Origin of the sequence: Micromonospora sp. NPDC049891, assembly GCF_040660295.1 — a bacterium.
Taxonomy (GTDB): domain Bacteria; phylum Actinomycetota; class Actinomycetes; order Mycobacteriales; family Micromonosporaceae; genus Micromonospora.
The window spans coordinates 1-84,559 of record NZ_JBFAML010000028.1 but is presented as its reverse complement, the minus strand read 5'-3'; the positions used below and the strand labels follow the sequence as shown (position 1 = coordinate 84,559).

At 69.3% G+C, this 84,559-nt stretch carries 80 protein-coding genes, 2 tRNA genes and 1 other RNA gene; 42 read left to right on the top strand and 41 right to left on the bottom strand.

What is annotated here, in order from left to right; all coding sequences use genetic code 11:
* The 12 genes from AB0I71_RS26955 to AB0I71_RS26900 form a co-directional block, all read right to left on the bottom strand.
* The coding region (locus AB0I71_RS26955) for a bifunctional DNA primase/polymerase (protein WP_357589210.1) at positions 1-665 on the bottom strand (665 nt) is incomplete at its 3' end.
* Between the two features lie 89 nt (positions 666-754).
* Positions 755-973, bottom strand: a complete 219-nt coding sequence (locus tag AB0I71_RS26950; RefSeq protein ID WP_357589206.1) for a hypothetical protein — start codon at positions 971-973, stop codon at positions 755-757.
* On the bottom strand, positions 970-1,257 hold the full coding sequence (locus AB0I71_RS26945; RefSeq protein WP_357589204.1) for a hypothetical protein: 288 nt from the start codon (positions 1,255-1,257) through the stop codon (positions 970-972). The genes AB0I71_RS26950 and AB0I71_RS26945 overlap by 4 nt, the downstream gene beginning before the upstream one ends.
* Positions 1,254-1,502, bottom strand: a complete 249-nt coding sequence (locus AB0I71_RS26940; protein ID WP_357589202.1) for a hypothetical protein — start codon at positions 1,500-1,502, stop codon at positions 1,254-1,256. The genes AB0I71_RS26945 and AB0I71_RS26940 overlap by 4 nt, the downstream gene beginning before the upstream one ends.
* A 141-nt stretch (positions 1,503-1,643) precedes the next feature.
* On the bottom strand, positions 1,644-3,848 hold the full coding sequence (locus tag AB0I71_RS26935) for a cell division protein FtsK (RefSeq protein ID WP_357589200.1): 2,205 nt from the start codon (positions 3,846-3,848) through the stop codon (positions 1,644-1,646).
* Entirely contained in the window at positions 3,835-4,026 is a 192-nt protein-coding gene (locus AB0I71_RS26930) for a hypothetical protein (RefSeq protein ID WP_357589198.1), read from the bottom strand. Before AB0I71_RS26930 ends, AB0I71_RS26935 begins: the two co-directional genes overlap by 14 nt.
* Entirely contained in the window at positions 4,023-4,352 is a 330-nt protein-coding gene (locus AB0I71_RS26925; RefSeq protein WP_357589196.1) for a hypothetical protein, read from the bottom strand. Before AB0I71_RS26925 ends, AB0I71_RS26930 begins: the two co-directional genes overlap by 4 nt.
* Positions 4,353-4,440: 88 nt before the next feature.
* Positions 4,441-4,638: a hypothetical protein gene (locus tag AB0I71_RS26920; RefSeq protein ID WP_357589194.1), complete on the bottom strand. Its 198-nt coding sequence runs from the start codon at positions 4,636-4,638 to the stop codon at positions 4,441-4,443.
* Positions 4,638-5,510: an ABC transporter permease gene (locus AB0I71_RS26915; RefSeq protein ID WP_357589192.1), complete on the bottom strand. Its 873-nt coding sequence runs from the start codon at positions 5,508-5,510 to the stop codon at positions 4,638-4,640. The genes AB0I71_RS26920 and AB0I71_RS26915 overlap by 1 nt, the downstream gene beginning before the upstream one ends.
* The gene (locus AB0I71_RS26910; protein ID WP_357589208.1) at positions 5,507-5,818 is read right to left on the bottom strand and encodes a hypothetical protein; all 312 of its coding nucleotides are present in this window, start codon (positions 5,816-5,818) and stop codon (positions 5,507-5,509) included. The genes AB0I71_RS26915 and AB0I71_RS26910 overlap by 4 nt, the downstream gene beginning before the upstream one ends.
* Before the next feature lie 29 nt (positions 5,819-5,847).
* Positions 5,848-6,222, bottom strand: a complete 375-nt coding sequence (locus AB0I71_RS26905; protein WP_357589190.1) for an RRQRL motif-containing zinc-binding protein — start codon at positions 6,220-6,222, stop codon at positions 5,848-5,850.
* Positions 6,222-6,470, bottom strand: coding sequence for a DUF6284 family protein (locus AB0I71_RS26900; protein ID WP_357589188.1), 249 nt, complete (start codon positions 6,468-6,470; stop codon positions 6,222-6,224). The genes AB0I71_RS26905 and AB0I71_RS26900 overlap by 1 nt, the downstream gene beginning before the upstream one ends.
* A 907-nt stretch (positions 6,471-7,377) precedes the next feature.
* Between AB0I71_RS26900 and AB0I71_RS26895 the strand changes: the two genes are divergently transcribed.
* The 5 genes from AB0I71_RS26895 to AB0I71_RS26875 all read left to right on the top strand — a co-directional run bounded on the left by AB0I71_RS26895 (position 7,378) and on the right by AB0I71_RS26875 (position 12,565).
* Positions 7,378-8,544: a hypothetical protein gene (locus AB0I71_RS26895; protein ID WP_357589186.1), complete on the top strand. Its 1,167-nt coding sequence runs from the start codon at positions 7,378-7,380 to the stop codon at positions 8,542-8,544.
* A 4-nt stretch (positions 8,545-8,548) separates the two neighbouring features.
* Positions 8,549-9,100 carry a cysteine hydrolase gene (locus AB0I71_RS26890; protein WP_357589184.1) on the top strand — a complete coding sequence of 184 codons (552 nt, stop codon included), beginning with the start codon at positions 8,549-8,551 and terminating at the stop codon, positions 9,098-9,100.
* A gap of 101 nt (positions 9,101-9,201) precedes the next feature.
* Positions 9,202-10,239, top strand: a complete 1,038-nt coding sequence (locus AB0I71_RS26885) for a ParA family protein (protein ID WP_357589182.1) — start codon at positions 9,202-9,204, stop codon at positions 10,237-10,239.
* A gap of 8 nt (positions 10,240-10,247) precedes the next feature.
* Positions 10,248-10,844 (top strand): HEPN domain-containing protein, encoded by a 597-nt coding sequence (locus AB0I71_RS26880; RefSeq protein ID WP_357589180.1) that lies wholly within the window; start codon positions 10,248-10,250, stop codon positions 10,842-10,844.
* Positions 10,845-11,140: 296 nt separating this feature from the next.
* A complete protein-coding gene (locus AB0I71_RS26875) occupies positions 11,141-12,565 on the top strand; it encodes a hypothetical protein (protein ID WP_357589178.1) in 1,425 nt (474 codons plus the stop codon).
* Positions 12,566-14,415: 1,850 nt separating this feature from the next.
* On the opposite strand, the gene AB0I71_RS26870 is transcribed toward AB0I71_RS26875, so the two are convergent.
* The 5 genes from AB0I71_RS26870 to AB0I71_RS26850 form a co-directional block, all read right to left on the bottom strand.
* Positions 14,416-14,859 carry a VOC family protein gene (locus AB0I71_RS26870; protein WP_357589176.1) on the bottom strand — a complete coding sequence of 148 codons (444 nt, stop codon included), beginning with the start codon at positions 14,857-14,859 and terminating at the stop codon, positions 14,416-14,418.
* Between the two features lie 57 nt (positions 14,860-14,916).
* Positions 14,917-15,633 (bottom strand): SDR family oxidoreductase, encoded by a 717-nt coding sequence (locus AB0I71_RS26865; protein ID WP_357589174.1) that lies wholly within the window; start codon positions 15,631-15,633, stop codon positions 14,917-14,919.
* A 14-nt stretch (positions 15,634-15,647) separates the two neighbouring features.
* Positions 15,648-16,502, bottom strand: a complete 855-nt coding sequence (locus tag AB0I71_RS26860; protein ID WP_357589172.1) for a hypothetical protein — start codon at positions 16,500-16,502, stop codon at positions 15,648-15,650.
* Positions 16,502-17,263: a hypothetical protein gene (locus AB0I71_RS26855; protein ID WP_357589170.1), complete on the bottom strand. Its 762-nt coding sequence runs from the start codon at positions 17,261-17,263 to the stop codon at positions 16,502-16,504. Before AB0I71_RS26855 ends, AB0I71_RS26860 begins: the two co-directional genes overlap by 1 nt.
* A 731-nt stretch (positions 17,264-17,994) precedes the next feature.
* Positions 17,995-18,294, bottom strand: coding sequence for a hypothetical protein (locus tag AB0I71_RS26850; protein ID WP_357589168.1), 300 nt, complete (start codon positions 18,292-18,294; stop codon positions 17,995-17,997).
* 193 nt (positions 18,295-18,487) lie between these two features.
* On the opposite strand from AB0I71_RS26850, the gene AB0I71_RS26845 reads away from it, so the two are divergent.
* The 4 genes from AB0I71_RS26845 (at position 18,488) to AB0I71_RS26830 (ending at position 25,307) form a co-directional block, all read left to right on the top strand.
* The gene (locus AB0I71_RS26845; protein ID WP_357589166.1) at positions 18,488-20,131 is read left to right on the top strand and encodes a hypothetical protein; all 1,644 of its coding nucleotides are present in this window, start codon (positions 18,488-18,490) and stop codon (positions 20,129-20,131) included.
* Positions 20,132-20,234: 103 nt separating this feature from the next.
* A complete protein-coding gene (locus tag AB0I71_RS26840; RefSeq protein WP_357589164.1) occupies positions 20,235-21,896 on the top strand; it encodes a hypothetical protein in 1,662 nt (553 codons plus the stop codon).
* 52 nt (positions 21,897-21,948) lie between these two features.
* A complete protein-coding gene (locus AB0I71_RS26835) occupies positions 21,949-23,607 on the top strand; it encodes a hypothetical protein (protein ID WP_357589162.1) in 1,659 nt (552 codons plus the stop codon).
* 44 nt (positions 23,608-23,651) lie between these two features.
* A complete protein-coding gene (locus AB0I71_RS26830; protein ID WP_357589160.1) occupies positions 23,652-25,307 on the top strand; it encodes an FG-GAP and VCBS repeat-containing protein in 1,656 nt (551 codons plus the stop codon).
* A gap of 64 nt (positions 25,308-25,371) precedes the next feature.
* Here the strand turns inward: AB0I71_RS26830 and AB0I71_RS26825 are convergent, their stop codons facing one another.
* From AB0I71_RS26825 to AB0I71_RS26810, 4 genes are read right to left on the bottom strand one after another with little or no spacing between them, the layout of a single operon-like run.
* Complete coding sequence (locus AB0I71_RS26825) at positions 25,372-25,902, bottom strand: hypothetical protein (protein ID WP_357589158.1); 531 nt, start codon at positions 25,900-25,902, stop codon at positions 25,372-25,374.
* A gap of 39 nt (positions 25,903-25,941) precedes the next feature.
* Complete coding sequence (locus tag AB0I71_RS26820) at positions 25,942-26,499, bottom strand: hypothetical protein (protein ID WP_357589157.1); 558 nt, start codon at positions 26,497-26,499, stop codon at positions 25,942-25,944.
* A gap of 43 nt (positions 26,500-26,542) precedes the next feature.
* Positions 26,543-26,749, bottom strand: coding sequence for a DUF397 domain-containing protein (locus AB0I71_RS26815; RefSeq protein WP_357589156.1), 207 nt, complete (start codon positions 26,747-26,749; stop codon positions 26,543-26,545).
* Positions 26,740-27,507, bottom strand: coding sequence for a helix-turn-helix transcriptional regulator (locus AB0I71_RS26810; protein WP_357589155.1), 768 nt, complete (start codon positions 27,505-27,507; stop codon positions 26,740-26,742). Before AB0I71_RS26810 ends, AB0I71_RS26815 begins: the two co-directional genes overlap by 10 nt.
* 297 nt (positions 27,508-27,804) lie before the next feature.
* Between AB0I71_RS26810 and AB0I71_RS26805 the strand changes: the two genes are divergently transcribed.
* Together AB0I71_RS26805 and AB0I71_RS26800 are read left to right on the top strand one after the other, a co-directional pair.
* A complete protein-coding gene (locus AB0I71_RS26805) occupies positions 27,805-28,098 on the top strand; it encodes a hypothetical protein (RefSeq protein ID WP_357589154.1) in 294 nt (97 codons plus the stop codon).
* Positions 28,095-28,337 carry a flavin reductase gene (locus AB0I71_RS26800; protein WP_357589151.1) on the top strand — a complete coding sequence of 81 codons (243 nt, stop codon included), beginning with the start codon at positions 28,095-28,097 and terminating at the stop codon, positions 28,335-28,337. Before AB0I71_RS26805 ends, AB0I71_RS26800 begins: the two co-directional genes overlap by 4 nt.
* Positions 28,338-28,440: 103 nt before the next feature.
* Here AB0I71_RS26800 and AB0I71_RS26795 read toward each other — a convergent pair whose 3' ends face one another.
* Positions 28,441-29,568, bottom strand: a complete 1,128-nt coding sequence (locus tag AB0I71_RS26795; RefSeq protein ID WP_357589149.1) for a hypothetical protein — start codon at positions 29,566-29,568, stop codon at positions 28,441-28,443.
* Positions 29,565-29,930 (bottom strand): PadR family transcriptional regulator, encoded by a 366-nt coding sequence (locus AB0I71_RS26790; protein ID WP_357589147.1) that lies wholly within the window; start codon positions 29,928-29,930, stop codon positions 29,565-29,567. Before AB0I71_RS26790 ends, AB0I71_RS26795 begins: the two co-directional genes overlap by 4 nt.
* A 123-nt stretch (positions 29,931-30,053) precedes the next feature.
* On the opposite strand from AB0I71_RS26790, the gene AB0I71_RS26785 reads away from it, so the two are divergent.
* Positions 30,054-30,413, top strand: coding sequence for a hypothetical protein (locus tag AB0I71_RS26785; RefSeq protein WP_357589145.1), 360 nt, complete (start codon positions 30,054-30,056; stop codon positions 30,411-30,413).
* 136 nt (positions 30,414-30,549) lie between these two features.
* Here AB0I71_RS26785 and AB0I71_RS26780 read toward each other — a convergent pair.
* Positions 30,550-30,634: transfer RNA gene (locus AB0I71_RS26780), tRNA-Ser, on the bottom strand.
* Between the two features lie 81 nt (positions 30,635-30,715).
* Here AB0I71_RS26780 and ffs point away from each other — a divergent pair.
* The 11 genes from ffs (at position 30,716) to AB0I71_RS26725 (ending at position 46,274) form a co-directional block, all read left to right on the top strand.
* Positions 30,716-30,805, top strand: an RNA gene (ffs, locus tag AB0I71_RS26775) — signal recognition particle sRNA small type.
* A 326-nt stretch (positions 30,806-31,131) separates the two neighbouring features.
* The gene (locus tag AB0I71_RS26770) at positions 31,132-34,287 is read left to right on the top strand and encodes a DNA polymerase III subunit gamma and tau (RefSeq protein WP_357589143.1); all 3,156 of its coding nucleotides are present in this window, start codon (positions 31,132-31,134) and stop codon (positions 34,285-34,287) included.
* Between the two features lie 209 nt (positions 34,288-34,496).
* Positions 34,497-34,805 carry a YbaB/EbfC family nucleoid-associated protein gene (locus AB0I71_RS26765; protein WP_166459246.1) on the top strand — a complete coding sequence of 103 codons (309 nt, stop codon included), beginning with the start codon at positions 34,497-34,499 and terminating at the stop codon, positions 34,803-34,805.
* Between the two features lie 8 nt (positions 34,806-34,813).
* Entirely contained in the window at positions 34,814-35,407 is a 594-nt protein-coding gene (recR, locus tag AB0I71_RS26760; protein ID WP_099848899.1) for a recombination mediator RecR, read from the top strand.
* Positions 35,408-35,505: 98 nt separating this feature from the next.
* Positions 35,506-39,516 carry an SGNH/GDSL hydrolase family protein gene (locus AB0I71_RS26755; RefSeq protein WP_357589140.1) on the top strand — a complete coding sequence of 1,337 codons (4,011 nt, stop codon included), beginning with the start codon at positions 35,506-35,508 and terminating at the stop codon, positions 39,514-39,516.
* Positions 39,517-39,569: 53 nt separating this feature from the next.
* Positions 39,570-40,022, top strand: a complete 453-nt coding sequence (locus AB0I71_RS26750) for a hypothetical protein (protein ID WP_357589138.1) — start codon at positions 39,570-39,572, stop codon at positions 40,020-40,022.
* Positions 40,023-40,283: 261 nt separating this feature from the next.
* Positions 40,284-41,948 (top strand): ABC transporter substrate-binding protein, encoded by a 1,665-nt coding sequence (locus tag AB0I71_RS26745; RefSeq protein ID WP_357589136.1) that lies wholly within the window; start codon positions 40,284-40,286, stop codon positions 41,946-41,948.
* A gap of 77 nt (positions 41,949-42,025) precedes the next feature.
* The gene (locus tag AB0I71_RS26740; protein ID WP_357589134.1) at positions 42,026-43,030 is read left to right on the top strand and encodes an ABC transporter permease; all 1,005 of its coding nucleotides are present in this window, start codon (positions 42,026-42,028) and stop codon (positions 43,028-43,030) included.
* On the top strand, positions 43,027-43,995 hold the full coding sequence (locus tag AB0I71_RS26735; protein WP_357589132.1) for an ABC transporter permease: 969 nt from the start codon (positions 43,027-43,029) through the stop codon (positions 43,993-43,995). The genes AB0I71_RS26740 and AB0I71_RS26735 overlap by 4 nt, the downstream gene beginning before the upstream one ends.
* A gap of 63 nt (positions 43,996-44,058) precedes the next feature.
* Positions 44,059-45,174, top strand: coding sequence for an ABC transporter ATP-binding protein (locus AB0I71_RS26730; RefSeq protein WP_357589130.1), 1,116 nt, complete (start codon positions 44,059-44,061; stop codon positions 45,172-45,174).
* Positions 45,171-46,274: an oligopeptide/dipeptide ABC transporter ATP-binding protein gene (locus AB0I71_RS26725; protein WP_357589128.1), complete on the top strand. Its 1,104-nt coding sequence runs from the start codon at positions 45,171-45,173 to the stop codon at positions 46,272-46,274. Before AB0I71_RS26730 ends, AB0I71_RS26725 begins: the two co-directional genes overlap by 4 nt.
* A 48-nt stretch (positions 46,275-46,322) precedes the next feature.
* Here AB0I71_RS26725 and AB0I71_RS26720 read toward each other — a convergent pair whose 3' ends face one another.
* Positions 46,323-46,775 (bottom strand): hypothetical protein, encoded by a 453-nt coding sequence (locus AB0I71_RS26720; protein ID WP_357589126.1) that lies wholly within the window; start codon positions 46,773-46,775, stop codon positions 46,323-46,325.
* On the bottom strand, positions 46,757-47,416 hold the full coding sequence (locus tag AB0I71_RS26715) for an HNH endonuclease family protein (protein ID WP_357589124.1): 660 nt from the start codon (positions 47,414-47,416) through the stop codon (positions 46,757-46,759). Before AB0I71_RS26715 ends, AB0I71_RS26720 begins: the two co-directional genes overlap by 19 nt.
* A 108-nt stretch (positions 47,417-47,524) precedes the next feature.
* Here AB0I71_RS26715 and AB0I71_RS26710 point away from each other — a divergent pair, with 108 nt between their 5' ends.
* Positions 47,525-48,997 (top strand): MFS transporter, encoded by a 1,473-nt coding sequence (locus tag AB0I71_RS26710; protein ID WP_357589121.1) that lies wholly within the window; start codon positions 47,525-47,527, stop codon positions 48,995-48,997.
* A gap of 37 nt (positions 48,998-49,034) precedes the next feature.
* Here the strand turns inward: AB0I71_RS26710 and leuA are convergent, their stop codons facing one another.
* The 3 genes from leuA to AB0I71_RS26695 all read right to left on the bottom strand — a co-directional run bounded on the left by leuA (position 49,035) and on the right by AB0I71_RS26695 (position 52,499).
* Complete coding sequence (gene leuA / locus AB0I71_RS26705; RefSeq protein ID WP_357589119.1) at positions 49,035-50,792, bottom strand: 2-isopropylmalate synthase; 1,758 nt, start codon at positions 50,790-50,792, stop codon at positions 49,035-49,037.
* Positions 50,793-51,029: 237 nt separating this feature from the next.
* Positions 51,030-51,578, bottom strand: coding sequence for a nitroreductase family protein (locus AB0I71_RS26700; RefSeq protein ID WP_357589117.1), 549 nt, complete (start codon positions 51,576-51,578; stop codon positions 51,030-51,032).
* Positions 51,579-51,662: 84 nt separating this feature from the next.
* Positions 51,663-52,499, bottom strand: a complete 837-nt coding sequence (locus AB0I71_RS26695) for a hypothetical protein (RefSeq protein ID WP_357589115.1) — start codon at positions 52,497-52,499, stop codon at positions 51,663-51,665.
* 222 nt (positions 52,500-52,721) lie between these two features.
* Here AB0I71_RS26695 and AB0I71_RS26690 point away from each other — a divergent pair, with 222 nt between their 5' ends.
* Both AB0I71_RS26690 and AB0I71_RS26685 read left to right on the top strand, forming a co-directional pair.
* Positions 52,722-53,987, top strand: a complete 1,266-nt coding sequence (locus tag AB0I71_RS26690) for an aspartate kinase (RefSeq protein WP_357589113.1) — start codon at positions 52,722-52,724, stop codon at positions 53,985-53,987.
* Between the two features lie 5 nt (positions 53,988-53,992).
* Positions 53,993-55,054 (top strand): aspartate-semialdehyde dehydrogenase, encoded by a 1,062-nt coding sequence (locus AB0I71_RS26685; protein WP_357589111.1) that lies wholly within the window; start codon positions 53,993-53,995, stop codon positions 55,052-55,054.
* Positions 55,055-55,281: 227 nt separating this feature from the next.
* Here the strand turns inward: AB0I71_RS26685 and AB0I71_RS26680 are convergent, their stop codons facing one another.
* Entirely contained in the window at positions 55,282-56,700 is a 1,419-nt protein-coding gene (locus AB0I71_RS26680) for a sensor domain-containing diguanylate cyclase (protein WP_357589109.1), read from the bottom strand.
* Between the two features lie 188 nt (positions 56,701-56,888).
* Between AB0I71_RS26680 and AB0I71_RS26675 the strand changes: the two genes are divergently transcribed.
* The 3 genes from AB0I71_RS26675 (at position 56,889) to AB0I71_RS26665 (ending at position 59,074) form a co-directional block, all read left to right on the top strand.
* The gene (locus AB0I71_RS26675; protein ID WP_357589107.1) at positions 56,889-57,668 is read left to right on the top strand and encodes a phosphodiesterase; all 780 of its coding nucleotides are present in this window, start codon (positions 56,889-56,891) and stop codon (positions 57,666-57,668) included.
* Between the two features lie 363 nt (positions 57,669-58,031).
* Entirely contained in the window at positions 58,032-58,490 is a 459-nt protein-coding gene (locus tag AB0I71_RS26670; protein ID WP_357589105.1) for a lamin tail domain-containing protein, read from the top strand.
* A gap of 119 nt (positions 58,491-58,609) precedes the next feature.
* Positions 58,610-59,074 (top strand): hypothetical protein, encoded by a 465-nt coding sequence (locus AB0I71_RS26665; RefSeq protein WP_357589103.1) that lies wholly within the window; start codon positions 58,610-58,612, stop codon positions 59,072-59,074.
* 38 nt (positions 59,075-59,112) lie between these two features.
* Here AB0I71_RS26665 and AB0I71_RS26660 read toward each other — a convergent pair whose 3' ends face one another.
* The 3 genes from AB0I71_RS26660 to AB0I71_RS26650 form a co-directional block, all read right to left on the bottom strand.
* On the bottom strand, positions 59,113-59,439 hold the full coding sequence (locus tag AB0I71_RS26660) for a hypothetical protein (RefSeq protein ID WP_357589101.1): 327 nt from the start codon (positions 59,437-59,439) through the stop codon (positions 59,113-59,115).
* A gap of 154 nt (positions 59,440-59,593) precedes the next feature.
* Positions 59,594-59,670 (bottom strand) — tRNA-Pro (locus tag AB0I71_RS26655).
* A gap of 65 nt (positions 59,671-59,735) precedes the next feature.
* The gene (locus AB0I71_RS26650) at positions 59,736-60,629 is read right to left on the bottom strand and encodes a metallophosphoesterase (protein WP_357589099.1); all 894 of its coding nucleotides are present in this window, start codon (positions 60,627-60,629) and stop codon (positions 59,736-59,738) included.
* Positions 60,630-60,654: 25 nt separating this feature from the next.
* On the opposite strand from AB0I71_RS26650, the gene AB0I71_RS26645 reads away from it, so the two are divergent.
* Entirely contained in the window at positions 60,655-61,110 is a 456-nt protein-coding gene (locus AB0I71_RS26645) for a GatB/YqeY domain-containing protein (RefSeq protein ID WP_357589097.1), read from the top strand.
* 111 nt (positions 61,111-61,221) lie between these two features.
* Here AB0I71_RS26645 and AB0I71_RS26640 read toward each other — a convergent pair whose 3' ends face one another.
* Positions 61,222-63,681, bottom strand: a complete 2,460-nt coding sequence (locus tag AB0I71_RS26640; protein WP_357589095.1) for a transglycosylase domain-containing protein — start codon at positions 63,679-63,681, stop codon at positions 61,222-61,224.
* Positions 63,682-64,083: 402 nt separating this feature from the next.
* On the opposite strand from AB0I71_RS26640, the gene AB0I71_RS26635 reads away from it, so the two are divergent.
* Complete coding sequence (locus AB0I71_RS26635) at positions 64,084-64,404, top strand: WhiB family transcriptional regulator (protein WP_155214342.1); 321 nt, start codon at positions 64,084-64,086, stop codon at positions 64,402-64,404.
* 46 nt (positions 64,405-64,450) lie between these two features.
* Here the strand turns inward: AB0I71_RS26635 and AB0I71_RS26630 are convergent, their stop codons facing one another.
* Genes AB0I71_RS26630 through AB0I71_RS26620 form a run of 3 tightly spaced genes read right to left on the bottom strand, consistent with a single transcriptional unit; the run spans position 64,451 to position 67,250 of the window.
* The gene (locus AB0I71_RS26630; protein WP_357589092.1) at positions 64,451-65,602 is read right to left on the bottom strand and encodes an ArsA-related P-loop ATPase; all 1,152 of its coding nucleotides are present in this window, start codon (positions 65,600-65,602) and stop codon (positions 64,451-64,453) included.
* Positions 65,603-65,655: 53 nt separating this feature from the next.
* Complete coding sequence (locus tag AB0I71_RS26625) at positions 65,656-66,633, bottom strand: ArsA-related P-loop ATPase (RefSeq protein WP_357589090.1); 978 nt, start codon at positions 66,631-66,633, stop codon at positions 65,656-65,658.
* A 26-nt stretch (positions 66,634-66,659) separates the two neighbouring features.
* On the bottom strand, positions 66,660-67,250 hold the full coding sequence (locus AB0I71_RS26620) for a hypothetical protein (RefSeq protein ID WP_357589088.1): 591 nt from the start codon (positions 67,248-67,250) through the stop codon (positions 66,660-66,662).
* A 326-nt stretch (positions 67,251-67,576) separates the two neighbouring features.
* On the opposite strand from AB0I71_RS26620, the gene AB0I71_RS26615 reads away from it, so the two are divergent.
* The 7 genes from AB0I71_RS26615 (at position 67,577) to AB0I71_RS26585 (ending at position 75,548) form a co-directional block, all read left to right on the top strand.
* Entirely contained in the window at positions 67,577-68,071 is a 495-nt protein-coding gene (locus AB0I71_RS26615) for a hypothetical protein (protein WP_357589086.1), read from the top strand.
* A gap of 44 nt (positions 68,072-68,115) precedes the next feature.
* Complete coding sequence (locus tag AB0I71_RS26610; RefSeq protein WP_013736319.1) at positions 68,116-68,271, top strand: DUF4177 domain-containing protein; 156 nt, start codon at positions 68,116-68,118, stop codon at positions 68,269-68,271.
* The gene (locus AB0I71_RS26605; RefSeq protein WP_357589084.1) at positions 68,268-68,738 is read left to right on the top strand and encodes a RidA family protein; all 471 of its coding nucleotides are present in this window, start codon (positions 68,268-68,270) and stop codon (positions 68,736-68,738) included. Before AB0I71_RS26610 ends, AB0I71_RS26605 begins: the two co-directional genes overlap by 4 nt.
* A 124-nt stretch (positions 68,739-68,862) precedes the next feature.
* Positions 68,863-69,690 carry an MBL fold metallo-hydrolase gene (locus AB0I71_RS26600; RefSeq protein WP_357589082.1) on the top strand — a complete coding sequence of 276 codons (828 nt, stop codon included), beginning with the start codon at positions 68,863-68,865 and terminating at the stop codon, positions 69,688-69,690.
* Positions 69,687-73,274: an adenylate/guanylate cyclase domain-containing protein gene (locus AB0I71_RS26595; protein ID WP_357589080.1), complete on the top strand. Its 3,588-nt coding sequence runs from the start codon at positions 69,687-69,689 to the stop codon at positions 73,272-73,274. The genes AB0I71_RS26600 and AB0I71_RS26595 overlap by 4 nt, the downstream gene beginning before the upstream one ends.
* 236 nt (positions 73,275-73,510) lie before the next feature.
* Positions 73,511-74,053 carry a hypothetical protein gene (locus tag AB0I71_RS26590; RefSeq protein WP_357589078.1) on the top strand — a complete coding sequence of 181 codons (543 nt, stop codon included), beginning with the start codon at positions 73,511-73,513 and terminating at the stop codon, positions 74,051-74,053.
* Positions 74,054-74,084: 31 nt separating this feature from the next.
* Complete coding sequence (locus AB0I71_RS26585; protein WP_357589076.1) at positions 74,085-75,548, top strand: serine/threonine-protein kinase; 1,464 nt, start codon at positions 74,085-74,087, stop codon at positions 75,546-75,548.
* 22 nt (positions 75,549-75,570) lie between these two features.
* On the opposite strand, the gene AB0I71_RS26580 is transcribed toward AB0I71_RS26585, so the two are convergent.
* Entirely contained in the window at positions 75,571-75,873 is a 303-nt protein-coding gene (locus AB0I71_RS26580) for a hypothetical protein (protein ID WP_357589074.1), read from the bottom strand.
* A 257-nt stretch (positions 75,874-76,130) separates the two neighbouring features.
* Here AB0I71_RS26580 and AB0I71_RS26575 point away from each other — a divergent pair, with 257 nt between their 5' ends.
* Positions 76,131-77,930, top strand: coding sequence for an alpha/beta hydrolase (locus AB0I71_RS26575; protein ID WP_357589072.1), 1,800 nt, complete (start codon positions 76,131-76,133; stop codon positions 77,928-77,930).
* 123 nt (positions 77,931-78,053) lie between these two features.
* Here AB0I71_RS26575 and AB0I71_RS26570 read toward each other — a convergent pair whose 3' ends face one another.
* The gene (locus AB0I71_RS26570) at positions 78,054-78,407 is read right to left on the bottom strand and encodes a helix-turn-helix domain-containing protein (protein WP_357589070.1); all 354 of its coding nucleotides are present in this window, start codon (positions 78,405-78,407) and stop codon (positions 78,054-78,056) included.
* Between the two features lie 77 nt (positions 78,408-78,484).
* Here AB0I71_RS26570 and AB0I71_RS26565 point away from each other — a divergent pair, with 77 nt between their 5' ends.
* The 3 genes from AB0I71_RS26565 (at position 78,485) to AB0I71_RS26555 (ending at position 81,281) form a co-directional block, all read left to right on the top strand.
* Complete coding sequence (locus AB0I71_RS26565) at positions 78,485-79,099, top strand: hypothetical protein (RefSeq protein ID WP_357589068.1); 615 nt, start codon at positions 78,485-78,487, stop codon at positions 79,097-79,099.
* 92 nt (positions 79,100-79,191) lie between these two features.
* The gene (locus AB0I71_RS26560) at positions 79,192-80,133 is read left to right on the top strand and encodes a transporter substrate-binding domain-containing protein (protein WP_357589066.1); all 942 of its coding nucleotides are present in this window, start codon (positions 79,192-79,194) and stop codon (positions 80,131-80,133) included.
* The gene (locus tag AB0I71_RS26555) at positions 80,130-81,281 is read left to right on the top strand and encodes a hypothetical protein (protein WP_357589064.1); all 1,152 of its coding nucleotides are present in this window, start codon (positions 80,130-80,132) and stop codon (positions 81,279-81,281) included. The genes AB0I71_RS26560 and AB0I71_RS26555 overlap by 4 nt, the downstream gene beginning before the upstream one ends.
* A gap of 107 nt (positions 81,282-81,388) precedes the next feature.
* On the opposite strand, the gene AB0I71_RS26550 is transcribed toward AB0I71_RS26555, so the two are convergent.
* Together AB0I71_RS26550 and AB0I71_RS26545 are read right to left on the bottom strand one after the other, a co-directional pair.
* Positions 81,389-82,573, bottom strand: a complete 1,185-nt coding sequence (locus AB0I71_RS26550; protein WP_357589062.1) for an acyl-CoA dehydrogenase — start codon at positions 82,571-82,573, stop codon at positions 81,389-81,391.
* Positions 82,570-84,559 (bottom strand): biotin carboxylase N-terminal domain-containing protein (locus tag AB0I71_RS26545; RefSeq protein ID WP_357589060.1); only part of this gene is annotated, 1,990 nt, incomplete at its 5' end. The genes AB0I71_RS26545 and AB0I71_RS26550, both read right to left, overlap by 4 nt.

The window sequence follows — 84,559 nt, the reverse complement described above, 5'->3', positions numbered from 1 at the left end:
ACACCCCCCGGATCATCCACACGACAGGGGCAGAAAGTCATACCGGGCCGGGCGACCGAGGGTCCCCGGCTGGGGACGATCAAAAAGGTAACGGGCATCTCCCCTACCTGCGTGTCCCTGCCGGTCGCCCATCGGTATGGGCGTCCGGTGCGCGGGTGTACCGATGGTGGGAGTACGACGTAGCCGCCATCGGCTCTCACGTCGACACCGGGGCCGAGTCCTTGACCGGGCTTGCCTTGACTGCATGGCACCCGGTGGCCGGGGTGCCGGTAGTACAGGTGCCACCCACCCGACCCGGTGACCACGTATGCGGTCGGCGGCAGCAAGCCTCGGCCGATGAGGTCGGTCATGGTGGTACGGCCACCGTGGGCGGGGTCGATGTCGACCACGACGGTTCCCGACGCGGCACCCGTGCGTAGCGCTAGCTGTCCGTTGGGGACGGCGGCCACGATCGCGGCCACCCGCTCCGGGTCGGTGCTGGCCGCGTAGGAGCCGTGACAGGTCAGGCACGAACAGGCGTCCTGGTCGTGGGTCGGGTCTTCATCGGCTTTCGGGCAGGCCGGGCAGTTGGCCACGGGCCGTTTGGTGCGGCCGAGCATGAACACCGGCCACCCACGACCGGTGTAAGTCAGCGCGGCGGTGACCAGCTGGGCAGGGTCGGGCATAGGGAACTCCTTTCCGGTGCGGCGGTCCAAGCCCGGGGGCGCGCGGGCGCTGGCCACCGGGGGTGAGGGCGCGAAGCGCGCCGATCAGGTCATGCCGCCAGCGGCAGCGAACCGGAACGCGGCGGCCAAGCCGGGCGGCGCTGGGGGCGTTCCTGCGCGCAGGCGGCGCAGTCACGCCGTTGCAGGTAGACCGGCCGTCCACTACGGGTGCCGGTGCCGTCCACCCGCCGTCCGCAGACGTGGGGGTAGGGCTCGTCATCGGTCACCGGTCGGCTGAGCGCCGCGCTCGCGGCAAGCCACCGGTTCACCACCTCGGCCGGGGCCGAGCGGCGATCGCGGCACGGGTGACAGCGTTCCGCAGGTCGCCGAGTAACCCGACCAGCTGTCGGCGGGCGGCCACCTCGGCGGGGGCGAGGGCGACCCGGATGCGGATTTCGGCGTGGTCGCGGCCGGCGGTGGTCCGCACGCGCACGAGCACGGCCCGCGCCCGTGCGGGGATGTCGACCACGATTTCCGGGGAGCGGTGTTCGCCAAGGTTGCAGCGGTGGTCCCGCCCGCACCAGTCGGTGTGACCGGCGGTCCGGCGGTTCATCGGTGTGCCTCAGCGCGTAGCCGGTGAACCACGTTGTAGATGCGCCGTCCGGTGCGCAACCTGGTGCCTCGGTCGCAGCGGCGGCAGGCACGCGGCCGGCGCAGGAAGCGGGTGGTGGTCTGGCCGGTGCCGGCGCACCGTTGGCAGGTCTTGAACGGCGAGCTCCAGCACAGGATGCTGTAACCGAGCGTGACGGCGGTGGAGATGGTGGTGAGGGTGATAGCGGCGATGGTCAGGGGGTCCACGGCAGCCTCCAGGACCGGATTTGGGCGTGAACGGCTGTGAGCTGCTATCCGCTAGAGGGCAGCTCATGATTCGGTTTGGGTGCTAGCGGGGGTGCTAGCGCTAGCAGCACGGGCCGCTAGCGCTAGCACCCTGGCGGTGGGTCAGCCGACGGACCGCTTGCGGTCACGCTCCGCAATCGCCGCGAGTAGGTCGGTGTGCTTGATGCCGCGCCGCGTGACCGACTTGCCGTCGATACGCCGACCCACATCGCCGACCTTGATCAGCGGGTGGGGTTTGAGTGCGGTGGTGAGTTGTGCGGCTTCCCACCCGCCGTAGACGTCGGGTCGCAGTTCGGCGAGCAGACCGCACAGCGTGTCGTTCCATGCCGACTTCTCGTCGCCCGGCCACACGCGGGCCAGGTCGCCGAGCACGTCGGCCACCGGGGCAACCTGCCGGGTCTGCTCGTCCGGGGCCGGCAGCGTCCCGGCCGACTGGCGCAGCGTCACCGCGCGGGTGACGATGCGGGCGGCGGCGGTGGTGTCGACGTAGAACGACCGCACCGCCGACGCCTTCGGCCCGAACCCGCGCAGGATGCCCCACCCGGCCTCAATAACCGGCTGAAACACCGTGGCCCGGTACCCGTTCTTGTACGCCGACGTCCCGAGAATCATGTCGTTCGCGGTCTGGTCAGCCACCGACAGGCAGAACCGGGAGTTGACGTTGCGGGTGATGCCGGTCGGCAAGCTGTCCTTGTCCGGGATCTGCGTACCGATCAGGATGATCACCCCGAGCGCCAGGCCGAGCTTGATGACCTTCTCCAAGAGTTCCCCGGCGTCTTTGCCGTACTTGCTGGTCATCAGCTCTTGCAGCTCATCGAACCACGCCACCAACGGATGCAGGCCGGAGTCCTTGAGCGAGGCCAGTTCCGGGGTGACCTTGTTCTCCGGGGCCTTGCCCAACCTGGCGTAGTGCTCGATGCGCTTGGAGCGGCGGCGGCACTCCTCATACAGCCACTCGATGAACCCGAAGCACCGGGCGAGGGTGTCGTCGTCGAAACCGTTGCCGTACTCGGCCATGACCGGTTCCAACACGGCGAAGTCCCCGACGCCCTTGAGCTCGTATCCGCGAATCTCTGTGCGGGGGTCGAGGGCGGCGGCCAGGATCAGATCCCGCAACGCGAACGTCTTCCCCGAGCCCGGCTGACCGCCGAACAGGAAGTTGCGGAACATCAGATCCACCGCCACGGTGTCGAGGCGGGGCGTGGTGGCGAACGGGAACGGCTTGAACACGTCCACCTTCACTCCGGCGTTGAGCAGCGGCCACGCGGGTTGCTTCATCTGCGACGCCGGTTCATACCCGACCCACAACGCGAGTCGGCCGGTGTGGCCGGGGGCGGGTTCGGGCCACACCTGATCCAGCGGCAGGCGCATCGCCGACGCGAGCTTGCCCCGTCGGGCGACCACCTCGGCGGCTTCCACCCCGTAGGGCAGATCGACCACGGCCAGGTGACCGGGGCCGTCCCGATGGATGTCCACCGGGAAGCTGATGGCCTTCGGATCCTTGGCAACAGCGCTGTTGATGGCCGGCATTTGCAGCGACGTGAGGGCGCGGCGCACCAGGTCGGCGGTCAGCTTGCGGTAGCGGGTACCTTCGGTCACCCGGTCCGTGATCGGCCGGTCCGCCGGACGCCCACGGGTGGCCAGCCACGGCACCACCACCGCGCCGGCCACCGCCGACCACCAGCCCGGCCCAGCCGCGAGCACGATGACACCGGTCCCGGTCCCCGCGGTTCCGGCCGCGAGCACCCACCACCGCCACACCGACTGACGCTGACGGCGCGCGTCCAGCTTCAACCAGGTATCGGCGTCACCCCGCGACGCGGCGGCTTGCCGTAGGTCCCAGTTCCCTTCCTCAGCGGCAGCCCAGCGCAGGGCTTGGCCGATGCTGCGGACCGCGCCAACGGGTGCCCATGCCAGGGCTTTCACCGCGTACTTCGGCAACCGGACACCGTGATAAGCGACCACATACCCGGCGTCCTTGCTCTGATGCTTCACGGCGGCGCGCAGCGCACGGCCGGAACGCGCCCACTCGGCCAGGATCGGCCGACGCTGCTGCTGCCGGGCCACCACCTCGGCCGGAATGTCGTCGGCCATGTCCACCGGCCCACCGACCCGCTCCGGTCCCGCGTCAACCGTCTCCGCATCGGCGTCAGCGTCGTCGGCGGTGTCGGAGTCGACCGGTGGGCGGGGACGGGGCGCACGGCGGGCGCGGGCGTCGTCCAGGTCGACCACCTCGGCATCCGGCCCGGTGGTGAGGTCGGCTTCGGCGGCTTGCCAGTCGAAATGGTCATCGTCAGGGGCGGTCACGGCGGACCTCCTTGCGGGTGGCGGGGGTGCGGGAGGTTGGGCGGTGCTCGTTGTCGTTCCAGGTCCGGCCGCTGCCCTTGGCCGTGCCCGTGAAGCCGCCGCGTGACTTGCGGAAGCCGTTGAACACGTCAGTGCTGGGCGAGGACCGGGCGGCGGCGGACCGCTTCGGCGCGCTCACCGGCCCGCCCCTGCGGAATCGATGACTGCGATGGGGGCGCACAGACGGCCGTAGGTGTCGATCTGCCACCCGGTGGTGCGGGTCAGACCACGGGAGGCCAGGGCGGCGGCGATGGCGGTGAACTCGCGTTCGTCGGGCCGGTCGTAGTCCTCCATGCGCAACGGGAGGTCAACCCACTCGGTGCCCTCGCTGTAGTGGATAAGCAGGGTGTAGCCGCCGCACGCGGCGGCGGTGATCGTGGCCCGCAGCGGTGTGCCGATCAACAACGGGCGGCGGGGCCGCAACCGGGCTACGGCGTTCCGCAGCGCTCGCAGGGGTGACAACATCAGGTTCTCTCCAACGGTTGAGTGCCGGAACGGAGGGACCGGCGGCGCGGCGCGGTTTCCAGGCCAGAGGCCGCGCCGCCGGGCGGAATCAGTCGGTGATCGTGGTGCCGTCTGCGCGTCGCTGTCGCTCGTCGGCGGCCCATCCGTGGATCTCGCCTTGCACGTGCGGGGGCAGGCTGCGCCAGGCCGCGCGGGTGGCGTCGTCGCGGTGGGTTTGGGTCACGGCCCACTCGGCGAGAATGTTGATCAGGTCCTGCCCGGTCGCCTTTCGGCTGCTCTTGCCCATCAGTGGTCCTCTCGCACGAGGTGAGCCAGAGCGGCGCCCATGCCGAGTACCGCGACTGGCAGCACCGATACGGCGGTGGTGATCCACCACGGGGCACCGTCGGGTGGGGCGACGAGTAGGTGGTAGGCGACCTGTCCGGCTGCGCCGACCAGTAGTGAGGCGATGGCCGACCACTTGGCGAACCGGCGTGCCCGGTCGGGTACGCGGCCGGACAGCCACACGTACAGGGCGTACGCGCCGTACGTTTCGACACCGATCGGCAGGGTGATCGCGGTGTTGATCTGGAAGCTGTCCCAGATGCCGGGTAGCGGGTGCACTACCCCGAATCCGGTGAGTCCGCCGAGTCCGACCCACCCGGACCAGACCGCGACGAACGCGGGCAGGGCCAGCAGCACCACCGGCCACGCGGCCACCGGCCGCACCGGCTTGACCGCCGTGGGCGGGGTGGGCGTGTCCGGGTGACCGACCGTGCTGGCCTCGGCCGACGGCGCGGCCGGTGCGATCACCGGCGGGGCGGTGGGCGGTGGCGTGTGCTCGGGTACGGCCGGTACCGGGGCCGGGTCCGGGCCGATCGGCTCGGCGTAGTCCAACCGAGGCACCATCGGGCTATCGGTGTCGGTGCGGGGTGCCAGCACCGCACCCCGGACGGCCATCGCCGAGCGAAGGGTTTCGGTGCGGGTGTGCTCGGCGTGCTCGGACTTGAGCCGGGCCAACAGTTCATCGGCCTTGGGCGCTCCGATGCGGAACTCGCGCATCAGCCGGTTCCGTGACGGGAACTCCTGCCCGTCCAGCAGGGGCAGGGCGCGGGCGGCGGGCAGCAGCGTTTCGATGGGCTGCGGGTAGCGGGTGCCGTTGATCGTGGGGGCGGTCATCGGGCCACCGCCAGCGCGGCGAGCCGGTCGACGGTGGTCGGGTCGAGGTCGGGGCCGGTGGTGTATTCCTTGGCGTGGGCGTAGATCTTCCACCCGTGCAGGGTCGGGTAGGCGGTCATGACCTGCCAGGGGCGGCCGTCGTCGTCGGTGTCGGTGTGCTCGCTGCTCAGCAGGTCCGGGCTGTTGAGTCCGGCGAGGTGAAGCCAGGACCGTAGTTCGGCGATGCGGTCGAAGGACACCGCCAGCGATGCGCCGTCGGTGTGGGTGCGGATCTCAGTGGGGTCGGCCAACAGCAGGATTTCGGCCATCACGGCACGTCGGGGCTTGCGGGGGGTGTTCACGCGGATGCTCCTTCGGGGTAGGCGCAGTCGACGCACTCGCCGAGCGAACGCGGAATGCAGTACGGCCGGACCACGCCGCACACGCGGCAGGTGCGGCGGGCGGTCAGGGCGGCGGCGATGGCGCGCAGTTGGGCGGGGGTGGCGGTGCGCTTCGGCCGGGCCAGGTCGACCCGGTACAGGTAGGCGGCGCGGGTGCCACCGACGCCGCGCCACAGGATTTGGGCGGCGATGGGTTGGCCACCGGGGCGTAGGCCGGCGGCGCGGAGTTGACGGCGGGTGGCGTAACCCGGTGGTGCGCCGCGCCACCAGTAGGTGGGGATGCCGTACTTCGTCCCGTCCGGGTCGTAGTAGGCGGCGCGGATACGGGACATCAGGCGACGCGCTGCGGGTCGGTGGTGCGGGTGGCCACCTCGGCGGCGGCGCGGGTCACGCGGGCCTCGGCCCGGCGCAGCCGCCGCCAGTCCAGCGGCGAAGGGCCGCCGTGGTCCTCGGCGTAGATCAGGGTGATCTGCGCGTCCAACACGTCCAGCTCGGCGGCGATCAACGGCCACTCGGCGTCGATCGCGGCCAGGTCGGCAGCGGCCGGCTCGGCGGTGACGGCGGGGAGGTTGGTGATCACTTCGATCGGTTCCTTCCGTATCGGCGGGAGCGCACGGCCGGCGGGCAGGACCGGCAGTGCCGCTCGTCGGGAGCCAGCGGGGCGAGCCGTTCGCACCGGTTGCAGGTACGCCACACGGCGCTGTTGCGGGTGGTCACTCGAACGGCAGCGAAGACGCTCACGGTCATGACGGCTCACCTCCACATGCAGGGATCAAGACGAGAAAACCCGGGGGTGGGGCCGCGCGATATCGGCGACAACCCACCCCGGGACAGGTGCAGAGAGGCAGAAGACGGTCCGCGCGCCAAGACCCGACCCGCTCGGCCCGCTCGCTCGGGATCTACCGAGGTCGGCCACCGTGTAGCTCAAGGCGGGAATACCGCAAGCCAGATCAAACGCGGCGCTCCTGCTCTGAAGTTCTCAATGAACGACCGCACAGCAGGACGTAGGCGCGCAGTGCTGTTACGCACTGCCTTCCCCGGACCCCAACTGACGGGATACAACGTGGAGTTGTATTCGTGACGCTACAACGCCACGTTGTATTCGCGCAAGCACCTGTACCGCGTAGGCTTGTACTGATGACTGGCGCTGACCTGCCCGCCGACTGGTGGACGACTGACCACGTACGCATCTACCTGGCTTCGGTGGGTGCGCCGATCAGTCGCGCAACCTGGGCTTCTTACGTTTCACGCGGTCAAGCTCCCGGGCCTGACCGGATGTTCGGCCGGTCTCCGGCGTGGCAGCCCGAGACCATCCGGAAGTGGCAGGCCGAGAGGCCGCGTAAAGGCACCACCGGCTAGGTCGGATCATCTGGTGCCTCCTGTCCTCGGCTCCCGTCTGCTGCGGCACCTTGCTCGCCTGCCAATGAGACTGCCCGGCCGGCGTCGATTTGGGCATCTCCTACGCACGGACACGGAGGACACGGCTTATGTCCACTGAGGTCCCACGGCAGTACAAGCCCAATCTCGTACTGGTTAACCGTCGCAAGGCCGCCGGCTGGGAGTCACGCAAGCGCGCCGCACGAGAGCTGCACCGCGTAGGCCAACAGCGCGGCATCCGCGAGACACCCACGGTCGAGGCCATCGAGAAAGCGATGTACCGCCACGAGACCGGGCGCGTAGCGGTCACCGACCCGATCTACCGGCAGCTCTACTGCCTGGCGTACGACGCGAAGCCCCACGACCTGTTCGGCGAGCTAACCGGCAGCACCGAGGATCGCCCGCACTTCACGGCACGATCCCACAAGTTCGTGACGGCCTTCGTCGGCGCTGATGGCGCTGCCCGGCTGCGAGAGGTCGCAGGCTGCGCGCCAGCCGTGGGGGAGTGGCATACCTGCTCCTCGGCACCCGTCGAGCACCCGGAAGGCGACTGCACCCTCTACGTCTGGCCGTGCGGGTCGGTGGTCTTCCATCTCGTCGAGCCTGTGCAGTTGTCCACGACCGCGGCGCTAGCCGCGTGGCGGGTCGCCTCCTATGGAGACAACATCAAATGGGCAACCGATTACCTCGCGCCCACTGCGCCGGTCGAGGATGACTCGGCGGTGTACGTCCTTGGTGCGCACTGGGTTGTTGAGCCAGCGTGGCCGGCGGAGTTACTAGGAACCGCGCTACGCATCATGTCGACGCCGAAAGTGTTGCTGCACCGCGATCGGCCGATGGATAACGAACACTTGGCGCATGCCGAACTGGTCGAGCAGTCGTTGCTAGCCGAATCATACGATCACACAGGAATTGAATCATTCGGCACGCCGGGAATCTCAGTGGGCTACGCCTCATGGTCCGGAGTCGTGTACCACCCAATCTCTGCCGAACGCTCCCTAACCGAGCACGAAATAATCTCATGCGAGCTTGCGATCCAGTCTATGTGGGCGTATTGCGACGCGATCGCTCGGCAGGTAGAGCACGGAAGAGATCCACGAGTGCCGCCGGAATATGGATGGCGCTCTCTCCGGGGGGTGCGCTCCCGGCTCGCTGTTTCCCGCCTACGGGAGACCGGACAGCATCAGGCAATGCGCCGGGCAATCCTACGAACGTGTGACCTAATGCCAGCCTTAGACCAAGCCATCGAAACCCTCCGTGATACGGATCGAGGTTGAGCCAATGACATCCGGTCGCCCTGTACTTGTCGTAACCGACATGCAAAACGGATTCGTACGAGAGCAGTCAGCGCACATCGTTCTCGTTGTCGCCGACCTGGTAAGACGCTGGCAGAAGGCTGGCGGCGACACCCTATTTACGCGCTACCTCAATTATCCCGGAAGCCCCTTCGAGCGATTTTTTGGCTGGCACCGACTCCAATTCTCACCCGACATAGATTTAGTGCCCGAGTTGCGTCCCTATGTAGATCAGGGCGTAACGCTTGACAAGAGGATTTATAGCCCGTTCACCCCGGAGGGGATGGCGTTATTCAAGCAGCGCGGATGGGAAGAGTTCTACTTCTGCGGCATTGCTACCGAAAGTTGCGTCTTGAAGGGGGCCGTGGACGCATTCGAACACGACTTCACTCCATGGCTCATCACGGACGCGTCGGCGAGCCACGCGGGCACTGAGGCGCACGAGGCCGGACTACTGGTCGCGCGGCGCTTCATCGGACCTAAGCAGATAATAACGCGAGCAGACATTCCCCACATACTCATTGGCAACTCAACCTGACGTGGAGTTGACCCCAACACCCCTGGTTCCAGGTCGCTCCACGAACTCAAGCCGCAACGATTGCTAGAATCACCGACACATCAACCCCAGGATGGACAGAGTTGAACTCGTATGCATTTTGGAACAACAAAGGCGGGGTTGGCAAGAGCTACCTCTGCTTCATCGCCTCGTGCGAATACGCTCGCCGTTACCCCGACACCGACGTCTACGTAATCGACCTGTGCCCACAAGGGAACGTGAGTGAAACCCTGCTCGGAGGATACGAGTCCAGTCCTCCAACGCTAAACAAACTGACTACCAGCAAGCCACGCAGAACCATCGCCGGCTACCTGGAATCGCGGCTGAGTTCGCCATTCCGCCAACTGGACGACGTCAGTCCTTATATCACCCATCCGATCAAGTATAACAAGAATGTGCCAGACAATCTGTATCTCATTTGTGGAGATAACCTGCTAGAGATCCTGTCTGAAGCGATTCGACAGACTTCACAGCTCGCGATTCCAGTCGACGCCTGGAAGCAGGTTATCGAGTGGGTCAAGGATCTCACCTTTGCACTAAGCCTGCGAAGCGGAAACCGAGACTCCGTTTTCATGGTAGATTGCAACCCAAGCTTTGCGATCTACACCCAACTCGGCCTTGCGGCCACTCGAAACATTGTCGTACCTTTCACAGCCGATGACAGTTCGCGGCGAGCAATCGAGAATGTGGTCGCCTTGACTTACGGCATCGGTGACGAGCATGTGGCCGCATATTCTCGAATCAACTTCTCGAAACGGGCGAAGGCTGAGCAGGTGGAGGTACCCCTGCTGCACACGTTCGTAAGCAATCGAGTAACCTTATACGACGGGCAGCCGTCTCGCGCTTTCCAGGCAGTCGCCAAGACCATCGAAAAGACGTTGGAACGCATCCATTCTAAGCATCGTTCCATCTTTGCGAATTCAGGCGTGAAGCCCGACAAGTCATTTATTACTGTCCCCGACTATCACAGCGCCTGCATTGTCTCAGCCATGACAGGAACGCCGCTACACAAACTTGTTGCAGGCCCCAGGAAGCTGGCAGGCGTAAACTACGTCCAAGTAAATCAGGAACCCTTGAATCGATACAGGGCAGCACTGGAGAAGTTCGTCGACGCACTGTAGGCAAAGACATGCCTTCGCCTGCGCGCACGAAGTTCATTGACGCTATCTCATCAGCAGAGCTGCTCTGCCTGAAGGGTCGGGCCACCCTGTTCTCGCGCAAACAGAGGCAGGTTCAGTACCACGCCTCGCTTGCGGCATCCGTTGCCGCGTGGGAGGCGTACATCGAGTCAGTAGTTCGGGGTTTCTTTGACGAAATTTCAGACCCCCTTCAACCCAGGTTTACTGCACTTCACCAAATTACGGCCAGTCGCGCTGAAGTTGACTTAAAGCGGTTTAACACTCCCAACGCAAAGAACTCGCGCGAATTACTGTACAACTGGACCGGATTTGACCCCATCAACGACTGGAACTGGCCAGCCCGCAAGCTGGGCGGTCCAGCCACCCGAGATCGCTTAGATGAGATCTTGCAGGTTAGGCACAGCTTTGCCCATGGGTACCCTATGCGAAGATACTCCTGGAACTGCGACGCGAAGGGAATACCCAACCTAACCGCGCCTGCCGTCAGCATGGCGATAGCTCTATTCGCCCATCTTGTCAAGGTCACCGATCAGGGGATTTGCAAGCACATCAAAAACACCTACAGCGGAAGCATCGCCTGGTACTAGCGCCCCCGAGCCCTCATCTAAGGTCTCGTCTCAGTTCCCGTCTCGTTCACAAGAGTTCGGCGCGGGCCCGGACCGGTCGTCCGATACTGACCGCCGTGGCTACAGACCACAGTGACCGTGGAACGGACTCGGAACGGCAGACTTGGAAAGCGGGCTGGCCCTGGCAAGGGCGTGCGCCGAAGGCACGTCCAGGCGGTGCGCTGCCACCGCCATCAATCGAAGCACCGACGTGGATACGGCGAGTAGCACGATCGTCCGGTTTAGGGATGGTGCAGGCTGGGAGCAGACACGAAGCTATGAAGGTGGCGACCTTCATACTTACTTGGGACGGCAGCGAGTCGGTCTATCCGCCGAAGGAATACCAAGGTCATGTGGCGGCCACCAGGCGCGGCCGCACCGTGCCGTTGACCTGGAGCGTGGGGTCGCGCCGAGGCGGGATGAGCGTCGGTGACAGGGTCTTCCTCCTCCGCCAGAACAGCGATCGCGGCATCGTTGGTAGCGGTCGGGTGACCGACGAGGAGGTCTTCGAGGACCAGCACTGGGAAGACTCGACGCGAACCGCGCGATACGTGCGGTTCGCGTGGGAGCGGCTCCTACCGATTGACGAGCGGCTTACCGTCGACGAGCTGCGCGAGCAGGTGCCGAGCCATCACTGGCACGCGATCCTCGCGTCCGGGCAGCAGGTGTATCCGCCAGCCGATGCCACACTCGAGACGCTTTGGCTCGCTCATGTCGCCCGCCTTAGCTCTCCATCAGCCTGGGACACGCCAGTTGGTGCCACTCTGAGTCGCGAGCACCGCATGGTTCGCTACGGCGGCGGCAAGTACGGCGGGATCGAGCCTTCCCGGAGCACGCACAACGTGTTCCTCTACTCAGACCCCCAAGCAGGCAGCCTCTACGGCTACAACTACGACGGTTGGAGCGCCGACGGGACCGTGTTCCTCTACACCGGCGAGGGACGACGCGGCCACCAGCGGATGCGCGAAGGAAACGGCGCGATCTTGCGGCACCAGCAGGACGGACGAGCGCTACGGCTGTTCGTCGCCGATGGAATCCAGCCTGACTCGACAGCGAAGGTGCAGCTGTATCTCGGCGAGTTCCGAATCGACCCAGACGAGCCGTACCTGACGGCAGAGGCGCCCGACGCCGACGGCTACGCCCGCACCGTCTTCGTCTTCAGGCTGCGCCCGGTGGGGAAGGTGCTCCGCAGAGACCAGGACGCCAGCGAAGCCAGTGACGCTTCCAACAAGGCAACTGCCGAACCGGTCCCTGTCGAGGCAGCCGTGACGCCGACCGGCAGCGCCGAAGCGGTTCCGCTCGAAGCGCTCGTCACGAATAGCTATGCAGTCGCTGACTCGACCAGCGGCACTGCTGTCAAGTGGGAAGCCGAGCTCGTGGCTCGCTATTGCGCACACCTTCAAGAACGCGGGCATAAGTGCGTGCGCTACAGGATTTGTCCACCCGGCGAGCTACGCGACCTCTACACCGACCTCTTCGACCAGACAGAGAACGTGCTGTACGAGGCCAAGGGCCTTGCAAGCCGCGAAGCAATCCGCATGGCTGTCGGCCAACTGCTCGACTACAGCCGGCACATCACGACCAGCCCCACCCTCGCTGTACTGCTGCCAGGAAGGCCGGCCAAAGACCTGCTGGACCTGCTGCAGGGCCAAGAGATCGTATGCGTCTACGAAATTAGGCAGGGCCGCTATGAAGCCGTCTGACTCAGGCTCGGATCACAGACATGCACAAACCTGCACGCTCGCACGAGCCGCGCCAAGGACCTCGGGGTTCGGAGACATAGTCGGGAAGCGGAAACGACCGTCAACACGCTTCGGCCTCTAGTTGAGGAGAGTTCCGTGACAATCGCGAGAACAGCGATTCACATGTGGGCTGGCAGGCCGACCATTGACGCTGTGCTGGTTGCCACAGCCTTCGTGCTGCTACTAACCTTTCCTGCTCGCGTTCCCGCTGACTCCGAGGGTCGACAGGTATTCCTCCAAACGATTGTTGGCGTCAGTGTCGGCGCCGTCGCGTTTGCGATTACCGGCGCAAGCATTCTTTTTGCGGTAACACCCGGTGTACGGCTTCGCGCCATAATACATCAGGCGGGCTATGAACTAACTCGCCTGATAATGGCTAGCGTCTTGACGCTGAGCGTCGTAGCAATCACCCAAAGTGTCCTGATACTCCTAGAAGAAGATTGTCCTTTCAGATGGCTCATCCCCGCAGAGGTAAGCCTGACCCTGGCCGGTGGGCTTGCGCAGTTGAGACTGATATGGGTGTTCCTTCAAATATTTCTGCTACTCGCACTTGATCGCCGGGCCGGCGCGCCCGACTAGCCATCCCTCGGACGGCTTAGCTAGCGGGGCGTTGTGGTCTGAGGCGCCTGAGCCACGACGGCTTCGGCGCTTGCGGGGCCGAATTCCGCGCTTCATCGACAGACGCTGCGAGCAACATGGCTACGTTGCGAACGAAGGCTGACCCACCTGTCTGAGCAAGAGAAGGGTCCGAGGTCGCCTCGAACAGGTTCGCCGCTTCTAAAATCTCCCGCCCCAGAGCTCGAGCGCGTTCCTCGAAGGCCTCTCGATGCTGCTCGAGGCGACCTCGGATGGAAGTCATCCCCGTCGGGAACAACGCCAAAACGCCGAACTCGGGGCCCCGATAGAGGGGGTACATTGTCAGTGACGTCCCTCCATAAAGGGTCGTCAGAACGTATGCATAGCGAGACCCTGCTCGCGTATAACCCGCCGTCGACAGGTCGACGTCGATCGGCTGGTCGTGTCGTACTGCCGAGTTCATTAGAAGGAGATTCCGCGGAAGCCGAGTCGATAGGAGTTCACCTAAGAGATCCAGTGGGCTCACAGGGTCGACCACCGCGTGACGAGCCATGATGCCGAGCGACTTACGAACCACCGAGGGTGTGATTAAGCGGAAGCCATATACTGGTCCCACTGTCGCGAACCATATCTGTTCGCGCAGCTCTTCCTCAGGAAACAGTTCGCGTGCTAACTGGTAGAGTCCCTCTGCTATCCGGACCTCGCCGGTGTCGATCGCCGCGACAATCGTTTCGGCAATCCAGGTATAGCCAGCCTCCAGGAGTAACCTAGCGTGATCTGCCAAAAGCGTAGCCAGGTTCCGCAGTTCGACCGGAACCGTCAGTTCCACCCGCCTATACCGCCCGGGCGGATCTACCTTCCGAGATCGGCCTATAGGGCGTCCAGTGGTGCCGCGATGGAACAGAGGAATCACACTTATCTCAACGGCGGTTAGATTAGGACCCCTCTCGACCTTTGCGACGAGGTAGCGGCGGCCGTCAGAGCTAGCGATCTCCGATCCGGCAGACGGCGCCAACGATGGCTCACACAGACAAATGATTCCTCGAATCCGTTCGACAAGAAAAGCTAGGAGGAACTCCTCCGACCGAGTAGCGAAGGCGCTTAGGTCGTGCAGGGAGGGCTGGCCGGCGGTCTTGCGGAGGAATGCCAAGACCGCCGTTCTTGTGTCCTCGAGAGGTATTTCGCTCACAAGTTATGCCTGCTTCGAGTGGCCGGACGCTCAGCACGCCGTCGCGCTACTGCTCGATAACGTGCTTAATGTTGTCGGGGTCAAGATTTCGGGTCTCGTGTACGAACTCAACCCAAATGCCATCTGGATCGGCAACAAAGAAGTAGTCGATTCCAGTTCGGCCGTGCTGAATCTGGGTGACTTCATATCCCCTTTCAGCGAGATCGCGATGGACGGCTTCGAGGTTGTCAACGTGAAACCCGAAATGCTTCACGCCTAGCGTAGGTAGGTCGTTGCCGACACCGAACTGAGGACGAGCCGAATCTCCGTTGGTGGAGTATTCAAAGGCCTCAAGAACGATTCCAGCCTCTGACGTTAGGTGGGCGAGCCTGAGTGATCCATCTTTCGACTCCCACAGCACGCTGGTCCGAAAACCGAGATCGCCGTAAAATTGTGTCGTCCGATCGAGATCGCGAACGCTGATCGCTACGTGGTGGGTTATGAGGCGCATTCGATCTCCTAGTGTTCGGCTTGGTGGCGCGGACCGACAGCCCTTCGGTGTCACACATTATATCGACTGTCGCCCAATACTCCAGCCGCCATCGACGTAAAGCGTTTGCCCCGTAATGAAGCCCGACTGCTTGATCAGAAAAAAGATTGCGGTCGCGATCTCGTCTGGCTTCCCCAGCCTTCCAACGGGAATCTGCTTCAGGTAGTTGCTTTCACCAGTGCTACCAGGTGGATTCAGGGAGCGAAAGAATTCGGTCTCTATGGGGCCGGGAGCCACGGCATTCACGGTGATCCTGTCAGTAGCTAGCTCCAGCGCCCAAGACTTCGTCATGCCTAACATCGCAGCCTTGGCGGCGGAGTAGCTCGTCCGATTTGGCGCTCCCAATGCCACTACACTTGCAACGTTGATGATTCGGCCAAATCCCTGCCGCCTCATGCCGGGGACAAGAGCTGCTGTGGCTTGTACAGCGATGCGCACGTTTAAAGCCAACACCGCATGCAAAGTCTCGAGCGATAGGTCATCGAGGCTCTCACCGCTTGCCATCCCGACGTTGTTGACGAGCCCCGTGACTGGGCTAGTTGCAGCGATCTCCATCAGGATGCGACCCGCTTCCTCTTGGTCTGTGAGATCGACATTGTGAAACTTGCCTGGGAAATCTTGCTCTGGCGCTCGCCTCGCCAGCCCGATTACATTCACCCCCCTGGCGGCCAGGTAACTTGCGGTCGCAAGCCCGATCCCCCTCGAAGCACCTGTAATGACTACCGTTTCCTCCAATGATCCTCTCCTGTCTATACCCAGTGCACGACGGTTCTAGGGGTGACGTGGCCAAGGAAGAAGTTGATAATCAGCCGCTCCCCAGCTCTATCTGCGTCCATCCCATATCCGCCTACCGCATGGATCAAGCCACCGTTCGCGATTGCGATGTCTCCAGTCTCTACCGAGACGTCCAGATATGGCAATTGCTCCAATGCCTCCGGCGGATAGGGATAACCCGTGTGCTCAATCCCCAGTGCTAGCCGCGAACTGTCGTCCGGTATGAGATTCCAAAAGCGGAGGTCGCCTCCCGGCTTCGGAACCTTGGGGTAGATGTTTACAGCAACAACGGTATTTCTCCTTGCCTTCTGTATCTCAAAGTCCTTCTGTTCGGGTTGGCTTAATTGCCCAAGGTCATCATGCGGTGCTAAGAGATAATGCCCTTCTGCTGTCCAGGCTAATGCTCGTGCATACGCAGCATCTAGATCCCGCCATCGGGCCTTCCGCACCTCTGCATCCTGGCCTACTGCCGCACGCATCTGCCCAATGACGAGCGCTACTGGATCCTGAACTCCTGCGAATAGCATTTTCACGTACTCATTGGACGCTGCAATCTCTGCGCGATACCGCTCAAATGACTTCCCATATTGGTAAGCGCCGACATAAAAGCCTGCAACCCCGTCGGGCCTTGGTTGGCGGCCAGGGCTGCTCCAGAACCTGTCCGTGATAATACTGGCCTCACTCGGGCTAAGTGCATGGCGTACGAGCAAAACTGCTAGCCTCCCCTCAAGGACGCGAAGCAGTTGCTCTGATTCAAGGGTTTGCGCCTCAACGGCGACGAAGTCCTCGTCGCGGAGCTGACGTCCGTGCAGGACAGTTGCGCGGTTCATCAACCACCTCCGGCAAAGGCCGACTGAATCTTCTCCAATGTGCTTTCGGCATTGGCAGATTGGAAGAGATGCCTACCTACACATACCCCGCTGAAGCTAAGGCGCTGGGCAAGAATTAGCTTGTAGGAAAAATCGCTGTTAGAAGGCCCTCCTGCAAGAAGCACTGGAGGCGCGTTCTCTGCGACCCGCCGCACGAGCCGTAGCTGGCTTGCGTCGCACCCTAGAACGTTCTCACTCAGGCCGATCTTGATAAAGTCGGCTCCCATTTCAGTCGACACTCTGAGTGCGTCGGCCACGGCGACATGAGGTTCTACGTCGTTGCGGGGTGTAGCCATTACAAGGAGGGGCAGGCCAACAGCCGACGCATCGTCGCCAAGCCTCGCTACTTCCGCGACCATCGCAGGAAAGCCGGTCGCATTCATATTGAGCTCTGCCGCGACTGCGTCCGCTGCGGCGCGAATAGCCTCGTTGATCGTGGCGACCCGAACTTTTTGCGAGTGAGCTCCAGGGAATTGCGGAAGCCCGAACGTCTGCAAGATGAGTCCCGCAGTGGCGGCATGAGGCAGCTGCTCCACGAGGCCCTTATTGAGGACTACCCCGCTAATGCCGCTGTCGCTGGTAAGTTTCATCAGCTCTGCAATGTCGACTATATCCGGCAATGCGCCGAACGTAAGTCCGTGGTCGAATGCAAGCCAGACGTAGGCTCCGCTTGCCGCACGGAGGCGAGCTTTCCGACGAGCCTTTGCCCAAGCTGTCGTCATCTCTCCTCCTGCTTGTCGCCGGTGTGCCGCTTGAGGTCCTTTATTCTCTCGTAGTAACTCTGGGGCAGCTTCCCGGCTTGTCGGCTATCTGACAGCCACCGGCAGGCGGATTCGGTCAGTTGGCCGCCTGCGTCTCGGTAGTTCGAGACCTCGCCCCGTTTGCTCCAGGCAGCAAGCCGTCACCGAACGGCCCTTGCACCCGCCCTTCCTGGCGTGCGTTTCTCAGGGGTGGCGGGGCCGGGCACGAAGCTGACGACAAGGGATGTGGCTCCAACGGTGCCGGCCGATCGGACGAGTAGGTGCCACAGGGTTTGGCGGCAACTATGGGGCGGTGCGTTCGCGAGGTGATGTTTCCTTCGCGGTAGCTGTGATGGAGCGCCAGGTGCTAGCTCAACGTGCGGTGCTGGGAGTCTGCTCCTAGGTAGGAGCCGCCGTATCGGCTGGTGAGCAGGTAGTGGTCTCAGTCGTGGTCTCATTCGGCGGAGTACAGGCAGGTTCGCCGGTGTCACGTTGGCCGTTCCGTCCCTGCTGAAGAACATGGACGAGCGGCGTTGAACACGGGGTCGCAGACCTCGAAAGCGTGTGAGGGTTTACGCCCTCCGCGGGTTCAAATCCCGCCGCCACCGCTCATGAACAGCGAGAACGCCCGGCACGGTCCGTCAGGACCGGCCGGGCGTTCCGCATTCCGGTCTCAGCTGGCGCGCAGGAGACGGTCTGCGGCCCGCCCGGAGTCAGCCCGGGAAATCCGGCAGGTACCCCTGGAACGGAACGTCCGGCGCGGCGTCACCGCCGATTTCGATGAAGTGTTCAAGCTCGTCGTAGCCGGGCTGGCCCGTGACGAGCACCCGGAGTGGGTGGCCGGCGTGGTCGGCCAGGAATTTCCAGAGCGCTCGGGTCAGGTCCGGCTGGGCGGAGTTCGCCACGTATCCCACCTGGAAGTAGCGGATGTTGTCGCCATCGGGCCGGATCGGCTTGCCCAGGGCGAGGCACATCCGGCACTCGGTGCACGCCAGCCAGCCGTCCAGCGCCATCAGCCCTCCTCTGAGCGCAGCCACCGATTGTGGCCCACGCCGCGAACCCCCGCCCCCGGACCGCCCTCGGTCCCACCCGGGCTCCGGCGGCCAGGTCCGGCCGTAGAGTCTGGCATCTCTGGCCGACCGGACATGGCTATTGATCTACGTATCCCTAGGATGTTGGAGCGACTACGGGGATGCGAGGATTTCGATGCGGCGGAAGCTTGCCGGGCTGACTGTTCTGACCGTGCTGTCCGGGTTGGCGGTCAGCGCCCCAGCGCAGGCGGCGAGCGAGTTCCGGACCATCACCCGCGACGGTGTCGTGATGCAGTACCAGCGGGTGGCGAAGGCGGTCACCCCGATGAAGGGGACGGGTGCGACCCGGTCCGACTTCGACGGGGACGGGGTCGACGACATCGCGGCAGGTTTCGAGGCTGGCGGCAACAGTGTGCTGCCCTACCACGCGTCCGGTGCGGTCGTTGTGCGTTATTCGTCCGCCCCGCAGCTCGACTACCTGACCGGCACGATGACGATCGGCCTTGGATCCGGCTTCGGCAGCGATCTGGCGGCCGGTGACTTCAATGGTGACGGGTTCGACGATCTGGCGATCGGCGCCGAACTCGAGGTCGACCTGAGCAACAAGGCCCCCGGTGGCGCCGTCTGGATCATCCCGGGCAGCCGTACCGGCCTGGTGGTCGACTCGACCCGGCGATTCACCCAGGGGTCACCGGGTGTGCCCGGCGATTCGGAGGCCCACGACAGGTTCGGCCTGTCCCTGGCTGCGGGCGACATCAACGGTGACGGGCGTGACGATCTGGCCATCGGTGCCCCCGGAGAGTCGATCGGCAGTGTGGTGGAGGCGGGTGCGGTCACCGTCCTCTACGGCGGGGTTGGCGGCCTGACGAGCGCTGACGTGCAGCAACTACATCAGAACCAGGCCGCGGTGCCCGGCACGGCAGAACATCGTGACCTCTTCGGGCGGGCCCTGGCGATTGGGAAGGTCAACAACAACAGGTACGCCGACCTGGTCATCGGCGCGCCCAACGAGAATGACGGTTCGGGCGCGGCCGGTAGCGGGATGGTCACCCTGATGTGGGGGTCGGCAAGCGGTGTGAAGCTCAGCGGCGCCACCTCGGTCACCGGCGCCGCGATCCACCACGCGACCGGGCATCGGTTCACCATTGCCTGGTATCTGGGCAGGTCGCTCGCGGTCGGGGATGTCAACGGCGACGGGCTGGGCGAGGTTGTCGTCGGAGCGCCGAGTGCCCAGGGCCCGGGCCCGAACATCAACGCCGGTCTGGTCGCGGTCTTCACCGGCCGCCGCACCGGTGGCCTCTCCGGCAGCGCCGTGAAGGTGTTCACTCAGGCCACGCCGGGCGTTCCGGGCACGCAGGAGGACGAGGACCGGTTCGGCGAAACGATCGCGGTGGGTGACGTGACAGGTGACGGCCGGGCGGACGTGCTGATCGGCGCGCCGGGCGAGGCGATCGGTACGAAGGCCGAGGCGGGCACGATCGCGCTGCTCAAGGGGACCACCTCAGGGCTGACCGGTAGCGGCGCGCAGGGGTTCGACCAGGACCACTCGGTGGTTCCGGGCGGGGCGGAGCGTAACGATCGGTTCGGTGCCTCGGTAGCGATCCTGAACCTCAACGGCACCGGCGCGCTGGACGCCGTCGTGGGATCGCCCGACGAGGAAGTAACAGGTGATTCGGCAGGCTACGGGTCCGGGACGGTGTCCCGGTTCCACGGGGCCTCCGGTGGACTCGTCCCGCAGTCCACTTCCTGGAGTGGACGGTCGATGAACACCGATCGGCTGGTCCTCATGAGCTACGGCGAGTGCTTCGCGGTCCGGTAGCCGACGGTCGGCGGCGCCGACTGGCGGAGTCAGGACCGCCCCACCAAGTCTCAAGTAGATCAGCTTTTGTCTGGCACGTTGGGTACTGCCCAGAATTGTGAGGATGGCAATGCGGCGGAGAGTGGCCGGAGTGTCGGCGCTGGCGATCTTGACAGGCCTGGCGGTGAGCGCCCCGGCGCAGGCGGCGGACGAGTTCCGCACCCTCGCCCGGGACGGCGTCACGCTTCAGTACCACCGGGTGGCTAAGACGACCACTCCGGTGAAGGGGACCGGTGCCACCCGTTCGGACTTCGACGGTGACGGTGTCGACGACATCGCGGCCACGGGTGACCCGGGCGACTTCAATCTGCCGCACTACCCGACCGGCGTGGTCGTGGTGCGCTACTCGTCCGCGCCGCAGGTCGACTACTTCGCGGGGGTGCTTCCGCCCGACGGCGGCTGCAGCTGTTTCGGCATGGCGGTGGTGGCCGGTGACTTCAACGGCGACGGCTACGACGATCTGGCGATCGGCGACATGGACGAGGTCGATCCGGGCAACAAGACCCGGGCCGGCGGTGTCTGGGTCATCCCGGGTAGCCGCACCGGCCTGGTGGTCGACTCGGTGCAGCACTTCAACCAGAGCTCGCCCGGGGTGCCCGGCGCAGCGGAGACATACGACTGGTTCGGCTCGGCGCTCGCCGCTGGCGACATCAACGGTGACGGACGGGACGACCTGGCGATCGGCGCGTTCCGGGAGGCGATCGGAGCCGTCAAGGACGCGGGCGCGGTCACAATTCTGTACGGCGGTGTAGGTGGTCTGACCACCGTCGGCGCGCAGCAACTGCATCAGGATCAGGCCGCGGTGCCGGGTTCCGCCGAACGCGGTGACCACTTCGGCCGGACCGTCGCCATCGGAAAGGTCAACAACGACAGGTACGCCGACCTGGTCATCGGTGCGCCGCAGGAGAACGACGGCCAGTCCTGGGACGGCACCGGCATGGTGACCCTGATGTGGGGGTCGGCCAGCGGGGTGAAGCTCAGCGGGGCCACCTCGGTCACCGGGGCGGCGGTCTATCCGAAGACGGGCGACGCGAACACCGTCGCCTGGTACCTCGGCGAGACGCTGGCGATCGGCGACGTGAACGGTGACGGGCTTGGCGAGGTGATCGCAGGTGCGCCCGGCGCCCAGACGCCGGCCATCAACGCGGGTCTCATCGCCGTCTTCACCGGCCGCAGCGGCGGCCTGTCCCGCGATGCTGCGAAGATCATCAGCCAGCGTACGGCGGGGGTACCGGGATCACCTGAGCAGGAGGACAGGTTCGGCGGGACGCTCGCGGTCGGTGACGTGACCGGTGACGGTCGGGCGGACGTGCTTGTGGGTGCACCCGGCGAGGCGATCGGCACGAAAGCCGGGGCGGGCACCGTCGCCCTGCTGAAGGGCTCGGCCTCTGGGCTGACCGGCACCGGTGCCCAGGGCTTCGACCAGGACCACTCGGTCGTCCCCGGCGGCGCGGAGCGCAACGACCTGTTCGGTAGCTCGGTGGCGATCCTCAATCTCAACGGCACCGGCCCGCTGGACGCGGTCGTCGCGTCAAGCGGTGAAGAGGTGGCGGGCGACCTGGCCGGCTACCCGTCCGGCACCATCTCCAGGTTCCACGGCTCATCGGCAGGGCTGGTCGCGCAGGCCAACTCGTGGAGCGGCCTGTCGCTGCGTACCGACCGGCTCTGGCCACGACGGTACGGAATGCGGATCGCCGGCCCGCAGAGCGGCGGCCTTCTCTACTGAGTGGCCCGCCCCCAGATCTCACACGAACAGCACGAAGAAGGACGGGGTTTCGATGCGGCGGAGAATTGCCGGAGTGTCGGTGCTGGCGGTGGCGGCCAGCCTGGCGGTGGGTGCTCCAGCGCAGGCGGTGGACGAGACTCGGACCATCACCCGGGAGGACGTGGTACTGCAGTATCACCGGGTGGCGAAGGCGAACGTGCCAGTGCAGGGGACCGGTCCCACCCGCTCGGATTTCGATGGTGACGGCATTGACGACGTTGCCGCCACCAGCGACCCAGGTCAATCCGGCCTGCCGCTCCACCCGACCGGGTTGGTGGTGGTGCGCTACTCGTCCGCGCCGCAGGTCGACTACTTCGCGGGGGTACTTCCGCCCGACGGCGGCTGCGGCAGTTGCTTCGGCATCGCGCTGGTGGCCGGTGACTTCAACGGCGACGGGTTCGACGACCTGGCGATCGGCGACATGGACGAGGTGGACCCGGGCAACAAGACCCATGCTGGTGGCGTCTGGGTCATCCCTGGCAGCCGTACCGGCTTGATGGTCGATTCGGCGCAACACTTCAACCAGAGTTCTCCCGGGGTGCCCGGCGCGGCGGAAGACTACGACTGGTTCGGGGCGACGCTCGCGGCCGGTGACATCAACGGCGATGGGCGTGACGACCTGGCGATTGGCGCGTACCGGGAGTCGATCGGAAGCGTACAGGACGCTGGCGCGGTCACCGTCCTGTACGGGGGCATCGGCGGCCTGACCACCAAGGGTGCGCAGCAGCTGCACCAGGACCAGGCGGCGGTGCCCGGCTCGGCCGAGCGCGGTGACTACTTCGGTCGGACTCTGGCGATCGGGAAGGTCGACAACAACAAGTACGCCGACCTGGTCATCGGCGCGCCACGGGAGAACGACGGCCAGACCTGGAATGGCAGCGGCATGGTCACCCTGATGTGGGGGTCAGCCAGCGGGGTGAAGCTCAGCGGCGCCACCTCGGTCACCGGCGCGGCGGTCCATCCGAAGACGGGAAACGAGCTAACGATCGCGTGGCATCTCGGTGAGACGCTCGCCATCGGTGATGTCAACGGCGACGGGCTCGGCGAGGTGATCGCCGGTGCGCCCGGCGCCCAGACGCCGGCCGCTTACGGAGGTCTCATCGCCGTCTTCGCCGGCCGCAGCGGCGGCCTGTCCCGTGACGCAGCAAAGATCATTCACCAGGGTACGGCTGGGGTGCCGGGATCACCGGAGCAGGACGACCGGTTCGGCGGTGCGCTCGCGGTCGGTGACGTGACCGGCGACGGCCGAGCGGACGTGCTGGTCGGTGCGCCCGGTGAGGCGATCGGCACCAAGAAGAGGGCGGGCACCGTCGCCCTGCTGAAAGGCTCCGCCTCCGGGCTGACCGGCACCGGGGCACAGGGCTTCGACCAGGATCATTCGGTCGTCCCCGGTGGTGCGGAAGCGGGCGACCTGTTCGGTAACTCGGTCGCCATCCTCAATCTCAATGGCACCGGACCGCTGGACGCGGTCGTGGCGTCGGTAGGGGAGGAGGTCGCGGGTGACCAGGCCGCATATCCTTCCGGCACCATCTCAAGGTTCCACGGCTCCGCCGCCGGGCTGGTTCCGCAGGCCGGCTCGTGGAGCGGCCTGTCGATGCGTACGGACCTGGTCAGCCCCCTGCGCTACGGCATTCGGATCGCCGGACCACAGAGCGGCGGGCCTCACTACTAGTGCGCCGACTTGAATCACACACCACAGAAGAACGGGGTTTTTCCATGCGGCGCAGAGTTGCCGGAGTGTCGGTGCTGGCGGTGGCGGCCAGCCTGGCGGTGGGTGCGCCCGCCGGGGCGGCGGACCAGGTCCTGACGGTCACCCGGGAGGGGGTCACCCTTCAGGTTCACCGGGTGGCGAAGACGGTCACCCCGGTCAAGGGGACGGGGGTTACCCGGTCGGACTTCGACGGTGACGGTGTCGACGACATCGCGGCCTCCGCGGACCCGTTCGAGCACAGCCTGCCCCAGTCGCCGGCCGGGCTGGTGGTGGTGCGTTACTCGTCGGCACCGCACGTCGACTACTACACGAGCTTCATCTCGCCGGCCGGCGGCGGGGTCACCTTCGGCGAGGTTCTCGCCGCCGGGGACTTCAACGGGGACGGCTACGACGACCTGGCGATGGGTGACCTGAGCGAGTACGACCCGACCGCGAAGGTGCACGCCGGTGGTGTGTGGGTGGTGCCGGGCAGCAGCACCGGTCTGGCGATCGGCTCGGCGAAGCACTTCAGCCAGAGTTCGCCGGGCGTACCCGGTGACTCGGAGAAGGAAGACTGGTTCGGCTCGGCGCTGGCCGCCGGTGACCTCAACGGTGACGGTCGAGACGACCTCGCGATCGGGGCGTACGGCGAGGCGGTAGGCAGTATCACGGAGGCCGGCGCGGTCACCGTGCTGTACGGCGGCGTCGGTGGACTGAGCGGGACCGGTGCGCAGCAGTTGCACCAGGACCAGGCGGCGGTGCCCGGCTCGGCCGAACGCGGTGACCACTTCGGGTGGACCCTCGCGATCGGGAAGGTCAACAGCAACAAGTACGCCGACCTGGTCATCGGAGCGCCGCAGGAGAACCAGAGCAGCTCCCCGACGGGCAGCGGCATGCTCACCCTGATGTGGGGTTCGGCGAGCGGCGTGAAGCTCAGCGGGGCCACCTCGGTCACCGGGGCGGCGCTGCGCGCGGCGACCGGTCGCAGCGACAGCTACGTCTGGGACCTGGGCATGGCACTCGCGGTCGGCGACGTCAACGGCGACGGGTCGGGCGAGATCATCGCCGGAGCGCCGTACGCGCAGAGCCCCAAGGGCAACGAGGGCATGGTCGCGGTCTTCCCCGGCAATTCGAGCGGGCTGTCCAGCGGCTCGGTGAAGATCTTCTCCCAGCGTACGGCCGGGGTGCCGGGGTCGCCGGAGGCCGGTGACCTGTTCGGTGCCACGCTCGCGGTCGGCGACGTGACCGGTGACGGTCGGGCGGACGTGCTCGTGGGTGCGCCCGGTGAGGCGATCGGCACGAAGGTTGAGGCAGGCACCGTCGCGCTGTTGAAGGGGTCCGCCTCGGGGCTGACCGGCACCGGTGCCCAGGGCTTCGACCAGGACCACGCGGTCGTTCCGGGCGGTGCGGAGCGGGCTGACCGGTTCGGTGGTGCGGTGGCGATCCTCAACCTCAACGGCAGCGGCCCGCTGGACGCGGTGGTGACCTCACCCGGCGAAGAGGTGTCCGGCGACTCGGCCGGGTTCGGGTCGGGATCGGTTGCCCTGTTCCACGGTGGCTCCAGCGGGCTCGTGCCGCAGTCCACCTCGTGGAGCGGCCTGAGCATGCGTACCGACTTCGTCTGGCCCAAGTGGTACGGCCGCCGGCTCGCCACCCCCCAGAGTGGTGGTCTGTACTACTGAGCACCCGCGACGGGATCTTGGTACGGACGCGCCCTCGGGAGGGCAGGTTCGTACCAAGATCTCGTCAGCAGGGGGCGTGGCCCTCGACGAAGAGGCGATGGGCCCAGGAGGCGTAGCCGACAATGATCTTGCGGACGGTCTCGCCGTCGTGCAGGAACAGGTACGCGCGGTCGCCGTCGCGGGCGAGCAGCCCGTCGAAGCGGTATGTCCCCTGTGGAGCGTGTAGTTCGCGTACCGTCGGATAGCTCGCCCGGACCTCGGCGACGGGCGACCCGGCCGCGATGCCCTCCGGGGTGCGGACCGGGTCGCCGGCCCAGAGCAGCACCAGCCGATCGTCGATGAAGATCGGGCTGATCTCGTCGTGCCCGGCCAGCGTCGGGCCGCAGGCGTCGACGTCGGTACGCAGAATGCCACGCCGGGCCAGCTCGCTCTCCGAGTCGCCGAAGTCCACATCGGCCACCCCGTCGAGATCGACGACGCTCACCGACGCGACGGGTTCGCGGACGGCGATGGTGTCAGGTGGCATGACTCCGCTACCCGATGCCGAGGCAGCCAGAAGCAGTGCGGCGATGAAGCCGAATTGTCGCAATTTCATCAGAATCCCCCAGTCCCCAACGTGACGGGGGCGCTGAGGTTATTGCCGGGACTCCCATTCGTCTGCCAATTCGTCCCAGTAGTCGGCGCTGAGCCCTCGCCGGCCGTGCGCGAGCCATCCCTCGGTGCTCCGCTCGACGTGTAACCCCAGCTCAGCGAAGGGGTCGATCCACCGGCCCGGCTCCACACCCAGCTCGACAAGCGCCGCGTTTATCGGCCAGTCCGGCCGCGGCCCGTCGAACGTCGCGTCGAAGCGCGGCCCCCAGGCGAGGGTGCCGTCCAGCCAGACCGCCGCGGCCTGGTGCCCGGCCCCACCGGCAAACTCCGCCTCGACGTACGCCACCGGACCGCGCAGCGACCAGCGGCCCAGGATCTCGGTGAGCGTGGGGGAGATGATCAGCAGGAACGGCTGCTCCGGACCGGGCTCGTCGGTGGTGTAGTCGGGAGGCGTGCCGGTCAGCTCCAGCACGAGCTGCGGCGTGACCGGCAGCAACGCGAAGTCCTGCCGCAGCTCGCCCAGGACGGCATGATCCAGCTCGCGGGTCTCCTCGCGCAGCAGTTCCGCGTCCGCGACGACCGCGCTGAGCTGGTAACTCATCAGGCGTCCACAGCCTGTGGATAGAACATGTGTACGACGGGGGTCAGGTCTTGTCGACGGTGGCGACGAAGGCGCGCCAGGCGGCCGGGCTGAAGACGAGGGCCGGGCCGGTCGGGTCCTTCGAGTCGCGTACGCCCACCACGTCGGGCAGGTTGCCGGCGACCTCGACGCAGTCGCCGCCGTTGCCGCTGCTGCGGCTGCTCTTGTGCCACCGGGCACCGGACAGCGCCGGGATGTCGTTCACTGCCATGACTCCGCCACCTCCCTGATCAGGTCGACCGACTGCCAGTGCGAGAGCGTCTCGCCGCGCACGTTCTCCCACGCGGCAAGTATCGCCGCGATCTCGGCCTGCTCGCTGACCACCTGCCCCTGCAACTGGTTGTCGAGGTAGCCGGCGATGCGGTGATCGGGCGCGGTAGCCAGCACGAACGGACCGTTCACCCCAGCGTATTCGCCCACTGTGGACGGCACCACGTGTATCCGGATGTGCGGTTGGGTGGATGCCTCGGCAAGCGCCAGCAGTTGCTCGCGCATGGTGGCCCGGCCGCCGACCGGCCGGCGCAGCACCGCCTCGTCCAGCACTGCGGTGAGCAACGGCGGCTCCTCGCGGTGCAGGATCAACTGGCGGGACATCCGGTGGTCGACAAGCCGCGCCACCTCGCTGCGCGGGATCAGGCCGCCGCCGGTGAGCACCGCGCGGGCGTACGCCTCGGTCTGGAGCAGGCCGGGTACTACCAGCGGTTGGTATGAACGCAGCGTGGTCGCCTCGCGCTCGATCTCCTGCCAGGGGCGGAACCAGACCAGCGCCCGACGTCTCGAAATGTCCGGCCAAATGTCCGAGACATTCTTCTGGAGCGTGTCTGCCGCCGTGAGCCGGTGCCGGGCATGCGGAATCCGATCTTCGAGCAACCACCGGCTCACCGTTTTCGGGTCGACGCCGACGCGTTCCGCGAGCGACTCGATCGTGTGCCCGGTGTCCCGCAGCGCCACCCGCAGCGCGTCGTTCATGGCCGCCTCCCATCGGACGTCTCGAATATCCGCCGACCATACCCACACGCCATGTAGTTGTCCCGTCACCTACGGGAAGTTGGGGTATCGATGGCGCGGCCGGCGGAGGTTCATCCCCCTTGACCCGGCGGTCGTGACATCGGGGGGCCGCCGCCGGGCGAGCAACCACGGCGGCCCCCATCCACTACTCGACGCACGCTGTCGAGCTGAGAGCACAGACGACTCATCCGGCTGGCGACGCGGGACCGGGCGACCTGTGCCGGTCAGCGCTACTACGAATGGGATCGGGGACGACCAGTGCCGCAGCAAACCGCCGGCCAGGGGCCGCGCCCGGGGGAACTGTTCCTGCTGACCCGCGCGGCGTCTCCGCAGTTCGTCCGCCCGATCATGGTCCGGGTTATCCGGCACCGCACCGATCTGACCACCTACGACGGATGGACCTGGATCGAGTGCTACCAGCTCGACGCCCGAGGCGACGCGCTCGCACGCCGCGAACTGTTCGTGATGCCGGCCGGACTCATCCGGAGCGGCGACAAGCCGGTGGACTTCCGCGCCCGGTCGGGCCGCTCGGCTCGGGCGCTCCGTCGATGAGTCGCCGTCGCTCGGAACACGTGCCGTCCCGCCCGACGTGGCGGTGCCGGAGCTGCGGCGTCAGGTGGCCGTGCAGCGCGGCGAAGCTCCGGCTGCTCGGCGAGTACCGGGAGGATCGGACAGCGTTGCTTGTGCACCTCGCGACGCTGTACGCGCAGGCCAGTGCGGAACTCGGTGACACCACGCCGATGGTCGGGTTGTTCGACCGCTTCGTGTCCTGGGCGCGTGTACGGGGATGAGGATGCTGTCCGCGTACCGCCGCGGGTGTCGGACCGGGGCGGGCCCGGCGCATGACCAGGGGCCGCTCCCGGTCGGAGCGGCCCCTGCCCCCGTTGTCGCGCGTCAGCCCGGTACGACGCTGGGCTGTGGTGGTTGCTCGCCGGGACGGGCGGTGAGGATCGCGGCGACGGCGACCACGAGCCCGGCGACGGTGAGCCCGAGCACCAGCCACTGCGGGCCGAACGGGTAGTACTCGCCGGGCGTGAAGGCACTGTGCACGGTCAGCGGAGGACCGTCGTGGACACTGCCGTCCCGGAACACCCGCATGACGTTGCCGTAGAGCGCGACAGTCGGCAGCGCCAGTGCCACCAGGGCCGCACCCCAGAGCGCCGCGGCGGCGCGGCGGCGTGCGGGCGGTGCGGCCGCCATCCGGTACGCGACGGCCGCCGCGACCAGCCAACCGGTGAGCAGCCCGGCGGCGGTGCCGACGACGACAAGCGGCAGGAACACTGTGGTCTGCTTCGGCATCACGTAGAACGAGACGTGACTGGGAAGATCGACGGCGCTGTTCTCCGCCGGGTTCCAGCCCATCAGGTTGACGATCAGGCCGCCGGACTCGGCGGTGAAACGCTTGCCGTGCAGCGGAACCTCGATGGGCGAGCCACTGTCGTCGACGGTGCCCGACATGCCGGTGAGCGGGGTGAAGCCGGATACCGACCAGCCATCGGCGGCGAACCGCTCCCGGACCTGGTCGGCATCCCAGGTGCCGTCGGCCTGACTGGACGAATGGGCCGTGTCGGCGGTCCACGATGACGACGAGTAAAGGAAGTGAATGTTGCCGTCTCCGCCGGCCTGCTGGGTGAGTCTGGCCATGCCGGCCTCGTCGGGCAGGTCGGCGAAGGTCTGGGCACCCAGCCACGAGCCGGCGGCGGCACCGAAGCCGCCAATCGTCAACGCGGTGAGCACCGCCGCGATCGCCATGAACGGCCGACCGGCCGGCAGCCGGAACCGCAGTCGCAGGCCGCTGCCGATCAGGTGCAGGGCCTCGCCGACCCGGGGGCGGCGCTGACCCGGTGCCGCCATCTCCAGCAGCGTGGTCACCACCTCGGTGCCGTGCCGCCGCCGGTGCCGGCGCGGGTAGGCGAGCAGCAGCGTGCGGTACCCACGCTCCAGGCGGTTGTCGGCGGTCGGCCACGCGGCGGTGCTCGGGCTCGGGGTGCCGGGGTCGTGGACCGGCCACGCGGCGGTCATCCGGTCACCTCGCCTGCTGCCTGGGCGCGCACCAGGCCGAAGCTCAGCGCGCCGCCGAAGCGCTTGCCGAGTTGGACCTCTGCGGCGGTGGCGTGCCGGCGTAGTCGCTCGACCTGTGCCTGCAACGCGGCGGCCCCGGCGTCGCTGAGCCGGTAGTAGCGGCGCAGCCGGCCCTCGACGGCCTCTTCCCGGTCGACGGTGACCAGCCCTTGCTCGGCCAGCCGGTCCAGGGCGCCGTAGAGGGTGCCCGGCCGCAGCTTGACCTCGCCCGCCGACAGCTCGTCGACCGACCGGATGACGCCATAGCCGTGCAACGGCTGCGCGGCCAACGCGGTGAGGATCAGAAAGGTAGGTTCCTGCATGAGAGCGATAGTACGGTGACCGGCATATAACGTCTACCGTTCATGGTGGCCCGTGTGCTCTTGATGCGCGTCCCGGGCGCCGTGGGGCAACGCATCACCGTCTGTCGCTCTATCGTTCCCGCCATGTCTGAGGCTGAAAGCACCGAGCCGCAGCGCCACGGTCGGTTGGACCGCCACCGTGATCTGGCGGGTTACGTCCTGACGCCGCTGTACACGCTCGCGGCGGCCCCGTTGGTGGCCTGCTGCACGGCGTTGCTGGCCGACGACGGTCAGGCGTACCCATCGGTGTGCGACCCGGTGCGGGCCGTCAACGGATGCGAGGAACGCGTTCTCAGCATCGTGGCCGGGCATGTTCTGTCGTTCGCCGCGCTCTGGCTGTTGCAGTTGGTGCTGCCGTGGTGGCGAGGCCTGCGGATGGCGCGGATCCTGCTGGCCGTCATCGCCTCCGCAGTGGTCGTCGCCTTGGTGCTGCGGATCGACTGATTTCCGCCTGTCGGCCTCGTCGTTGCTCCGACGGAGCAGGTCGCATTGCGACAGGTGACGTCGACCATGCCTGTCGAGACGACTCAGGGCCGGTCCCGTTCGGGGCCGGCCCTGTCGTTCGTGCTGCTCAGGTGAGCGGAGGATACGAGATTCGAACTCGTGAGGGTGTAAACCCAACACGCTTTCCAAGCGTGCGCCCTAGGCCTCTAGGCGAATCCTCCGCGAGCCAGGATACAGGTCCGCGCCGGGCTTCCCACCCCACCACCCCCTGAAGATCCACGGTCGGTCGGGTAGGCTGGGCGTACCTCCCGTGCGGCGGTATCTCGTGAACCTCCCCAGGGCCGGAAGGCAGCAAGGATAAGCGAGCTCTGCCGGGTGCACGGGAGGCCTTTCTGTCTCCGGCGCGCCCCGGCGTTCTCCAGTTGCGGCATCTGGGGGTTTCCCGGCCGGTGGAGACCGCAAGACGCCGTAACCGGAGTGGATCACCTGCGGCCTGCACGCCGAGTGGGCCAGCCAGCGATGTGGCGGGCTCGATTGGGTCACCCCACCGGCCCGCACGCCGAGTGGATCAGTCAGCGGCGTGGCATGCCCGAGTGGATCACCCACCGGCGCGACATGCCGCAACGCGGGCGGGCCGCGCGGTGCTGGCCCGGCGGGGTGGGTGGTCAGGCGAGGCAGGTCGGCGCAGAATGGCTCGGTCGAGAGGAGGCGGGACGCCGTGGCACTGGCGCTCTACCGCAAGTACCGGCCGCGTACCTTCGCCGAGGTCATCGGGCAGGAGCACGTCACCGAGCCGTTGTCGCAGGCGCTGCGCAGCGGGCGGCTCAACCACGCGTACCTCTTCTCCGGCCCGCGTGGCTGTGGCAAGACCTCAAGCGCCCGCATCCTGGCCCGCTCGCTCAACTGCGAACACGGCCCCACGCCGGAGCCCTGCGGCACCTGCGACTCGTGCCGGTCGCTGAGCGGCGACGGGGCCGGCTCGATCGACGTCATTGAGATCGACGCGGCCAGCCACGGTGGTGTGGACGACGCCCGTGAGCTGCGGGAGAAGGCGTTCTTCGCGCCGGCCAACAGCCGTTTCAAGATCTACGTCATCGACGAGGCGCACATGGTCTCGTCGGCCGGCTTCAACGCCCTGCTCAAGCTGGTCGAGGAGCCACCGGAGTACGTCAAGTTCATCTTCGCCACCACCGAGCCGGAGAAGGTCCTCGGCACGATCAAGTCGCGGACCCACCACTACCCGTTCCGGCTGATCCCGCCGAAGCTGCTCCGGCCCTATCTTGAGCAGCTCTGCGAGGCCGAAGGTGTCCAGGTCGAGCCGGCGGTCTTCCCGCTCGTGGTGCGCGCCGGTGGCGGCAGCGCCCGGGACAGCCTCTCCGTACTCGACCAGCTCATCGCCGGTGCCGGCCCCGACGGGGTGACCTACGCCCGGGCCGCCGCGTTGCTCGGGGTGACCGACGCCGCGCTCATCGACGAGATGTGCGACGCCCTCGCCGCCGGGGACGGTGCCGCCGCGTACGCCACAGTCGACCGGGTCGCCGAGGCCGGGCACGACCCCCGCCGGTTCGCCTCCGACCTGCTGGAACGCCTCCGCGATCTGATCGTGCTCCAGCAGGTCCCCGACGCGGTGGCCAAGGGGCTCATCGACGGTCCGGACGACCAGATCGAGCGGATGGCCGCCCAGGCCCAGCAGCTCGGTCCGGGCACCCTGTCCCGCTGCGCCGACATCGTGCACGACGGCCTGGTGGAGATGCGCGGCACCACAGCGCCCCGGCTGCTGCTGGAGTTGATCTGCGCCCGGATGCTGCTACCGGGCGTCGACGACGCCACCGGCGGCCTGCTCCAGCGCCTCGAACGGATGGAGCGACGGCTCACCCTCGCCGGCACGGACGCGCCGCCGGCCACCGCCGGCTCCGCGCCCGCCACAAACCCCTCGGCGGTACGCACCCAGCCTCCCGCCGCGCCCGCGGCTGCCGCCGCGAACCGGGCCGGGACCGGCGCTGCCGCGCCGGCTACCGCCACCTCGTCAGCACTCAGTGCGGGCGCCACCTCGTCCATCAGCCGCGACAGCGCATCCCCGTCAGCCGATCGCGCCGGCGGCCACCCCTACTCCTCTCGTGGCGACGCGGCGTCGGCCGGTCATGGCGACGGGTCGGCCGGTCCTGACGGCGCGACCCAGGCGGCCGGAGGTGACGGGTCGTCGTCGGCTGGTTCCGACGGCGCGGCGCGGAACGCCGGTCGTGGCGGCACGAACCCGGCAGCCGGTCGTGACGACCCGACCGAGAACCCCGGTCGTGACGGGGTGACGTCGACCGCCGGTCGTGACGGAGTGACCTCGACCGCCGGGCGTGGGGCGGGCGGTACCGCAGGTGGCGGGGCCGACGGTCACCGCGCCGGCATGAGCGGGACCGCTGCCGGTCCGGCCGGCGGACCCGGTGACGGCCGTCCGGCCCGGCCGGGTGTCACCCAGGACGGTGTGACGAACGGCGCGGCCACGCCCCGGCGACCCGTGCCACCGTCGGCCGTCATGCCCGATCCGGCGACCCCGGAGCCGCCCCGCCCCGGCGCGGTGAGCCCCGGCGTGCTGGACGCGGTCGCGGTGCGCCGGGTCTGGCCGGAGGTGGTCGGCAAGGTCAACCGGAGCAACAAGCGGATCGCCGCCCTGATGCGGGACGCGGTCGTCCGTGACCTCGACGGGGACACCCTCGTGCTGACCGTGAAGTCGGGCGTGCTGGCCCGGATGATGTCCGACCACGCGCAGGTCCTCACCGACGCGCTATATGAGGAGTTGGGCGGGCGTTGGCAGATCCGCTGCGAGGTGGCCGGCGAGCGGGGTGGAGTGTCGCCCGGTTCGCACCGCGGCACATCCGCTCCCGGTCCGGCCGCCGGTGGCGGCTCGGCTTCCGCGCCGGTCGCCGCCAGTCCGGGCGTGCCCGCAGGGCGAGCTGAGCGAGCCCGTTCCGGCGGTGCCGCAGGGCCTCATCGGTCGGGTGAGCCGGCCAGCACCACCGCCGACGACGGCGACGACGACTGGCCCGAGCCGGCCCGCCCGGGTGGCAGCGCCCCGGACGCAGCCGGCGGCAGTGCCGACGACGACTGGCCGGAGGCGGCCCGGCTCGGCGGGGGATCCGCCGATGCGGCGGCGGACCCGTCCGGTGACCCTCGGGCGGCTGCGCCGCACACCTCGGTGGACCCGGCTGCGCCGGGCGTGCCGGCGGACGGTGGCACGACCCCGGGTGACGGCTCACCGGCCGCCGGTCTGGGCGGCGCGGGGACGTACGCCACGTCAGGCCGGGTAGCGGCGGGCGGCAGGCCGGGCGGAGTGCGGACGGCCGCCGGCTCGGACGGAACCGGCCCGGCCGGCGGCCCGGACGGGACACGGACGCCCCCCGGCTCGGACCGGGCCGGGGCGAGCGGCGGACCGGGTGCCGCGCGGACGGCCGCCGGGTCGGGTACGGCTCGGGCGAACGGCGGGTCGGGCGGCCACGGGTCGAGTGCCGCGCCGCGTCAGGCGGGAGCGCCAAACGGAAACGGCAGCTCCGGCGGTGCGCCGGTGAGCAGCGCGATAGCGGCGGCTCGGGCGGCAGCAGCCGGGCGGGGTGCGCGTACTGCCAAGGCGACCCGGCAGACCGCGGACGTGGAGTTCGCCGGTGAACCGCCGTACGACCCGGATTTCGACGGCCCGGTGCGCGGTGGCGCGGGACGTTCCGGCGGCGCTCAACCGGCCGCCACCCCCACCTACGAGGGCTTCGACCCGGGCGACGAGCCACTCGACGAGATCATCGACGAGAAGACCGCCCGCGAGTCGAGCGAGGAGCAGGCTGTCCGCCTGCTCCGCGACGCCTTCGGCACCGTCGAAAAACTCAGCGACTGACCCCCACCCCCGTTCGCCGCGATCTTGCACTTTTCGTCCCCGCAAATGCTCTCGAAACTGACATTGGGGCGACCAGAAGTGCAAGATCGACGGGGCGGGTGTGGGGGTGGGGTGCGGCGCGCGGGGTAGGTCGGTGGGGGGCGTTAGGGTGGGCCCGGCAGAGTGGGCGAGTTGAGGGAGTCATCGTGCGGCCTGGTGGACAGCCGAACATGCAGCAGATGCTGAAGCAGGCGCAGAAGATGCAGCAGCAGATCGCCAAGGCGCAGGCCGAGCTGGCCGAGGCCGAGGTGACCGGGACCGCCGGCGGTGGGCTGGTCACCGCCGTCGTCGCCGGCTCCGGCGAGATCAAGAGCATCAAGATCGACCCGAAGGCCGTCGACCCGGACGACGTGGAGACCCTTGAGGATCTGGTCGTCGCCGCACTGCACAACGCCACCGAAGCGGCCCGCGAGCTGACCGAGCAGAAGATGGGCCCGGTCGCGGGCGGGATGGGCGGCCTCGGCCTGCCCGGGTTCTGAGCCCGCAGATGTACGAGGGTGCCATCCAGGATCTGATCGACGAGTTGGGGCGGCTGCCGGGCGTGGGCCCCAAGAGCGCCCAGCGGATCGCCTTTCACGTGTTGTCCGCCGACCCGGCCGATGTCAACCGGCTGGCCGGCGCGCTACGCAAGGTCAAGGAGCTGGTGCGGTTCTGCACCAGCTGCTACAACGTCGCCGAGTCCGACACGTGCCGGATCTGCCGCGACCCGCGCCGCACCGACGAGGTGATCTGCGTGGTCGAGGAGCCGAAGGACGTGGTGGCGATCGAGCGGACCGGTGAGTTCCGCGGTCGGTACCACGTACTCGGCGGGGCGATCAATCCGCTGGAGGGCATCGGGCCGGACAATCTACGTATCCGCGAGCTGATGACCCGTCTCGGCGGCGGTGCGATCCGCGAGTTGATCCTGGCCACCGATCCGAACACCGAGGGCGAGGCGACCGCCACCTATCTCGCCCTGATGGTGAAGCCGATGGGGATCGCGGTGACCCGGCTGGCCAGCGGGCTGCCGGTCGGCGGCGACCTGGAGTACGCCGACGAGATCACCCTGGGCCGGGCCTTCGAGGGCCGCCGCGCCGTCTGACGGATCCGCCACCGGACGGCCGATGTCGGTCGCTGGTGGGCCGATGGTGACGTGTCGATGACGACGTCCGTGAATCTGAACGCCCCACGTTCGGATTCATGGAGGTCGCCGTGCGTCGTGCCCTCATCTCGTTACTGGCGTTGGCGGTGCTTGTTCCGCTGGCACCATCCAGCAGCGCGGCGTCAGCCGCGCCGTCCACCCCGGATCCTGATCCCGAGCCACCTCGACCACCGCAGGCGGCACCACTCGCACCGGACAGGGTGCTGGATCCGGACCGCCGGCTCGGGAAGTCCTGGCGGCAGTCGGCCGACCGCGCAATGACCACCTCGGCGGACGAGACCGGATTGCACATCCTGGTAGCGGACGCCGATACGGCATACCAGTGGCGGACCGTGACGACATTGGCGGAGCCGGGCGTGGCGACGGACCAGTGGGTGGGCCAGGCCTGCCTCACCGGTTCGGGCCGTACGGCGGTGGCGGTCTACGCGCCCAGGCAGTTCACCAACCGGGAGACGCTCTCCAACGCGGGGGCGTTCGCGGCCGTGGTGAACCTGGAGACAGGCCGGGTCAGCAAGTTGCCCGAACGCTACTCGCTCGCATACCACAATCCAGGCTGCGGCAGCGGGGAAAGTGTGGTGCTGACCCGACTGGAGCTACCGGCCACCCCCCAGGCGGGCACGGCCGCGAGGACGGTGCTGACCACGCTGGACACCCGTCGGATCGGCGGCGGCCGTCAGGTGATCACGCCCGGCCAGGTCACCTCCGCCATCCCGGTGGGGCGGACGATCGTCGCCGCCAAGGGCGACGAACTGGTGAGCATCGACCGGCAGGGCCGGCTGACCACCCGTGCCCGTACTGCCGGAACTCCCTTCCGGCTTCTGCCCGACGGAGCCGACGACGTCGCATTCCAGGTGGCTCGGGCCGACACCACCGACCTGGTCCGCTACGCCGGAGGCGAGCTGACGACGGTGGCCTCGGTGCCGCTAGGCACGGTCAAGCTGCGGCCTGGCGCGGACGGTCGGGTGTTCGTGGTCGGTGGTCGCAGCGGTGCCCGGCTCGCTGGCCGGTCGCTGCCTACCCGGTGGCGTTCTGTCGACGCGTCGCCGGACAGTGACGTGTCGCGTAGCGGCGACCTGGTGGTCACGCGGGTACGTACGGGCACCGAGGCGGCCGGGCAGGGCGGCGGGGCTGGTGACGGCCGACCGGACCGGGTGGCGATCTCGGCGCAACTCGCCGACGGGTCGGATGTGGCGTTCACCGTGGCACCGACGGTCCACCGGCAGGGTCGGGAGCGAACGGCTGCGGTCGGCGGCGCCGATGGCAGTTCCGATGGAGGCACGGCCGCCCGGACCTCGGCGGCCGATCCCGATCCGGCGACGGTGCCCTGGGATCCGGACCGGTCCTGCGCCGTGCCACGCAACGACGAGACCATCCAGGTCTACCAGCCCAGCCGGGAGCAGATGGAGTGGGCCGCCAACCTCGCTGTTCGCGGTCAGCTGACCTTCCAGCGGCCGGCCAACTGGTCCAACAACGGGCTGCCGGCGTACGCGCCGCAGGGAATGTTCCCCTCGCTACCCCTGTCCGGTGGTGGTTTCGTGCCGGCTCAGGTCTTTCTCGGCATTCTGGCGCAGGAGTCGAATCTGCTCCAGGCCAGCTGGCACGCCGTGGACGGGCTCGCCGGTAACCCCCTGACCAGTCTTGGCTTCTACGGACTGGACCTGATGAGCCCCGACGTCACGAAGATCAACTGGGCGCACACCGACTGTGGCTACGGCGTCGGTCAGGTGACCACCGGGATGAAGCGGTCCGACACCGACCAGTGGATCACCGGTGTCCAGTGGGACTACACCAAGCAGCGGGCCGTGGCCTTGGACTACGCCACGAACGCCGCCGCCGGGTTGCGCATCCTTCAGGACAAGTGGAACACCACCCGCAACGCCGGCCTGATCGCCAACAACGGCGACCCGCAGTACATCGAGAACTGGTGGTTCGCCATCTGGGCGTACAACACCGGCTTCTATCCGCAGGACGGGTCGCAGCCGTGGGGCGTGGGCTGGGCGAACAATCCGAGCAACCCGAACTTCCCGCCGGATCGGCAGATGTTTCTCACCGCGCCGCTCGACGTGCCGACCGCCAACCCGCCGATCGACGACGACATCGGGTACGACAACGCCAAGCACCCCAACCACTGGTCGTACCCGGAGCGGGTGATGGGCTTCGCGTACACCTCGCTGCGTCGCTACAACTACTCGACCGGCAACTACTCCCCGACGTACTCCACCGCCCTGGAGCGCAACAAGTTCGTGGCACAGCCGACCCGGTTCACCTTCTGCGTCCCCGCGCGCAACGCCTGCGACCCGGCCACCTCCCAGGTGCCGGGTGGCCACCCGGGTGAGCCAGCGGGTCCGTGCACCCGGGACGACCTCAAGTGCTGGTGGAACGGACCGGTGACCTGGACGGACTGCGCCATCAACTGTGGCCTGGAGACCAGGCGGTACACAACAGTCGAGCCACGCCCGTACGCGACAGCCATCTACGACTCACAATGCGGCCGGGCCGGCCTGCCGGACAATGCCCTGGTCATCGACGACATCGACAGTGCCAGCGCACTCGGTCCGCAGGGCTGCGCCCGCAACCACACCCGGGTCGGCAAGTTCTCCTTCACCTACCAGGGGCGACCAGGACCGAACGGGACGACCATCTACCCCGGCAAGGTGGACACCCACCAGATCGGTGGCGGCTTCGGCGGCCACTTCTGGTTCGCGCACAGCCAGGCGTCCGAGAACTCTCCGCACAAGGTCACCGGGCGCTGGACGCCAACGAACCGGCTGAACGGCTGGGCCACCGTGATGGTGCACCTACCGGATCACGGGGCACACACCCAACAGGCGAAGTACACGATCAACACGGGGCAGGGGATGAAGACCCGCTACATCCCGACCCGGACCGAGCAGCACCGGTGGGTGAAGTTGGGCACCTATCAGTTCTCCAACCAGGCGGCGCAGTACGTCGAGTTGACGAACATCACCGAGGACGGCAAGGGCGTGGAGGACGTGGCCTGGGACGCGGTGGCGTTCGTACCGTTGGCCGCCAAGCCCCGGCACTTCGTGGTGGCGATGGGTGACTCCTACGGCTCGGGTGAGGGCGCCGGTGGCTACTACGGCGAGACGGACAACAACTACGGCAGCGAGTCCTGGAACGCGTGCCGGCGTACCAGCAGGTCCTGGCAGATGCTGACCCGGCTCCCCGGATCGTCCAGCTCGATAAAGGACCGGGTGGCGGCGCACGACCCAGGTGTCGACTTCCAGTTCGTCAGCTGTTCGGGTGCCACGGCCGCGAAGATGCGTGGTACGGCGACGCCGAGCCACTGGCAGAGCCCGCCGGACACGTTCGGTCGCTACCGGATGCAGGCCGAGGGGCAGTTCCGGGAGATGTCTCAGGTCGAGTCGGGTGCGCTGGACGGCAACACCACCCTGGTGCTGCTCTCGGCTGGTGGCAACGACGCTGAATTCCCCCGCACGATGGAGCACTGTGCGCAGGAGTCCTGCGACACCCCGAGCTACGAGTCCACGGTGCAGCAACGAATCAACAGCTCGCATCAGCAGGTACGCACGTTGATCGAGGCGATCGCTGCCCGGGCACCGAACGCCACGATCATGCTTGTCGGCTATCCGCGCTTGTTCGCTGACTACCACCAGGACCAGTGCGTCTTTGGCCGGCTGACCACGGGTGAGATGAGCATGCTGAACCGGCTCGCTGTGCACCTGCGCGACGGCCAACGAACCATGGTCGAACAGGCCCGTTCGGCAGGCTTCAAGGTCCAGTTCACCGATATGGTCGAGGGGCTGCTCGACCACGGCACCTGCCGCAAGTACGACACCACCCACGACATCCTGGTGCCCGACGACATCAACGGGGTGGTGGCCGGGCCGGAGGGCAGGGGGGACTTCCGGTTGGTCGCGGGTGATCCTGAGGCCCCCTGTGTCGGCTGGATCACGGTCGGCCTGCAAGTCTGCATCAGCCGCGCCTCGTTCCATCCGAAGGACACCGGCAACGTGACGTATGCCAATGCGGTGACCGCTCGACTGCCCGCCGTCGGCTACAACTGAACGGGTCTGGTGGGGTCGGTCGTCAGTGGCCGGCCCCACCGGTTGCCCGCGGCATGAGGGAGATCGAGGTGCGGCAGGAACGGGACAACCGGCCCTTGGCGCCGTCGGTGCTGGCTGCCCTGCTGGTGTTTGCCGTGCTGGCTGGTTGGTGGTGCGTGGCGGGAAAGGCGCGTCAACTCCGAGAGGCGAGCGACCGCGGTGAGACGGCGGCTGCGGCGGAACTCGACCGACGGGCTGGCAGCTACGCCGAGGCGGTGGTCGCCGCCGGGGCCAGGGCGTCCGACAACCGGTTGCGCAGCCTGGCCGCCGAGCAGGGGGTGGATGTCCGGGAGATCCGCCGGGAGCCGGAACTGTCGCTGGTCGTCGAGTCGACCGAGGCCTACGGTCCATGGCCGGACGGATTGTTGCAGCTGTGCCACCGACTCGACTTCCGGGCGCTGGGTGCCCCTGACGCCGGCTTTGATCTGGTGCGTCTGCCCTCCTGCCCGACGCCACCCACACCGTGAGAGGTACCGGCCGACGGTATGACACCGGCGTTAGGGATCACCCGGTTGATGTAACAGAATGATATCGATTGTATGAGGCTATTGAGGGGTTATGTCCGTGGCCCTGCTGGCCTGTCTCACCTGGGCCAGGCAGTAAGGACACGATCCGGTACCAAGAGCTTCCCGCGCCGTTTCCCGCCGGTCCGAACGGGAGCTAAGGTCACGCCCATCGGTGACCCTGTCACCACGTTGTCCGTACCCCCAAGGACGAGGTGAAGCACCATGCGTGCATCCAGGCCGAAGGTCGCTATCGCGGCCGTGGCGGCCGCGGCCCTCGCGGTAGCAGGCTGTGCCGAGAGCGACCGCGAAGGTTCCAGCGGTAGTAGCAGCAAGGACACCCTGGTCTTCGGCGTCGCCGGAGACCCGAAGGTGCTCGACCCCAGCTTCGCCAGCGACGGTGAGTCGCTGCGCGTGGCCCGCCAGGTGTTCGAGACGCTGGTCCGCCCGGAGGAGGGTGGCACCAAGGTCAGCCCCGGCCTTGCCGAGTCCTGGGAGCCGGACGCCGCGGGCACCACGTGGACGTTCAAGCTGCGGTCCGGCGTGAAGTTCCACGACGGCACCGACTTCAACGCGGAGGCCGTCTGCGTCAACTTCAACCGCTGGTACAACGCCAAGGGCCTCATGCAGAGCCCGGACGTGACCGCGTACTGGCAGGACATCATGGGTGGCTACGCCGCCAACGAGGACGAGAAACTGGGTGAGAGCCTCTTCAAGTCCTGCTCCGCGACCGACCCCACCACCGTCGCGTTGACCTTCAGCCGGGTCTCCAGCAAGATTCCGGCCGCCCTGATGCTGCCGTCCTTCTCCATGCACAGCCCGAAGGCGCTCCAGGACTACGACGCCAGCAACGTCTCGGGCAGCCTCGACGACATCAAGTACCCGGCCTACGCCACCGAGCACCCGACCGGTACCGGCCCGTTCAAGTTCAAGGCCTGGGACGTCCCGAACAAGACGGTGACCCTGGAGCGGAACGAGGACTACTGGGGTGACAAGGCCAAGCTCAAGAGCCTGATCTTCAAGACCATCTCGGACGAGAACGCGCGTAAGCAGGAGCTGCGTTCCGGCGGCATCCAGGGCTACGACCTGGTCGGCCCGGCCGACGTCGAGCCGCTCAAGGGTGAGGGCTTCAACGTCCTGACCCGCCCGGCCTTCAACATCCTCTACCTGGCCATCAACCAGAAGGGGAACCCGAAGCTGGCCGACCTGAAGGTCCGGCAGGCGCTCGCCCACGCGATCAACCGTCAGGCCCTCGTCGACTCGAAGCTGCCCCCGGGCGCCCAGGTCGCGGTGAACTTCTTCCCCGACACGGTCGAGGGCTGGAACGGTGACGTCACCAAGTACGAGTACGACGTCGAGAAGGCGAAGTCGCTGCTGGCCGAGGCCGGCGCGTCGAACCTGACCCTGCGGTTCCACTACCCGACCGAGGTCACCCGGCCCTACATGCCGAACCCGAAGGACCTGTTCGAGCTGGTCTCGGCGGACCTCCAGGCGGCCGGCATCAAGGTCGAGCCGATCCCGCTGAAGTGGAGCCCGGACTACCTCAACGCCACCACCTCGGGTAGCGCGCACGACCTGCACTTCCTCGGGTGGACCGGTGACTACGGCGACGGCTACAACTTCATCGGTACGTTCTTCGACCGCCAGAAGGACGAGTGGGGCTTCGACAACAAGGCCCTGTTCGACAAGTTCCGGCAGGCGGACACCACCCCGGACCAGGCGGCCAAGGTGGCGCTCTACAAGGAACTGAACGCCGACATCATGAACTTCCTGCCGGGTGTGCCGATCTCGCACTCCCCGCCGGCAATCGTGTTCGGCAAGGACGTGACCGGGGTCAAGGCGAGCCCGCTCACCGACGAGCGGTTCGCCACCGCTGAGTTCAAGTCCTGATCTGACGCACTGACCGCGGGCGGGCGCTGTGACCCACAGCGCCCGCCCGTGATCCCTGCCCCCCTTTCGAGGCCGCCGTGTTCCGGTTCATCGTCAGACGCCTGCTTCAGCTGATACCCACGCTGTTCGGGCTCTCCATCCTGTTGTTCATCTGGCTCCGGCGGCTGCCCGGAGGCCCCGAGACCGCCATTCTCGGCGAGCGGGGCACACCCGAGATGCGAGCCGCGATCCGCCGTAATCTCGGTCTCGATGAGCCGACCCTGATCCAGTACGGCCGGTTCGTCCGGCGGATGATCCGTCTGGACCTGGGCACCTCCATCTCGACCAAGCGCGAGGTGACGACGGAGTTCCTGCAACGCTTCCCGGGCACCGTCGAGCTGACGATCACCGCGATGGTGATCGCGATCGGCATCGGCATCCCGCTGGGCTACCTGGCCGCCCGTCGGCGCGGCCGGTTCCTCGACCACGCCTCCGTCGGCGGCTCACTGATCGGCATCTGCACTCCGGTCTTCTTCCTGGCGTACATCCTCAAGGCGATCTTCTCGGAGAACCTGGGCTGGTTCCCGTCCAGCGGCCGGCAGGACCCGACGATCGGCGCCACCCGGATCACCAACTTCTTCGTGCTCGACGGGCTGATGACCCGGGAGTGGGACGCCGCCGCCGACGCGCTCATGCATCTCGTGCTGCCCGGCCTGGCGCTGGCCAGCATCCCGCTGGCGATCATCGTCCGGATCACCCGGGCCAGCGTGCTGGAGGTGCTCAACGAGGACTTCGTCCGCACCGCCGAGGCGAAGGGCCTTACCGAGAACGTGGTCCGTCGCCGGCACGTGCTGCGCAACGCGATGCTTCCGGTGGCTACCTCGATCGGCCTGCTCACCGGCGGCCTGCTCTCCGGCGCGGTGCTCACCGAGACCGTCTTCGCGTTCAGCGGCATCGGTGCCTTCCTCGCCGATGCCATCAACCAGCGCGACTATCCGGTCCTGATGGGCTTCATCATGATCATCGCGGTGGTCTACGTGCTGGTGAACCTGATAGTGGACCTCTCCTACAGCCTGATCGACCCGAGGGTGAGGGTCCGATGACGATCATCAGCGGGAAGAAACGCGAGAAGATCGACCGCCTCGCCGAACTCGCCGCCCGCGAGGAGGAGCGAGGAGTCAGCCTCTGGCAGGACGCCTTCCGCCGGCTGCGCCGCAACCCGGCGGCCATCGTCGGCGCGGTCATCCTGGCCATCTTCGTACTGGTCGCGGTCGTCGGCCCGTTCTTCGTGCCGTACGGCCCGACGGACACCATCGGCATCCGCGAGGGCGTGGTCCGGGTGGGCCAGGGCCTGATCCCCGGGCACTCGGCCGAGCACTGGCTCGGCTACGACCACCAGGGTCGGGACGTCTTCAGCCGGATGATCGTCGGGGCCCGGCAGACCCTGCTGGTCGGCGTGGTCGCCACCCTGATCGGTCTGGCCATCGGCGCGTTGATCGGTGGCGTCGCCGGTGCCGCCGCCGGCCTCGGCGGCCGGTGGGGCCGCTGGGTGGACACCGTCCTGATGCGCTTCATCGACATGCTGCTGGCGATGCCCAGCCTGCTGCTCGCGGTGAGCATCGCCGCGCTGCTCGGGCCGAGCCTGACCACCGTGATGATCGCGGTGGGTATGGTCTCGGTGCCGGTCTTCGCCCGGCTGCTGCGCGGCTCGATGATCGCCCAGTCCAACAGCGACTACGTGCTGGCGGCCACCTCGCTCGGCGTCCGCAAGTCGAAGATCGCGCTGGCTCACGTGCTGCCGAACTCGCTCGCCCCGGTCATCGTGCAGGCCACCCTGACCCTGGCCACCGCGATCATCGAGGCCGCCGCGCTGTCCTTCCTCGGACTCGGCAACCCGGACTCGGCCACTCCCGAGTGGGGCGTGATGCTTGCCGACGCGCAGCAGTGGATCGGTATCCGGCCCGCGCTGGCCATCTACCCGGCGGTCGCCATCATCATCACCGCGCTGGGGTTCACCCTGCTCGGTGAGGCGATGCGTGAGGCCCTCGACCCGAAGCTGCGGAAGTAGGTGTGCCGAGCATGAACAGTGCGTACGCGACTTCCGTGGCCGTGAACGAAAGGGCGGTGCGGCATGGCACTGCTTGATGTCGAAGAGCTGTCCGTCACCTTCGCCCGGCGCGGTCAGCGGACCGTACGGGCCGTCGACGGGGTGTCCTTCTCCGTCGACGCGGGCGAGGTGGTCGGCCTGGTCGGCGAGTCCGGCTGCGGCAAGTCGGTGACCTCACTGGCGATCATGGGCCTGCTGCCCAAGCAGCCCGGCCTCCAGGTGGCCGGCAAGGCCGTCTTCGACGGCACCGACCTGCTCCAGCTCGACGATCGGTCGCGGCGGGACATCCGAGGTCGGGACGTCGCGATGATCTTCCAGGATCCGCTGTCCTCACTGAATCCGGTCGTGCCGATCGGTATCCAGGTGACCGAGGTGCTGACCCGGCACCGCGGGATGCGGGGGGAGACGGCGGCGAAGGAGGCGGCGCAGTTGCTGGACCGGGTCGGCATCCCCGACCCGAAGCGGCGGCTGAAGGAGTACCCGCACCAGCTCTCCGGTGGGATGCGCCAGCGCGCCCTGATCGCCATGGCGGTGGCCTGCCAGCCTCGGCTGCTCATCGCCGACGAGCCGACGACCGCGCTGGACGTCACCATCCAGGCGCAGATCCTGGAACTGCTGAAGGAACTGGTCCGGGACTCCGGCACCGCGCTGGTGATGATCACGCATGACCTGGGGGTGGTGGCCGGCATGTGCGACACCATCAACGTGCTCTACGGCGGCCGGGTGGTGGAGACCGCACGGCGGCGTCCGCTGTTCCGTCAGCCCCGGCATCCGTACACCGTGGGGTTGCTCGGCTCGGTGCCGCGCCTGGACGCGGGGCGTGGGGAGCGGCTGAACCCCATCCCCGGCTCGGTGCGTGACCTGCTGCCCTGGCCGGACGGCTGCGCCTTCGCCCCGCGCTGCGCCCGGCGGGTGGACGCCTGCGTCGGCGAGCCGCCGGAGCTGGTGCTGACCCACGACGGTCGCAGTTACCGGTGCGTCAACCCGGCCCCGGTGCCAGGTCTGACGCCGGGCGAGGAGGTTCGGGAGGTGGTACCGGGGCAGGCCACGCCGGGCTCGGTGCCCGCGCAGGCGGTGCCGGCCGACCCGCCGGCCGTGCCGGGCCTGGCCGCCGCACCCAGCGAGGAGGAGACGCCGTGACCGGAGAGGACATCCTCGTCGAGGTACGGGATCTGAAGGTGCACTTCCCGATCAAACGGGGCGTGCTGTTCGACCGGACGATCGGCCACGTCAAGGCGGTCGACGGCGTCGACCTGCGCATCGCGCGCGGCAAGACGTACGGCCTGGTCGGCGAGTCGGGCTGCGGCAAGTCCACGCTCGGGCGGGCGCTGCTCCAGCTCACCCCGCCGACCTCGGGGGAGGTCAGCTTCGACGGGGTCGAGCTGACCACGTTGGCGTCCGGCAAGCTGCGCACGATGCGGCGGCGGATGCAAATGATCTTCCAGGACCCGATGTCCAGCCTCGATCCCCGGCAGAACGTCGAGTCGATCCTCACCGAGGGTCTCCAGACGCACGGCATCGGCGGCGACCGGGACGGCCGGCGGAAGATCATCGCCGAGACGCTGGACAAGGTCGGGCTGCCGCGCTGGGCGCTCTCCCGCTACCCGCACGAGTTCTCCGGTGGCCAACGTCAGCGCATCGGGATCGCCCGGGCGCTGGTGCTCGGGCCGGAACTGATCGTCGCGGACGAGCCGGTCTCCGCGCTGGACGTGTCGATCCAGGCCCAGGTGGTGAACCTGCTCGACGAACTCCAGGACGACCTCGGCCTGACCTACCTGGTGATCGCGCACGACCTGGCGGTGGTCCGGCACATCTCCGACACCGTCGGCGTGATGTACCTGGGTGCGCTTGTCGAAGAGGCACCGAGCGACCGGCTCTACACCGAACCGCTGCACCCGTACACCCGGGCGCTGATGTCGGCGGTGCCGGTGCCGGACCCCGACGTGGAGGACCGCCGGGAGCGGATCCTGCTCGCCGGCGACCTGCCGTCGCCGGCCAACCCGCCGTCGGGCTGTCGCTTCCACACCAGGTGCCCGTGGGCGCAGCCGACCCGCTGCGCCGACGAGCGGCCGGAACTGCGGGAGATCGGCGGTAGCCGGGTCGCCTGCCACTGGGCCGAGCAGATCGCCAGCGGGGAGCTTCGTCCGCACAAGGTCAGCGTGGAGATCGTCCGGCCGGAGGGCGAGGGCGAGGAACCGTCAGTCGTCTCCGCACCCACCGAGCCCGGCTCCTTCGTCTGAGTCCGGGCCCCGCGATGCGGGGCCCGGACCAGGTCTTCGGCCGCGCGATCAGCCTTCCGGGCGGTGCAGCAGGCCGACGGCGATGCTGTGCACCGCGTCCAGGCCGGCGGCGTCGGCCAGCGGGGCGCCGCCGCCGGTGACCGCGTACCACTCGTCGGCGTCCTTGTACTGCACGTGCAGGCTGACCCGCCCGTCGGCGAAGTCGGTACGCAGGGTCAACTCGCCGGTCACCACGCCGACCTCATCGGTCATCACCCCGCCCGGTCCCGGCACGATGTCGGCGCTGCGACTCTGCGGGCCGGTGGCCCCGCCGGCGTCGGCGGTCATCCCGGCGCCCGGCACCTCCACCTCGCCCGCGGCGGCACCGTCGGCGGTCATGCCGGCCGTGGCCGGGCCGGGCGGCGGGCTGCCGGTGGCGGCCGCCGCGTCCTCACCGCCCGGGTCCGGCGCGCGCTCGGGCGCCGGGGCACCGTCGGCGCCGGTTACGGCTTGCTCTCCCATGTGCAGCCCTCCAACATGTCGGCCAGCTCGGCCTGCTCGGCACTGGTAACCGTCAGCTGCCAGTGGTGCTTCACCGCCACCCAGTCACCGGCGTATTGACACCAGTATGACCGGTTTGATGGCTTCCACTGGGACGGGTCCTGGTCACCCTTTGCCCGGTTGGAGGACGCGGAAACCGCGAAGAGCTGCGGACGGTCGAGGTCGTTGGCGAAGTCGCCACGCTTCGAGTCGTCCCATTCGTCGGCGCCGGAGCGCCAGGCGTTGGCCAGCGGGACCATGTGGTCGATGTCCACGTCGGACGGGTCGGTGAAGGTGCGTCCGTCGTAGACGCTCTCCCACCGCCCACCGACCACGTTGCAGCCGGAGTGCTCGATGTTCTTGCCGTCGCGCTCCAGCACGGTGTCCCGGACGTCGCAGTTCTGGCCGGTCTTGCGCCAGTGCGGGAAGCGGTTGCGGCTGTAGCCGCGCATCGAGCCCGCCTCGGCGACGGTCAGCTCGGAGAGCATCTGGTTGATGTTGCCGCCGCCGCTCGGCGGCGTGACCGGCTCCTCCTCGAGCGGGACGCAGCCGGCCGCGCCGAGGGTCAGCGCCGCGGCGAGCGCGAGCGCCCCCAGGGCGCGCGATCCTGATCTGGTACGCACAGACGACACCTCTCCAGCTTGCGGGCTTCCGGCGATCCCGCACAGTACCCGGCTAGGGTTTCGGCGTTTCGTGGTGTCTGGCGGATGGCGCACGGCAGATTGGTAACCATGCCCGAACCCTCGTCCGCCCTCCGCCTGCGCAGCAGCGCCGGCCGGGGCACCCTGGCTGCCGCCGTGCTGGCCTCCGGCATGGTCTTCCTGGACAGCACCGTGGTCAACGTGGCGCTGCCCCGCCTCGGTGCCGAACTCGACGCGTCGGTGGCAGGTCTCCAGTGGACCATCAACGGCTACCTGTTGACGCTCGCCGCGTTCGTCCTGCTCGGTGGGGCGCTCGGGGACCGCTTCGGACGTCGACGGATATTTCTGCTCGGCATCGTCTGGTTCACCGCCGCCTCCGTACTCTGCGGGCTGGCCCTGCGAACCGACTGGCTGGTGGCCGCACGGTTCCTCCAGGGTGCCGGGGGAGCGCTGCTCACCCCCGGTTCGCTGGCGTTGCTCCAGGCAAGCTTCCATCCCGACGACCGGGCGAAGACGATCGGAGCGTGGTCGGGACTGTCCGGCGTGTCCACCGCGCTCGGGCCGTTCATCGGCGGTTGGCTGATCGACGCGCTCTCCTGGCGGTGGATCTTCTTCCTGAACGTGCCGCTGGCGGTGCTCGTCGTGCTGGCGACGCTCCGCTGGGTACCGGAGAGCCGGGACGAGAACGCGTCCCGGAAACAGGGAACCCGCCAGTTCGACGTGGCCGGCGCGCTGCTCGGCGCACTCGCCCTGGCAGGTGTCACGTACGCCCTGGTCGACGCGCCCGGTCGGGGGCTGCACTCGCCGGCGGTGCTGGCGGCGGCTCTGGCCGGGGTGGTCGCCGCGGTGGCGTTCGTGTTCCTGGAGCGGCGTCGTGGGGAGACCGCGATGCTGCCCACCGGCCTGTTCCGCAGCCGGTTGTTCTCGGTGCTGAACCTCTTCACCGTGCTGGTCTACGCCGCCCTCGGCGGGTTCACCTTCTTCATCGCCGTGTACCTGCAGAACGTGGTCGGCTGGTCGGCCCTGCTCACCGGCCTCGCGTTGCTGCCGATGACCCTGCTGCTGCTGGTCGGCTCGCCGCTCACCGGTGCGCTGTCGACGAGGATCGGGCCCCGGTTGCCGCTGACCGTCGGACCGGTGCTGGCCGCCGTCGGGCTGCTGATGCTGCGCGAGGTCGAGCCGGGGGCGTCGTACTGGCGGCAGGTGCTGCCCGGGGTGGCGATCTTTGGGGCCGGGCTGACCCTGGTCGTGGCGCCGCTGACCGCCTCGGTGCTGGCCGCGGTCAGCGACCGCTTCGCGGGAGTGGCGAGCGGCTTCAACAACGCCGCTTCGCGGGTCGGTGGGTTGCTCGCGGTGGCGGCCCTGCCGTTGTTGGTCGGGCTCACCGGCACCGGGTACGAACAACCGGCCGAACTCACCGCTGCGTACCGGGGCGCGCTGCTCTGGTGCGCCGGCCTGCTGCTGGCCGGCGCAGTGATCGCCGCCCTGCTGGTGCACCGTCCGGCGCGTCGGCCGCCACCGGCTCAGCCCTGCCACTCGCTGCCGGTCTCCACACCGAGATGAGGCAGGGCCCCGCCGGTGCGGGGCCCTGCCTGTCGTCTCAGCCCTGGGCGCGGTTGACGGCGCTGGTGACCGCCTTGATGGAGGCGGTGACGATGTTGGCGTCCATCCCGACACCCCAGACGGTGCGCCCCTGCACCTCGCACTCGACGTACGCGGCGGCCTGCGCGTCCCCACCGGAGGAGAGCGCGTGCTCGTGGTAGTCGAGCACGCGTACGCTCACGCCGGCCGAGCCGAGCGCGTTGACGTACGCGTCGATCGGACCGTTGCCGATCGCGGTGATCGAGCGGGACTCTCCGTCGGTGTGGACATGCGCGGTGATCTCGACCTTGCCGTCGGCGGTGCCGATCGCGTACTCGGACAGGGCCACCGAGGGGTCGCGCTGGTGGTCGAGCAGGTACTGCCCGGCGAAGATCTGCCACATGGTGGTCGGGTCGACCTCGCCGCCGTCGTGGTCGGTCACCTGCTGCACCACGCCGGAGAACTCGATCTGGAGCCGGCGGGGCAGATCGAGCTGATGCTCGGTCTTCATGATGTACGCGACGCCACCCTTGCCGGACTGCGAGTTGACCCGGATCACCGCCTCGTAGCTGCGGCCCAGGTCCTTCGGGTCGATCGGCAGGTACGGCACCGCCCAGGTGAACTCGTCGACCGGCACCCCGGCCGTCGCCGCGTCGGCCTCCAGCGCGGTGAACCCCTTGTTGATGGCGTCCTGGTGGGAGCCGGAGAAGGCGGTGTAGACCAGGTCGCCGGCGTACGGGTGACGCTCGTGGACGGGCAGCTGGTTGCAGTACTCGACGGCCCGTTTGATCTCGTCGATGTCGGAGAAGTCGATCATCGGGTCGATGCCCTGGGAGAACAGGTTCAGCCCCAGCGTCACCAGGTCGACGTTGCCGGTGCGCTCCCCGTTGCCGAACAGGCAGCCCTCGATCCGGTCGGCGCCGGCCAGCAGGCCCAGCTCGGCGGCGGCCACCCCGGTGCCCCGGTCGTTGTGCGGGTGCAGGCTCAGCACCAGGCTGTCGCGGCGCGGCAGGTGCCGGTGCATCCACTCGATCGAGTCGGCGTACACGTTCGGCATGGCCATCTCGACGGTGGCCGGCAGGTTGATGATCAGCTTGCGGTCCGGGGTGGGGTCGATCACCTCGATGACCTTCGCGCAGACCTCCAGCGCGTACTCCAGCTCGGTGCCGGTGTAGGACTCCGGCGAGTACTCGTAGAAGATCTCGGTGTCCGGGGTGTGGATCTCGGCGTACTTCTGGCAGAGCCGGGCGCCGCTGGTGGCGATGTCGGTGATGCCGTCGCGGTCCAGCCCGAACACCACCCGGCGTTGCAGGGTGGAGGTCGAGTTGTAGAAGTGCACGATCGCCCGGCGCGCCCCGCGCAGTGACTCGAAGGTGCGGTCGATCAGGTGCTCCCGGCACTGGGTCAGCACCTGGATGGTGACGTCCTCGGGGATCAGGTCCTGCTCGATCAGCTGTCGGACGAAGTCGTAGTCGGTCTGGCTGGCCGACGGGAAGCCGACCTCGATCTCCTTGTAACCCATCTGCACCAGGAGCTGGAACATCCGGCGCTTGCGCTCGGGCGACATCGGGTCGATCAGAGCCTGGTTGCCGTCCCGCAGGTCGACCGCGCACCAGCGCGGGGCGGTCTCGACGTGTCGGGTCGGCCAGGCGCGGTCCGGCAGGTCGATCCGGAACTGCTGCCGGTACGGCTGGTACCGGGTGTACGGCATCCGGCTCGGGCGCTGCCGCGCGATCGGATCGGAGTCAATGTCGGTGGTGCCGGCTGGGTGAGCCATGGCGGAGTTCTCCCGTGGTCATGTGACGTCAGCAGTGGAGGTCGGCAGCGAGGCCGAGAAGAATCCGGGAAATGCTGGCGGCGCGGTTCGACTCCGCGACGAGGTGCCGGCCGTCAGGCCTCGTCGCGGCAACCAAGGAGAAGGTGCGCCTGCCACATGACAGAGTGACCCTACGTGATGGGAGTCGGTTCTGGGAAGGCTCGTCCGGAATTTGGGATGAGACTCGCAGGGGCGTCCTCAGACCGCGTGGTTCGAGCAGCTCAGGACCAGTTCGGCAAGTGGCTGGCGGCGGCGCAGCGAGGTCTCGCGGACCAGCAGGTCGGCCGGGAGGCTGAACGGATCACCGAGTTGGCCGACCGCCGCCACCACGCACGGTCGCACGTCGGCGGGCAGGTCGAGGTCGGCGACCAGGCCGGGGTGGTCGAGATCGGTCACCTGGCGCACGTGCAGCCCCAGCGCGGTGGCCTGCACGGTCAGGTGGGCCACCGCCTGGCCCAGGTCGTACGCCGCGAACGGGTTGCCGGTGGCGTGGGAGGCGGCGAGCAGCAGGACGCTCGCCCTCCCGGCCCACCGCTGCTCGGTGGTCGGCAGGTTGACCAGGATCCGTTTGAAGGTCTCGTCGTCGCGGTGCCCGACGGCGAACCGCCAGGGCTGCCGGTTGTCGACCGAGGGTGCCCACCGGGCCGCCTCCAGCAGGGTCGTCACCTCGGTCGGGGTCAACTCCGCGATCGGGTCGAAGGAGCGGGGACTCCAGCGGAAGGCGAGCAGCGGAGTGAGGTCGGTCATGCGCAGAGCGTCCCGTATGGGCGTTTTGACCGACCGACCGGGTCGGACAAATGTGGTCAAGGACACCCGTAACGGGATCAACCCTCAGGGCGTTCCCGCGTGCTCATCCGTACCGGCCGGGTCCGTGCCGGCACCCGCCGAATCCGGGCCGGTGGGCGTGGACGGGTCCACGGAGGGCGGCGCTTCCAGGCCCAACGGTTCCCCGTCGACCACCGGACCGGGCAGTTGCACAGTGCCCGGAGCCGGCTCAGGTGGGGCGGCCAACGTCAGCGTGCCGATCGCCGTCCGTACCGCGGTCGGAGTGCCGTCGGCGTCGAAGCAGTAGATGCCGACGTCCAGTGGCGGGTTTATCGACGCTGCGGTGGTCTCCACCGAGTAACAGCTGCCGGTCGCCTCGGCAGGTGCCATGGCCGGCGACACCGACAGTGGGGCGCGCCGGTCGGTCAGCACGTCCAGCCAGTCGGTGAACGGGTGCTGTACCCGGGGATCCAGTCGGCGCGGCAGCGTGTCGTCCCGCTCACCGAGGCGGACGCAGCTCGCCGGCTCCGGTCTGCTGGCCGACGGCAGCCCGCACTGGAACAACCCGTCCGGAATGGCGGCCAGGGTGATGTCGGTGGTGCCGCCGAGCGCGCCGCCCGGCACGTCCACCCGCCAGCTGCCGTCGTTCGCGCTGGTGAAGACGATCAGGCGGTCGGCGGCCCCGTCCACCCGCAAGGTGTACCGGGCGACCAGGTGTCGGTCCTGAGCGGCGGCCGCGAGGGCCGCCAGCTCGTCCCGGGCCGCGTCCGGACCGGCCGGGCGTGGCGCGGCGGTCGGGGGTGGCGAAGGGTCGGTGGGCGGGTCGGTCGAGCAGGCGGCGAGCAGGGCGGGCACGGCGAGCGCGACGGTCAGGCGGCGGATCGGGTGATGGGCGGCGGGCACCCGGTCATTCTGGGTGTTGGGCAGGGTTCGGGACAGCCCCGGAAAGGCTGGCGTTTCCGGCGTGTCGCAGGCCACTGGCACCGTGCCCGGGGGCCGGATCGTGGGATCACCTGACCCGGCGGTCAGAGCCGCCCGATACCCTGAGGTCGTCCGACCCGCGCCGCCGGCCCCGGTGCCGGCGGCGTCGGCACGCTCAGGGCAACCGGGAGGGAGTGCGCCGTCGTGGCACTCGTGGTGCAGAAGTACGGCGGGTCCTCCGTCGCCAACGCCGAGCGGATCAAGCGGGTGGCGGAGCGCATCGTCGCGGCCCGCAAGGCCGGCGACGACGTGGTCGTGGTGGTCTCGGCGATGGGCGACACCACCGACGAACTGCTCGACCTGGCAAACCAGGTGAGCCCGTTGCCGCCCGGGCGGGAGCTGGACATGCTCCTCACCGCCGGCGAACGGATCTCCATGGCGCTGCTCGCCATGGCGATCCACAACCTGGGATACGAAGCCCGCTCGTTCACCGGCTCCCAGGCCGGCGTGATCACCACGTCGGTGCACGGCCGGGCGCGGATCATCGACGTGACCCCGGGGCGCCTCAAGGGCGCACTCGACGAGGGCGCGGTGGTCATCGTCGCCGGCTTCCAGGGCGTGTCGCAGGACACCAAGGACGTCACCACCCTCGGGCGGGGTGGTTCGGACACCACAGCGGTGGCGCTGGCGGCGGCGCTGCGCGCGGACGTCTGCGAGATCTACACCGACGTGGACGGGGTGTTCACCGCCGATCCGCGGATCGTGCCGAACGCCCGGCACATCAGGCAGATCACCTACGAGGAGATGCTGGAGCTGGCCGCCTGCGGCGCCAAGGTCCTGCACCTGCGTAGCGTGGAGTACGCCCGGCGGGCCGGGCTGCCGATCCATGTCCGTTCGTCATACTCGACAAACACCGGCACCATGGTCACCGGATCGATGGAGGAGCTCTCTGTGGAGCAGGCACTGATCACCGGGGTCGCCCACGACCGCAGCGAGGCCAAGATCACCATTGTCGGGGTGCCCGACGAGCCGGGTGCCGCCGCGAGCATCTTCGACACCGTCGCGGGTGCCGAGATCAACATCGACATGATCGTGCAGAACGTCTCCACCGAGGGCACCGGCCGTACGGACATCTCCTTCACGCTGCCGAAGACCGACGGTCCGACCGCGATGGCCGCCCTGAGCAAGATCCAGGAGACGGTGAACTTCAAGGGCCTGCTCTACGACGACCACGTCGGCAAGGTCTCCCTGATCGGTGCGGGGATGCGGTCGCACCCCGGGGTGGCCGCCGGCTTCTTCGCCGCGCTGGGCCAGGCCGGTGTGAACATCGAGATGATCTCCACCTCGGAGATCCGCGTTTCGGTGGTCTGCCGGGACACCGACCTCGACGCGGCGGTCCGTGCCATCCACGAGGCCTTCGACCTTGGCGGCGACACCGAAGCCGTGGTGTACGCGGGGACGGGGCGGTAGCGCGGGTGGCCGGGCTGCCCACCCTGGCCGTGGTCGGGGCGACGGGGGCCGTCGGCACCGTGATGTGTGAGCTGCTCACCGGGCGGCGCAACGTCTGGGGCGAGATCCGGCTGCTGGCCTCCGAACGGTCCGCCGGCCGCAAGGTCCGCTGCCGGGGCGAGGAACTGACCGTCCAGGTCCTCACCGAGGAGGCGCTCGACGGCGTCGACGTGGCGATGTTCGACGTACCGGACGAGGTCGCCGCCCACTGGGCACCCGTCGCGGTCGGTCGGGGCGCCATCGTGGTGGACAACTCGGGTGCCTTCCGGATGGATCCCGACGTGCCGCTGGTGGTGCCCGAGATCAATCCGGAGCAGTTGCGTAACCGGCCCCGGGGCATCGTCGCCAACGCGAACTGCACCACCCTCGCGATGATCGTCGCGGTCGCCCCGCTGCACCGCGAGTACGGCCTGCGGGAACTGGTGCTGGCGTCGTACCAGGCGGTCTCCGGAGCCGGTCAGGGCGGCGCGGACGCACTGCACGACCAGTTGACCAAGGTGGCCGGTGACCGGCTGCTCGGTTCGCGTACCGGCGACGTGCGGCAGGCGGTCGGCGACGACCTCGGTCCGTTCCCCGCCCCGCTGGCGCTCAACGTGGTCCCCTGGGCGGGCTCGCTGGCCGACGGGGGTTGGTCGTCCGAGGAGATGAAGATGCGCAACGAGTCGCGCAAGATCCTCGGGTTGCGTGACCTAAAGGTCTCCGCCACCTGCGTACGGGTACCCGTGGTGACCGGCCACTCGGTCGCGGTGCACGCCGTCTTCGCCACCGAGATCGACGCCGAGGGGGCCCGTGGCGTGCTGCGCAACGCGCCCGGAGTGATCGTGGTCGACGATCCGGCGGCCGGCGAGTTCCCGATGCCGATCGACGCGGTGGGCACCGACCCCTCCTGGGTCGGGCGGATCCGCCGCGCCGTCGACGACCCTCGGGCCCTGGACTTCTTCGTCACCGGCGACAACCTCCGCAAGGGCGCCGCCCTCAACACCGCCCAGATCGCCGAACTCCTCGCCAAAGACCTCACCCACCCCTGACCCACCCACCGCCCACCCACCCGCCCCCACCCACCCGCCCCCACCCACCCCCGCCCACCCCGCCCACCCCCGCCCGCCCCCGCGCCCGCCCGCGTTGATCAAGAAGTTTTCGTCGGCCGAGAGCGTTCTCCACGACCCAAACTTCTTGATCGCCGGGGCGCAGCTGGGGCGGGGCGCCGCCGGGGCGCAGCCGGGGTGGGGCGGGGCGCGGGCGGGGCGGGGTGGGGTTAGGCGGCGGAGAGGTGGACGCCGTCGCGGCCCTGTCGTTTGACCGCGTAGAGGGCCTGATCGGCGCGACGCAGGGCGAGTTCGGGTGACTCGCCGGGGCGGGGGAGGGCCACTCCGACGCTGATCGTGCGGCCCACCCGGCGAGCCGCCTCGGTGAGCCGTTCCGCGACGCGTACCGCCTCCTCGGGGCGGCTCACCTCGATCACTGCGACGAACTCGTCGCCGCCGATCCGGTACAACTCGTCGCCCTGGCGCAGCGCATCCTCCAACGCCCGGGCGAGCCCGATCAGCACCTGATCGCCCGCCTGGTGGCCGTACGTGTCGTTGACGGTCTTGAAACCGTCCACGTCGATCGCCAGCAGGGCGGTGCGGCCGGGGGTCACGGTGGCGATCCGCTGCCCGAACGGGCCGGTGTGTCGCAGCCCGGTCAGCGGGTCGGAGCTGGCCTGCTCGCGTAGCCGATCCAGGGTGCGTAGCCGGTCCAGGCAGCTCCACGCCTGCCCGGCGAGCAGTTCCAGCAGGTTGACGGTGGTCGGGTCCGGCCGCAGCAGCCGCTCGTCGGCGACCAGCAGCACCCCGCCGCGCTCCGGCGGCCCGAACGGCACCGCCACCAGGGTGCGTACGCCGGCCCGGACCAGTGGCTGGTGTTCGTCTGTCGGTGGATGGCCGGACTCGCCGAGGGTGTAGCCGGCCCCGTAGCGATGCGCCCGGTCGATGATGCGTGCGAGTGCCGGGGCAGCCAGCTCGGCCAGCTCGGCCCGCATCCGGGTCTCCAGGTCACCCGGGGCGACCGTCGGAGCGCCGAGTCGGGGGCCACCCCGGCCGCCGAGCAGCAGAACGGCCGCGGCGAGGGTCGACACGTCCCGGGCCGCCGCGATGGCGGCCGTCATGAGGTCCCACTCGGTGGTGGCGGCGGTCATCGCCGAGGCGTGCCGGAGCAGCTTCTCGCTGCGGCTCTCCGTCGGCCCACCGAGCGCCGAGATCCGGGCACCGAGGCGGGCGGCGACGCGTTCGGCGACCGCCCGCCACGAGGCGAGGTCGGCCGGACCGGTCCATTGCAGGTCGAGCACGCCGATGGCCCGGCCCGCCGGATTCAGCACCGGTACGCACAGCTCGGCGGTGACGTCGGGGCGTACCGGGATGTGCGCGGTGTCGGCGGCGACGTCCGGGACGACTGCGGAACGGCCACCGGAGTAGACCCGCCCGACGATTCCGGCGTCCGGCGCGACGGTGGCGAAGACCTGCCAGGATCCGGTGGCGGCGACGCAGCGGAGCCGGCCGTGCACGTGCAGCAGGACGGCGATGGTGGCGGGGGTGTACCGGGCGAGGGCGTCGACTGCCGCTTCGCAGACCTCGGCGACGGTCGACGCCATGGGCAGGCGGACCGTGACGTCACGGATGACTTTCTGGTGATCCACTCGCACGTCGTTCCAGGTCGGATCCGTTCCCGGTGGCGCCGGGTCGCGGATCAAGCGTACTCACGCGGAGCGGGGAGCCGGCTGTGGTCGTACACATGTGCTATCCACAGGGTGTGGACGCGGCCTGTGGGGCCACGCGCGGCGCGCGGCGACGATAGCGTTGGAATCTCCCGTCGAGTGGAGGCCCGATGCTCATCGCCCACCTCAGCGATCCGCACCTGACCACCGGCGTCCTCGGTGCCGAGCCGGCTGCCGGCCTGCACCGGGCGCTCGGCCGGGTGCTGGCGCTGAACCCCCGGCCCGACTGCGTGGTCATCACCGGAGACCTGGCCGATCACGGTCGCCCCGACGAGTACGCCGTGCTGCGCGAGGTGCTCGGGCGGTTTCCGTTGCCGGTGCACCTGGTCACCGGCAACCACGACGACCGGGAGTCGCTGCTCGACGCCTTCGGCGGCACACCCTGGCTGGGCGGCGGGTTCTCCGCGCACTACCAGGTCGACCACCCCGGGGCGACAGTGGTCGTGCTCGACTCCCTCGTCCCCGGCTCGGACGGAGGGCGGCTCGGCGAGGAGCAGCTCGCCTGGTTGGACGAGGCGCTGGGGGCACGCCCCGACGTGCCGGCCGTGGTCTGCCTGCATCACCCGCCGGTCGAGGTCGGCATCCCGATCGCCGACTCGATCCGGCTCGCCGACGGCGACGAGTTCGCCGAGGTGCTGCTCCGACACCCGCACGTGGTACGCGTCGCCGCGGGCCACCTGCACCGTCCGGTGACCGCGACCTTCGCCGGCACGGTGCTGTCGGTCGCCCCGAGCACCTGGCGGCAGACGACGCTGACCATGAGCGACGATGAGCGGATCGGGTGGGTCGCCGAGCCGACCGCCCTGCTGCTGCACGTGGTGTCAGGTTCGGGCTGCGTCACGCACACCGTTCAGGTGAGCCACACCGCCGGGATGACCTGCGGCTTCTGACCGGCTCCCCCGGGGCGGCAGATGGTCCGCGCAGGAGCGGGCGACAGCCCGTGCCCAATGGTCCGAAGTGGACGACGAAAGCGTGATCCTGGGCACCGGTTCGGGCGGCTGATCATGGTCGTGGGGCGAGTCCGATTGATCGGACCGGACGACTCCGGCGAGCCGGCGGGTGCGGCGGAAACGCCGGCCGGACGTGCCGCGGCCTCCGGCCGGATGCCCCGCAGCCGCCGGTCAGCCCTAATCGGTGGCAGGTCGTGGCTGAGTGTTCACTGTGGCGTGGCGCGTCGTTAGCCTCGCTCCGTCACGCGTCGGCGTGACACATCCGCGCCGAAACTCTGGCGCCGTTCCGTGGGGGTAACACGCATGACGAGAAGGCTCATCGGGCTCGTGGCCGCGTTCGCCGTGGCGGTGGGCGGTTCGCTCACCCTCGCCGCTCCGGCGCAGGCCGCCACCCCGGCCATCGAGATCACGAAGGTCTACTACGACTCGCCGGGCGCCGACAACCGTTCGAACTCCAGCTTGAACGCCGAGTACGTGAAGCTGACCAACCGGCGGGCCCGCACCATCAACCTGAAGAACTGGACCCTGCGCGACAAGGCCAACCACGTCTACAAGTTCAGCGGCGACTTCAAGCTCGGCAAGGGCAAGAGCGTCGTCATCCGTACCGGCAAGGGTAAGAACACGGCCGGTACCCGCTACTGGGGCTCGGGCAACTACATCTGGAACAACACCGGCGACACCGCGTACCTGCGCAACGCCAGCGGCAAGCAGATCGACAAGTGCGCCTGGACGAAGAAGGGCAAGGGCTACACGACCTGCTGACCGAGGGAGGGCCCGGGGCGACGAGGAACGACGCGGATCACTATCGTTGGTCCGCTGAGGTTGCCGGTGGTCGCTCCGGGCCGTCCGACTCGACAGCCCGGCAGGACAGAGGGGTTGTCGTGTTGAGGCGCGGTCTTGCGGTGCTGATGGTGGCCCTGCTGCTGAGTACGCCGGTGGTGACCGGATGGCTCGTCGGCGACCTGACCGGTGATGCGGCCCGGCGGCTCGCCGCCGAGGGAGAGTCGCTGGACTACGCGGTGGAGCCGGTCAGCCTGGGCGCGGTCGGCGACCGGGTGCTGGTGGTCGTGGCCAGCACGCTCATGGTGGTGTCGCTGGTGCTGTTGATCCGCGCCACCGTCACCCGCAAGGTCGATCCCCGCTGGTGGTTCGTGCTGGTGCCGCTGGTGCTCGCCGGCATGCTGACCGGTCTCGCCTGGCGGATCGTGACCGCCGGAGCGATAGGCGCGAACATCGGCGCCGGTCTGGTCGTCCTCGCCGGTGGCCCGGTGCTCCTGGTGCTCCTCGGTGTCGCCGCCGTACAGACAGCTCGGCTGCGCCGGGAGCATCACCGCCGGGTGGGCTGAGGCGCGAGCCTCAGCGTCGACAGGTCGAACCAGGGCCGTCAATCCAGCGGAGGTGGCAGGGGCGTTTCTCCGCTCAACGTCTTCGCCGCCAACTCGATGCGCTCAGGGTGGCAGGTGTCATCTCCGAGCGGGTGGCCGGCCACGTTGGTGCAGCGTTGGCCCGGCAGGGCCTCGCAGACGGGGCATCGCAGAAACAACCCGCCCGACGACACCACCTCGATGCCCTGGGCCAGAGCCGCTCTGCCGATCTTGACAATTGCCTGGTAGAGGCCCTCATCCTGGTAGCGTGCGGCGGCGTAGGCAACATCCCGCATGCCTTCCCAGAACCGTTCGCGGGCGTTCGGCTCGTCCACGTCGATGCGCATGAGCGGGCATCCCCGCCGGTCCACCGACAAAACCTGGCCGCGTCACGGGCCTCCGGCGACTCACCGCCACCGATCCATCAGGGGGGTCGATGGGCACCGCCGGACAACCGGAAACGACGAGGGGCACATCCAGTCACTGGATGTGCCCCTCACCTGGTCGGGGTGGCCGGATTCGAACCGACGACCTCTTCGTCCCGAACGAAGCGCGCTACCAAGCTGCGCCACACCCCGAGGCGTGCCGACAAATAGTAGCCCACCCGTCCCGGGGCTCAAACTCGGTACCCGGGTGCGGGCGGTCAGCGCGGGATCAGGGTGAGCAGGCTGGCCTCCGGCGGGCAGGCGAACCGGACCGGGGCGGTCGGATGGGTGCCGAGCCCGGCGGAGACGTGCAGCCAGGAATCCGATCCGGGCCAGCGGTGCAGACCCTTCGCCATTGACCGGGGCAGCCCGCAGTTGGTCACCAACGCCCCCACTCCCGGTACGCACACCTGGCCACCGTGGGTGTGCCCGGCGAGCAGCAGCCCGAAGCCGTCGGCGGCCATCTCGTCGAGCAGCGCCGGCTCGGGAGAGTGGGTGAGCGCGATGGAGAGGTCGGCGGCGGAGGAGATCGGACCGGCGACCGAGGCGTAGTCGTCCCGCTCGACGTGGGGGTCGTCCACGCCAACCATGTCGATCGCCCGGCCACCGGCCTTGACCGTGGTCCGCCGATTGTTCAGGTCGACCCAACCGGCCCCGGTGAGCACCTCCCGCAGTTCCTCGGAGGGCAGTTCGACCCCCTCGGTGTACTCCCGGTCGGGCAGGAAGTAGCTGAACGGGTTCTTCCAGACCGGCCCGGTGTAGTCGTTCGACCCGAACACGAACGCGCCCGGGTAGTCGAGCAGGGGTTGCAGCGCCCGTAGCACCCCCGGCACCGCGCCCGGATGCGCCATGTTGTCTCCGGTCACCACCACCAGGTCGGGGTCCACAGCGGCCAGCGAGGCGACCCACTGCTGCTTGCGTACCTGGTTGGGGGTCATGTGCAGGTCAGACAGGTGCAGCACGCGCAGCGGCTCGGTGCCGGTCGGCAGCACCGGCACGTCGAAGCGGCGGAGGGTGAACATGTTGCGCTCGACAAGGGAGGCGTACGCCAGGGCGGCGGCACCCGTCGCGACGGTCGCGGTCGCGAGCCGGAATAGTGTGCGCTTTCGCATGCCGATCAGGGTAGTTTGACCGTCCATGAGCACGCTGAAGGACCGCCTCACCGCCGACATGCGCGCCGCCCTCAAGGCCCGCGACGAGCTGACCACCTCCACCCTGCGCATGGCGCTGGCCGCCGTGGGCACTGCCGAGGTCTCCGGCAAGGCCAAGCGGGAACTCAGCGACGACGAGGTGGTGGCCGTGCTGACCAAGGAGGCCAAGAAGCGCCGGGAGGCCGCCACCGCCTTCGCCGACGCGGGCCGCACCGAGCAGGCCGCCAAGGAGGCCGCCGAGGGTGAGGTGTTGGACCGCTACCTGCCGAAACAGCTCTCCGACGCCGAGCTGACCGAGCTGGTCACGCAGGCGCTCGCCGCGGGCGGCTTCACCGGTAAGGCCCAGATGGGCCCGGCGATGAAGGCGGCCCAGGCCGCGGTGGCCGGCCAGGCCGAGGGAGGCCGGGTGGCCGCCGAGGTACGCCGTCAACTGGGCCTCTGAATCGCCCTGCCGCATACCGCCGCGTACGCCCTCTGGGGCGTTGACCGGAACATGAACGGGCGGGCACCCCTTCATCGGGGTGCCCGCCCGTTCTGGCGTCGCTGAGGCCGGTCAGCCGCCGGGTCGGTCCGGTGGACGGCCGGGGCTGCTGGGCGGACCGGAGGACGGACCGTTGCCCGGCCGGCCGTTGCCGCCACCGTCGTCGTTGCTGGCCTTACCGGCGCTGATCACGATCGTCACGATGCCGCCCTTGATGGTGCGGCCGCTGGGGCTGGTGCCGGCGGCGGTGCCGGCGGGGCAGTCGGAGGTGACCCGGGTGCTGGAGACGATCGGTTCGAACCCGGCACCGGAGAGGCGGGACTTGGCCCGATCGACGTCCAGGCAGGAGACGCCCGGGATGGTGCGCTGATCGCCCAGGGAGATCTTCTTGCCGGGCGGGTCGAAGTCGATCCCCTTCTTGCCCTTCATGGCGGCCTTCAACGTCTGCCAGACCGGCGGGTTGATGCCGTCCGACGTCTTGTGCTTCATCTTGACGTTTGTCTGCGGCCAGTCCGGGTCAGCCAGGATGCCGGCCACCGCGTACTGCTTGGTCATCGCGACGAGCGAAGCGGTCTTCTCGGAGTCGGTGGTGCCGGACTTGCCGGCCACCGGCTTGCCGACGTTCCACTTCACCTCGGCGGCGGTGCGGCTGCCACCGCACTTGCTGGTGGAGGAGTTGTCACCGACCGGGCAGCGGGCTGCGTCCACGGCGGCGCGGGCCACCTCGGTGCTGAACCGCTTCTCGCAGCGCGGGTTGGCCACGTCCAGCTTGTTGCCGTCCAGGTCCCGGATCTCCTGCACCGGGATCGGTTCGCAGTACTTGCCGTCGGCGGCAAGCGTGGCGTACGAGTTGGCCAGCTCCAACGGGGTGACCTGCGAGACGCCCAGGGTGAACGCGCCCCACTGGTGCGCGGCCTCCTTGCTGTTGGCGAACTCCGCGTCCTTGCTCTGCCGGAACTGGATGCCGAGGCGCTTGGCCACGTCCACCACGTTCTCCGCGCCGACCTGCTGCTGCAACGGGACGAAGTACGTGTTGATCGAGGCGGAGAAGGCGCTCCACATGTTCTGCACGCCGCCGGCCTTCAGGCCGGAGTTGGTCGGGCAGTAGAAGTGCGTGCCCTCGCAGGCGGCGGGGTTGCCCCGGTCGATGATGTATTCCGACTTGAACTGCTGCGGCGCGTTGAAGGTGTAGCTGAGCGGGATGCCCTTCTCCAGCGCGGCCACGATCGTGTACATCTTGAAGACCGAGCCGGCCTGGTACCCGGTGATGCCGTCCCCACCGGTCAGCAGCGGGTTGACCGTGTTCGGGTAGTTGCCCCGCTTGCCGTTCTTGCGTTGCTCAGGGTCGCTGTGCGGCTTGTTCTTCGGCTTGTCGGGGTTGTCGAGCTTGAAGTTCCGGTTGACCGACAGCGCCCGGACCCGGCCGGTGCCGGGCTCGATCACCGCGACCATCGCGGCCTCCTTGGCGGTCACCGGCTTGGCGTCGCGGACCGCCTTGTCGGCGCCGGTCTGGGCCTGCTTGTCCAGCGTCGTGATGATGGTGTAGCCGCCGCTCTTGAGTCGCCGCTCCCGGTCGTACGTGGTGGAGCCGAACGTCTCCTGCGACATCCACCAGCGGTAGAAGTAGTCGCAGAAGAAGCCCCAGGCGTTCTTGTTGGTGGCGACGCAGCCGTTCGGCGCGCGCTTGCCCTTGACCACCAGCTTGACGGCCTTGGCCTCCTCGGCCTGCTGCTGGGTGATGGCCCCGGTCTTGACCATGTTGTCGATGACGTAGTCGCGCCGAGCCACCGCGTGCGGGTAACCGTCCTTGGTGGTCGGGTCGAACGAGGTGGGCGCCTTCACCAGGCCGGCCAGCATGGCCGCCTCTTCGATCTTCAGGTCCTTCGGCGGCTTGTTGAAGTAGACCTGGCTGGCGGCGTAGATGCCGTACGCGCCGTTGCCGAAGGCGGCGAGGTTGAGGTAGCGCTCCAGGATCTCGTCCTTCGACATCTCCTTGTCGAGCTGGATCGCGTACCGCATCTCGCGCAACTTGCGGGCGCTGGTGTCCTCGGTCGCGGCGATAACGTCGGCCGGATGGGTGGCCGAGTACGCGATGCCCATCCGGACGTACTGCATGGTCAGCGTCGAGGCGCCCTGCCGGTCGGCACCGGTCTGGCTGTTGTTGACGAAGGCCCGGGCCACGCCGTTGAGGTCGACCCCGTTGTGGTTGTAGAAGTCGTGGTCCTCGGCGGCGATGATGGCGTCGCGCATGTTCTCCGAGATGTCGGCGAACTTCACGTCGCGCCGGTTCTCGTCGTACATGGTGGCCAGCGGTGTCTTGCCGTCGGAGGCGAGCAGATAACTGATCTGGGGTGCGCGGGCCACTGTGAGTTCCTTCGGCAGCGCGCCGAAGGTCTCCGCGCCGGCCTTCGCGGCCAGGCCCGACATCGCCACCGCGGGGAAAGCCGCAGCGGCAACCACCACACCGGCCAACAGCCCACAGATGAGCAGCGATGCGGCGTTGGTCAGGACGTTGTGGTCACGTTTCCGCATCCAGGTCACCTCGACAGGGTACGCGAACAGGTAACGAGGGGCGCTGGGGCGTCTTTTCCCCATTTCCTGCGCGCGCCGTCCTCGTTGTGCTAGACGCGTGGCACCGGATGTCCGGTTGCGTGGATCCGAGCCGAGTTTCCTCCTCGCGGAGGTGGCCCGCAGCGTTTTCGCGGACCTCGGTGGGGTAAGCGGCGGTCCCGAGCCCGAGAAGCCGGGAGTGTCCGGAATGATGGATTTCGCCGACAACGTTGCGTAATCGTGCGACTACAGAGCATGATGTAGGCGGCGACAGCGCCACATGTCGTCTGTGCCGCCTTGGGGTAAGGCGTGCCGGACGATCCGGGGGGATTGCCGGCTGGCCCGCGACGGCGTCGGTAGTACTGCAAGGGGGGACGTGTACAGATGGGCATGATCACTGACTGGCCGTCGTTGGCGGCGTGTCAGAACGGGGACCCGGACGCGTTGTTCGTACAGGGCGCCGAACAGAACGTGGCCAAGCGGATCTGCCGGAGCTGCCCAGTCCGGTACGAGTGCCTGGCCGACGCGCTGGACAACCGGATCGAGTTCGGCGTGTGGGGTGGCATGACCGAACGGGAACGTCGCGCGCTGCTGCGTCGCCACCCCCAGGTCACCAGCTGGCGCAAGATGTTCGAGGCGGCGATGAAGAAGAACGCCAAGGACAAGGCCGGCAAGGACAAGATCCTGGCCGCGGCCGGCAACTGAACAACCGGCACGGTCGGTCGCGGCTCCCCGCCGCACCGACCGTCGGTCAGGAGCGGCTGATCGCCGCTGCGATCGTCCGTAGCCCGTCGACGTCATGCACGTCGGCGGGCTGCGCCGTCACCGAGACGGCCGGCACCTGCGGAAACGCCTCGGTGAACCGCGCTGCCACCTGCTGCTCACGGATCGCCTGCTCGGCCAGGGCCGCGTGTGCCCGCAGCACCTCGACGGTGCCCTCGTGGCCTCCGGCCGTAGCCAGCCGGTCAGCGGCGGCGCGACTCTCCGCCGCGCCCAGCTCGGCCACCGTCGGCTGGTGCACCCGGTTGAGTACCAGGCCGGCGAGCGGCATCTTCTCCGCGCCGAGTCGGCCGGCGAAATAGGCGGCCTCCCGGACCGCGTCCGGCTCCGGCGCCGCGACCAGCAGGAAGGCCGTCTCCCGCGCCTGGAGGATGCGGTACGTCTGCTCGGCGCGCTGCCGGAACCCGCCGAACATCGAGTCGAGCGCGGCGACGAAGCCGGACAGGTCGGTGAGCAACTGGGTGCCGATCACCTTCTGCACCACCCGGGAGAACATCCCGAAGGAGGCAGTGACCAGGCTGAACATGCTGCGACCACCGGTTCGTGCCGGAGCCAGCAGCAGCCGGAGCATCCGCCCGTCGAGGAACCGGGACAGCCGGGCCGGCGCGTCGAGGAAATCGAGCGCCGAGCGCGACGGAGGAGTGTCCACCACGATCAGGTCCCACTCACCCCGCGCGTGCAACTGGCCGAGCTTCTCCATCGCCATGTACTCCTGTGTGCCGGCGAAGGTGGAACTCATGGCCTGGTAGAAGGGGTTGGCGAAGATCTCCGCCGCCTTCGCCGGATCGGTGTGCGCCAGCACCACGTCGTCGAAGGTGCGCTTCATGTCGAGCATCATGGCGTGCAATTCGCCGCCGCTGTCCTCGACGTCGATCCCCTTGACCTGCCGGGGTGTGTTGTCCAGCTCGGTCAGGCCGAGGGACTGGGCGAGCCGCCGCGCCGGGTCGATGGTGAGCACCACCGTGCGCCGGCCGTGCCGCTCGGCGGCGCGCAGCGCGAGCGCGGCGGCCGTGGTCGTCTTGCCCACCCCGCCCGCACCGCAGCAGACCACGATCCGTACTCCCGGGTCAGCCAGGATCCGGTCGACATCCAGCGGCGGCGCGGCGTTGTCGGAAGGCACCAAGCGAGCGTATCGGGCTGACCGGCTCCGCGCGCCAGGCCGAGGTGAGGTGTGAGTCAATCGCCCTGAATGAGCGCGGCGGCGAGCACCTCCAGGCCGGCGCGGTTCACCCCGTCGGGCAGCAGCGGCAGTTCGACAAGGGGCACGCCGAGTTCCACCAGATCGGTGCGGAGCGAGTCCTCCAACTCCCGGCGGATCATCAGGTCGCGCGCCTCGTCGTGCAGCCCGGCGACGATCCGCTCGCCGGTCGGCAGCCCCGCCGCCCGCAGGCCACGCGCCAACTCCGCCTCGGTGACCAGCCGTCCGGTCGGCAGCGGTGCCCGGGTCCCGTTGACGATCACCCGGCCCACCCCGAAACCCAGCGAGGTCAGCTCGGCGATCGCGTCGACGGTCTCCTGTACCGGCATCTCCTCCAGCAGGGTCACCACGTGCACGGCCGTCATCGGTGAGCGCAGCAGTGCGGAGACTCCCTCGCTCTGCGTCTTGATCGGCCCCACCTTGGCCAACCGGGCGGTCTCGGCGGTGACGTTCAGGAACCGCCCGATCCGGCCGGTGGGCGGCGCGTCAAGCACCACCGCGTCGTACACCCGCCGCTTGTCGACGGTGCGGGTGGTGGCCTCCTTGACCTTGCCGGTGAGCAGCACGTCGCGCAGGCCGGGAGCGATGGTGGTGGCGAAGTCGATAGCTCCGAACTTGCGTAGCGCCCGGCCGGCCGCACCGAGCTTGTAGAACATGTCGAGGTATTCGAGCAGCGCCTCCTCGGCGTCCACCGCGAGTGCCGACACCTCGCCCCCACCGGGGGCGTCGGCCAGGTGTCGTTCGGCGTACGGCAGCGGTTCGGTGCCGAAGAGCTGGGCGATGCCCTGCCGCCCCTCCACCTCCACCAGCAGGGTGCGTCGACCACCGGCGGCCAGGCCAAGGGCCAGCGCGGCGGCCACGCTGGTCTTGCCCGTGCCCCCCTTGCCGGTCACCACGTGCAGGCGGGCGGGCCAGTCGATGACGGCCCGCTCAGTCGGTCGCTGCGCTGCTCCCACCCGTCGAGCCTATCCATCCGGTGTGCTCAGGCGACCTCGCAGACCCACCAGCCGGTCTTACGGATCACCGTGAAGCGCAGATCCTGGTCGGCGATCTTCTCGTCGGCGGTGGTCACGGTCACCGTGGTGGTGACGGTGGCCCGGTCGCCGGTCTCGTTGTCCACAGTCGGGGTGTCCCAGCGGAACCGGGGGTTCTGGTAGGTCGAGACGTACTCCTCGACCTCGGCCACCTTGGCCCGGATCTTGTCCTGGTCGCGGGCGGCGGTGCAGACCAGACCTGCCGCCTTGGCCGCGTCCCGGTCCTGGTAGACCGCGGTCAGGAAGTCGTCCACCGCCACCGACGGATCCGGTGCGCCCTCGCCCGCCTCGGTGTTGCGCAGGGTGAGGAACGCGGCCACGCCGCCTCCGGCGCAGAGCAGCAGCACCACGACAAGCGCGAGCGAGGCCAGCAGTGCCCCCCGCTTACGCGGCGGTGCGGGCGGCGACTGGTACGGCGGATATCCGGACTCGGGCGGCGGGGCACCGGGCCCGGTGGCTGGCGGCGAGGACTGGGCCGGTGAACCGGCCGGCGGGAGGTCGGTGGGGCCGGTCGGGCCCCCGGCGGGTGGCTGGGTCATCGGTCCCCCCGGGTGCGGCGCAGCACCGCGTAAAGGCGGTGAGCGTGGGATCGGGTGGCCGGGCCGGGCGCCCGTCCAGACGGGAAGGGTAGCGGTCCGCGGTCCCGCTGCGGAGGGCCCGGTGTACCCGGTACGGAGATCGCGATCAACTTTCCGCTGGTCGGGTGTCGCAAATGTGACCGAACGCGATCGGGCGCGCGCGTCCTGTTGATGGGACCGGTGTCCCGGTCCTACGGTCGCTCCGGCACGCCCCGGTTCGGGCCGGGCGGATGGGTCCCGGACCGGTGGGCGGCGCCGTGACCAGGTACGACGCCCGGAGGCAGTGCATGCGCGACACGGACAACACCCCCCGAGCCCAGTTCCCCGCCGGGCCGCTGCGGGGCAGCCGGACGGCTGGCGGAGACTCCTCCGGCCGGCTGCCGGTGAACGAGCGGTCGTACCGGCGTCCTGTCGACCCGGTCACGAGTGTCGAGCCGGCCGGCGGGCGGGAGGAGGACGGCCCCGGCTACGTCATCCACCTGCCGATCCGGGTCACCGACCTGGCCGCCGCGACCGCGCTGGCCGGTCGGGTGGCCACCTCGCTGAACTTCCTGCTGGAGCTGGACGCCGGCGAGACCGAGGTGTCGACCGCCGACGACCAGAACAATCGGCACCGGGTCTTCTGCGACCTGCTGCTGCCGGACCGCACGCGCTGCCCCCAGCCCTACGAGCATGCCGGCCCGTGCGGGGAGCTGCCGCCAGCGCCCGAGCAGCGGACCGCCCCCGAGCAGTGGCCCGACGCTGAACAGCGTCCCGCGTCCCGGCCGGCCGGCGGACCGTAGGCTGTGCCCCGAAGTGTCCATGCCACCGAGGGAGTCCTCCACCGATGCAGAAGTGGGAATACGCCACGGTCCCGCTGCTGGTCCACGCGACCAAGCAGATCCTCGACAACTGGGGTGAGGACGGCTGGGAACTCGTCTCCGTCGTTCCCGGACCGAACCCGGAGCAACTTGTCGCCTACCTGAAGCGTCCGAAGGCATGAGTGTCGTGACCAACGGACCTCACGCCAGGCTGGCGGAACTCGGGTTGGAGCTGCCGGAGGTGGTGCCGCCGGTGGCCAGCTACCTGCCGGCGGTGCAGTCCGGGCAGCACGTGTACGTCTCCGGCCAGTTGCCGATGGCCGAGGGCAAGCTGCTGGCCACCGGCAAGGTCGGCGCCGGCGTCTCGGCCGAGCAGGCCAAGCAGCTCGCCCAGCGCTGCGCCCTCAACGCGCTCGCCGCGATCGACTCGCTTGTCGGTCTGGAGAACGTCGTGAAGGTCGTGAAGCTGACCGGCTTCGTCGCCAGCGCCCCCGGCTTCACCGGCCAGCCCGGTGTCATCAACGGCGCGTCGGACCTCTTCGGCACCGTCTTCGGCGAGGCGGGCCGCCACGCCCGCTCAGCCGTCGGCGTCGCGGAGCTACCCCTGGACGCCCCGGTCGAGGTCGAGGTCATCGTCGAGGTCTCCTGACCCCACCGCCCCTACCCCGCGATCTTGCACTTCTGGTTGGGACGAAGGCCCCTAACGAGGGCGAATCGGGGACCGGAACTGCAAGATCGCGGGGGTGCGTTCGCGGAGTCGTACGATCGCAGCCATGGGAGGGCATGTGACGGGGGCGGTGACCGCCCTCGCCAGCGAACTGCCGGACTGGGTGACGTTGTTGCGGGCACCCAACCCGGGGGCGATGACGCTTGACGGCACCAACACCTGGCTGCTGCGGGCCGCGCCCGGCGAGCCGGCTCTGGTGGTCGATCCGGGGCCGGCCGACGAGGCGCACCTCGCGGCGATCGTCGCGCAGGGGCCGGTCGGGCTGGTGCTGATCACGCACGGGCACCCGGACCACACCGAGGGCTCGGCGCGCCTGCACGACCTGCTCGGTGGGGCGCACGTGCGTGCCGCCGACCCGGCCCACACCATCGGCGGTGAGCCGCTGACCGGGCCGGTCGAGGATCTTGATTGCTTCGGCCTGGAGATCCGCCTGCTCAGCACCCCCGGGCACACCGCCGACTCGGTCTGCTTCCTCGCCGGGCGGGACGGTCAGCGGGTGATCCTCACCGGTGACACGATCCTGGGCCGAGGCACCACGGTCGTGGCGCATCCGGACGGGCACCTCGGGGACTACCTGACCAGCCTGGAGCTGCTCTCGACGTACCGGGGGATCCCGGCGCTGCCCGGACACGGCCCGGCACTCGCCGACTGCGGTGCCGCCGCCGAGTTCTACCTCGCCCACCGTCGCGCCCGCCTCGACCAGGTCCGCACGGCGCTGGACGCGGGCGCGCGGACCGCGGCCGAGGTGGTCGCCGCGGTCTACGCGGACGTCGACAGGTCGTTGTGGTGGGCGGCGGAATGGTCGGTACGCGCCCAACTCGAATACCTGGGCCGGGAATCCGACGCCGGTGACGCGAGGTTGGATCCAGCGTGACCTGCCCGGTGTGCGGAACCGTCGCAGTGCCCGGCGCCCGGTTCTGCCACAACTGCGGCGCCGCGCTGCCGGCCGCCGCGACTCTGCCCGCGGCCGAGCGCCGGGTGGTGACGGTGCTCTTCGGCGACCTGTCGGACTTCACCTCCTGGTCGGAGGATCTCGATCCGGAACGCGTCGGCGCGGTCACCGACCGGGTGCTGGCCGCGCTGGCCGGGGCGGTCAAGACCTTCGGCGGGCACGTCGACAAGCTGACCGGCGACGGGATCATGGCGGTCTTCGGTGCGCCCGTGGCGCACGAGGACGACGCCGAGCGGGCGGTACGCGCCGCGTTGTCCATGCAGCGGGCGGTCCGCCGGGTGCTCGACGACGAGCGGGGCGGCGGCGCGCCGCTGGGACTACGGGTCGGGCTCAACACGGGTGACGTGATCGCCGGTATCCAGGCCGCCATCGAGTACACGGTCATCGGCGACACCGTGAACACCGCCGCCCGGCTGGCCGACGCCGCTGCCGTGGGCGCGGTCTACGCCGGTGGGCGTACCGCCGCGGCGACCCGGCACGTGGCGAGCTGGCGGGCGCTGCGGCCGCTGCGGCTCAAGGGCAAGCGCGAGCCGGTCGAGGCCTACGAACTGCTCGGCCTGCTGGACGCGCCCGGCACCCGCTCCGGTCTGGGCGACGAGGCGCCGTTCGTGGGCCGGGAGACCGAGATCGGCCGGGTGGCCGGCCGGCTCGCCGAGGTGATCGACCGTACCGAGCCCCGGGTGCTGCTGATGACCGCCGAGGCGGGCATCGGGAAGTCCCGGTTCGCCGCCGAGGTGGAACGCCTCGCCGCCGGCTACGACGTCGGTGCCGGCCGGTACGCCGCGCACACCGGTGCCCGGGTCCTCTCGGTGCGTTGCGCGGCGTTCGGCGAGCGTCGCCGGCTGGCTCCCCTCGCCGACCTGGTGCGCGCCGCGACGGGGCTGCCCAACGACGCCGCGACCGCGGTCACCCGCGCGGCCGTGGAGGAGCGGTTGCGCCGGCTCGGGCAACGGCTCAGCCGTACCCGGACCGAGCCGGCCCCGGTCGCCATCGATCAACTACTGGCCCTGCTCGGGTACGCGGAACTGCCCGCCGGCGGCCCGACGGACCAGGGCGAGTGGGGCACCGCCCAGCCGCCGACCGACGCCGACGCGGTACCGAACGCGGTCGCCGACCTGCTCAGCGCGCTCGCCGAGGAGGCGCCGCTGGTGGTGATCGTGGACGATCTGCACGACGCCACCGCGGAGACCATCGGCGCACTGGAGGTCACGCTGTCCCGGCTCAGCGGGCCGGTGCTGGTGCTGCTGCTCGGCCGACCGGAGCTGGTGCGTGCCGCCGGCACCCTGGCCCGGGTCTCCGACGCCGAGGTGCAGCCACTGCCGCCGCTGCGGGGTGCCGACGCGGCCCGGCTGCTGACCAGTTACCTCGGCGGTGGACGGCTGCCCCAGGCCGACGCCGACCGGTTGCTCGCCACCGCCCAGGGCAACGCCTTCTACCTGGCGGAGCTGGTCACCCTGCTGATGGAGCGTGGCGCGCTCACCGCCGGGACGCGCAACAGCTGGCGGCTGGCACCCGGCTCGCTGGGCAGCCGGCTGCTCTCCCGGGACCTCGCGGCGGTGCTCGCCGCCCGGATCGACGCGCTGCCGGCCGAGGCCCGCTCGGCGTTGCGCGACGCCGCGGTGGTCGGCGACACGGTGCCGGACGGTGCGCTGGAGGCGTTGCGGGAGCAGCGCACCGGTCGGGACGGCCGTCCGGCCGCGGTCGCCGCCGTCGAGCTGGAACGGGCCGTGGAGGAGTTGCTGCAACGCCGGATGCTGCACCGCACCCGCAGCGGGTACGCCTTCGCCACCCCGCTGATGCGGGAGGCCGCGTACTCCGGGATCAGCAAGGCGGAACTGGCGGAACGGCACGCCGCGCTGGCCCGCTGGGCGGCTCCGGTGACCGAGGCGACCGGAGCGAGCAGCACCGGGACCGGTCCGGGCGGTTTCTCGGAGTCGGCCCGGGACGACTTCGTGGCCGAGCACGTCGAGCGGGCCACCGCGCTGGCCGACGCGGTCACGCTGCGTCCGGACGCGCCGGCCCGGGCGGTCGCGTCGCTGGGTGTGGCGGCGCTCGGCCGGGCCACCCGCCGGGCGCTGCACGCCGGGGAGCCGGCGCTGGCCGTCGAGTACGCCGAACGCGCCACCGAACTTGCCCGCGACGGGATACCCGCGGTCGACCGGGTGGCGCACGCCCGGGCACTGCTCCAGGTCGGTAGGGCCGCCGACGCCCTGGCCTCGGCCGAGAAGATCGCCGCGAACGCGGGAGACCCGGCGACGCGGGTCAGTGCCCTGCTGCTCGCCGGGCAGGCCCAGCAGGCGATGGGTGATCTCCGGCGGGCCGAGTCCTGCTGGCGGGAGGCGTTGCAGGTGGCCGGCGACGCCGACCTGCCCACCCTGCGCGCGTCGGCGATGCGCCGGCTGGGCATGACCGACTTCCTGGTCGGCCGGCTGGGCCAGGCCAGCAGTCGACTCGCGGCCGCGTACCAGGTCAGTTTGGCCGTGGGGGACCGCCGAGGACAGGCGTGGTCGTTGCAGAACCTGGCCTGGGTGACCACCACCCGGGGTGACTTCGCCGGCACGGACGCGGTGCTCGGCCGGGCCGCCCGGCTCTTCGCCGAGCTGAAGGATCCGTACGGACGGGCGTGGCTGCGCGGCACCACCGCCTTCGCCCGGCTGCTCGCCGGGCGGTTGCGGGAGGCGCGCCGACTGGCCCGGGTCTTCCTGCCGTTCGGTGAGCGGGTCGGCGAAGCGTGGGCGGTGGGCACCCTGCGGGCGGTCGACGCGTACGCCAACGCCGAGCTGGGCGAGCTGGTCGACGCCGACCGGGAGGCCCGTCGGGCGTACCGCGACTTCGCCGCCGCCTCGGACGACTGGGGGCAGGGCTTCGCGCTCGTGGTCCGGGGCGTGGTCGCCCGAGGGCTGGGCGAGCCGGAGCACGCCGCGGACCTGCTGACCGACGCGCTCGCGTACGGCCGCCGGACCGCTCACCCGCTGCTCACCGGCATGGCCGGCACGCTGCGTGGCTTCGTCGCGCTGGAGATGGGCGACGTGGCCGGTGCCGAACGGGACGCCCGCGCGGTGCTCACCACGGTGGAACCGCACAATCCGCAGGCACCGGCACAGGTGGCTCCCCGGGTGCTGCTGGCCACCGCCCGGTTGGCGGCCGGTGACTCCGGCACGGCGGTCGGCCTGCTCGCCCCGGTCGCCACGATGGCGGCCACCACCCCGTCCCTGCTCTTCTCCCGGCGGCAGTCGATGGCCCGCTACGCCTCGGCCCTGCTCGCCCACGGCCAGCGCGAACAGGCGCTGGACTGGGCCCGTCGGGCGGTGCGCGCACCGGCCGAGGACGCCCGCAGCCAGGTGATCGCGGCGAGCGTACTGGCCGAGGCGCTGGCCGCGTGCGGGCGGCCGGCGGAGGCGAAGGCCAGCGCCGAGGACGCGGTCCGGTTGTCGTACGCCACCGAGCAGCGCAGCGAACGGGCCGCCGCGGAGGCGCTGCTCACGCGCCTGCGTACCCCCGGCTGACCGCAGCCGCCCGCGACGCCGACGTGCCCCGCCCCAGGGCGTTGCCGAGGGCCGCGCTCCTGGCCGGAAACGTCCGGCGGGCCGCGCGGGTATCCCGGCCCGATTCGTCCCGTCGTTCGGCGGCCGGTACGGATCTGACGGTTTCGGGGATGTGGCGGGTCGGGACGGGCCGCTAGCGTGACGGGTGCATGTGGCCGTCGATGTCGTCGGTCGTGCCGTCGAGGGGGAGGACGAAGATGAGGCTGCCGCGTTCGGTCGCGGGGTGGACGATCGCGGTGTTCGGCGTGCTGGCGCTGGTGATGGGGACGGTCGGCCTGCTCTGGCCGGAGGCGCTGCTGCGGATGCTCGGCTTCGAGATTCCGCAGACCCGTGCACCTGGCGACTACACGGGTGTCTTCGTGACGGCTTCCTCGATGGCCTCGTTCAACATGGGGGTCTACTACCTGCTCGCCACGGCCACCGAGTGGCGCGCGTTCTACCGCTTCACGGTGGTGTTCCGGCTTGTCACGTTCACGGTCTTCACCATCGCGGTGCTCGCCGACATCGCGCCGGGGCGGTTCTTCGGGGTGGCGGCCTGGGAAGGGCTGGGCGCGTTGGCCACCGCCGGCGGACTCTGGTGGGACGCGCGCCGGTCTCCGGGCTCGGGTACGACCGGTGCCCCGGGGGTCACGGCCACGGCGGGCGGGAGCGGATCGATTCCCGGCGAACCGGTGCCGGACGGCGACCGGCGCGGTGCCGGAACGTCGGGTGTGGGGCCGGCCACCGATGCGGTTCACTGAGCAGCCGGCACAGTTCGGTATTTTCGAGATTGTGACCGACACCCCGCCCGGCGCTCTGCCGACGCCCATCGTGCCTGGTCTGACTGATTTGCAGGTGTTTGCCCGAGGTGGTTACGCCACCGTCTACCGGGCGACGCAGATCTCGGTCGGTCGCGAGGTCGCGGTCAAGGTGGAGAACCGGACCCTGGTCAGCGACCGGGACCAGGCCCGCTTCCTGCGCGAGGCGCGTGCCGCCGGTCGGATGTCGTCCCACCCGCACGTGGTCGACCTGTTCGACGTCGGGGTCACCATCGACCAGCACCCTTACCTGATCATGGAACTCTGCGACGGGTCGTACGCCGAGCGGATGCGCAACTCACCGCTGGGCGCCGTCGAGGCCCGCGATCTCGGCATCAAGATCGCGGACGCCATCGCCCACTCGCACGCCGCCGGTGTGCTGCACCGGGACGTCAAGCCGGCAAACATCCTCCACTCGCACTTCAACTCGGCGGTGCTCGCCGACTTCGGGCTCGCCGTGGTCGCCGAGATGCGGGACGCCTCCGTCGCGCTGGAGGTGCTCACGCCGGCCTACGCGCCGCCGGAGATGTTCAGCCACAGTCCGCCGTCGCCGGCCGTCGACGTGTACGCGCTCTGCGCGACGCTCTACGCGGTGATGCACGGCAGGCCGCCGCGCTGGCAGAGCGAGCGCAACCCGAGCCTGGTCACCGTGCTGGAGATGTTCCACCAGCCGATCCCCGGCCTGCCCGGCATCCCGGAGGACCTGGTCGACGTCCTGCGTGCCGGCATGGCCAACGATCCCGGCGACCGCCCGTCCGCCGCGGAACTACGCGACCTGCTGACCAACCTGACGCTGGACGGCTCAGGAGCGTCGAGCACTCCGGTGACACCGATCGGCGGTGCTGCCGCCGGAGTCCACGACGCCGGCCGCCCCGCCCCGTCGGCCGGCGGTGGTGCCACCGAGCGCAGCCGCCGCCGACGCTGGTTCCTGGGGGCCGCCGGGGTGGTCGCCCTCGCTGCCTCGGCGGGCGTCGGCGCCTGGGCGGCAGGTGGTGTGCCGTCGCCGCAGGCCAGCATTCCGGCCCGTCCGGCGGCAACCGGGGTGCTCCGCCCGGGCTGCGCCACTCACCCGGAGGCGCTTCCCGCCGGTGCACAGTGCGCGCCGGAACTGGAGTGCTTCGGGCCGGTGCAGGTGCGTGGCCAGCGGGCCGAGGCCAGCCGAATGCCCTGCGACACCCGGCACACCTGGGAGAGCTACGCCCAGGGACAGTTGCCGGCCGCGTTGGTCGATGCCGGCCACGACGAGATCGTCGCGGATCCCCAGGTACGCCAGGTCTGCAACGAGGGGACGTTCCGCCTGGTGAGCGGGCTGCGCGAGACGGGTGGATGGAACCTTGAGGTGCTACCGCCGGCCGACGCGGACACCGATCTCACCTACCGTTGCCTGGCCGGGCGGGGCTTGAACGGGCTGGCCTCGCCCACACTCACCAGCGGCTGAGTCACCAGAGGGGTCGCGGATGTCAGCGTCCCTGCCGATCACGGCGATGTCGGTCCCGCATCGCCCGGACCGCGTCCCGATCACCCAGAGTCTCCAGTGTGTCGGCGTCGAGGCCGGCCGGCTCGATCCCCGGCCCTCCGGACGTCGGCCCCCAATCGGGTCGAACATCCGCGTCGCGCTGCCGGGCAGCGGTGACGGCCACCCCGGCGACCGTGGCGAGCAGGACGCAGAGCAGCGCCCCCGCCACTCCCAGCAGATCCTGCCGGCGCCCCACGACCAGTGCCGCCAGCAGCCAGAACGCCGCCAGGGCCGCGACCACTGCCACGGTCCGTGCATCGGATCCTGGGAACCGTCTCACCCGTCCAGAATGTCGGAGATTGCCGATCTGTCAACAGCAACCGGCTTCACCAGGCGTAACACCTGACAAACAACAGCTTGCCGGATGAAGTGGTCGCTGCGACAGTGCGTGTCGAGTCGGAAATGCGCCTTCTGTTCGGACGCCACACATTGCCGGACATCTCTAGAGTGGCGGTGGTCGAGCCTCGGTTCGACGTGTCCCGTCTCCCACCGGAAGGCGTCCACATGCCACGACCAATCCGGAGCCTGGCCGCAGCAGGGCTCGTCGGCGTGCTTCTCGCCGGCGCTGCGGTCACACCCGCCGCCGCGTCCACCACGATCGGCGGTGGCACCGCGATCGTCTCGCACCGCACCAGCATCGCCGAACGGCTGCGGGTGGACCGGGTGCCGACGCCCAAACTGGACTGGTACCGCTGCTACGACTACGCCGAGTGCGCGACCGTCCGGTTGCCGCTGGACTATGACCAGCCGAAGGGGGCGACCACCGAGATCGCGGTGCTGCGGGTCAAGGCGCGGGACCAGAAGCGCAAGATCGGCAGCCTCTTCCTCAATCCGGGCGGCCCGGGCGGCTCGGGCACCAGCATCGCGCTCGCCGCGCCGTACTTCCTCGGTGACGACGTGCTCGACCGGTTCGACATCGTCGGGGTGGACCCGCGCGGCGTCGGCGCCAGCGACCAGGTCAGGTGCTTCACGTCGGTGAAGGAGCAGACCAGGGCGTACGAGGGCCTGAACGTCGCCTTCCCGTACACGCGGGACGAGGAGAAGGCGTACGTCGCCTCCTCGATCGCGGTCGGCAAGGCCTGCTCGACCACCGGCAAGCCGATCAGCGGTGCGATGTCCACCGCCGAGGTCGCCCGCGACATGGACGTGCTGCGCCGCGCGGTCGGCGACAAGCGACTCACCTACCTGGGCTTCAGCTACGGCAGCATCCTCGGTCAGTACTACGCCAACATGTTCCCGGACCGGGTACGCGCGCTGGTCATCGACGGCGTGCTGGACGCCACGGCGTGGTTCGGCGCCGGCAAGGCGGGCGACGTCCTCCAAGAGGAGCGGATGCGCAGCGCGCAGGGCGCCCACAAGGCGCTGCGCGAGATCCTCAAGCGGTGCCGGACAGCCGGGGTGGACGCCTGCCCGCTGGCCTCCGGTGACCCGGTCGCCCTGTTCGAGACGGTGACCAAGCGGTTGAAGGCGAACCCGCTGGTGCTGGAGGACCCGGACTTCGGCGAGTTCACCTTCACCTACGCCGACTTCATCGGTGCCATCCTCGGTGGGCTGTACGGGCCGTACGGCTACCTGGACGTCGCCTACCTCACCCATGAACTGCTGGTGCTGACGGACCCGTCGGCGTCCCGGGTGACCCGCGAACAGGCCCGGGTCTCGGTGCTCAAACGAGCCGTCACGGCCCGCGAGCAGGCTCGTGCCTACGACTTCCCGTACAACAACGGCCTGGAGACCTTCCTCGGCGTCGACTGCACCGACGCGAACCACCCCAGAGACGCCGCCTCCTGGCCGGCGCTGGCGGCCAGGGCGGACCAGCGTGACCCGCACTTCGGGCGGATCTGGGCCTGGGCCACCTCGCCCTGTGCCCGCGACACCTGGACGGTGCGCGACGAGGACCGCTTCACCGGTCCGTTCAACCGACGCACGTACAGCCCGGTGCTGGTGGTCGGCAACTACTGGGATCCGGCGACGAACTACAACGGCGCGGTCGCCGCGGCCCGGCTGCTGCCGAACAGTCGGCTGCTCGCCAGCGACAGCTGGGGGCACACCGCGTACGGGACGTCGGCCTGTGTGGACGGTGCCGTCGACGCGTACCTGCTGCGGTTGACGTTGCCGAAGAAGGGCAAGGTCTGCCACGGCGACATCCAGCCGTTCGAGGAGCTGCCGGAGCCCGATGCGGCGCTACGCGCGGACACCTCCAAGGGCGACCTGGCCGCTCAGGGCGCGCCGGGTCGTGGTGAACCCAAGCAGCTTCCGCCGGTCGTCGCGCCGTTGCCGGCCGTGGGCAGCCTGACGGTCCGCTGAGGTTCCGCTCCACTACGCCGGGGTACGGCGGGCGTTCGGGTCGCCCGCCGTACCCCGGCCCGTTTGTCGGGTGGTGGGTACCGGTCGAGACGCTGGCCGCGCGGGCGGCCGGCGGCGGCACGGTCAGCCGGCCCCGAGCCGTCGGGTGCCGGGCAGGTGGGTGGTTCCCCAGGTGGCGATGCTGTCGAGCACCGGGGCGAGGTCCCGCCCGCGTTCGGTCAGTCGGTACTCGTACCGCCGGGGGCGCTCGCTGTAGGGGCGGCGTACGAGGATCCCGCACTCCTCCAGCCGGCGTAGCCGGTCCGTGAGCGTGTTCGTCGGCATCCCCTCGGCCGAGGCGGCCAGGTCCGCGAACCGAAGCTCGCCGCGGAACATCAGGTCACGCACGATCAGCAGGGACCATCTGTCGCCGACGAGATCCAACGTGCCGGCGATCGCGCAGTCCGAGCGGGAAACCGCGTTCCGAGCCGATGTCATCCGTACCTCCCAGTCACTTGCAAGATACAAGTTACCTCCCTAGAGTCACTTGCAAAACACAAGTAACTGGAGGGGTTGTGACTGCGTCCGTGCGTACCCGGTCGGCCTGGTTGTCGATCCCACCCGCGCTCATCGCCGTCGGCTGGTTCTGTGCCGTGCTCGCCGCGAGCGCCCTGGGTGCCTTCCGTACCCCACCGGGTGACCCGCCGGTGGCCCTCGCGCTCGCCGCCGGTGTCCCGCCACTCACCGTGCTCGTCCTCGCCGTCCGGTCGCCGCGATTCCGCGCCTGGGCCCGCCGCCTAGATCTGCGGTTCCTCACCCTGTTGCAGACCTGGCGGGTCGCGGGACTGGCGTTCCTGGCGCTCGTCGCCGTCGACGCGCTGCCGGCCGGCTTCGCGTTGCCGGCCGGTCTCGGCGATGTGGCCATCGGGCTGACCGCGCCGCTGGTGGCGGCCTTCGTGGTCGATCGCGCCCGCCGGCTGTTCGTCGTCTGGACGGCCCTGGGCATCGCCGATCTCGTCCTCGCCGTCGCTCTCGGCGTCCTCTACTCGGCCAGCCCGGCCGGCCTCCTGCTCGCCGACGTCGACACCGGACTCATGTCCACCCTGCCGATGAGCCTCGTCCCGGCCTTCGGCGTCCCTGTCACCCTGGTCGCCCACCTACTGTCACTTTTCAGCCTCACCGCTCGCTGAGCTGCACCGGAGCTGGCGGTCGGAGGACCGCACCTCGACAGCCGCGGCTACTCTCAGTGCCACGCGAAATCCGAAAAGTAGCGAGGTGGGCGATGGGTGTAAGCCTTTCCAACTCCCGGTGGCGCTCGGTGGCCACCACCGCGGCGGTCGCCCTGACGCTGCTGCTCGGTGCGGCGGCCGGCTGCGACAGCCAGCGGGAGCCGGAACTGCCGTCCGTGCAGGAGAAGCTCCGCGAGTCGCAGATCTGGGGCCAGCCCGTCCTGCGGATCGGGGTGGCCGACGACGAGCCGCTGATGGGCGAGGTACGCGACGGCGTCAACATCGGGTTCGACGTCGAGATCGCCCGGTACATCGCGGCCTCCCTCGGCTACGAGGGGGCACACCGCGTCGAGTTCGTCAACGTGTCCACCGAGGACCGGATCCCCGCCCTCCAGGGCGGCGACGTCGACCTCGTCGTCTCCAGCTTCTCCATCACCGAGGACCGGAAGAAGCAGGTCAGCTTCGCCGGGCCGTACTTCGTCACGAAACAGGAGGTGCTGGTGCCGACCCGGCACCGCAGCGCTATCCGTACCATCGAGGACCTGCGGAACCCGGACTACAAGATCTGTACCAGCGGCGGCTCCACCACCGAGGCGGAGCTGGAGAAACACCAGGTTCCCACGCTGGTGGTGAAGGACGTCTGGGACTGCGTCAAGGGCATCCGGGCCGGCAAGTACGACGCGGTCAGCTCGGACGAGACGATCCTCGCCGGCTTCCTGGCCCGCTACCCGACCGAGTTCGAGATCGTCGACATGCCGTTCGGCACCAGCGAACTGCTCGGCGTCGGCGTGCCGATCGGTGATCCGGCGCTGCGCGACCTGGTCGCGTACTTCCTCGACAAGAGTTACCAACAGGAACGCAACGGGGAGGCCAGCCCGTGGCAGACCGCGTACAACCGGACGCTGGGGCCGTGGCTACGGGTCGAGAAGCGACAACCACAGCCGTTGGACGTGCCGAAGCTCGTCGACTTCGACGACAAGGCGCCACAGCGATGAGTACCGCACCCGCCACCACCTCGGACGATCCGGACGCCGGCCGCCCGCCGCCCGTACCGCGGAATCCCGTGCCACCGTCCGCCTCGCCGCCCCCAGCGCTGTCAACGAAGTCGACGGCACCGGCAGAGCAGGTCACGCCGGCCGCCGCCACCTCACCGACGAGTGGTGACGGCGGCTGGGACCCGGCCGAGCGCCGGGCGCGAGCCAGCCAGTCGTTTTGGACGGCGGTGGTCGGCGTACCGGCGATCTTCTCGGTGCTGCGGCTCGGCATCGAGGCCGGCGGCGAACTGCAGACCACGTTGCTGCTGGTGGCCAACGTGGGTCCGGTCAACCTGCTCGCCGGCTTCCTCACCACGGCGGCCCGCCTGCTCTCCACAGTGCTTGTCGCGGTCTTCGCGCTCGGCGGGGTCCTCGCCGCCAGCGGGCACCGGATGACCCGTCGGCCGCTCTTCGCCAGGTGGGCGGAGATCACCCCGAGCTGGCTCGTCGCGGCGAGCTTCCTGATGGCCCTGGTGACCTGGCCGCTGCTGTATCTCCCGTTGCTGCTGCCCACCTTCGCGGCGGCCTTCCAGTTCCGACCGGAACGCCTGCACGAACGCCCCGCCGTACGCGCCCTGATCGTCGTCGCGGCGTACGCCGGCTACCTCTGGCTGCTCGTGCCGACGCTGCGTCACGCCGGTGGGCAGGGCGAGCCGCTGCCGATCGTGCTGCTGGTCCTACCGCCGTTGCTGGCTCTCTTCGTCGCCGGGCCGCTGCCCGGGATCGTCATCCGGTTGCTCGCCCCGGTGACCCAGCTCGCCGTGCTTGTGGTGCTGGTCTGGGCCGCGCTGCCGGTGATCAGCACGCCGGTACTGCCGATGACGGTGACCACTGTGGGCGAGCCCGGTGCCACCGCTGCCGGTGCCGCCGAGGAGATCCGTGGGCACGTGGTGACCACCGACGACGTCAACATGGTGATCCTCCAGGAGCGCGGCGGGGTGCGCTACGTGCCGGTCGACCAGGTACGGGGGCAGGTGCTCTGCCCGTCGGAGGAGGAACTGCCCCGGTACCGGCTGCGCATCCACGACTTCCACATCGAGGACTCGCTGTTGGAAGGGCTTGGCCGTCGGGTACGCCCCGTCCACCGGGTCGACGCCGCCTGCCGCTGAGCCGTGCACACCCGTGTCCGTGCCGCAGGTTGCGGCATGTCGCCCCTTCCCACCGGGGCGAACGCGCGACATGCCGCAACTCGCGACGATCATCCACGTGACCTCCCTCAGTACGACTTCTCCTGACCGAGGAGGTGCTGGGCGACGAAGTTGAGGATCATTTCCCGGCTGACCGGAGCGATCCGGCCCGCCCGTACCGCCCCGAGCAGGGTGGCCACGCCGTACTCGGTGGTCATACCGGCGCCGCCGAGCGCCTGCACGGCCGTGTCCACCGCCAGCGCGGCAGCCTCGCCGGCCGCGTACTTGGCCATGTTGGCCGAGACGCCGGCCTCCAGGTCACGGCCGGCGTCGTACAGCGTCGCCGCCTTCTGAATCATCAGCCGGGCCAGTTCGACCTGGACTGACGCGTGCGCGAGGGGGTGCGACACCCCCTGGTGGGAGCCGATCGTCCGCCCACCCCAGACGGAACGGGTCGCGGTGTACTCGGCGGCGCGCTCGATGGCGTACCGGCCGGTGCCGGCGCCCATCGCGGCGACAGTGATGCGTTCCGGGTTCAGCCCGGCGAAGAGCGCCGGCAGGCCGGCGTCCAACGACTCGCCGACCAGCGCGTCGGCGGGCAGCCGTACGTCGTCCAGGTAGAGCAGGAACTGGTTCTCCGGGGACACGATCTCCATGTCGAGCTTGGACCAGGTCAGCCCGGCCGCGTCGGTCGGCACGATGAACAACGCCGGCTTGAGTCTCTGCGGTGCCGCGTCCGCTGAGCCGGCACTGCCGTCGGCGACGCGGGCCACCACCAGGACGTGCCCGGCCTCGTCCACGCCGGAGATGTAGCACTTACGGCCGGACAGCACCCAGTCGTCGCCGTCGCGGCGGGCCATCGTGGTGAGACGGTGGAAGTTCGAACCGGCGTCCGGCTCGGTGATCGCGAAGACGATCTTCTGGGAGCCGTCGGCCAGCCCCGGCAGGTGGCGTTTGCGCTGTTCCTCGGTGCCGTGCCGGTTGATGACGGTGGCGGCGATGGCGGGGGAGACCACGAGCAGCAGCAGCGGGCAGCCGGTGGCGGCCAGTTCCTCGCAGACGATGGCCAGGTCGGTGATGCCGCCGCCGCCACCGCCGTACTCGGTGGGGATGTTGACGCCCAGGTAGCCGAGCCGGCCGGCCTCCTGCCACAGCTCGGTGGTGTGCTCGCCGGCCTTGGCCTTCGCCACGAAGTACTCGTGGCCGTACCGCCTGCCCAGCGCGCGCACGGCGTCGCGGAGCTGATCCTGCTCGGGGGTGAGGTCGAAGTTCATGACGGCGACTCCTCATCGGGGGTGACCACGGCCAGCACGGCGCCCGTGTCGACCTGACCGCCGGCCGGCACCGGCAGCTCGGTGACCAGGCCGTCGGTGGGGGCGAGCACGGGGTGTTCCAGCTTCATCGCTTCCAGGGTCAGCAGCAGGTCACCGGTGGCGACCCGGTCACCGACCTCGACGTGCACCCGGGCCACCGCGCCGGGCAGCGGCGCGAGCAGCGACCCGGCGGCCAGCTCCGCGGTGGGCAGCGGGAAACGCGGCAGCTCGGTCAGGCCCGTCGCCCCGGCCGGGCCGTCCACGAAGACCTCCGACCCCACCCGGTGTACGCGGTACGCCCGCCGCACCCCGTCGACGTCGAGCACGACCCGCTCCGGGTACGCCTCGACAAGCGCGACGGCCGGTGTCGCCGGGTCGGTGTCGCCCTCGGCTGTCGGGGTGGGGGCCACCGACCACTCGGCGAGGCTGCCCGAGCGGTCCAGCCGGTAGCGGATCTCGATCTCGTCGCCGTCCGGGCCGGTGAACCGGGTGACCTGCGGGACGGCGGGTACGTTGCGCCAGCCCGAGGGCAGGCTGGCCAGCACCGGCGCCGACGTCCGGCGAGCGGCGGCAGACGCCAGCGCGGCGGCCAGCGCGACCAGGGGAACCTCCGCGGCGGGCAGGATCGGCTCGAAGACTTCGGCGTGCCGGTCCAGGAAGCCGGTGTCGATGTCGACGGCGGTGAACTCCGTGCTGCGCAGGACACGGACCAGCAGGTCCCGGTTGGTGGCCACGCCGTGCAGCTCGGCACGGGACAGCGCACCGGCCAGCGCGCGGGTCGCCTCCGCGCGGGTGGGCGCCCAGGCGATCACCTTGGCGAGCATCGAGTCGTAGTGGACGCTCACCGCCGACCCGTCAACCACGCCGGAGTCCAGCCGCAGGCCGGGCGCGGCCAGTGGTCCGAACTCGGCCGCCACGCCGGGCAGGGCGAACCGGTGCAGGGTGCCGGTGGCCGGCCGGTACCCGTGCGCGGGATCCTCGGCGCAGAGGCGGACCTCGATCGCGTGTCCGGTGACCTGTGGTGTCGTGACCAGCGGCAGCGGCGCACCCTCGGCGACAAGCAGTTGCAGCCGGACCAGGTCCAGCCCGGTGGTCAGCTCGGTGACCGGATGCTCCACCTGGAGGCGGGTGTTCATCTCCAGGAAGTGGATCTCCCCGTCGGAGGCGAGCAGGAACTCGACAGTGCCGGCCCCGACGTAGTCGACAGCCCGTCCGGCGGCCACCGCCGCCTCGTGCAGCCGCTCGCGCACCTCGTCGGCCAGGACGCCGGGCGCCTCCTCGACGATCTTCTGGTGCCGGCGCTGGATCGAGCAGTCCCGCACACCCAGCGCCACCACCGTGCCGTACCTGTCGCCGAAGATCTGCACCTCGACGTGCCGGCCACGTTCGACGTACCGCTCGATGAAGACCGTGCCGTCGCCGAACGCCGCTGCCGCCTCGCGGCGCGCACCGGCGACGGCCTCGACCAGCCCGTCGGCGTCGCGGACCACCCGCATGCCGCGCCCGCCGCCCCCGGCGGACGCCTTCACCAGCACCGGGAAGGTCGTCACCTGTGCCGGGTCGGTCCAGGTGGGCAGCATCGGCACGCCGGCCTCGGCGAGCAGCGCCTTGGCGGCCATCTTGTCGCCCATGGCGGCGATCGCCTTGGCCGCCGGGCCGACCCAGGTCAGCCCGGCGTCCGTCACCGCCGCGGCGAACTCGGCGTTCTCGGCGAGGAAGCCGTAGCCGGGATGGACGGCGTCGGCACCGCACCGGCGGGCCGCGTCCAGGATGAGATCGATGCGCAGGTACGTATCGGCGGGCGCGTTGCCGGGCAGCCGGACGGCCTGGTCCGCCTCGGCGACGAAGGGCGCGTCGGCGTCCGCGTCGGAGTGCACGGCGACCGTCTCGATCCCGAGTGCCCGGCAGGTGGCGAAGACCCGGCGGGCGATCTCTCCCCGGTTCGCC

What these genes read in the sequence shown, in the direction of transcription:
- AB0I71_RS26850 (WP_357589168.1), bottom strand. Translation starts at nt 18,294, where the DNA reads ATGGCGCTGGACGGCTGGCTGGCGTGCACCGAGTGCCGGATGTGCCTC.
- leuA (WP_357589119.1), bottom strand. Translation starts at nt 50,792, where the DNA reads ATGGCTCACCCAGCCGGCACCACCGACATTGACTCCGATCCGATCGCG.
- AB0I71_RS26800 (WP_357589151.1), top strand. Translation starts at nt 28,095, where the DNA reads ATGAGTCGCCGTCGCTCGGAACACGTGCCGTCCCGCCCGACGTGGCGG.
- AB0I71_RS26915 (WP_357589192.1), bottom strand. Translation starts at nt 5,510, where the DNA reads ATGACCGCCCCCACGATCAACGGCACCCGCTACCCGCAGCCCATCGAA.
- AB0I71_RS26750 (WP_357589138.1), top strand. Translation starts at nt 39,570, where the DNA reads ATGAGGGAGATCGAGGTGCGGCAGGAACGGGACAACCGGCCCTTGGCG.
- AB0I71_RS26590 (WP_357589078.1), top strand. Translation starts at nt 73,511, where the DNA reads ATGAGGCTGCCGCGTTCGGTCGCGGGGTGGACGATCGCGGTGTTCGGC.
- AB0I71_RS26730 (WP_357589130.1), top strand. Translation starts at nt 44,059, where the DNA reads ATGGCACTGCTTGATGTCGAAGAGCTGTCCGTCACCTTCGCCCGGCGC.
- AB0I71_RS26550 (WP_357589062.1), bottom strand. Translation starts at nt 82,573, where the DNA reads ATGAACTTCGACCTCACCCCCGAGCAGGATCAGCTCCGCGACGCCGTG.
- AB0I71_RS26645 (WP_357589097.1), top strand. Translation starts at nt 60,655, where the DNA reads ATGAGCACGCTGAAGGACCGCCTCACCGCCGACATGCGCGCCGCCCTC.
- AB0I71_RS26945 (WP_357589204.1), bottom strand. Translation starts at nt 1,257, where the DNA reads ATGAACCGCCGGACCGCCGGTCACACCGACTGGTGCGGGCGGGACCAC.
- AB0I71_RS26820 (WP_357589157.1), bottom strand. Translation starts at nt 26,499, where the DNA reads ATGAGTTACCAGCTCAGCGCGGTCGTCGCGGACGCGGAACTGCTGCGC.
- AB0I71_RS26925 (WP_357589196.1), bottom strand. Translation starts at nt 4,352, where the DNA reads ATGTTGTCACCCCTGCGAGCGCTGCGGAACGCCGTAGCCCGGTTGCGG.
- AB0I71_RS26720 (WP_357589126.1), bottom strand. Translation starts at nt 46,775, where the DNA reads ATGGGAGAGCAAGCCGTAACCGGCGCCGACGGTGCCCCGGCGCCCGAG.
- AB0I71_RS26610 (WP_013736319.1), top strand. Translation starts at nt 68,116, where the DNA reads ATGCAGAAGTGGGAATACGCCACGGTCCCGCTGCTGGTCCACGCGACC.
- AB0I71_RS26855 (WP_357589170.1), bottom strand. Translation starts at nt 17,263, where the DNA reads ATGACGACAGCTTGGGCAAAGGCTCGTCGGAAAGCTCGCCTCCGTGCG.
- AB0I71_RS26825 (WP_357589158.1), bottom strand. Translation starts at nt 25,902, where the DNA reads ATGAAATTGCGACAATTCGGCTTCATCGCCGCACTGCTTCTGGCTGCC.
- AB0I71_RS26815 (WP_357589156.1), bottom strand. Translation starts at nt 26,749, where the DNA reads ATGGCAGTGAACGACATCCCGGCGCTGTCCGGTGCCCGGTGGCACAAG.
- AB0I71_RS26765 (WP_166459246.1), top strand. Translation starts at nt 34,497, where the DNA reads ATGCAGCAGATGCTGAAGCAGGCGCAGAAGATGCAGCAGCAGATCGCC.
- AB0I71_RS26640 (WP_357589095.1), bottom strand. Translation starts at nt 63,681, where the DNA reads ATGCGGAAACGTGACCACAACGTCCTGACCAACGCCGCATCGCTGCTC.
- AB0I71_RS26830 (WP_357589160.1), top strand. Translation starts at nt 23,652, where the DNA reads ATGCGGCGCAGAGTTGCCGGAGTGTCGGTGCTGGCGGTGGCGGCCAGC.
- AB0I71_RS26835 (WP_357589162.1), top strand. Translation starts at nt 21,949, where the DNA reads ATGCGGCGGAGAATTGCCGGAGTGTCGGTGCTGGCGGTGGCGGCCAGC.
- AB0I71_RS26790 (WP_357589147.1), bottom strand. Translation starts at nt 29,930, where the DNA reads ATGCAGGAACCTACCTTTCTGATCCTCACCGCGTTGGCCGCGCAGCCG.
- AB0I71_RS26860 (WP_357589172.1), bottom strand. Translation starts at nt 16,502, where the DNA reads ATGAACCGCGCAACTGTCCTGCACGGACGTCAGCTCCGCGACGAGGAC.
- AB0I71_RS26745 (WP_357589136.1), top strand. Translation starts at nt 40,284, where the DNA reads ATGCGTGCATCCAGGCCGAAGGTCGCTATCGCGGCCGTGGCGGCCGCG.
- AB0I71_RS26840 (WP_357589164.1), top strand. Translation starts at nt 20,235, where the DNA reads ATGGCAATGCGGCGGAGAGTGGCCGGAGTGTCGGCGCTGGCGATCTTG.
- AB0I71_RS26785 (WP_357589145.1), top strand. Translation starts at nt 30,054, where the DNA reads ATGTCTGAGGCTGAAAGCACCGAGCCGCAGCGCCACGGTCGGTTGGAC.
- AB0I71_RS26575 (WP_357589072.1), top strand. Translation starts at nt 76,131, where the DNA reads ATGCCACGACCAATCCGGAGCCTGGCCGCAGCAGGGCTCGTCGGCGTG.
- AB0I71_RS26880 (WP_357589180.1), top strand. Translation starts at nt 10,248, where the DNA reads ATGCCTTCGCCTGCGCGCACGAAGTTCATTGACGCTATCTCATCAGCA.
- AB0I71_RS26895 (WP_357589186.1), top strand. Translation starts at nt 7,378, where the DNA reads ATGTCCACTGAGGTCCCACGGCAGTACAAGCCCAATCTCGTACTGGTT.
- AB0I71_RS26710 (WP_357589121.1), top strand. Translation starts at nt 47,525, where the DNA reads ATGCCCGAACCCTCGTCCGCCCTCCGCCTGCGCAGCAGCGCCGGCCGG.
- AB0I71_RS26660 (WP_357589101.1), bottom strand. Translation starts at nt 59,439, where the DNA reads ATGCGCATCGACGTGGACGAGCCGAACGCCCGCGAACGGTTCTGGGAA.
- AB0I71_RS26845 (WP_357589166.1), top strand. Translation starts at nt 18,488, where the DNA reads ATGCGGCGGAAGCTTGCCGGGCTGACTGTTCTGACCGTGCTGTCCGGG.
- AB0I71_RS26870 (WP_357589176.1), bottom strand. Translation starts at nt 14,859, where the DNA reads ATGCGCCTCATAACCCACCACGTAGCGATCAGCGTTCGCGATCTCGAT.
- AB0I71_RS26615 (WP_357589086.1), top strand. Translation starts at nt 67,577, where the DNA reads ATGCGCGACACGGACAACACCCCCCGAGCCCAGTTCCCCGCCGGGCCG.
- AB0I71_RS26755 (WP_357589140.1), top strand. Translation starts at nt 35,506, where the DNA reads ATGGAGGTCGCCGTGCGTCGTGCCCTCATCTCGTTACTGGCGTTGGCG.
- AB0I71_RS26650 (WP_357589099.1), bottom strand. Translation starts at nt 60,629, where the DNA reads ATGCGAAAGCGCACACTATTCCGGCTCGCGACCGCGACCGTCGCGACG.
- AB0I71_RS26810 (WP_357589155.1), bottom strand. Translation starts at nt 27,507, where the DNA reads ATGAACGACGCGCTGCGGGTGGCGCTGCGGGACACCGGGCACACGATC.
- AB0I71_RS26905 (WP_357589190.1), bottom strand. Translation starts at nt 6,222, where the DNA reads ATGTCCCGTATCCGCGCCGCCTACTACGACCCGGACGGGACGAAGTAC.
- AB0I71_RS26875 (WP_357589178.1), top strand. Translation starts at nt 11,141, where the DNA reads ATGAAGGTGGCGACCTTCATACTTACTTGGGACGGCAGCGAGTCGGTC.
- AB0I71_RS26560 (WP_357589066.1), top strand. Translation starts at nt 79,192, where the DNA reads ATGGGTGTAAGCCTTTCCAACTCCCGGTGGCGCTCGGTGGCCACCACC.
- AB0I71_RS26890 (WP_357589184.1), top strand. Translation starts at nt 8,549, where the DNA reads ATGACATCCGGTCGCCCTGTACTTGTCGTAACCGACATGCAAAACGGA.
- AB0I71_RS26555 (WP_357589064.1), top strand. Translation starts at nt 80,130, where the DNA reads ATGAGTACCGCACCCGCCACCACCTCGGACGATCCGGACGCCGGCCGC.
- AB0I71_RS26635 (WP_155214342.1), top strand. Translation starts at nt 64,084, where the DNA reads ATGGGCATGATCACTGACTGGCCGTCGTTGGCGGCGTGTCAGAACGGG.
- AB0I71_RS26675 (WP_357589107.1), top strand. Translation starts at nt 56,889, where the DNA reads ATGCTCATCGCCCACCTCAGCGATCCGCACCTGACCACCGGCGTCCTC.
- AB0I71_RS26910 (WP_357589208.1), bottom strand. Translation starts at nt 5,818, where the DNA reads ATGGCCGAAATCCTGCTGTTGGCCGACCCCACTGAGATCCGCACCCAC.
- AB0I71_RS26920 (WP_357589194.1), bottom strand. Translation starts at nt 4,638, where the DNA reads ATGGGCAAGAGCAGCCGAAAGGCGACCGGGCAGGACCTGATCAACATT.
- AB0I71_RS26795 (WP_357589149.1), bottom strand. Translation starts at nt 29,568, where the DNA reads ATGACCGCCGCGTGGCCGGTCCACGACCCCGGCACCCCGAGCCCGAGC.
- AB0I71_RS26620 (WP_357589088.1), bottom strand. Translation starts at nt 67,250, where the DNA reads ATGACCCAGCCACCCGCCGGGGGCCCGACCGGCCCCACCGACCTCCCG.
- AB0I71_RS26700 (WP_357589117.1), bottom strand. Translation starts at nt 51,578, where the DNA reads ATGACCGACCTCACTCCGCTGCTCGCCTTCCGCTGGAGTCCCCGCTCC.
- AB0I71_RS26570 (WP_357589070.1), bottom strand. Translation starts at nt 78,407, where the DNA reads ATGACATCGGCTCGGAACGCGGTTTCCCGCTCGGACTGCGCGATCGCC.
- recR (WP_099848899.1), top strand. Translation starts at nt 34,814, where the DNA reads ATGTACGAGGGTGCCATCCAGGATCTGATCGACGAGTTGGGGCGGCTG.
- AB0I71_RS26670 (WP_357589105.1), top strand. Translation starts at nt 58,032, where the DNA reads ATGACGAGAAGGCTCATCGGGCTCGTGGCCGCGTTCGCCGTGGCGGTG.
- AB0I71_RS26605 (WP_357589084.1), top strand. Translation starts at nt 68,268, where the DNA reads ATGAGTGTCGTGACCAACGGACCTCACGCCAGGCTGGCGGAACTCGGG.
- AB0I71_RS26735 (WP_357589132.1), top strand. Translation starts at nt 43,027, where the DNA reads ATGACGATCATCAGCGGGAAGAAACGCGAGAAGATCGACCGCCTCGCC.
- AB0I71_RS26600 (WP_357589082.1), top strand. Translation starts at nt 68,863, where the DNA reads ATGGGAGGGCATGTGACGGGGGCGGTGACCGCCCTCGCCAGCGAACTG.